This is a genomic window from Roseateles sp. YR242, from assembly GCF_900109745.1.
In the GTDB taxonomy this organism is placed as follows: Bacteria; Pseudomonadota; Gammaproteobacteria; order Burkholderiales; family Burkholderiaceae_C; genus Roseateles.
Window position 1 is genome coordinate 742672 of the sequence record NZ_FOAV01000001.1, and the last position, 115343, is coordinate 858014.

Annotated in this window: 91 protein-coding genes, 2 tRNA genes, 1 other RNA gene and 1 pseudogene; 42 read left to right on the forward strand and 53 right to left on the reverse strand. The window is 66.3% G+C overall.

Annotated features, from left to right (window positions below; genetic code table 11):
• Positions 1 to 145: 145 nt before the first annotated feature.
• From BMY53_RS03230 to BMY53_RS03240, 3 genes are read left to right on the forward strand one after another with little or no spacing between them, the layout of a single operon-like run.
• Positions 146 to 1006, forward strand: a complete 861-nt coding sequence (locus tag BMY53_RS03230; protein ID WP_092943498.1) for a CheR family methyltransferase — start codon at positions 146 to 148, stop codon at positions 1004 to 1006.
• Positions 1007 to 1043: 37 nt separating this feature from the next.
• A complete protein-coding gene (gene cheD, locus BMY53_RS03235; protein ID WP_092943500.1) occupies positions 1044 to 1715 on the forward strand; it encodes a chemoreceptor glutamine deamidase CheD in 672 nt (223 codons plus the stop codon).
• Between the two features lie 30 nt (positions 1716 to 1745).
• Positions 1746 to 2852: a protein-glutamate methylesterase/protein-glutamine glutaminase gene (locus tag BMY53_RS03240; RefSeq protein WP_092943502.1), complete on the forward strand. Its 1107-nt coding sequence runs from the start codon at positions 1746 to 1748 to the stop codon at positions 2850 to 2852.
• Between the two features lie 115 nt (positions 2853 to 2967).
• Here BMY53_RS03240 and BMY53_RS03245 read toward each other — a convergent pair whose 3' ends face one another.
• Together BMY53_RS03245 and BMY53_RS03250 are read right to left on the reverse strand one after the other, a co-directional pair.
• Complete coding sequence (locus BMY53_RS03245; protein ID WP_092943504.1) at positions 2968 to 3387, reverse strand: nuclear transport factor 2 family protein; 420 nt, start codon at positions 3385 to 3387, stop codon at positions 2968 to 2970.
• Positions 3384 to 3698, reverse strand: a complete 315-nt coding sequence (locus tag BMY53_RS03250) for a hypothetical protein (RefSeq protein ID WP_092943506.1) — start codon at positions 3696 to 3698, stop codon at positions 3384 to 3386. The genes BMY53_RS03245 and BMY53_RS03250 overlap by 4 nt, the downstream gene beginning before the upstream one ends.
• A gap of 139 nt (positions 3699 to 3837) precedes the next feature.
• On the opposite strand from BMY53_RS03250, the gene BMY53_RS03255 reads away from it, so the two are divergent.
• Positions 3838 to 4800 (forward strand): LysR substrate-binding domain-containing protein, encoded by a 963-nt coding sequence (locus tag BMY53_RS03255; protein WP_092943508.1) that lies wholly within the window; start codon positions 3838 to 3840, stop codon positions 4798 to 4800.
• A gap of 21 nt (positions 4801 to 4821) precedes the next feature.
• On the opposite strand, the gene hemW is transcribed toward BMY53_RS03255, so the two are convergent.
• From hemW to BMY53_RS03280, 5 genes are read right to left on the reverse strand one after another with little or no spacing between them, the layout of a single operon-like run.
• Entirely contained in the window at positions 4822 to 6006 is a 1185-nt protein-coding gene (hemW, locus tag BMY53_RS03260) for a radical SAM family heme chaperone HemW (protein WP_092943510.1), read from the reverse strand.
• Positions 6007 to 6016: 10 nt separating this feature from the next.
• On the reverse strand, positions 6017 to 6631 hold the full coding sequence (rdgB, locus tag BMY53_RS03265; RefSeq protein WP_092943512.1) for an RdgB/HAM1 family non-canonical purine NTP pyrophosphatase: 615 nt from the start codon (positions 6629 to 6631) through the stop codon (positions 6017 to 6019).
• 21 nt (positions 6632 to 6652) lie between these two features.
• The gene (gene rph, locus BMY53_RS03270; RefSeq protein ID WP_092943514.1) at positions 6653 to 7396 is read right to left on the reverse strand and encodes a ribonuclease PH; all 744 of its coding nucleotides are present in this window, start codon (positions 7394 to 7396) and stop codon (positions 6653 to 6655) included.
• Positions 7397 to 7418: 22 nt separating this feature from the next.
• Positions 7419 to 8318: a PP2C family protein-serine/threonine phosphatase gene (locus BMY53_RS03275; protein ID WP_092943516.1), complete on the reverse strand. Its 900-nt coding sequence runs from the start codon at positions 8316 to 8318 to the stop codon at positions 7419 to 7421.
• Entirely contained in the window at positions 8315 to 9283 is a 969-nt protein-coding gene (locus BMY53_RS03280; protein WP_058936168.1) for a serine/threonine protein kinase, read from the reverse strand. Before BMY53_RS03280 ends, BMY53_RS03275 begins: the two co-directional genes overlap by 4 nt.
• Positions 9284 to 9314: 31 nt before the next feature.
• On the opposite strand from BMY53_RS03280, the gene BMY53_RS03285 reads away from it, so the two are divergent.
• The 4 genes from BMY53_RS03285 (at position 9315) to BMY53_RS03300 (ending at position 13847) form a co-directional block, all read left to right on the forward strand.
• Entirely contained in the window at positions 9315 to 10232 is a 918-nt protein-coding gene (locus BMY53_RS03285) for a YicC/YloC family endoribonuclease (RefSeq protein WP_092943518.1), read from the forward strand.
• 343 nt (positions 10233 to 10575) lie between these two features.
• Positions 10576 to 11199 (forward strand): guanylate kinase, encoded by a 624-nt coding sequence (gene gmk, locus BMY53_RS03290; RefSeq protein ID WP_092943520.1) that lies wholly within the window; start codon positions 10576 to 10578, stop codon positions 11197 to 11199.
• A 41-nt stretch (positions 11200 to 11240) separates the two neighbouring features.
• Complete coding sequence (gene rpoZ / locus BMY53_RS03295) at positions 11241 to 11444, forward strand: DNA-directed RNA polymerase subunit omega (RefSeq protein WP_058936171.1); 204 nt, start codon at positions 11241 to 11243, stop codon at positions 11442 to 11444.
• Between the two features lie 138 nt (positions 11445 to 11582).
• Complete coding sequence (locus BMY53_RS03300; RefSeq protein ID WP_092943522.1) at positions 11583 to 13847, forward strand: RelA/SpoT family protein; 2265 nt, start codon at positions 11583 to 11585, stop codon at positions 13845 to 13847.
• Positions 13848 to 13883: 36 nt separating this feature from the next.
• Here BMY53_RS03300 and greB read toward each other — a convergent pair whose 3' ends face one another.
• The 8 genes from greB to hemC all read right to left on the reverse strand — a co-directional run bounded on the left by greB (position 13884) and on the right by hemC (position 20115).
• Entirely contained in the window at positions 13884 to 14450 is a 567-nt protein-coding gene (gene greB, locus BMY53_RS03305) for a transcription elongation factor GreB (protein WP_092943524.1), read from the reverse strand.
• Between the two features lie 195 nt (positions 14451 to 14645).
• Positions 14646 to 15251, reverse strand: coding sequence for a DUF4114 domain-containing protein (locus BMY53_RS03310; RefSeq protein WP_143073897.1), 606 nt, complete (start codon positions 15249 to 15251; stop codon positions 14646 to 14648).
• A gap of 320 nt (positions 15252 to 15571) precedes the next feature.
• Positions 15572 to 15648: transfer RNA gene (locus BMY53_RS03315), tRNA-Arg, on the reverse strand.
• Between the two features lie 139 nt (positions 15649 to 15787).
• A tRNA-Arg gene (locus BMY53_RS03320) sits at positions 15788 to 15864 on the reverse strand.
• Positions 15865 to 15971: 107 nt separating this feature from the next.
• Entirely contained in the window at positions 15972 to 17240 is a 1269-nt protein-coding gene (locus BMY53_RS03325; protein ID WP_092943528.1) for a heme biosynthesis HemY N-terminal domain-containing protein, read from the reverse strand.
• A gap of 10 nt (positions 17241 to 17250) precedes the next feature.
• On the reverse strand, positions 17251 to 18369 hold the full coding sequence (locus BMY53_RS03330) for a uroporphyrinogen-III C-methyltransferase (protein WP_255370005.1): 1119 nt from the start codon (positions 18367 to 18369) through the stop codon (positions 17251 to 17253).
• On the reverse strand, positions 18366 to 19175 hold the full coding sequence (locus BMY53_RS03335) for a uroporphyrinogen-III synthase (RefSeq protein WP_092943532.1): 810 nt from the start codon (positions 19173 to 19175) through the stop codon (positions 18366 to 18368). Before BMY53_RS03335 ends, BMY53_RS03330 begins: the two co-directional genes overlap by 4 nt.
• Before the next feature lie 4 nt (positions 19176 to 19179).
• Positions 19180 to 20115, reverse strand: a complete 936-nt coding sequence (hemC, locus tag BMY53_RS03340) for a hydroxymethylbilane synthase (protein WP_092943534.1) — start codon at positions 20113 to 20115, stop codon at positions 19180 to 19182.
• Between the two features lie 189 nt (positions 20116 to 20304).
• Here hemC and ppc point away from each other — a divergent pair, with 189 nt between their 5' ends.
• Positions 20305 to 23178: a phosphoenolpyruvate carboxylase gene (ppc, locus tag BMY53_RS03345; RefSeq protein WP_092943536.1), complete on the forward strand. Its 2874-nt coding sequence runs from the start codon at positions 20305 to 20307 to the stop codon at positions 23176 to 23178.
• A gap of 15 nt (positions 23179 to 23193) precedes the next feature.
• Here the strand turns inward: ppc and BMY53_RS03350 are convergent, their stop codons facing one another.
• A complete protein-coding gene (locus BMY53_RS03350; RefSeq protein ID WP_092943538.1) occupies positions 23194 to 24000 on the reverse strand; it encodes a LytR/AlgR family response regulator transcription factor in 807 nt (268 codons plus the stop codon).
• Between the two features lie 39 nt (positions 24001 to 24039).
• Positions 24040 to 25047 (reverse strand): sensor histidine kinase, encoded by a 1008-nt coding sequence (locus tag BMY53_RS03355; RefSeq protein ID WP_177200691.1) that lies wholly within the window; start codon positions 25045 to 25047, stop codon positions 24040 to 24042.
• Positions 25048 to 25342: 295 nt separating this feature from the next.
• Here BMY53_RS03355 and argH point away from each other — a divergent pair, with 295 nt between their 5' ends.
• From argH to dinB, 3 genes are all read left to right on the forward strand, one after another.
• Complete coding sequence (argH, locus tag BMY53_RS03360; protein ID WP_092943542.1) at positions 25343 to 26749, forward strand: argininosuccinate lyase; 1407 nt, start codon at positions 25343 to 25345, stop codon at positions 26747 to 26749.
• Positions 26750 to 26798: 49 nt separating this feature from the next.
• Positions 26799 to 27281, forward strand: a complete 483-nt coding sequence (locus tag BMY53_RS03365; RefSeq protein WP_092943544.1) for a hemerythrin domain-containing protein — start codon at positions 26799 to 26801, stop codon at positions 27279 to 27281.
• A 99-nt stretch (positions 27282 to 27380) separates the two neighbouring features.
• Complete coding sequence (gene dinB / locus BMY53_RS03370) at positions 27381 to 28619, forward strand: DNA polymerase IV (RefSeq protein ID WP_092943546.1); 1239 nt, start codon at positions 27381 to 27383, stop codon at positions 28617 to 28619.
• Positions 28620 to 28739: 120 nt separating this feature from the next.
• Here dinB and BMY53_RS03375 read toward each other — a convergent pair whose 3' ends face one another.
• The gene (locus BMY53_RS03375) at positions 28740 to 29297 is read right to left on the reverse strand and encodes a YbaN family protein (RefSeq protein ID WP_092943548.1); all 558 of its coding nucleotides are present in this window, start codon (positions 29295 to 29297) and stop codon (positions 28740 to 28742) included.
• Between the two features lie 92 nt (positions 29298 to 29389).
• Here BMY53_RS03375 and BMY53_RS03380 point away from each other — a divergent pair, with 92 nt between their 5' ends.
• Positions 29390 to 30625: an alpha-hydroxy acid oxidase gene (locus tag BMY53_RS03380; protein ID WP_092943550.1), complete on the forward strand. Its 1236-nt coding sequence runs from the start codon at positions 29390 to 29392 to the stop codon at positions 30623 to 30625.
• Here the strand turns inward: BMY53_RS03380 and BMY53_RS25320 are convergent.
• The 3 genes from BMY53_RS25320 to BMY53_RS03395 all read right to left on the reverse strand — a co-directional run bounded on the left by BMY53_RS25320 (position 30595) and on the right by BMY53_RS03395 (position 38039).
• Positions 30595 to 32787 (reverse strand): collagen-like protein, encoded by a 2193-nt coding sequence (locus BMY53_RS25320; protein WP_143073898.1) that lies wholly within the window; start codon positions 32785 to 32787, stop codon positions 30595 to 30597. The two genes, BMY53_RS03380 and BMY53_RS25320, sit on opposite strands and share 31 nt — an antisense overlap.
• Positions 32788 to 33153: 366 nt before the next feature.
• Entirely contained in the window at positions 33154 to 35412 is a 2259-nt protein-coding gene (locus tag BMY53_RS26660) for a collagen-like domain-containing protein (protein ID WP_143073899.1), read from the reverse strand.
• 470 nt (positions 35413 to 35882) lie between these two features.
• Positions 35883 to 38039: a S46 family peptidase gene (locus tag BMY53_RS03395; RefSeq protein ID WP_092943554.1), complete on the reverse strand. Its 2157-nt coding sequence runs from the start codon at positions 38037 to 38039 to the stop codon at positions 35883 to 35885.
• Positions 38040 to 38365: 326 nt separating this feature from the next.
• Between BMY53_RS03395 and BMY53_RS03400 the strand changes: the two genes are divergently transcribed.
• Positions 38366 to 38629, forward strand: a complete 264-nt coding sequence (locus tag BMY53_RS03400; protein ID WP_092943556.1) for a hypothetical protein — start codon at positions 38366 to 38368, stop codon at positions 38627 to 38629.
• 104 nt (positions 38630 to 38733) lie between these two features.
• On the opposite strand, the gene BMY53_RS03405 is transcribed toward BMY53_RS03400, so the two are convergent.
• The 5 genes from BMY53_RS03405 to BMY53_RS03425 all read right to left on the reverse strand — a co-directional run bounded on the left by BMY53_RS03405 (position 38734) and on the right by BMY53_RS03425 (position 42148).
• Positions 38734 to 39480: a PLDc N-terminal domain-containing protein gene (locus BMY53_RS03405; RefSeq protein ID WP_092943558.1), complete on the reverse strand. Its 747-nt coding sequence runs from the start codon at positions 39478 to 39480 to the stop codon at positions 38734 to 38736.
• A 159-nt stretch (positions 39481 to 39639) separates the two neighbouring features.
• On the reverse strand, positions 39640 to 39945 hold the full coding sequence (locus BMY53_RS03410; RefSeq protein ID WP_143073900.1) for a hypothetical protein: 306 nt from the start codon (positions 39943 to 39945) through the stop codon (positions 39640 to 39642).
• A 115-nt stretch (positions 39946 to 40060) separates the two neighbouring features.
• Entirely contained in the window at positions 40061 to 40582 is a 522-nt protein-coding gene (locus BMY53_RS03415; RefSeq protein WP_092943562.1) for a deoxycytidylate deaminase, read from the reverse strand.
• Between the two features lie 41 nt (positions 40583 to 40623).
• Positions 40624 to 41100 (reverse strand): ribonuclease HI, encoded by a 477-nt coding sequence (gene rnhA / locus BMY53_RS03420; RefSeq protein WP_092943563.1) that lies wholly within the window; start codon positions 41098 to 41100, stop codon positions 40624 to 40626.
• A 163-nt stretch (positions 41101 to 41263) separates the two neighbouring features.
• Positions 41264 to 42148 (reverse strand): class I SAM-dependent methyltransferase, encoded by an 885-nt coding sequence (locus BMY53_RS03425; protein ID WP_404947852.1) that lies wholly within the window; start codon positions 42146 to 42148, stop codon positions 41264 to 41266.
• Positions 42149 to 42241: 93 nt separating this feature from the next.
• Between BMY53_RS03425 and gloB the strand changes: the two genes are divergently transcribed.
• Both gloB and BMY53_RS03435 read left to right on the forward strand, forming a co-directional pair.
• A complete protein-coding gene (gloB, locus tag BMY53_RS03430) occupies positions 42242 to 43021 on the forward strand; it encodes a hydroxyacylglutathione hydrolase (RefSeq protein ID WP_092943565.1) in 780 nt (259 codons plus the stop codon).
• Positions 43018 to 44790 carry a transglycosylase SLT domain-containing protein gene (locus BMY53_RS03435; RefSeq protein WP_255370006.1) on the forward strand — a complete coding sequence of 591 codons (1773 nt, stop codon included), beginning with the start codon at positions 43018 to 43020 and terminating at the stop codon, positions 44788 to 44790. The genes gloB and BMY53_RS03435 overlap by 4 nt, the downstream gene beginning before the upstream one ends.
• A gap of 181 nt (positions 44791 to 44971) precedes the next feature.
• Here BMY53_RS03435 and BMY53_RS03440 read toward each other — a convergent pair whose 3' ends face one another.
• From BMY53_RS03440 to dnaX, 4 genes are read right to left on the reverse strand one after another with little or no spacing between them, the layout of a single operon-like run.
• Entirely contained in the window at positions 44972 to 45361 is a 390-nt protein-coding gene (locus BMY53_RS03440) for an MAPEG family protein (RefSeq protein ID WP_092943567.1), read from the reverse strand.
• Complete coding sequence (gene recR, locus BMY53_RS03445) at positions 45358 to 45945, reverse strand: recombination mediator RecR (protein WP_404947850.1); 588 nt, start codon at positions 45943 to 45945, stop codon at positions 45358 to 45360. Before recR ends, BMY53_RS03440 begins: the two co-directional genes overlap by 4 nt.
• 10 nt (positions 45946 to 45955) lie before the next feature.
• Positions 45956 to 46282, reverse strand: a complete 327-nt coding sequence (locus BMY53_RS03450) for a YbaB/EbfC family nucleoid-associated protein (protein ID WP_218151166.1) — start codon at positions 46280 to 46282, stop codon at positions 45956 to 45958.
• Between the two features lie 20 nt (positions 46283 to 46302).
• On the reverse strand, positions 46303 to 48747 hold the full coding sequence (gene dnaX / locus BMY53_RS03455) for a DNA polymerase III subunit gamma/tau (RefSeq protein WP_092943571.1): 2445 nt from the start codon (positions 48745 to 48747) through the stop codon (positions 46303 to 46305).
• A 96-nt stretch (positions 48748 to 48843) separates the two neighbouring features.
• On the opposite strand from dnaX, the gene BMY53_RS03460 reads away from it, so the two are divergent.
• Entirely contained in the window at positions 48844 to 49977 is a 1134-nt protein-coding gene (locus BMY53_RS03460) for an AIR synthase-related protein (RefSeq protein WP_092943573.1), read from the forward strand.
• Positions 49978 to 50110: 133 nt separating this feature from the next.
• On the forward strand, positions 50111 to 50488 hold the full coding sequence (locus tag BMY53_RS03465; protein ID WP_092943575.1) for a SirB2 family protein: 378 nt from the start codon (positions 50111 to 50113) through the stop codon (positions 50486 to 50488).
• Positions 50489 to 50529: 41 nt separating this feature from the next.
• On the opposite strand, the gene BMY53_RS03470 is transcribed toward BMY53_RS03465, so the two are convergent.
• Positions 50530 to 50949 carry a hypothetical protein gene (locus BMY53_RS03470; RefSeq protein WP_092943577.1) on the reverse strand — a complete coding sequence of 140 codons (420 nt, stop codon included), beginning with the start codon at positions 50947 to 50949 and terminating at the stop codon, positions 50530 to 50532.
• A gap of 265 nt (positions 50950 to 51214) precedes the next feature.
• On the opposite strand from BMY53_RS03470, the gene ffs reads away from it, so the two are divergent.
• The 3 genes and pseudogenes from ffs (at position 51215) to BMY53_RS03485 (ending at position 53130) form a co-directional block, all read left to right on the forward strand.
• Positions 51215 to 51312: signal recognition particle sRNA small type (gene ffs / locus BMY53_RS03475), an RNA gene on the forward strand.
• A gap of 618 nt (positions 51313 to 51930) precedes the next feature.
• A complete protein-coding gene (locus tag BMY53_RS03480; RefSeq protein WP_092943579.1) occupies positions 51931 to 52689 on the forward strand; it encodes a hypothetical protein in 759 nt (252 codons plus the stop codon).
• Positions 52690 to 52708: 19 nt separating this feature from the next.
• Positions 52709 to 53130: pseudogene (locus BMY53_RS03485) on the forward strand (DUF1810 domain-containing protein).
• 65 nt (positions 53131 to 53195) lie between these two features.
• Here the strand turns inward: BMY53_RS03485 and BMY53_RS03490 are convergent.
• Together BMY53_RS03490 and BMY53_RS03495 are read right to left on the reverse strand one after the other, a co-directional pair.
• The gene (locus BMY53_RS03490; RefSeq protein ID WP_143073901.1) at positions 53196 to 54833 is read right to left on the reverse strand and encodes a hypothetical protein; all 1638 of its coding nucleotides are present in this window, start codon (positions 54831 to 54833) and stop codon (positions 53196 to 53198) included.
• A gap of 69 nt (positions 54834 to 54902) precedes the next feature.
• Complete coding sequence (locus BMY53_RS03495; protein WP_218151167.1) at positions 54903 to 56972, reverse strand: lectin; 2070 nt, start codon at positions 56970 to 56972, stop codon at positions 54903 to 54905.
• Positions 56973 to 57287: 315 nt separating this feature from the next.
• Here BMY53_RS03495 and BMY53_RS03500 point away from each other — a divergent pair, with 315 nt between their 5' ends.
• The gene (locus BMY53_RS03500) at positions 57288 to 59756 is read left to right on the forward strand and encodes a TonB-dependent receptor plug domain-containing protein (RefSeq protein ID WP_255370007.1); all 2469 of its coding nucleotides are present in this window, start codon (positions 57288 to 57290) and stop codon (positions 59754 to 59756) included.
• A 24-nt stretch (positions 59757 to 59780) separates the two neighbouring features.
• Here the strand turns inward: BMY53_RS03500 and BMY53_RS03505 are convergent, their stop codons facing one another.
• The gene (locus BMY53_RS03505) at positions 59781 to 61601 is read right to left on the reverse strand and encodes a DUF885 domain-containing protein (protein ID WP_092943585.1); all 1821 of its coding nucleotides are present in this window, start codon (positions 61599 to 61601) and stop codon (positions 59781 to 59783) included.
• A 241-nt stretch (positions 61602 to 61842) separates the two neighbouring features.
• Between BMY53_RS03505 and BMY53_RS03510 the strand changes: the two genes are divergently transcribed.
• Positions 61843 to 62574 carry a GNAT family N-acetyltransferase gene (locus BMY53_RS03510; RefSeq protein WP_092943587.1) on the forward strand — a complete coding sequence of 244 codons (732 nt, stop codon included), beginning with the start codon at positions 61843 to 61845 and terminating at the stop codon, positions 62572 to 62574.
• A 108-nt stretch (positions 62575 to 62682) separates the two neighbouring features.
• On the opposite strand, the gene BMY53_RS03515 is transcribed toward BMY53_RS03510, so the two are convergent.
• Positions 62683 to 63519: a class I SAM-dependent methyltransferase gene (locus BMY53_RS03515; RefSeq protein ID WP_092943589.1), complete on the reverse strand. Its 837-nt coding sequence runs from the start codon at positions 63517 to 63519 to the stop codon at positions 62683 to 62685.
• Between the two features lie 137 nt (positions 63520 to 63656).
• Between BMY53_RS03515 and BMY53_RS03520 the strand changes: the two genes are divergently transcribed.
• Positions 63657 to 66746 (forward strand): sensor histidine kinase, encoded by a 3090-nt coding sequence (locus BMY53_RS03520; RefSeq protein ID WP_092943591.1) that lies wholly within the window; start codon positions 63657 to 63659, stop codon positions 66744 to 66746.
• Between the two features lie 15 nt (positions 66747 to 66761).
• On the opposite strand, the gene BMY53_RS03525 is transcribed toward BMY53_RS03520, so the two are convergent.
• Positions 66762 to 68663 (reverse strand): hypothetical protein, encoded by a 1902-nt coding sequence (locus BMY53_RS03525; protein WP_143073902.1) that lies wholly within the window; start codon positions 68661 to 68663, stop codon positions 66762 to 66764.
• A gap of 220 nt (positions 68664 to 68883) precedes the next feature.
• Here BMY53_RS03525 and BMY53_RS25845 point away from each other — a divergent pair, with 220 nt between their 5' ends.
• The 3 genes from BMY53_RS25845 (at position 68884) to BMY53_RS03545 (ending at position 72788) form a co-directional block, all read left to right on the forward strand.
• The gene (locus BMY53_RS25845; protein WP_092943597.1) at positions 68884 to 70488 is read left to right on the forward strand and encodes an ATP-binding protein; all 1605 of its coding nucleotides are present in this window, start codon (positions 68884 to 68886) and stop codon (positions 70486 to 70488) included.
• A gap of 307 nt (positions 70489 to 70795) precedes the next feature.
• Positions 70796 to 71218 (forward strand): tripartite tricarboxylate transporter TctB family protein, encoded by a 423-nt coding sequence (locus BMY53_RS03540; RefSeq protein ID WP_092943599.1) that lies wholly within the window; start codon positions 70796 to 70798, stop codon positions 71216 to 71218.
• A gap of 10 nt (positions 71219 to 71228) precedes the next feature.
• Positions 71229 to 72788: a tripartite tricarboxylate transporter permease gene (locus BMY53_RS03545; protein WP_092943601.1), complete on the forward strand. Its 1560-nt coding sequence runs from the start codon at positions 71229 to 71231 to the stop codon at positions 72786 to 72788.
• A 67-nt stretch (positions 72789 to 72855) separates the two neighbouring features.
• Here BMY53_RS03545 and ureG read toward each other — a convergent pair whose 3' ends face one another.
• Genes ureG through ureE form a run of 3 tightly spaced genes read right to left on the reverse strand, consistent with a single transcriptional unit; the run spans position 72856 to position 75057 of the window.
• On the reverse strand, positions 72856 to 73503 hold the full coding sequence (gene ureG, locus BMY53_RS03550) for an urease accessory protein UreG (protein WP_092943603.1): 648 nt from the start codon (positions 73501 to 73503) through the stop codon (positions 72856 to 72858).
• Positions 73500 to 74342: an urease accessory protein UreF gene (locus BMY53_RS03555; protein WP_177200694.1), complete on the reverse strand. Its 843-nt coding sequence runs from the start codon at positions 74340 to 74342 to the stop codon at positions 73500 to 73502. Before BMY53_RS03555 ends, ureG begins: the two co-directional genes overlap by 4 nt.
• The gene (ureE, locus tag BMY53_RS03560) at positions 74320 to 75057 is read right to left on the reverse strand and encodes an urease accessory protein UreE (RefSeq protein WP_092943607.1); all 738 of its coding nucleotides are present in this window, start codon (positions 75055 to 75057) and stop codon (positions 74320 to 74322) included. Before ureE ends, BMY53_RS03555 begins: the two co-directional genes overlap by 23 nt.
• Before the next feature lie 171 nt (positions 75058 to 75228).
• Between ureE and BMY53_RS03565 the strand changes: the two genes are divergently transcribed.
• On the forward strand, positions 75229 to 75996 hold the full coding sequence (locus tag BMY53_RS03565) for a type 2 periplasmic-binding domain-containing protein (protein ID WP_092943609.1): 768 nt from the start codon (positions 75229 to 75231) through the stop codon (positions 75994 to 75996).
• A gap of 73 nt (positions 75997 to 76069) precedes the next feature.
• Here the strand turns inward: BMY53_RS03565 and ureC are convergent, their stop codons facing one another.
• The 4 genes from ureC to BMY53_RS03585 form a co-directional block, all read right to left on the reverse strand.
• On the reverse strand, positions 76070 to 77788 hold the full coding sequence (gene ureC, locus BMY53_RS03570; RefSeq protein ID WP_092943611.1) for an urease subunit alpha: 1719 nt from the start codon (positions 77786 to 77788) through the stop codon (positions 76070 to 76072).
• On the reverse strand, positions 77788 to 78093 hold the full coding sequence (locus BMY53_RS03575) for an urease subunit beta (RefSeq protein WP_092943613.1): 306 nt from the start codon (positions 78091 to 78093) through the stop codon (positions 77788 to 77790). Before BMY53_RS03575 ends, ureC begins: the two co-directional genes overlap by 1 nt.
• The gene (locus BMY53_RS03580; protein ID WP_310732097.1) at positions 78090 to 78701 is read right to left on the reverse strand and encodes a HupE/UreJ family protein; all 612 of its coding nucleotides are present in this window, start codon (positions 78699 to 78701) and stop codon (positions 78090 to 78092) included. Before BMY53_RS03580 ends, BMY53_RS03575 begins: the two co-directional genes overlap by 4 nt.
• 140 nt (positions 78702 to 78841) lie before the next feature.
• Positions 78842 to 79144 carry an urease subunit gamma gene (locus BMY53_RS03585; RefSeq protein WP_092943615.1) on the reverse strand — a complete coding sequence of 101 codons (303 nt, stop codon included), beginning with the start codon at positions 79142 to 79144 and terminating at the stop codon, positions 78842 to 78844.
• A gap of 511 nt (positions 79145 to 79655) precedes the next feature.
• Here BMY53_RS03585 and BMY53_RS03590 point away from each other — a divergent pair.
• Both BMY53_RS03590 and BMY53_RS03595 read left to right on the forward strand, forming a co-directional pair.
• Positions 79656 to 83153 (forward strand): hybrid sensor histidine kinase/response regulator, encoded by a 3498-nt coding sequence (locus BMY53_RS03590; RefSeq protein ID WP_092943617.1) that lies wholly within the window; start codon positions 79656 to 79658, stop codon positions 83151 to 83153.
• Positions 83150 to 84163 (forward strand): response regulator, encoded by a 1014-nt coding sequence (locus BMY53_RS03595; RefSeq protein ID WP_092943619.1) that lies wholly within the window; start codon positions 83150 to 83152, stop codon positions 84161 to 84163. Before BMY53_RS03590 ends, BMY53_RS03595 begins: the two co-directional genes overlap by 4 nt.
• Positions 84164 to 84189: 26 nt before the next feature.
• On the opposite strand, the gene BMY53_RS03600 is transcribed toward BMY53_RS03595, so the two are convergent.
• Together BMY53_RS03600 and BMY53_RS03605 are read right to left on the reverse strand one after the other, a co-directional pair.
• The gene (locus BMY53_RS03600) at positions 84190 to 85728 is read right to left on the reverse strand and encodes a hypothetical protein (protein WP_143073903.1); all 1539 of its coding nucleotides are present in this window, start codon (positions 85726 to 85728) and stop codon (positions 84190 to 84192) included.
• Positions 85729 to 85829: 101 nt separating this feature from the next.
• Complete coding sequence (locus BMY53_RS03605) at positions 85830 to 86879, reverse strand: hypothetical protein (RefSeq protein WP_143073904.1); 1050 nt, start codon at positions 86877 to 86879, stop codon at positions 85830 to 85832.
• A 231-nt stretch (positions 86880 to 87110) separates the two neighbouring features.
• Between BMY53_RS03605 and urtA the strand changes: the two genes are divergently transcribed.
• From urtA to urtE, 5 genes are all read left to right on the forward strand, one after another.
• Positions 87111 to 88397, forward strand: coding sequence for an urea ABC transporter substrate-binding protein (gene urtA / locus BMY53_RS03610; RefSeq protein ID WP_092943625.1), 1287 nt, complete (start codon positions 87111 to 87113; stop codon positions 88395 to 88397).
• A 188-nt stretch (positions 88398 to 88585) separates the two neighbouring features.
• A complete protein-coding gene (urtB, locus tag BMY53_RS03615) occupies positions 88586 to 90127 on the forward strand; it encodes an urea ABC transporter permease subunit UrtB (protein ID WP_255370008.1) in 1542 nt (513 codons plus the stop codon).
• Positions 90124 to 91269 (forward strand): urea ABC transporter permease subunit UrtC, encoded by a 1146-nt coding sequence (gene urtC, locus BMY53_RS03620; protein ID WP_092943627.1) that lies wholly within the window; start codon positions 90124 to 90126, stop codon positions 91267 to 91269. Before urtB ends, urtC begins: the two co-directional genes overlap by 4 nt.
• On the forward strand, positions 91266 to 92129 hold the full coding sequence (urtD, locus tag BMY53_RS03625; protein WP_092943629.1) for an urea ABC transporter ATP-binding protein UrtD: 864 nt from the start codon (positions 91266 to 91268) through the stop codon (positions 92127 to 92129). Before urtC ends, urtD begins: the two co-directional genes overlap by 4 nt.
• A gap of 41 nt (positions 92130 to 92170) precedes the next feature.
• Positions 92171 to 92875 carry an urea ABC transporter ATP-binding subunit UrtE gene (gene urtE / locus BMY53_RS03630; RefSeq protein WP_092943816.1) on the forward strand — a complete coding sequence of 235 codons (705 nt, stop codon included), beginning with the start codon at positions 92171 to 92173 and terminating at the stop codon, positions 92873 to 92875.
• Between the two features lie 64 nt (positions 92876 to 92939).
• On the opposite strand, the gene BMY53_RS03635 is transcribed toward urtE, so the two are convergent.
• On the reverse strand, positions 92940 to 93926 hold the full coding sequence (locus tag BMY53_RS03635) for a LysR family transcriptional regulator (RefSeq protein WP_092943631.1): 987 nt from the start codon (positions 93924 to 93926) through the stop codon (positions 92940 to 92942).
• A gap of 146 nt (positions 93927 to 94072) precedes the next feature.
• On the opposite strand from BMY53_RS03635, the gene BMY53_RS03640 reads away from it, so the two are divergent.
• Positions 94073 to 94327, forward strand: coding sequence for a hypothetical protein (locus tag BMY53_RS03640; RefSeq protein ID WP_092943633.1), 255 nt, complete (start codon positions 94073 to 94075; stop codon positions 94325 to 94327).
• Positions 94328 to 94554: 227 nt separating this feature from the next.
• Here the strand turns inward: BMY53_RS03640 and BMY53_RS03645 are convergent, their stop codons facing one another.
• From BMY53_RS03645 to BMY53_RS03655, 3 genes are all read right to left on the reverse strand, one after another.
• Positions 94555 to 95442, reverse strand: coding sequence for an urease accessory protein UreD (locus tag BMY53_RS03645; protein WP_255370009.1), 888 nt, complete (start codon positions 95440 to 95442; stop codon positions 94555 to 94557).
• Positions 95439 to 96704, reverse strand: coding sequence for a cyclic di-GMP phosphodiesterase (locus BMY53_RS03650; protein WP_092943635.1), 1266 nt, complete (start codon positions 96702 to 96704; stop codon positions 95439 to 95441). The genes BMY53_RS03645 and BMY53_RS03650 overlap by 4 nt, the downstream gene beginning before the upstream one ends.
• Before the next feature lie 176 nt (positions 96705 to 96880).
• On the reverse strand, positions 96881 to 97570 hold the full coding sequence (locus BMY53_RS03655) for a c-type cytochrome (RefSeq protein ID WP_092943637.1): 690 nt from the start codon (positions 97568 to 97570) through the stop codon (positions 96881 to 96883).
• A 149-nt stretch (positions 97571 to 97719) separates the two neighbouring features.
• Here BMY53_RS03655 and BMY53_RS03660 point away from each other — a divergent pair, with 149 nt between their 5' ends.
• The 3 genes from BMY53_RS03660 to BMY53_RS03670 all read left to right on the forward strand — a co-directional run bounded on the left by BMY53_RS03660 (position 97720) and on the right by BMY53_RS03670 (position 101445).
• Positions 97720 to 98562 carry an AAA family ATPase gene (locus BMY53_RS03660; RefSeq protein ID WP_092943639.1) on the forward strand — a complete coding sequence of 281 codons (843 nt, stop codon included), beginning with the start codon at positions 97720 to 97722 and terminating at the stop codon, positions 98560 to 98562.
• A gap of 109 nt (positions 98563 to 98671) precedes the next feature.
• The gene (locus tag BMY53_RS03665) at positions 98672 to 99292 is read left to right on the forward strand and encodes a GNAT family N-acetyltransferase (RefSeq protein WP_092943641.1); all 621 of its coding nucleotides are present in this window, start codon (positions 98672 to 98674) and stop codon (positions 99290 to 99292) included.
• Positions 99292 to 101445 carry a S9 family peptidase gene (locus tag BMY53_RS03670; RefSeq protein WP_092943643.1) on the forward strand — a complete coding sequence of 718 codons (2154 nt, stop codon included), beginning with the start codon at positions 99292 to 99294 and terminating at the stop codon, positions 101443 to 101445. Before BMY53_RS03665 ends, BMY53_RS03670 begins: the two co-directional genes overlap by 1 nt.
• A 4-nt stretch (positions 101446 to 101449) precedes the next feature.
• Here the strand turns inward: BMY53_RS03670 and BMY53_RS03675 are convergent, their stop codons facing one another.
• A complete protein-coding gene (locus tag BMY53_RS03675) occupies positions 101450 to 102838 on the reverse strand; it encodes an EAL domain-containing protein (protein ID WP_255370010.1) in 1389 nt (462 codons plus the stop codon).
• Between the two features lie 89 nt (positions 102839 to 102927).
• On the opposite strand from BMY53_RS03675, the gene BMY53_RS03680 reads away from it, so the two are divergent.
• From BMY53_RS03680 to BMY53_RS03690, 3 genes are read left to right on the forward strand one after another with little or no spacing between them, the layout of a single operon-like run.
• Entirely contained in the window at positions 102928 to 104109 is a 1182-nt protein-coding gene (locus BMY53_RS03680; protein ID WP_092943645.1) for a vWA domain-containing protein, read from the forward strand.
• A complete protein-coding gene (locus tag BMY53_RS03685) occupies positions 104106 to 106001 on the forward strand; it encodes an autotransporter assembly complex protein TamA (RefSeq protein WP_092943647.1) in 1896 nt (631 codons plus the stop codon). Before BMY53_RS03680 ends, BMY53_RS03685 begins: the two co-directional genes overlap by 4 nt.
• A 29-nt stretch (positions 106002 to 106030) precedes the next feature.
• Positions 106031 to 110572, forward strand: a complete 4542-nt coding sequence (locus tag BMY53_RS03690) for a translocation/assembly module TamB domain-containing protein (RefSeq protein ID WP_143073905.1) — start codon at positions 106031 to 106033, stop codon at positions 110570 to 110572.
• A gap of 19 nt (positions 110573 to 110591) precedes the next feature.
• Here the strand turns inward: BMY53_RS03690 and BMY53_RS03695 are convergent, their stop codons facing one another.
• The 3 genes from BMY53_RS03695 to aspT all read right to left on the reverse strand — a co-directional run bounded on the left by BMY53_RS03695 (position 110592) and on the right by aspT (position 115061).
• On the reverse strand, positions 110592 to 111515 hold the full coding sequence (locus BMY53_RS03695; protein WP_143073906.1) for a hypothetical protein: 924 nt from the start codon (positions 111513 to 111515) through the stop codon (positions 110592 to 110594).
• A gap of 249 nt (positions 111516 to 111764) precedes the next feature.
• Entirely contained in the window at positions 111765 to 113357 is a 1593-nt protein-coding gene (locus tag BMY53_RS03700) for a bifunctional aspartate transaminase/aspartate 4-decarboxylase (protein WP_092943653.1), read from the reverse strand.
• An 18-nt stretch (positions 113358 to 113375) separates the two neighbouring features.
• Positions 113376 to 115061: an aspartate-alanine antiporter gene (aspT, locus tag BMY53_RS03705; protein WP_177200695.1), complete on the reverse strand. Its 1686-nt coding sequence runs from the start codon at positions 115059 to 115061 to the stop codon at positions 113376 to 113378.
• Between the last annotated feature and the right edge of the window lie 282 nt (positions 115062 to 115343).

Below are 115343 nucleotides of genomic sequence, written 5' to 3' on the forward strand. Positions count from 1 at the left end.
CCCGAACGAGTGGTCAAAAAAGGCGACGGAGTACCACCTCTTTCACACATCTATTTGCCGTCTAGCACTCAAACTAGCGATTGCCGACAATGGCGTTCACCATCCGGTGCTACGGCATCCCCAACATCAAAGAAGTTTCTGCCCCATGCGCCCTGGACCCACGGCCGCCGCCTCGCCCGTCGAGGCCATCGATCATGAATTCAGTTTCAGCCGGGCCGACTTCGACCGCGTGCGACAACTGATCTACCAGCATGCCGGCATCAGCCTGCATGACGGCAAGCACGCCATGGTCTACAGCCGCCTCTCCCGGCGCCTGCGGGACACCGGGCACCGCTCCTTCGCCAATTACCTGGAGTGGCTGGAAGGCGTGAGCGGCCCACAAGGCGAGCAGGAGTGGCAGGAGTTCGTGAACTGCCTGACCACCAACCTCACCTCCTTCTTCCGCGAAGAGCACCACTTCCACTCGCTGACGGACGATCTGAAGACCTTGCCCGGCAAGCCCATTCGCATCTGGTGCTGCGCGGCATCCACCGGTGAAGAGCCCTACTCCATCGCGATGACCTGCCAGGAGTCGCTGGGGGCCAGCGCCGGGGTGCAGATCATTTCCAGCGACATCGACACCAATGTGCTCAACACCGCCCGACGCGGGGTGTACGCCGCCGAGTCCCGCGGGCTATCTCCTCAGCGCTTGCGGCAATTTTTCCTGCGCGGCACGGGCGCGAACGAGGGTCGTATCCGCGTGAAGCCCGAATTGGCGCGCATGATCGAGTTCAAGACCTTGAACCTCATGAATGCGCAGTGGGGACTGGGCGAACCCTTCCACATCGTGTTCTGTCGCAACGTCATGATTTATTTCGATGCGCCGACCCAACGCAAGGTGCTGGAGCGCATTCACAAGGTGATGCGCCCCGGCGGCCTGCTGTTCGTGGGCCATTCGGAGAATTTCACCGAGTCGCGTGACCTGTTCCGGCTGCGCGGCAAGACGATCTACGAACGCGTCGGCTGACCTGCTGACCTGTGCAACCCCTTTTGATCGCCAACTCATGAGCATGCCCAACGCCTCTTCCGCCTTGCTGCACAGCACGGCGCTGGCCAGTGCCGGCGCGGCACGCGTGGCCCAGCTCAAAACGCAATCGCGCAAGCAGGGTGAAGCCTCGTTCTTCTTCTACGACGCCCATTTCAAGAATGCGGCGGTGAAGGTGCTGCCCGGCGAATACTTCGTGGACAACGAGGATCTGCTGGTCATGACCACGCTGGGCTCGTGCATCGCCGCGTGCCTGTGGGATCGCCATGCGCAGATCGGCGGCATGAACCACTTCATGCTGCCTGAGGGCAACGGTGATTCCGGCCGTTATGGTTCGTTCGCCATGGAACTGCTCATCAACGAGATGATGAAGCGTGGCGCCTCGAAGGGCCGCATGGAAGCCAAGATCTTTGGTGGTGGCGCCGTGATTGCCGGCATGAACACCATCAACGTGGGCGAGCGCAACACCAATTTCGTCCTGGACTACCTGAAGACCGAACGCATCCCCGTGGTCTCCAAGGACGTGATGGATGTCTACCCCCGCAAGGTCTGCTTCCTTCCGCGCAGCGGCAAGGCCATGGTGAAGCGGCTTGCGGCCACCAACACCGACGCACTGGTGCAGCAGGACAAGGTCGCTGCCCAAAAGGCGCAACCCGTGGCCAACACAGGCGGGTCGATCGACCTGTTCTGAGCTGGCTGCCGTATCGAGGAGTAAAAAGAAATGGCCAAGACCACTGTCGTCGTGGTGGACGATTCCGCCCTGGTGCGCAGCATCCTCACCGAGATCATCAACCGTCAGCCGGACATGCAGTGCATCGGCGCGGCCAGTGATCCGCTCGCGGCCCGCGAGATGATCCGCAACCTGAACCCTGACGTCATCACGCTGGATGTGGAAATGCCCAAGATGGACGGGCTCGATTTCCTGCAGCGCCTGATGCGCCTGCGACCCATGCCCGTCGTGATGGTGTCCACGCTGACCGAGCGCGGCGCCGAGGTCACACTCAAGGCGCTGGAACTGGGTGCGGTGGATTTTGTGGCCAAGCCCAAGATTGGCGTGGCCGACGGCATCCGCGGGCTGGCCCAGGACATCACCGACAAGATCCGCATTGCTGCCAAGGCACAGATCCGCCGCCTGCCGCCGGCACCGTCCGCCGGAACGGGGGGAGCCTCCAGCAGCGCGGCGGCCGCGCCAAAACCGGCGGCACCCATCGCCAGCCTTGGCCGCCTCTCGACGGAAAAGATCATCTTCATCGGTGCGTCCACCGGGGGCACCGAAGCCACCAAGGACGTGCTGGTCAACCTGCCGGCCGATTGCCCTGCCGTCTGCATCACGCAGCACATGCCCCCGGGCTTCACGCGCAGCTACGCCGCGCGCCTGGACGGCCTGTGCAAGATCCGCGTGAAGGAGGCACAGGACGGTGAGCGTATTCTCCCCGGCCACGGCTACATCGCACCGGGCGGCATGCATTTCAGCGTCGAGCGCTCAGGCGCCAACTACATCGCCCGCGTGCAGGACGGTGAACCGGTGAACCGCCACAAGCCGTCCGTGGAAGTGCTGTTCCAGTCGGCCGCACGGGTGGTCGGGCAGAACGCCCTGGGCATCATGCTCACCGGCATGGGGGCCGATGGTGCGAAGGCCATGAAGGTCATGAAGGACGCGGGGGCCTACAACCTCGTCCAGGACGAAGCCACCTGCGTGGTCTTTGGCATGCCGCGTGAAGCCATCGCCGCTGGCGCGGCGGATGAAGTGCTGCCCCTGCAGCAGATCGCCGTGCGTCTGATCGAACGGCTGCGCAGCACCTCGGGCATGTCGCTCAACCGCGTCTGAACGTGTTCGAGCGGGTGTGAGCGAGTGGGAGCGGGCGTGAGCGGTCCGCGTCACGCTCCGCCTCCAGCGCATCCCTATCGAAACGCCCTCGATGCCTCCGGGCCGAGGGCGTTTTTCATGCGCGTCGCTCTTCCCCGAAGATGAACCGGGCCCGCACGATCGTGCCGACAGCTGCGGGCGGATCCTGCGCCCCGGGCCTGGTCACCTCATACATCGCCACCAGTTCCCGGACCACCGGCCCGTCGGGCGACTGGTTGAGAATCTGCTCGTAGTCGATCACCACCTCACCCAGCACGATGCGGTGCAGCAGGGTGGCCACCGGTCGGGATGCCCGGAAGCGGTTGGTCATGCGCTCACGCAATGCCTCATGCCCCTGGGCCAGCAACCGGTCGGGATATTCAAACTGCTGTGCCTGCGGATGGTAACAACGCAACAGCGCCTCGACGTCATGGGCGTTGTAGGCCTCCAGTTGGGCCTGCACCAGCGCCTGCGCAGACCCTAGCTCGGTGCGGACCGGTTCAAAGGCTGCGTTCATCGGGCTTGTTCCTTCTTGATTTGATCAGCCTTGCGGGCCTGGGGACCTCGGCTTGCAGACCCTGCATCGGCACGCGCCACCACCACAGTGGATGCCGCCGGATCCGACGCCCGCAGACGCTGCTGCGCCAGCCGGCCCTGCTCCTGTTGATCCTGCCTCTGGCTGCGGAGATCGGCGTTCTGGTCCGTGAAACCGAAGGCCGCACCGGCCAACATCAGCGACAACAACAGGCTGGACAGCACCAGCAGCAACTGCGCCGGCAACTGCGGGATTTCGATCCGGGACAGGTGATTGAGTTCGGGCTCGTTCATGGTGGGCTCCTGGAGGTTGGTGACATTCCGTTGTGCGTTTTGTCGATTTGTTGGTCATACTAGATAGCCAATCACCCCTCTACAAACGCTTTAATCTGGCACTTTTGTGTAGCAAAACTTTCCAGCGAGCGTCCAAGCCATGCGTGCCCCACGTCTCCCCCTGCAATACCTGGCCGCCTTCCGGGCCGCTGCGCTCACAGAAAACCTGCGTGCCGCCGCCGACCAGCTCAGCGTGACGCACAGCGCCGTGAGCCAGCAGATCCGCGCCTTGGAGGCGCAATTGGGTTTTCCGGTCTTTGACCGACAGGGGCGACGCGTGGTGCTCAATGCCGCCGGGCGGGCCCTGCTGCACGGCGTGGAACGCGCCTATCAGGAGCTGGACCAGGGCCTGCGAACGGCGGCCACCGCCCACGGCGTGGAGCAGCGCAGCCTGCGCATCACCGCCCTGCCCTCGTTCTGCCAGCGCTGGCTGCTGCCGCGTCTGGGGCGCTGGCACGCCTGCCATCCCGAGGTGGCCCTGGAGATCGACGCCACCCAGCGCCTGGTGGACCTGGAACGGGAGGGGTTTGACCTGGCACTGCGCCAGGGTCAGGGGCCATGGCCGGGCCTGGTCAGCGAGCCGCTGTTCGAATCCAACCTGCTGCCGGTGGCCTCACCGGCGCTGGCGCATCAACTGATCGGGCAGCCGCTGGCGGATCTGGCCCTGCAACCCTTGTTGGGGGACCCGAACCAATGGTCTGCGTGGTTTGAGCAGTCGGGGCTGAACCGGCAGATCGTGCCGGTCGCCACCTTCAACGATGCCGGGCTGCTGCTGCAGGCCACCGAGCAAGGCATGGGCATCGGCCTCACCCGCGAGCTGCTGGCGGCAGATGCCCTGCTGGATGGCCGGCTGGTGCGCGTCGCACCGCGGCAACGCCTGCTGATGGAGCCGCAGCGGTATCACGTGGTGTACCCGCCCGCCCTGAAGGACTCACCGGCGCTGACGGCCTTTATCGACTGGCTGCATGCCGAGACGGCGCAATCCCGGGCCGCGCTGGATGGCGCCTTCACCTGCCTGAGCGGGCCGGTCACGCCGGGCGGGGCCCCGCTGCCCGGCCTGTGACGCCGGGGGCGGGTGGTCAGATCACGCCGCCAGGAACAGGGCCTGCAAATCGCTGAGGAAATCGAAGCCCAGCGGCGTGGGTCGGATCAGCGCCGGATCCGGATCCAGCAGGCCCTTGGCGCGGCCCTGAGCCATGGCCTGGGCAATGCTGGACGGTGGCAGGCCGGTGCGCTCCAGGAAGCTCTGCATGGGCACGCCTTCCTTCAACCGCAAGGCGTTGAGCATGAACTCGAAGGGCAGCTCCGAACGAGCCACTTCGTTTTCATTGGAGACGGCTTGCCCTTCCAGCGCCTTGTCCATGTAGGTGGCCGGATCACGCCAGCGGACCTGGCGCAACAGCCGATGGGCAAACGACAGCTTGCCATGGGCGCCCGCGCCGATGCCCAGGTAGTCGCCAAACTGCCAGTAGTTGAGGTTGTGCTGAGCGCGGTGGCCTTCCCGGGCATAGGCCGAGACCTCGTAGCGGGACAGGCCCTGCGCGCCCGTCCGGGCGGTGATGAGGTCCAGCATGTCGCTGGCCAGATCGGGATCCGGCAGATGCTCGGGCGGCTGGTTGGCGAATCGTGTGTTGGGCTCGATGGTGAGGTGGTACACCGACAGATGGGGGGGCTGGAAGGCCAGCGCCTGGGCCAGGTCCCGGTCCAGCTCGGCCAGGGTCTGCCCCGGCAGTGCATACATCAGGTCGATGTTGAAGGTGTTGAAAGCCCGTGCTGCTTCCTCGATGGCGGCCCGCGCCTGGTCGCTGCTGTGCACACGGCCCAGCGCCTGCAGCTTCGCGTCATCAAAGCTCTGGACACCAATGGACAGCCGCGTCACCCCGGCATCGGCGAAGCCCGCGAAGCGGTCACGCTCGAAGGTGCCAGGGTTGGCCTCCATCGTGATCTCGCACCCCGGCTCCAGCGGCAGGCGCGCCCGCAGGTCGGAGATCAGCTCGGCGATCTGGGCGGGCTTGAACAGGCTGGGCGTGCCGCCGCCAATGAACACCGAGATGACCGGCCGGCCCCAGACCAGCGGCAGCGACGCCTCGAGGTCCGCACGCAACGCCGCCAGGTAGCGGGCGGCGGTGTCGTCGTCCAGCTCGCGGCCGCTGCGGAATTCATGCGAGTTGAAGTCGCAGTAGGGGCACTTGCGCAAGCACCACGGCAGGTGCACGTACAGCGACAGCGGGGGCAGCGCCGACAGGCTCAGCGTGCCGGGCCGCATCATCCGGATAATGTCAGCCAAGGTGCCAGGCCTCGCGCATCTGGCGCAGCAGGTCGGCCGAGGCCAGCGCACGGTGGCTGAGACGGTTCTTCTGCTCGGCAGACAGCTCGGCCACGCTCTGGCCCAGCGAAGGGATCAACATCAATGGGTCGTAGCCGAAGCCCGCTTCGCCGCGTGCGGCGGTCAGGATCTCACCGTTCCACCGGCCCATGGCAATCAGCGGCTCCGGGTCGGTGGCGGAACGCACGGCCACCAACGCGCAGACGAAGCGCGCACGACGGTCAGCGCCATCGGGCCGACGGGCCAGGTTTTCCAGCAGCACACGGTTGTTCTCGGCATCGCTCTTCTCGCGGCCGAAGAGCGTCGCATAGCGGGCGGACAGCACGCCGGGCGCGCCGCCCAGGCCATCCACCGCCAGCCCGGAGTCATCCGCCAGCGCCGGCAGCCCGCTTTCACGGGCCGCATGGCGCGCCTTGGTCAGCGCGTTTTCGACAAAGGTGTCGAAAGGCTCTTCCGCCTCGGGAATGCCCAGGCTGCCCTGCGTGACCAGTTCCAGCCCGATGGGCTGGAACAGCACCTGCAGTTCCTTGAGCTTCTTGGCGTTGTTGGAGGCCAGGACCAACTTCATCGCTTGCTCCTCCTCACCGGGCTAGGCCTGCAACGGGGCGCTCAGCGCCTGCCGCTGGGCCACGAGCAGGTCGCGAATGCCCTTCTCGGCCAGATTCAACAACACATCCACTTCGGCGCGCGTAAAAGCCACGCCCTCGGCGGTGCCTTGCAGCTCCACGAAGTGGCCCGCACCGGTCATCACGACATTCATGTCGGTGTCGCAGGTGGAGTCTTCGATGTATTCCAGATCCAGCAGTGCCTGGCCGTCCTTGATGCCCACGGAAATGGCGGCCACCGCGTCCAGCAGCGGCGACTGGGCGATCTTGCCCTGCGCCAGCAACCAGGTCACCGCGTCATGGGCGGCCACGTAGGCGCCGGTGATGGCGGCCGTGCGAGTGCCACCGTCGGCCTGCAGCACATCGCAGTCCAGCTGAATGGTGCGTTCGCCCAGCTTCTTCAGGTCGAACACCGAGCGCAGGGCGCGGCCGATCAGGCGCTGGATCTCCTGCGTGCGGCCGGTCTGCTTGCCGCGAGCGGCTTCGCGGTCGCTGCGGGTGTGCGTGGCGCGGGGCAGCATGCCGTATTCGGCCGTCACCCAGCCTTCGCCGGAGCCCTTCTTGTGCGGCGGCACCTTTTCCTCGACAGAGGCGGTGCACAGCACCTTGGTGTCACCAAATTCGATCAGCACGGCGCCTTCGGCATGGCGGGTGTACTGGCGGGTGATGCGAACCGGACGCAGGGCGTCGGCCGCGCGCCCGGTGGGGCGGCTGGCAATGGCGGTCATGGAATGTCCTTCAGCGGGGTGTTCAGCGTGGCGGCTTCTTGCCAGCGCGACGGATGGCGTCCTGGATCTCGCGCACTGCGCTGTCGATCTCGGCCTCGTCGAGCTGCTCCTGGCCCGCCCCCTGGATGGTAGAGGCAAAGCCCTGATCATCCAGGTCCTGCGTCGAGATGGAGTCGGGCGCATCGCCCTCCCCTTCCCACTCCACGGCCAACGCGGTGACATTGTCACTGCGGGCACCGGCCTGGCGCAGGGCCTGCTCCACCAGTTCGGGAACGGCGTCGCCCACGGCACGGGCGTCCGAGAGCAGGCGCAGGATGTCCGCGTCACTCACCGAACTCCACAGGCCGTCCGAGCACAGCAGCATGCGGTCCCCGTTCTGCAGCAGCACCGGGCCGTTGACGTCGATCATCGGCTTGCCCGGGCTGCCCAGGCAGGTGAACAGCACATGGCGGTTGAAGCGCTCGGCACCCGTGGCATGGCGGCCCAGAGCCTCCTGCAACTCGCTGTAGGAGTGGTCACGCGTGCGGGCAATGAGTTCGGTATCGCGCGCCAGATACATGCGGGAGTCCCCGCAGTGCGCCCACCAGATCTGGCCTTGCTGCATCACCGCCACCACGATGGTGGTGCGCGGCGTGTCGCTCATGCCGCGCTCGGCGGCATAGGCCAGCAGCTGCTGGTGGGCCAGCAGCACGGCGGTTTCCAGGAACTGGGTGGGATGCGGCAGCACAGGCTGCGCATCACGCTGATAAAGCGCGGCGACGTTCTGCAGCGCCATGTGCGCTGCGACTTCGCCGTCGGGGTGGCCGCCCATGCCGTCGGCCAGGGCAAAGAGGCCGGACTCGCGGGTATAGCAATACCCCATGCGGTCCTCGTTCTTTTCCCGGCCGCCACGGCGGCTGACCTGATAGACAGAAAACCTCACGCCTTGGCTCCGGTCTTGAGGTTCTCCAGCTGCAGCTTCAGGCGTTCACTGAAGCTGAGCTTGGTGTAGCGACGCTCGGTCTCGCGAGAGAGTTCCTTCTGCAGCGCAAACACGCTCTGCGGACGGGTCAGCGGGTCCAGCGACATGCACCACTCGGTCACTTCCAGCAGGTTGTCCGAATAGACGTTGCGCAGGCGTGAGAGGCTCAGGCCCAGACGGTCTTTTTCCAGACGCTGCGGCGCATCATTGGGCGGGTACCCCTGCATGCAGGCGTAGATGCAGGCGCCGATGGCATAGATGTCGGTCCACGGCCCCAGCGAGCCGTCACGACGGTACATCTCCGGCGCGGCAAAGCCCGGGGTGTACATCGGACGGATGAAGTTGCCTTCCTTGGACAGCACCTCACGTGCCGCGCCAAAGTCCAGCAGCACCGCCTTGTTGTCGTTGGTGATGAAGATATTGGCGGGCTTGATGTCCAGGTGGAGCATCTTGTGCTGGTGAACGATGCGCAGGCCCTTCAGGATCTCGTCGAACAGCGACCGGATGGTGGATTCCCGGAACACCTTGTCGCGTTTCAAATCCCGTGCGGTCACGATGAAATCCTGCAGGGTGTCCCCTTGCAGGTAATTCATGACCATATAGACGGTCTCATTCTCCCGCAGGAAATTCAGCACCGAGACAACGCTGGGGTGCGAAATTTGCGCGAGTGAGCGGCCTTCTTCAAAAAAGCTGCGCAGCCCCAGTCTGTACAAGGGCTGTTTTTCCGGTTTGACGCGGGGCGTCAGTTCTCCGGGTGATCGTTCGGCCAGTGATGAAGGGAGGTATTCCTTCAGAGCCACCAGATGATGGTCGGGGTCTTCGGCGAGATATACAACGCCGAATCCACCCGCAGCCAACTTCTTGATGATCTGATAGCCCCCCACCACCGTGCCTGCGGGCAGGGGCGCCGGTTTCGGCTTTGACATAATCGCGGTTCGATTTCTCTACCGATAGCTGATGCCAGTTTACAGCATGACCGGTTATGCCAGCGCCACGGCACAACCTTCGAACACAGGCGAAACCCCTAGTTCTCACGCCACCGCCGGCGTCACTGTGGAGGCTCGGTCGGTGAATGGCCGCTTCCTGGACCTCAGCTTCCGCATGCCGGACGAGCTGCGGTCGCTGGAGCCGGCATTGCGTGAACTGGTGACCAGCCAGGTGAAGCGCGGCAAGATGGAACTTCGGATCAGCACGCAGCGCGAATCCGAGTCTTCCATCCCCAATCCGCAGCCCGATCAACTGAACCGGCTGGCCCGTCTGGAAGAACAGGTGAAAGCCTGGTTTCCGAAGGCGCAGGGGCTCACCGTGCAGGAGGCCTTGCAGTGGTGCAAGAGCGGCACCGCAGGGCCGTCCGCTGCCGATGAACACGTGCTGGAAGCCGCTCGGCAGTGCCTGAAGGGCTTCCTCGAAGCGCGTGAGCGCGAGGGGGCGAAGCTGGTCGTCATGCTCAAGCAGCGTGTGGCCACCTTGCGTCAATTGGCAGACCAGGCCGAACCCCTCATTCCGGCCGCCGTGCAGCGTCAGCGTGAACGCTTTCTGGAGCGTTGGCAGGAGGCCTTGAATGCCACTGGTGCCACCACGTCCGTGTCGGAACAATCGCTTCAGGAACGCGCGCTGAATGAGGCCGCGGCCTATGCCTTGCGCATCGACGTGGCGGAAGAATTGACCCGCCTGCGCGCCCACCTGGATGAGGTGGATCGGCTGCTCAAGAAGGGTGGCGACCTGGGCAAACGGCTGGACTTTCTGATGCAAGAGTTACACCGTGAAGCCAACACTTTGGGCTCCAAGGCGGTGGCGATCGAGCTGACCAACATCTCCGTGGAAATGAAGGTGGCCATCGAGCAGTTGAAGGAACAGGTTCAAAACATCGAGTGACTGTTGCCCCCCGGTTTGGGCGCGCTCTGGCGCGCCCAAACCGCCCCCCGAGGGGGCTGCGGGCCACCTTGGGGCGGCCCGGCGGTGGCCCTCTGCGCATAACCAGAGCCCCGCTTGAACGACGCTTCGCGCGTTCGCGCGACTCGATGCATGAAGGAGCCCCGGCGGAAGGCTTTGCCTGAACTGCCCCCCTCTCCGGGGGGCAAGGGCCACCTTTGGGCGGCCCTGGGGGGTAGTTGCTTCGATCAAGGCCTCGCTTGAAGGGCGCTGCGGGCGGTTGGCGCGACTTTGTGCGCAGTGGGGGCGCGGGCTGGGGGTGTCGGGGCGGCGTTAAAATTGTTCAATGGAATATCCGGGTAATCTCTTCGTGGTGGCCGCCCCCAGCGGGGCCGGTAAGTCCAGCCTCGTCAAGGCTCTGCTGGAACTGGACGCCAAACTCACCGTCTCCGTCTCCCACACCTCCCGCCCCCCACGTGGACAGGAACAACACGGACGAGAATATCTCTTCATCGAACCCGATGAATTCCGGGCGATGGTCGCCCGGAGCGACTTCTTTGAGTGGGCAGAGGTGCACGGCAACCTGTACGGCACCTCCCGCGCCGCCATCGAACAGCGCATCTCCCATGGCGAAGACGTCGTGCTGGAAATCGACTATCAGGGCGCTCTGCAAATCAAGAAGCTGTTCCCGCATGCAGTACTGATCTTCATCCTCCCACCCAGCTGGGATGAATTGCGTGAACGGCTGATCCGCCGGGGCGACACCGAACCAGCGGTGATCGCGCAGCGCATGGAAAACGCCCGCCACGAGGTGGCACAGGCGCGCCACTTCGATTTCGTCGTGATCAATGCGGTGTTCGAGACCGCCTTGTTCGACCTGAAAGCCATCGTGCAAGCACAACGGCTAAAATACGCCACGCAACTGCGAAACCGGTCCGCCGTGTTCCGCTCACTAGATCTCATCGAGTGACCCCATCCCGGGACTCCCTCAATCTCCACCAGGACACCAGCATGGCCCGCATCACCGTCGAAGACTGCCTGACCAAGATCCCCAACCGCTTCCAGCTGGTGCTCGCCGCGACCTATCGCGCCCGCATGCTGAGCCAGGGCCACGCCCCGAAGCTGGAATCGAAGAACAAGCCGGGCGTCACCGCCCTGCGCGAAGTGGCCAATGGCGACGTCGGCGTGGAAATGCTGCGCCGCGTGCCGGTCTGAGCATTTCCCCCATACCCACAAACCTGGCACCTGCCGCCAGTCAAGCAAAAGGCGCCTCCGGGCGCCTTTTGTCTTTTTGCAGCCCAGTGAAGTGCCCCTGCGCGGGAATGCCCTCATGCCTTGGGTTAAATTTGGCATATGGGTCTCCGTTCCTTCGCCACTGCACACATTCCTGGGTTGACCGGGCTCGCCAGCACCAAGCCGGCGCCCGCGCCAGCCCACGAAGCCGCGTCCTTCGATGCGCTGGTGACGCGCCTGCATTACCTGCCCAAAGCCGATATCAAACGCATCCGCGAGGCTTACAAGTTTGCTGACGAAGCCCATCTGGGCCAGTTCCGCGCCAGTGGCGAACCCTACATCACCCATCCCATCGCCGTCGCCGGCCTGTGCGCGGATTGGCGGCTTGACGCGCAGGCCATCATGGCCGCGCTCATGCATGACGCCATGGAAGACTGCGGCGTCACCAAGATCGAGCTGATCGAACGCTTCGAGGCCCCCACCGCCGAATTGGTGGACGGCCTGACCAAACTGGACAAGCTGCAGTTCTCCACCCGGGAAGAATCCCAGGCCGAGAGCTTCCGCAAAATGCTGCTGGCCATGGCGCGGGACGTACGCGTCATCCTCATCAAGCTGGCAGATCGGCTGCACAACATGCGGACGATGCAGCACATGGCGTTTGACAAACGCCGTCGCATCGCGCGGGAAACGCTGGATATTTACGCCCCCATCGCCCACCGCCTCGGCCTCAACGAGATCTACCGCGAACTGCAGGAACTCTCCTTCCAGTACATCCATCCTTGGCGCCACGCCGCGCTCGCCAAGGCAGTCACCAAGGCGCGCGGCCACCGTCGAGACCTGGTCACCCGCATCGAACGCGATGTGCAAAAAGCCTTTGCCGAAGCCAACCTGCGCGTGGAAATCCAGGGCCGTGAAAAAACCCTGTTCTCCATCTACAAGAAGATGAGCGAGAAACACCTGAGCTTTGCCCAGGTGAGCGACATCTTTGGCTTTCGCGTCATCGTGCAAGACCTGCCCCAGTGTTATTGGTCGCTGGGCGTACTGCACCAGATTTATAAACCGCAGCCGGGCCGGTTCAAGGACTACATCGCCATTCCCAAACCGAACGGCTACCAGTCCCTGCACACCACGCTGGTGAGCCCCTTGGGCACGCCGGTGGAGTTCCAGATGCGCACCGAGGCCATGCACATGGTGGCCGAGAAGGGCGTGGCCGCCCACTGGCTCTACAAGAGCAAGGGCGATGCGCACAGTGCGCAGCAACTAGGCTCGCGCTGGCTGCAATCGCTGCTGGACATCCAGGACGAAACGCGAGACGCCACCGAATTCCTGGAGCACGTCAAGATCGACCTGTTCCCGGACGCTGTCTACGTCTTCACCCCCAAGTCCAAGATCATGGCGTTGCCCAAGGGGGCCACGCCGGTGGATTTCGCCTATGCCATCCACTCGGACGTGGGCGACCACTGCGTGGCCGCCAAGGTCAATGGTGAAGCCGTACCCTTGCGCACGGAGTTGCGCAGCGGTGACGTCATCGAGGTCGTGACGGCGGCGGGGGCGCGGCCCAATCCGGCCTGGTTGAGCTTTGTTCGCACCGGCCGTGCGCGTTCCAAGATCCGCCACTTCCTGAAGAACCTGGAGCAGGAAGAATCCCGCGAACTGGGGCACAAGATGCTCGCTCAGGCCCTGCGCGCCGAGGGGCTGGCCCTGCCCAGCCTCAACGAGGAAGACCTGCCGGCCGCTCAGCTCTGGCAGGATTTGGCCCGCTGGGCGGGCAATCGCCATGTGGACGAACTGCTGGTCGAAATCGGCCTCGGCCGCAAGATCGCCAGCATTGTCGCGAAGAAGCTCGCACGCACCCTCTCCGAGCAGGGGCAACGTCCGGATGCCGTGTTGCTGACCATGGGCCGATTTGCCACGGACGATGCACCATCGCAAGGGCAGGTGCTCATCGACGGCAGCGAAGGGGCCTCGGTGCGTCTGGCGACCTGCTGCCGCCCCATCCCGGGCGACGACATCAAGGGTTACCTGGGGCGTGGTGAGGGGCTGGTCATCCACACCGGCGAGTGTGCCGTGGGAAGGCGCCTGTTCCAGCGTGACAGCGAACACTGGATCGCCGTGGGCTGGGCGGAAGAACTCTCTCGCAGCTTCGAGGCCGAGATCGGTGTGTTGATGCGCAACGGCAAAGGCGTTCTCGCCCAGATTGCCACCGCCGTCAGCAGCGCCGAGGCCGACATCACCCACATCGCCATGAGCGATGACTCGGCCCAGCGTGAGACTGCGGAGATGACCCTGCTGTTGGCCGTCCGAGACCGGCTCCACCTGGCCGACACGCTGCGCACCCTCAAACGTTCGAATGCGGTGATGCGCGTGTGGCGCGTCAAGCCGTGACCGGCCGGCCTGCTCTTACGCCCCCTTCACCCCCATCTACGCGGCAGGCGCCGGGTATTGCACCTCGATCACCTCGATCGTCTCCACCCCCACCGGCGTCACCAGCTTCAATTCATCCCCTTCCCGGGCCTTGAGCAGTGTGCGGGCAATGGGAGACACCCAGCTGACCTCGCCCGCCAGGCTGTCTGATTCGTCGATGCCCTTGATGGTGATGGTGCGCTCCTCACCTTTGCCATTGGCGTAGGTGACTGTGGCGCCGAAGAAAACCTGATCGCTGCCATGATGGGCGCTCGGGTCCACGACCTCCGCGATGTCCAGGCGCTTGGTCAGAAAACGCAGGCGGCGGTCGATCTCACGCAGGCGCTTCTTGCCATAGAGATAGTCGCCGTTCTCGGAGCGGTCTCCATTCTTGGCAGCCCACGACACGATCTCGACGATCTTGGGGCGCTCCACATCGAGCAACTGCATGAATTCGCTGCGCAGACGGGCATAGCCCGCTGGCGTCATGTAGTTGCGCGAACCCTTGGGGAGGGCGGGCAGCGATGGCCCCTCGTCATCGTCCTGATCCGCGCCGTCGCTTTCCTTGGTGAATGCCTTGCTCATGGCCCCTATTGTGTCGCCAGCAAGGGGCAGCGTGGCCGTGATGGCATTGCACCCAAGCCTGCACCTTCACGGTCCTGAACGCGCTCCCGGCCCTGCTGCGCAGCTCTGCCAGGATGACAAAGGGCCCCGCGCACACGCCGGGGCCCTGTCGAAACCACCTGGACCGCGCCGTCAGCGCGGCGGGGCCATCCCCAGTCACGGGCGACGGCGGTCCGGGTCGCTCAGGTTGAGGATGGCGTCGTTGAAGTCGCCGCCCGCACCACGCAGGTCCTCAAAGCCCAGCTGGAAGCCTGAGTCGGTCTTGCTGACCTTGGCATGGTCAATGCCATCCACATTGGCGCTGGTGCCGGCCTGGAAGCTGTTGCCCTCCGGCGTGTTGATGCGGAATTCCACGTTGGAACCCGGCCTCGCATGAATGGTGGAGGTGCTGCCGTCATCCTTGGAGCGCGCAATTGTCTTCCACTCGCCGCCGTTGACGCGGTACTGGATCTCGTTGTTGAAATCCGCGTCGGCCTTGCCAACATTCACATCCACCTTGCCACTCTGGCCCACGGTGTAGGAGCCCTTGCCTGCGTTCCACTGGCCCTCCTTGGGTGCTGGATGGACGGGGCGGCAGTTGCTGTTGGAAGCGCCCGATGGGCCCGATGGGCCATGGTGGCCACCATGGCCATGGTGATGGTGCACATGGTGGTGCCCTCCCCAGCCCATGTTGCCCCAGCCCATGTTGCCCCAGCCACCCACTGCCGAGCCACCCCAGCTCGGCAGCGTGGATGCAGAGTGGCCCAGCCAGGCGTTGGCCAAGCTGCCGCCAAATCCTGGAAAGAAGCCACCAAGGCCTCCAAGGCCACCGAAACCCATCCCCATGTTGCCAAAGGGATTGCTTCGGAAGGGATTACTAATCGCACTATTGAAGTAGTTCATGTCTGTCCAATTCACTTGAGTTGGGAATTCAGTGGGCATCCCACAGACCGTCGGGTCAGACATCTATGGATCCCGCACGCACGACCTTCCAAGTGCTTGGATTGCATCCAAGGGTTCAGATCCGACCACCGCAGGGTGTGTCGCCGCAATAGACGCGGCAAAGAAAAAGGCCAGTGTTTTTCAACACTGGCCTTCTGATTTGGTGCGGCTGGCAGGATTCGAACCCACGACCCCTTGGTTCGTAGCCAAGTACTCTATCCAACTGAGCTACAGCCGCACGACTTTTTACCGATCAGAGGTTGCCGTCGTGGGAGCAACATCTGCTTTTTATTGTTGGCGGTTCTTATTTTTAAACCGAAGTTCTTAAACCCTCAGGTTCATGAAACCTTCAAGTTTTAAAACCCCAACTTGTTTTCTGGTGCGGCTGGCAGGATTCGAACCCACGACCCCTTGGTTCGTAGCCAAGTACTCTATCCAACTGAGCTACAGCCGCTGAAAGACTGCGACTATAGCATGCATTTTTTGCCCTCAGCAAGAAGTGCGCGTGAGTTTGTTGAAAAGACTCGTTATTCACCGCGCAAACTGTCGAGCCTGCCGGCTTCAGCGTGCCAGCGCGCCGCCGTCGCCCAACAGGGCCGCTGCTTCAAAGCAGCGCGCACGGCGTTCAGTGTCCCCATCGTTTTCGGCCATCTCCGCCAGGCGCAGCCAACTGCGCCGGCGTGCCACCACGGAAAGCGCGCGGTCCTCGCCGGCCTGCTCCAGCATCAGCCTCGCCTTGCCCCAGAGTTGCCGTTCCGCCAGGGCATGGCCCAGCGCGTAGGCCATGGTCATGTCACGCGGGAAGCGCAGAACGGCCGACTCCAGCCGCTGCAGCCATTCCGGCCCCAGCCCCGGCATGCACGGCACCAGCGCCTCGGCCAGGGCACGGCGCTCATCGTCGCCCTGTTCGGCAATGGCATCCCAGAAGGGGCGCAGCCACCCGCGCCCATCTTCGGGGGCGCCCAGTGCCGCGGCATTCTGCGCCGCACGGGCGGCCACAAACACGTCGCGGCGGTCCGCCGCATCCAGTTGCTGCCAGGTCGCGCGCAGTTGGTCCGCATCCCGCGAGGCTTCCAGCGCCTCGCTCGCCAGCGACCGCAACAGGCCCTGAGCCGCCGACTTGGAGAAGCCTTGATGCTTGGCCAGCAGGCGTGCCGTGCGCAGGGCCTCCAGCGGCTCATGCGCCAGCCGGCTGCCTTGCAGCTTCAGACGCAAGGCCTGCGTGCGGCGGGCCACGCCAGGGCCCAGGTCCGCCAGCAACGCGAGCGCACGTTGTGCATCCCGATCATCCAGGGCCCATTCCGCCGCCAGCAGCCGCGCGCCCTCTTCCTGAGGCCGCGCACCCGCGCTGCTCTGCGCCGTTTGCAGCGCCTGGCGCAGATGTTCGTCGCGGCCACGACGATCCTGCAGCCGATGCGCGCATTGGGCCGCCACCAGATGCGCCAGCGCCATGAAGGCACCGTCCTGGGACAGGTCGGACGTCATCGCCTGGATGTTCAGCGCGCGTTCCGCCGCCTTCTGGGCCCGGCTGTAGCGGGCGCAGAAAAAGTCCGCCAAGGCTTCGCGCAGGGCCACCTGGGCACTGCGCTCACGTTGGGCCATGCGCCACAGCCGGGCACGCTTGGGCAGCGTCAGCAGCGCGTCCAGCGACTGCATCAGCGTCATCAGTCCAAAGCAGCCGCCCACCAGCACCAGCAGGAACAGATTGAGGGAGAGGTCCATGCGCCAGGTGCGCCAGTAGAAACTGGCCAGACCGTCGTTGTTCCCCAATGTCAGTGCCGCCACCACAGCGGCCACAAACAGCAGCACCAGCCAGATCACCATCCGCATGGCGCCGTCCTCAACGCGCCACCGCGCTCAGCGCGGCCAGCGTGTCATCCGGGCGGGGGATCTGCACCTGCCGGGCCTGGCCCTGCACCTGACGCAGCAGCTCAGTGGTCACCGCCAGCTTGCGCGAGCGGGCGTCGAAATAACGGTCCAGCATGCCCTGGGCCTCGCTCAGGTCGTTCTGGGCGGTGTCGAACTGGCGGCTCAGCAGCGCCAGGCGCGCATTCAGCAGCCGCAGTTTGAGATTCTCCCGAAGGAAGAACATCTGCTCCGGCGCCATGAGCGCCGCCTCCGGGTGATCGATTCGGGTCACACGCAGCAAGCCGCGGGCCTCGCGCCAGACATCGCTGGAGAGCTGGTCCCACTTGTCGCCCGCATCGTGCCACGCACGCTCCCACCAGCCCGCATTGGGGCTGAGCGGTGCGCTGGCGCTACCGACAGGCTTCGCCGGGCGCGTCGCAGTAGCACTGCGGGCCGGCTCGGTGCCGGGCTGGCCCATCGCCAGCAGCGGCAGGTCATCCACCTGGCGGGCTACTTCGTCGAGCTTGATGGTTAGTGTCGAGACGTCCACCACACTGACCGACCTGATGCGGTCCAGGTCTCGCACCACCGCACGGCGCACGCCTTCCAGGCGCGGCTGCTTGTAGCGAGCCAGGCGTTCATCCGCCTGCTTCAGCGCGGCCACCAGTGGCTCGGCACTGCCGGTGATGGCCGCCTGCTGCATGGCCACGCGCAGTGAGGCCTCGACATCCCCCACGACGTTTTCGTCGCGGGAGCGGGTCATGGACTGCATCAGCAGTTCCAGCTGTTCCCGCTGCAGGGCGACCTCGGCCAGCTTGGCGTCCAGCAAGGCCACCTTGGCGGCGGTGTCACGGGCCAGCTCCTGGGCCTGGCGCGACTGGTCCCGCGCGATGTTGGCATCGCTCTGGCTGCTGTCCTGACGCCGGACCAGTTCCTGCTCCGCCTGCTTGAGGCGTTGCTGGCTCTGCCACGCCAGGCCCAACGCCAGCAAGGCGATGAGGCCGACGACGGCCACGACGGCCTGCGTCAACGTGGCGCCGCCGGTGCGGGGCGTTGAGATGGGTGTGGGGGGCGACGAAACGTCGGCCGCTGGGGTGTTGGTCTCGCTCACGTAGGGGATTCTAGGGGGGTCCCTGCCAGCCGTCGGAATGCATCGGCGACAGCCGTGGCCTCAGGTCGCACCAAAACCACATGGCGCAGGCCCAGTGCTCTCGCCCGCTCCGCGATTCGTTCATGGGTGGTGATGGCGCGCAGGGTCGCCCAATCCGTCCCAGACTCCGGTGACGCCATGGACGCCAGGTAACCCACGGCTTCCGAACTGCTGAACAGCCAGATGTGGTTCTGCGGGCTTGCCAGGGCCTGCGCCAGTTGATGGCGCGATGGGGCATCGAGCACCGGGCATTGCCGGCGATAGACGCTGATGGCCTCCACCGCGGCGCCGGCTTCGCGCAGACGGTCGCCCAGCCACTCGCGGCCACCGTCGCCGCGCACCATCAAGGCGGCGCGGCCGTTCCAGTCGCCGCCCGCCACCCGCAGGATTTCCGGCCAGAGATGCTCGGAATCCAGCATCACCGCATCAGCCGGCGGCTGCACGATGCGTGCGGCGGGAACACCGGCCGCCTGGAGCGCATGGGCACTGCCCGGCCCCACGGTGGCCGCCAGCACACCCGCCGGCCACGGCTGGCCAGCCGGGCGATAGTCGAAGAAATGCCGGACGGCATTGGGGCTGACGAACATCACCAGTTGGAATCGGTCCAACGCGCCCCAAGCCTGGCGTGCGGGCTGCGCATCGTCCGTCGGCACGATGTCGATCAGGGGAAAGGCCAGCGTCGGCACACCCAGCGCCGCCAGTCGCCCGGACCAGTCCTGCGCCTGCGCCAGGGGCCGGGTCAGCAGCAAACGTGCCGGGAGCGCCATGGCCTCAGACGTCCTTCAGATAATCCGCCGCACCCTGATCCTGCAGCGCCTGAGCGGCCTGCCGGCCCAGCGCCTCCGCAGCAGCCATGTCGGCCACCACCGCTTCCACGGTGGTGCGCAGCAGCGGACGATCCGTCTGCACCGGGTGCCCAAGCGCCCCGCTCAGCCGCAGCAGCCCGTGGTCCGCCCAGACCGCATGCGCCGCCAGCGGCATGGAGCAACTGCCCCCCAGCGCGCGCGACACCGCACGTTCGGCGGTCACGGCCAATTGCGTGGCTGCGTGGGTCATCGCGTCCAGGTGGGGCCGCAACGGTTGCTGCGCCGTGCGGATCTCAATGCCCAGCGCTCCTTGCCCCGCGCAAGGGACCATCTCATCCACGCCGAACAGCTGGCGGATGCGGCCTTCCAGGCCCAGGCGCTTCAGGCCGGCAGCAGCCAGCACGATGGCGTCGTACTGGCCTTCATCGAGTTTGCGCAGGCGCGTGTCGAGGTTGCCGCGCAGCGGCTCCACCCGGAGATCGGGACGCAGGCTGCGGATCTGCGTCACGCGCCGCAGGCTCGACGTGCCCACACAGGCGCCGGCCGGCAACTCGCCCAGCGAGGCGTAACGGGGCGATACCAGCGCATCACGCGGGTCTTCGCGCTCCAGCACGGCCGCCAGCGTGAAGCCTTCCGGCAGCTCCATCGGCACATCCTTGAGCGAGTGCACCGCCAGTTGCGCGCGCCCGTCCTCCAGCGCGTTCTCCAGTTCCTTGACGAACAGCCCCTTGCCCCCCACCTTGGACAGTGTGCGGTCCAGGATCTGATCCCCGCGGGTGGTCATGCCCAGCAGGCGGACCTGCAGCCCGCGCGCCTGCAGCAGTGCCTGCACGTGTTCTGCCTGCCAGAGCGCCAGGCGGCTTTCCCGCGTGGCGATCACGAATTCTTCTGTGTGCGTCATGGCCGCGATCGTAGCGGACCGCAGCCAGCGGTCGGCCGGCCCTCATGGCGCCACGAAGTGTGGCTTGAGCGATATCGAGGCTTGGGCGCGTCTATCGCACCAATGGAAACTGATACAGTCATTCGGAGGTAACTCGGTTACATCGCTCCGCCCTCCTGCAACGTTTCCCCTCAGCTGCAAGACGACGCCATGCCTGCCAGCCCCGCTTCCCGTTCCCGCGCCCCTGGCGCCAAGCCCAAGGCCCAGGTCGTCAAGACCGCCAAGGCCGCCAAACCCTCCCCGGCGGCCAGCCGGGCAGCCAAGGACAAGAACCAGCCGCTGATGGAAGACATCCGCCTGCTGGGTCGGATCCTGGGCGAAGTCATCCGCGAGCAGGAAGGCCGCGAGGCCTATGAACTGGTGGAGCGGGTGCGCCAGCTGTCGGTCGCCTTCCGCATCAAGCGCGATGCGCAGGCCGGCAAGCAGATGGACAAGCTGCTCAAGAGCCTCTCGGGCGAGCAGACGGTGAGCGTGATTCGCGCATTCAGCTACTTCTCGCACCTGGCCAACATTGCGGAGGACCGGCATCACGTCCGCCGCCGCGAGATCCACGACCGCGAAGGCAGCGTGCAGCCCGGCTCACTGGCCTACGCACTGGAGAAGCTGTTCGAGGCTGGCGTTCGCCCGAGCGAAGTGGCGCGTACCCTGCAAAACGGCTTTGTCTCGCCCGTGCTGACGGCCCACCCCACCGAAGTCCAGCGCAAGAGCATCCTGGACGCGGAACGTGCCGTCGCCGAGCTGGTCACCCAGCGGGACTCGCTCTACACCGATCGCGACAAGGCCGCCAACGAGAGCCTGATCCGTGCCCGCGTGACGCAGCTGTGGCAGACGCGCATGCTGCGCTACTCCAAGCTGACCGTGTCGGACGAGATCGAAAACGCGCTCAGCTACTACCACGCCACCTTCCTGCGCGAGATCCCGAAGCTGTATGCGGAACTGGAAGAAGCCTTGCCCGGCGAATCGCTGGCCTCCTTCCTGCGCATGGGCCAGTGGATCGGCGGGGACCGCGATGGCAACCCGAACGTCACCGCAGCCACCCTGCAGCAGGCGCTCAAGCGCCAGGCCGAAGTCGCGCTGCGCCACTACCTGACCGAGCTGCATGAGCTGGGTGCGGAGTTGTCCATCTCCCTGCGCCTGTCCGGCATCTCGCCCGAGATGCAGGCCCTGGCCGAGCGCAGCCCCGATCTCAACGAACACCGCATGGACGAGCCCTACCGGCGTGCCCTGACCGGCATGTACGCACGCCTGGCCGCCACGCTGCACGAGCTGACCGGCACCGAGGCGCTGCGCCATGCGGTGGCGCCGCAATCACCCTACCAGGCGCCTGAAGAATTGCTGGCCGACCTGCGTGTCATCCAGTCGTCGCTGGAGGGTCACCACGCCCACGCCCTGATCGCCCCACGCCTGAAGCCGCTGATCCGCGCCGTGCAGGTCTTTGGCTTCCACCTCGCCACCCTGGACCTGCGCCAGAGCTCCGACCAGCACGAGGCCGTGGTGGCCGAACTGCTGCGCACCGCCCGTGTCTGCGACGACTACAGCGCGCTGGACGAAGTCGCCCGCCGCGAGTTGCTGGTGCGCCTGCTCAACGAAACCCGCCCCTTGCGTGTGCTGGGCGTGCAGTACAGCGAGCATGCGCAACGCGAGCTCGCCATTTTCGAGACCGCGCGTGACTCCCTGCAGCGCTACGGTCGCGAAGCCTTGCGCCACTACATCATCTCCCACACCGAAGACGTCAGCGACCTGCTGGAAGTGCAGTTGCTGATGAAGGAGGTGGGCCTGTTGCGCGGCACGCTGGACGGCGAGGCCATCAGCGACCTGATCGTCGTGCCGCTGTTCGAAACCATCGCCGACCTGCGCAACGCGCCAGGCATCATGCGCGGCTTCTACGAACTGCCGGGCATGGCCGCGGTGGTGCGGCGCTCCGGTGGCGAGCAGGACATCATGCTGGGCTACTCCGACTCCAACAAGGATGGCGGCGTCTTCACCAGCAGCTGGGAGCTCTACCGCGCCGAGATCGCGCTGGTGCAGCTGTTCGACGAACTGCGCCAGCAGGGCCCGCTCACGCTGCGTCTCTTCCATGGCCGGGGCGGCACGGTGGGCCGAGGCGGCGGCCCGAGCTACCAGGCCATCCTGGCCCAACCCCCGGGCACGGTGAACGGCCAGATCCGCCTGACGGAACAGGGCGAGGTCATCAACTCCAAATACGCCAACCCGGAGATCGGCCGGCGCAACCTGGAAACGCTGGTGGCCGCCACGCTGGAGGCCACGCTGCTGCATCCGACCAAGTCGGCGCCCAAGTCCTTCATGGAGGCAGCACAGGCGCTGTCGGACACCAGCTTTGCGGCCTATCGCGGCCTGGTCTACGACACCCCGGGCTTTGCCGATTTCTTCTTCGCCGCCACGCCCATCCGCGAGATTGCGGAGCTCAACATCGGCTCGCGTCCGGCCTCACGCAAGGCCACCCGCGCCATCGAGGACCTGCGGGCGATCCCGTGGGGCTTCAGCTGGGGCCAGTCCCGCATCACGCTGCCGGGCTGGTGTGGTTTTGGTTCGGGTGTGCAGGCCTTCCTGGGCAAGGCTGCGGGCCGGGAGGAGAAGCTGGCCCTGCTCAAGCGTATGTTCAAGCAGTGGCCGTTCTTCCGCACGCTGCTGTCCAACCTGGACATGGTGCTGGCCAAGGCCGATCTGGACATCGCCGAGCGCTATCTGGACCTGGTGGAGGACAAGCGCCTGGGCAAGAAGATCTTTGCCGCCATCCAGGCCGAGTTCGCCCGCACCGAAGAAGCGCTGGCCCTGATCACGGGGGATGCCCACCGCCTCGCGGCCAATCCGGCGCTGGCGCGCTCCATCGAGCATCGCTTCCCCTACATCGATCCGCTGAACCACCTGCAGGTGGAACTCATGCGCCGCTACCGGGCCATTCCGGTGGAACAGCGGGCGGAGGACCCTCGGATGGAGCGGGTGCAACGCGGCATCCACCTGTCCATCAACGGCATCGCGGCAGGGCTGCGCAACACGGGTTGAGGGTCGGGCGGGCCTTCAGGCCTGCCCCGCCAGCGCTTCCCGCACGGCCGCCACCTGCCGGCGGGAGACGGCCAGCCATTCATTGACATGGGCCACCCGTACGGCCCACCCCAGTTCCCCACCCGGCTCGCCTTCCGCGACACCGTCGGTGGGCACATGGCGCTCCAGTTCCCGCACGGCCGCCTTGGCCACCAGCGCGTTGCGGTGCACCCGCAGGAAGCGCTCCCCCAGCCGCTGCTCCAGGTCGGTCAGTGAGCCGTCCATCACATGGCTGTGAGTGGCCGTGCGCAGCGTCAGGTACTTGAGCTCCGCCTTGAAATACAGCACCTCGCCCAGCGGCACACGCAGCAGGCGCCCCCGCTCGGTGATATTGATCACCGGCCCGTCATCCGCCGGCGGCGCCTCCTGCGGGCTGCGGGACTTGGCGGCCGCGCGCTCCACCAGCCGCTGCGCCGCGCGCGCCAGGCTCCCCTGCAGGCGCTCGCGCCGCACGGGTTTGGTCAGGTAGTCCAGCGCTTCCAGCTCAAAGGCCTGCAGGGCATGCTGCGCATGTGCCGTCACAAACACGATGGCCGGGGCAAGCGGGCGCCCCAGCAGCATCTGCGCCAGCCCCAGCCCATCCAGGCCCGGCATCTGCACGTCCAGCAGGATGAGGTCGCAGCTGTGGTCCTTCAGCCAGTGCAAGGCCTGCTCGCCGCTGGCGGCCTCCGCCGCCACTTCCGCCCGGGGCTCGTCATTGGCCTCCACCAGCCCGCGCAGCCGCAGCCGGGCCAGCGGTTCGTCGTCCACGATCAGCACCTTCAACGGGGGTTGGGTCAGCATGTCGTTCCAGTCGGCTCAGGTCAGCTCGAAAAAAGGCAGTCAGCGCGGAAGCAGGATCCGCACTACAAAACGCGTGGGCGACGGTGCCACCTCGATCCGGGCGGCCACGTCGTGCATCAGGCGCAGGCGCTGCTTGACGTTCTTCAGCGCCAGCCCATGGCCGCGCGTGCGGGACGGCGCCCCGACCGTATTGACCACCCGGATCTCCACCTCGGAGCCCCGCACACGGGTGGTGATGCTCACGTCCCCACCCTGGTCATTCGGTTCCACCCCGTGGCGCACGGCGTTTTCCACCAGCGGCTGTAGCAGCAGCGGCGGCACGCGTGTGTCGTCGCCACTCGGGTCCAACTGCCAGTCGATGCGCAGCCGCTCGCCGAAGCGCAACTGTTCGATCGCCAGGTAGCGTTTGGCCAGATCCACCTCCTGCGCCAGCGGCACGCCCTCCGTGCGCGGCCCGGTGTCCGCCAGCGCCACCCGGAACAGCTCGGCCAGGTCCTCCAGCACCTCCTCGGCACGCGAGGGGTCCACCCGCACCAGGGCGATGGCGGTGTTCAGCGTGTTGAACAGGAAGTGCGGGCGGATGCGGGATTGCAGCTCCACCAGCCGCGCCAGCGCCTCGGCCGGCGCCTGGGCCCGCTCCCGCAACATCAGCCAGAACAGCAGCAGGGCCGCACCCAGGGCGCCAAAACCGGCAGCGCCCACCCGTTGCAGCGCGCTCAGCGCATCCAGCCCGACGACTTCCAGCAAGCGGGTGCCGCCATGCGCACAAGCCGCACCCAGGGCGATGGGCAAGGTCCATTGCGCCCACTGGGGCAGCCGGGCGAGCAGCCGCTTGGTGCCACAGACGATCAGCAGCCACGAGAGCACGGCGGTCATGGAGGCCACCGTGGCGGTGCCCATGGCCCAGACCCAGCCGGTGAAGGTCTCCTGCGCCATGGCCAGGCCCAGCCCCTGCACCAGTTGCACGCCCAGCACCGCCCGAAGCACCAGGCCCACGTGGCAGACATCGAAGCGCCGGCGGGGGTCGATCAGGGGTGATGGCGACATGGGCCGGGTGTCCAGCCGCGTGTCCTCCCAGGCTGTCTGGGTCGACAGCGCTGCCTGGGAATGTTGCGCATCTCTGGGTTGCTGCGCCCGTTCGGCCATCGGCTCCTCGTCCTCGCCCTTTAGAATCGTGGCTGCATTCTCTATCACCGGGTTCGCCATGGCGGCCCGGTTCGCCACAAGACGTGACAGACCTCCCACCGGGGCCCACGGTGGCCCGCCTGGGCACCTTCGGTACGCAGGTTGGGGGGCCTGTCACATCTTGCTTCGAAGTCCCTGTCTGTCCGCTGAGCCCGCGATGTCCAATCCCTCCGACAACCAACTGGCCAACAAGTCTCAAGCCTGGTCCGCCCTCTTCTCCGAGCCGATGAGCGACCTGGTGAAGCGCTACACCGCCAGCGTCGATTTCGACAAGCGCCTGTGGGATGCCGACATCCGTGGCAGCCTGGCGCACGCCGAGATGCTGGCCGCGCAGTCCATCATCGGCGCGCAGGACCACGCCGCCATCCAGCGCGGCATGGCCCAGATCCGCGAGGAAATCGAGGCCGGGCGCTTTGAATGGAAGCTGGACCTGGAAGACGTCCACCTCAACATCGAGGCCCGCCTGACCGAACTGGTGGGCCTGGCCGGCAAACGCCTGCACACCGGCCGCAGCCGCAATGACCAGGTCGCCACCGACGTGCGCTTGTGGCTGCGCGGCGAGATCGACACCCTGGTGGGCCTGCTGACCGAACTGCAGAAGGTGCTGGTCGGCCAGGCCGAGCGCCATGCGGACGTGATCCTGCCGGGCTTCACCCACTTGCAGGTGGCACAGCCGGTGAGCTTCGGCCACCACATGCTGGCCTATGTGGAGATGTTCGCCCGCGATAGCGAGCGCCTGCTGGACACCCGCAAGCGCGTCAACCGCCTGCCGCTGGGCGCCGCCGCACTGGCCGGCACCAGCTACCCGCTGGACCGCGAACGCGTCGCCCGCACGCTGGGCATGGAGGGTGTGGCCCAGAACAGCCTGGACGCCGTGAGCGACCGTGACTTCGCCATCGAATTCAGCGCCGCGGCGGCGCTCATCATGGTGCACATCTCGCGTCTGTCGGAAGAACTCATCCTCTGGATGAGCCAGGCCTTCGGCTTCATCGCCCTGCCCGACCGCTTCTGCACCGGCTCCAGCATCATGCCGCAGAAGAAGAATCCGGACGTTCCCGAACTGGCGCGTGGCAAGAGCGGCCGCGTGGTCGGCCACCTGATCGGCCTGATCACCCTGATGAAAGGCCAGCCCCTGGCCTACAACAAGGACAACCAGGAAGACAAGGAGCCGCTGTTCGACACCGTGGACACGCTCAACGACACCCTGCGCATCTTCGCCGACATGATGGGCGGCCTGACCGTCAAGCCGGAGGCCATGGAGCGCGCGGCGCTGAAGGGCTACGCCACGGCCACCGACCTGGCGGACTATCTCGTCAAGAAGGGCCTGCCCTTCCGGGACGCCCACGAAGTGGTGGCCCACGCCGTCAAGACCGCCCAGGCCCAGGGCGTGGATCTTTCCGCCTTGAACCTGGAGGCCCTGCGCCAGTTCGATCAGCGCATCGACAACGATGTGTACGACGTGCTGTCGCTCAAGGGCTCGCTGAATGCGCGCAACGTGTTGGGCGGTACCGCGCCGGCACAAGTGCTTGAGCAGGTGAAGCGCCACCGGGCACGCCTGGGCTGATCAGCGGCACTGAACCACGGTTGAGCGTTGCGCTGAAGGAATTGGAAGCATGAGCACATTGAACTGGTCTGAAGACCTGGTATTGAACCTGCCGGTGCTGGACCACACGCATGAGGAGTTCGTGCAACTGCTCAACGTGTTCGGGGACACGCTGGATCGTGGTGAGGACGCCCTGCCCGCCTTCAAGGCGCTGCTGGCCCACACCGAGGAGCACTTCGCCATGGAAGAGCGCTGGATGGCGGCCACCGGCTTCGAGCCGGAGAACTGCCACAGCAGCCAACATGCCATGGTGCTCAACGTGATGCGTGAAGTCGTCCGCTACGCCGAGGAACTGGGCGACCGGGAACCCATGCCCATCGTGCGTCAGGAGTTGGCCCAATGGTTCCCCGGCCATGCGGAAATGATGGATGCCGCCCTGGTCTACACCATGCAGCAGCGCGGGTTCGACCCGGCCTCGGGTGAATGCCAGGAACCGGCACTGGAAGCCCTGGCCGGCGCGTCGGGTTGCGGCAGCACCAGTTGCGGCCACTGAGTCTCTTCCGGACCCTTCAGTTGCAGGCCCGGCCGGCGCTTCGCCGCCTCGATCGCCCCTGCTGACATCTTCCGGCCGGCAACGAAGCCACAATGCCGCATGGCTGAATCGACGCCATCGCTGCCCGATCGCCTGATCGCCCACCTGGACATGGACGCCTTCTATGCGTCCGTGGAGCTGCTGCGTTATCCGGAGCTCAAGGGCCTGCCTGTGGTGGTGGGCGGCCGCCGGGCCCACACGCCGCAGTTGCGGGCCGACGGTACGCGAGAGTTCTACAAGCTGCAGGACTACACCGGCCGGGGCGTGGTGACCACCTCCACCTATGCCGCGCGCGACCTGGGTGTGTTCTCCGCCATGGGCCTCATGAAGGCCGCACTGCGCGCCCCGCAGGCCATTCTGCTGCCGGCCGACTTCGACTCTTATCGCCACTATTCGCGCCTGTTCAAGGCGGCCGTGCGCGAGATCGCCCCCGTGGTGGAAGACCGGGGCATTGACGAGATCTACATCGACCTGACCGACGTTGCCGGCGTGCGAGACCCCGTCGGGCACGACCCGCTGGGCGGCGTCCGTTCGGTCGCCCGCGACATCAAGAACGCTGTGTTCAGCGCCACCAAGCTGACCTGCTCCATAGGCGTGACCCCCAACAAGCTGCTGTCCAAGATCGCCTCGGAACTGGACAAGCCGGACGGGCTGACCGTGCTCACCATGAGTGACCTGCCCCTGCGCATCTGGCCGTTGCCGGTGCGCCGTATCAATGGCATCGGACCGAAGGCAGGCGCGCGGCTGAACGAACTGGGCATCGAGACCGTGGCGGACCTGGCGCAGGCGCCGCTGGAGCTGCTCCTGCAGCATTTCGGCGCGGGCTACAGCGCCTGGCTGCATCAGGCCGCCTGGGGGCTGGACGAGCGGCCCGTGGTGACCTACAGCGAGCCGGTATCCATCAGCCGCGAGACCACCTTCGAGCGAGACCTGCACGCCAAGCGCGACCGCGCCGAGCTTTCCGCCGTCTTCACCGCGCTGTGCGAGCAATTGGCCTCGGACCTGCAGCGCAAGGGTTATCTGGGCCGCACCATCGGCATCAAGCTGCGCTTTGAAGGTTTCCGCACGGTGACGCGGGACCTCACGCTGGATGACCCCGTGCAGGACGCCGCCGCCATCCGCCACGCGGCGGGCCAGTGCCTCAAGCGCGTGGACCTGAGCCAGCGGCTGCGATTGCTGGGTGTGCGGGTGGGCAAGCTGAGCCGGCCGGGCGACGTGGGGCCCGGACGCCGTACCAGGCGCGCGGCCCCAGCGACAGCTGGCGGGCCGGTGCCGGAGACGTTGCCGCTGTTTGGCTGAAGTGCAGGCTGCAGCGACGGCTTGTCAGTCGTCAGATCAGCCGTCGGGTTAGCCATCGGATTAGCCGTCAGGTCATTCTCCAGATCAGCCGCGAGGGCATTCTCCCGGTGGCTTGCGCCGTCACTCCACGGTTGACTCTGCCGCATCCGAGACCGCAGTGTCCGTCGCGGTGGGCAGCCGCCACATCCAGATGCCGACGCACAGGCAACAGACAGCCGGCAACCATGGCAGCACAGGCATGACCCACGCGGAGATGGCAGCGCTGAGGGCCATCATTCCCCATGCCAGCCGCTTGGCGCGCAACGGCACGGCCCGGTTGGCACGCCACTGCCGCACCATCGGGCCGAAGCGCGGATGCGTCACCAGCCAGGCTTCGCAGCGCTCGCTGCCCCGCGCAAAGCAGAAGGCGGCCAGCAGCACAAACGGCGTGGTGGGCAGCAGTGGCAAGGCAATGCCCACGACACCCAGCAGCAGGCTCAGACCACCCGCAAACAGCCAGGGCCAGCGGCGCCATCCTGGCCGGCTGACCACCCGCGCAGCCTGGAGAGGAAGCAAGGTTGTGGCGGTGGCGACCGATGTCCCTTCGGCCAGCCTGGGGGTGTCCGGGCCCGTCAAGGAGGCAGGTTCCAACTTCGACACCGCATCAGGCACTTCAGAGACGGGGGGCTGCTCAGACATGCCCGCACTGTAAGCGCTCCACACCGTACGCCTGTTGCGCTACGCACAAACGCCCTTCCCCGACAGCTGCCAATGGCCCTAGCATCGGCGCCATGAGCGTCATCACCTGCATCGAAGACCTGCGTGTCCTGGCCCGGCGGCGTGTCCCCCGCATGTTTTATGACTACGCGGACTCCGGCTCCTGGACCGAGAGCACCTACCGCGCCAACGAGTCGGACTTCCAGTCCATCAAGCTGCGCCAGCGCGTGGCGGTGAACATGGAAAACCGCAGCACGGCCGCAGCGATGATCGGCCGGCCGGTGGCGATGCCGGTGGCCCTGGCGCCCACCGGCCTCACCGGCATGCAGCATGCGGATGGCGAAATCCTCGCCGCCCAGGCGGCCGAGCTGTTTGGCGTACCTTTCACCTTGTCCACCATGAGCATCTGCTCCATCGAGGACATCGCTGCCCACACCAAAGCGCCGTTCTGGTTCCAGCTTTACGTCATGCGCGACCGTGGCTTCATCAACAGCCTGATCGACCGCGCCAAGGCCGCACGCTGCGATGCGCTGGTGCTGACCCTGGACCTGCAGATCCTCGGCCAGCGTCACAAGGACCTTCGCAACGGCCTGTCCGCGCCGCCCAAGCTCACCTTGCCCAACCTCATCAACATGGCCTCGAAGCCGCGGTGGTGCCTGGGCATGCTGGGCACACCGCGCCGGCAGTTCGGCAACATCGTCGGGCATGTGAAGGGGGTGGGCGACATGGGCTCGCTGTCCGAATGGACCGCCAAGCAGTTCGACCCGCAACTGAGCTGGGACGACGTGCAATGGATCCGCGAGCGCTGGGGCGGCAAGCTGATCATCAAGGGCATCATCGACGAGGAAGACGCCAGGCTCGCCGCGCAAAGCGGTGCGGATGCGCTCATCGTGAGCAACCATGGCGGTCGCCAGCTCGACGGCGCGGAGTCCAGCATTCGAGCGTTGCCACGCATCGTCGAAGCGGTCGGGGAAAAGATCGAAGTCCACCTGGACGGCGGCATCCGGTCCGGCCAGGATGTGCTGAAGGCCTGGGCGCTGGGTGCGCGGGGCACCTACATCGGCCGCGCTTTCCTGTATGGCCTGGGGGCGCTGGGCAAGCCCGGCGTCACCAAGGCGCTGGAAATCATCCACCGAGAGCTGGACCTGACGATGGCCTTCTGCGGGCATCGGCAACTGGCGGGGGTGGATCGCTCCATCCTGTTGCCAGGCACCTTTCCAACGCCGTCGGGTGGCGAGCCCTCCGCAGGGCTCGCCACGACGTCAACACCGCTTCATCGTCAGATCACGGCATCAGTACCGGGACGGTAGGCCAGGCCATCATCCACCAGGGCACCGTTGAAGGACAGCGTGGAGGATGGCGCAGCATTCACGCCGGTGGCATCGGAGAGCCCGCCTGGCAACACATCGCCGCTTTGAGAGAACAAGGCGGCCGCCAAGCCATCAAGTTCAGCGGGAGCACTGCCCATCGCCAGCGTGGAGACTTGCGTATGGATCGTGACCTCGGTCCGGTTGCCTGTCACCGACTCGTCCCGAATCAGAGAAAACTGCACCTCCTGGCTGATGTTGCCAATGAAGTCCACTTGCCGGATGGCGATGGTATTGAGGCCATTCGACAGAAGACTGGGGTCGAGTGAATTGCCTGTACCTGCCACGTAGGCGCCGCCGTTCAAGCTGTATTCCCAGGTGCCAAAAGTTTCCAGGTCCCCCACGTGGATGACGCTACCGTTCTGGACCACGGGCGCCGGCGACCCGCCGGTCACGTCTACCGCGTCGGTCACCCAGATGGAGGGCTCCAGCGCCGAAGTGTCCTTAATCACATCGAAGGTACCTCGCTTGCCGAAATTGCCAGCCAGGTCGATGGACCGCATCAAGATCTGGGTGCTGCCCTCTTGCAGTTCTGACGCCTGGATGATGCCGTCACTGGTGATGGTCCAGGTTTTCCCGCCGTCCAAGCTGTACGCCAACAAGGCACTGCGATCAGTTTTGCACTCGAATTCGATGAAGCCGTTGCCGTTGATGTGCCAGTCCGTGTCCGGGTCCTGCACACAGCCTTTCGCGGCATCCCAGCTCACGTTCGCCGCCTCCGTGTCGACATTCAGACTGACCGTGGCGATCTCGCTCACGTTGCCAGCCCGGTCAGTCTGCTGCACCTCGATGGCGACCGTGCCCTGCGGAAGGGCCGAAACATCAATGCTATTGCCGGTGCCAGGCACCCACGCGCTATTGCTGTCCAGCCGGTAGTGCCAGTCGGCGCCCAATTCGAGGCCTTCGATACGGATGCTGCCGGAACCATTGAGCCCCGCCACCGGGTTCAACGCCACCTCGACGTGGTGGACGCCCACGCCGGAATTCACCGATTCGCTGGCCAGGTCGATGGCGGTCCCCACATTGGCCCAGTCCACCCCTTCCGTGCTGGTCAGGTCCTCAAATGAACGGGCCTGCACCTGAGTCACGGTCACGCCGCCCTCGGGGCGGACGCTCACCTGCAGTTCAACGGCCACACCGCGCCCATCCACGATGGAGCCGACCCACACCGTCATCGCGCCGAGTCCGGTCGACACGGCGGAGAGCAGTCGCCCGTCCATCTCACCATGATTGGCGTCATACAAGGTGAAGGCGCTCTTGGCCCAATTGATGGCTTCAGGGTTCTGAACCGTGTAGAGGATGCTCTGGTCAGGGGAGAAGGGCTGCACACTCTCCACATTAAGGCCCTGCAATTGCGGTGTCTCGACCAAGGTGTCCCGAACCAGCGAGATGGTGGCCGGGTCGCTCCACTGCCCTTCGCTGCCCACCTGCACCACCTGCACCGTGTGCAGCCCTTCGGGCAGCTGGTTGGCGGAAATGGCATCGCCGGTGCCGTCCTGGAAGGTCACGCCACCGTCCACACTGAACTTCCAGTGGTTGCCGGCATCCACTCCCTCGACGCGAATGCCGCCGTTGATGTTGATGATCGACAGGCCGTTGTCGTCGAACGCGGCAACGTCAGTGACCGCCAGTTGGGGGGGCGAGACCGCAGGCACCACGGTGCCGCCATCGCCGGGCTCATCTGGATTGCCAGGCTCATCGGGCGTGCCCGGTTCATCCGGTTTGCCGGGCTCGTCAGGCTTGCCAGGCTCATCGGGCGTGCCCGGTTCATCGGGTTTGCCGGGCTCATCAGGCTTGCCAGGGGTGCCCGGCTCGCCAGCCTGCCCGGGAGCGCCCGGCGCGCCATCCTTGCCATTACCGATCGACGCACCCACGATGGCGGCACCGACCACACCCGCGCCCACGGCAATCAGGCCACGGTCATCGAAAGCGCTTTCCAGCGGAACAGCCGCCATCGCGTTGTCATCGTCGGAATGCGCGTCAGCAGGCGGTGCCATCTCGGCCATGCCAGGCGTCTGGGAGCCGTCGGTCACGGCAGCAGCCGCTTCCGCTTCCGCTTCCGCATCTGCCGCGGGCAGGGGTGCGGTGGCATCGGCCGGATCCATGCCATCGTCCTGATCCTTGCGCCAATTCGGCGCCCGCTTCAGGGCCGCAGCAGGTGCCGGGACGCCAGCGGGAACGACGGGAACGGCGGCAACGGTGGCTGCAGGAGCAACCCCTTGAACTGCTACCGGAGATGAGGAGGTTTGAGCTTGTTTTTCCATGATGAGGTCCGTCTGAGTTAACAGAAGCAAGTGTGTTCATGTGAAAACAACCTCCGGATACCACGTGCATACTGAATTCAATTGGCGATTAACCTCAATCAACTAGTCAGCCTACAAATACCAAGGTGTCCTCAACCCGCAGCTTGATGTAGCGCAAACAGAAAAGGCGACCCGAAGGTCGCCTTTCATGATGGAGAACGGTGAGCATCAGATCACGGCATCGGCGCCTGGACGATAGGCCAAGCCCTCGTCCATCAGGGCGGCATTAAAAGACAGCGCCGGGGAGGGCAAGGGGCTCCCGCTGGTGTCGTCAGAGACCGGCACTGGCATCACGTCGCTGCCGGCCGAGAACAAGGCGGCTGCCAGCCCACCCAGATCGTCCTGGCCACCGTCCATTGCCGTGGCAACCGGGACGGTCTGCGTATGGATCGTGACGATGGACTGGGTGCCGCTCACCGAGTCGTCTCGAATGAGCGAAAACTGCACTTCCTGGCTGATGTTGCCAATGAAGTCCACTTGCCGGATGGCGATGGTGTTGGGCCCGTTCGATAGCAGACTGGCGTTGAGTGAAAAACCTGAGCCTGTCACGTACGGGGCGCCGTTCAAGCTGTACTCCCACCCGCCATAGGTTTCCAGGTCGCCCACCCCGATGGCGCCTCCGGCTGCCACCACCGGCGTCGTTACGCCCTGGACCTCCACCACACCGGACACCCAGATGGAGGGCTCCAATGCCGAAGTGTCCTTCGTCACGTTGACGAAATTGGGCGTGCTGATATTGCCCGCCCCGTCGATGCCCCGCATCAACACATGGTTGGCGCCCTCTTCGAGAGCGGCCGCCTGGATGATGCCGGTACTGCAGGTGATCCAGGAGTATCCATCGTTCAGGCTGTACTCCATCCAGACACCGGGATCATCGCTCTTCAGCACGATGTAGCCGTTGTCGGCCATGTGCATGACCCTGTCCGGATCCTGTGCCACATGGCGGAGGGTATCTACGCTGACCGAAGCCGCCGTGGTGTCGACAACCAGGCTCACCGTGGCAATCCCGCTCACGTGGCCGACCCGGTCGGTCTGCTGCACCTCGATGGCGACTGTGCCCTCCGGAAGGGCAGAAACGTCAATGCTGTTGCCGGTGCCCGGGATCCACGCGCTGTTGCTGTCCAGCCGATAGTGCCAGTCAGCGCCTGTTTCCAGGCCATCGATACGGATGCTGCCGGAGCCATTCAGCCCCGCTACCGGGTTCAGCGCGAAGTTGACGCTCCAGAGGCCCACGCCGGAATCCAAACCCGCGTCGGCCAGATCGATGGCGACACCCGCATGGGCCCAGTCCACCCCTTCGGTGCTGGTCAGATCCTCAAAAGAACGGGCCTGCACCGGGGTCACGGTCACGCCGCCCTCGGGGCGGACGGTCGCCTGGATTTCAACGGCCACACCGCGCCCATCCACGATGGAGCCGACCCAAACTGTCATCGCGCCGGGCCCGGTCGACACGGCGGAAAGCAGTTGCCCGCTCATCTCGCCTTGAACGACGTCGTAAAGGGTAAAGGCGCTCTTGGCCCAGTTGATGTCCTCGGGATGCTGCACCGTGTAAAGGAAGTCCCGGCCAGGGAAGAAAGTCAGCAGGTACTCCACATTGAGGCCATGCAATTGCGGCGTCTCGACCAAGGTGTCCCGAATCAGCGAGATGGTGGCCGGGTCGCTCCACTGCCCGTCGCTGCCCACCTGCACCACTTGCACCGTCTGCAGCCCTTCGGGCAGCTGGTTGGCGGAAATGGCATCGCCGGTGCCGTCCTGGAAGGTCACGCCACCGTCCACACTGAACTTCCAGTGGTTGCCGGCGTCCACTCCGTCGACACGAATGCCGCCGTTGATGGTGATGATCGACATGCCGTTCTCGTCGAACGCGGCAACATCAGTGACCGCCAGCTGAGGAGCCGAAACCGCAGGCGCCGCCGTGCCGCCATCATCGGGCTGGCCAGGTTGACCAGGCTCATCGGGTGTGCCAGGTTCATCCGGTGTGCCAGGTTCATCAGGCTTGGCAGGCTCATCGGGCGTGAGAGGTTCATCGGGCTGGGCCGGCTCCACAGACGTGCCAGGCTGATCGGGCTTGGATGGCTCAGTGGGCGTGCCAGCCTCATCTGGCTTGCCGGGTTCATCAGCGTTGCCCGGGTTGCCAGGATTACCAGGCTCACCAGGCTTCCCGGGAGTCCCCGCCGCGCCATCCTTGCCACCGCCGATCGATGCACCCACGACGGCGGCACCGACCACACCCGCGCCCACGGCAATCAGGCCGCGGTCATTGAAGGCGCTTTCCGGTGGAACAACCGCCATCGCCTTGTCATCGTCGGAATGTTCATCAGCAGGGGCTACCGTCTCGCCCGTGCCGGGCGCTTGAGCGGCATAGGTCGCGGCATCGTCCGCTTCCGCGTCCGTATCTGCTGGCGGCACGGGTGCAATGTCATCCATGGCATCGGTGGCCTCGTCCTGATCCTTGCGCCAATTCGGCGCTCGCTTCAGGGCCGCGGCGGGCGCCGGAACACCAGCGGGCACGGCAGGGACAGGGGTGGCAGGAGCAACCCCTTGAACTACTGCGAGTGATGGTTGATTTTGAGCTTGCTTTTCCATGATTAGGTCCGTCTGAGTAAACGGAAGCAAGTTTGTGGAGGTGGATGTCGGCGCCCGATCCCACGCACATACTGAAATCAATGAGCGCCTAGCTCAAATCAACTATTCGGCCGCAAATTGGAATAGATTCACCGCCCACAAATTGATGTTGCATCAATCGGTAGAGGGGTCGGTGTCTGTGGCTAAGCCCCTCCCCCACCACCCGGCATGCGCGATCGACTTACAGTGCACCCGCAAGAGTGCCTGAGCGCCCACAGAAAAAAGGCGACCCGAAGGTCGCCTGTGAGGGTCGAGGGCGCGGGGAACGCGGCTTACAGCGCGCTCATCTCCTTGAGCAGTCGATCGGCCTTGTCCACCACCTTCATCTGCCACAGCATGTAGCGTGCATCCAGGCAGATGCTGCGGGTGGTCGCGTCGTTGAACTCCCAGTCGGAGATCAGCGCGTCCAGGGTGCCGTCGAACAGCAGGCCCACCAGTTCACCCTTGCTGTTGAGCACCGGGGAGCCGCTGTTGCCACCGGTCGTGTCCAGCGTCGCCAGGAAATTGACCGGCACCGAATCCAGCGCCTTCACACCGTACTTGTCGAACTGGCGGGCCTTGATGGCCGCCAGTTGCTCGGCCGGCGCATTGAACTCACCCGTACCGGTGTGCTTGGCCACAATGCCGCGCAGGGTGGTGAATGCCGTCCACGTCGTGCCGTCGGTTCCGGGGTTGCGGCCCAGCACCTGGCCGAAGCTGACGCGCAGCGTGCTGTTGGCATCCGGGTAGACGGCCCGGCCTCGGCTGGCTTCAAAGGCAATCAGCGCCTTCATCGCGCCGGCATAGGCTTCCTGGATACGGCCGGCCAGTTCCTTGTCGCGCGTCTCGCGCGCTTCGTCGTCCGCATGCAGGGCCACCGCCGCCTTCACCATCACATCGGTGCTGGCTTCGAAAGCGGCCGGGGCCTGGCCCAGCCACGCCTGACGGCCGCCGGTGTCCGCCAGCTTGGAACCCGCATACAGCTCGTCCACGCGGGCCGCCACGGCAGCAGCGTCCATGCCCTGGCGCAGACCCAGGGCCGTCAGGAATGCGGCGTTCAGTTGCTCTGCCGGTTGCGCCAGGTACTGCACCAGGAAGTGGCTCACCACCTTCTTGTCGGTGACGGCATCAAAGCGACGTTCGGACGCGTCCAGCGACTGGCGGCGACGCAGTTGGTCCCGATCTTGATAGCCCGACTTGCGGTCCGCGTCTGGCTTCTGCGCCTGCAGGGCCTGCTCATACAGGTCACGCGCCTGGTTCAGCAGGCTGGGCGTGGCGTAGTTGAGCAGGAAGTCCCGGCGGGCCACGGCCTGGCGTTCAGCCAGCAGACGGTCCACCTCCACCAGCGAACCCGCATAGAGCTCGCGTCGCTTGGGGTCTGCATTCACCCAGGCGGTGAGCGCCGCATAGGCGGCCTGCTTGTGCGGCAGGATGCCGGCACCTGCATAGCTGGCCAGTTGCCCCTGGTAGTTCTTGTAATAGTTGCCCACGCCGGCCACGGTGTTGGCCATCTTGATCTCGGCGTCGCGGCGGCCTGCAGTGGCTTCGCGGATGGTGGCCAATTGCTCACCCATGGCCTGCACCCGGTGGGGCATTTCCCAGCCGAAGGCAAAGTCTACTTCCGAGGGCAGGCGCAGACGGTTGGTGCGGCCGGGGTAGCCCGCCACCATCACGAAGTCACGCTCGTTCAGCGGCGAGCTGGCCATCTTCAGGAAGTGCTGCGGCTGGAACGGCTTGTTGTTGGGGCTGAAGTCGGCCGGCTTGCCATCCGGGCCCACATAGGCACGGTAGAAGCTGTAGTCACCGGTGTGGCGGGGCCACATCCAGTTGTCGGTATCGCCACCGAACAGGCCCACGCCTTGCGCGGGGGCATGCACCAGGCGCACGTCACGGATCTCCAACTGCTTGATCAGCTGGAATTGCAGGCTGCCGTAGAACGCATAGACGTTGCAGCGGTGGCCGGCGTCCTTTTCGCAGTCGGCCACCAGGGCCTTTTCATTCTTCTCGATGGCGTCCAGACGCGCCTTGCCCTTCAGGGTGGCGGTCTTCGCGTCAATCACCCGGTGGGTGACATCGGTCAAGGCCACCGTCACGAGCACGCGGCTACCGGGGGCGGCTGGCAGTTCGTCCGCCAGCGTCGGGGCCAGGAAGCCGTTCTTCAACAGGTCACGCTCGGGGGTGGAGTTGACCTGGATGCTGCCGTAGGCGCAGTGGTGGTTCGTCACCACCAGGCCCTGCGGCGACACGAAGGACGCAGTGCAGCCCCCCAGGCTCACCACGGCCCCCATCGGGTACCCCACGGGGGTGGAGAGTCGAGCCGGGTCAATGGCGAGGCCGGTGGCCTTCAGGTCCTTGGCGACCTGCGGCAGTTGCTGCGGCATCCACATGCCCTCATGGGCCTGAGCGGAAACCGCCGTCAGGGCCAGGGCGGCCCACATCAGAGTTTTCATGTGCAGGACTCCTGTCCTTACTGATTTTGCGAAGGGCGAACCTTACACGAGGCGCCGGGCAGTGGCCCGTGTGGTTGGACACCCCCCGGACCTGAGTGGGTCGCACCCATGACCTGCCGCAAAGTTCACACCTTAGGGATTTCCCTCGTACTGACGGCAAACTTACAATGACCATCGGTACTGTCCTGCTGCCTTCGAGGCGCCGGCGCCGGTATTTTTTGGCCTCTTTTGCACCGGAGGCCCGCACAACGTCCCGCGCGCAGACCGCCCGGCACGGCTGTTGCATCAGCGGTGCACTGCCGCATACCCACGCCCAGGAGCCCATCATGACCCTTCAACAACTCAGCCAGGTCAAGCGCTGGATGGTCATGCACAGCGCGCGCCATCCGGTGGAGCTGGCAGTCTGGAACCTGGTGCTGACCCTGTGGATGCTGGGCTTCATGGGCGTACCCGGCGCCCTGCTCATCAAGGCCTGGTCGGCGCTGCCGCTGTGTCTGCTGGCGTGGGTGTTGCCGATGGCCTACACCGGGGGGCGCCGCCGGCTGCATCAGCAAGGGCGGCTGCGCTGCGACTGGCTCACGGCACTCTGAGTCACAAAGAGCCGCCCCGGTCCCCTGTCCCGGTGAGCCGCTCGGCCGCCAGCATGAGGGCCTACGGAGCATTAGGGGCTTGGGGGCTTGGGGGCTTGGGAACCTTAGGGGGCCTTGCGTGCCGCACGCAAGCGGCGCATGACCGGCTCATTCAGTTGACGCGTCAGCTTGTTCCATTTGGCGCTCAACTTGTCGATCCGGGCGAGCAACGGGCCAGCGGTGGCCGTGTCGCCCGTCTGCAGTGCCCAGATGGCGTGCTCGGCCCACACCTCGACGCTGCCGAAGCGGTCGCTGGCGGATTCGAATTCGGCCCGCGCCTCCACCGCGCGGTTCAAGGCGGCCAGGCTGCGCGCAGTCAGCAGCGACACGGATTCGGCCCGGAACGTGGCCTGTTCTGCACGGATGCTGGTCAGGTGCTCCAGCGCCCTGGCGGCATCACCTGCAGCCAGGAAGGCGCGGGCGGCCCCCAGGCGGATTTCCAGATCCCTGGCGAACGGCCCCTGCAGGCAGGCCTGATAACGCTCGGCGGCCTGCTGGGCTTCCCCCGCGTCCAGCAGGGCCGCCGCCAGCCGCATCTGGTTTTGGGCCGTGGGCGTGTCGTCGAAGGCGGCGTACGCCTCGCGCAGTTCGCGCCCCGGGTCCATGGCCCGTGCGGCGGAACGGACCACCTTGCGCGCGCCATGCTCCAGCCGTGAGTGCGGCAGGATGATCACGAACAGGTAGACCAGGCTCCCCAGCATCGGGAACGAAAACAGGATGATCAGCCAGTACAACTGCTGGCCATGACGCACCACATGAACGGCGCAGAACAGCGCCAGCAGAACGTGCAAACCAAGACCGACGAAGGGCATCGTCGCCTCCCTCTACGCTTTGATATTTGTTGGAGGCAAGATTGTCGCGGCAGGAACATGACAAAGGCCCTCCGGGCAAACTCCAGGAGGGCCAAGCGTGCGATCTTCGCGACGGTCTCTATGCAGCGCTTCTATGAAAGCGTCGGCGTCGCGCCAAGGTCAATGCACCAAGCCGATCCATTCACCACGGCGCTGAAAGCTGTCAAACACTTGCTGGGCCAGGGCCTGCAGCGTCGCGTCGCCACGTGCGTGAGCCTGGGCCAGGCGCTCCAGGGCGTAATGGCGGTCGTAAACCATACGGGTGGCCTGCAGGCTCATGCCTTGTTCAACCATCAGGTCTTCCAGGCGCCAGAGGTCGTCCATGCCCGTCGGGCCGGCCACGGTCAGGCCAAGATCCTGCACCAGTCCCCAGGGGGCTTGGGCGGTTTCGGGCATCAGGTGGGGCGGGATGGCGGTGATGTGCATGGCGGCCTCGTGCAGGCAAGTTCGCAGGGTCTGGACGCCATGATGCGCCGCCATCCGCAGAACTTGAGCCGGAAAAGCCGGGGAATTCCAGGCCAGTTCCGGTGATCCCCTGTGGTCAGCGCGTGGGCTTGGCAATAAAGCCGGACAACTCCTGGCACCAACTGGCCGCGCGCTGCTCCATCTCCTGCAAGGCCAGCACCTCGATGCGGGCGTCCTGAAGCATCTTGGCGGACGCCTCGTTCAGCGCCACCTGATGGCTCTTCTTTTCCAGATAGACCACCCGCTGGATCCCCACCTGGATGATGGACTGCACGCAGCGCGGGCACGGGTACTGGGTGGTGTAGATGGTGCTGCCGGTGAGTGGCAGCACCACGCAATTCAGGATGGCGTTGACCTCGGCATGCACGATGTAGCTGTGCCGGGAGTGCAGCGGATCGTTGTCGTTGTCGGACCAGTAGGCCGGGTCGTTGTCGTCGCAGCCACGCGGCAGGCCGTTGTAGCCCACGCCCACGATCTTGTAGTCCGCGCTGGCAATGCAGGCGCCATTGCGCTTGCGGCTGTCCTTGGAGCGGGCACTGGCCAGCAGCGCCACCCCCATGAACATGGAGTGCCAATCGATCAGCGGTTGGTTGTCCATCAGCTTGTCGGTCTATGGATGCTTGTCCAGGCCCGCCGTCGTCAGCGGCCCGCCATGCCCACACCCTTGTTGGCCAGCGCATCTGCGCGCTCGTTGCCAGGGTCGCCCGCATGGCCCTTCACCCAGCGCCATTCCACCTGATGCAGCTTGCGCAGGGCCTCCAGCCGTTGCCACAAGTCCGCATTCTTCACTGGCTTGCCATCGGCGGTCTTCCAGCCACGGCGCTGCCAGCCACTGATCCATTCGGTCATGCCTTTGCGGACATATTCGCTGTCCGTGTAGATGACGATGTTGCAGGTGCGCTTGAGCGAGGTCAGTGCCTCAATCACGGCGGTGAGCTCCATGCGGTTGTTGGTGGTGTTGGCCTCACCACCGCACAGTTCCTTCTCGTGCCCGCCGCTGCTGAGCCAGGCGCCCCAACCGCCCGGGCCGGGATTGCCCTTGCAGGCCCCATCGGTATAGATGACGACGCTGGGTTTGCTGATCTGGGGCGCCGCAGGCGCGGAAACTTCGCTCATGGTGTTCTGATTCTGTGCTTCAAAAAGGCTCAATCCGCCTGGGCTGGATGCGGAGGGATCGGTGCTGCTGTGCTGACGCTGATGTGGTTAGTGGCTGGTGCTGTTCGTGACGGTGTCGTTCATGGCGGGTGTCGTTCGTGACGAGTGTCATTCGTGACGGCTGCTATTGCGGCTCGTGTTCATGCTGGCGCTGATGCGGTTGCTGGTTCAGGGCCACCGCCGGCGCCGTCTTGGTGCCCCGGGTTTTCTTGCGGGCCATGCCCACCAGGCGCATGCCGTGCACACGCTTGACCGCCACCACCCCGTACAAGGCGCCCAGCACCGTCCACCACTTGCTGCCGGGTTTCTCCAGCCACTGCCAGCGGTCCAGCCAGACCTGACTGAGCAAAGGCGGCCGATAACAACCGAAGGCGGCACGTTCCACCTCAAAAGAGAGCAGACGCAACCAATCCCGAAGACGCCAGTAGCCAATGTATTCGCCTTCAGCTGGGAGATACAGGCGGGCATCTGCCCCCGCCTCCTTGGAGACGCGACTGAACATTCGCCCGTTCACCCGGGCCAGATTCTGCCTCAGCGCCCACAGGCTGGCCGGATTGAGCCCCAAGATCACCACACGCCCCTCCGGCCGCAGCACCCGCTCCACTTCGCGCAAACAGCGATGGGAGTCGGAGGCCAACTCCAAAGTGTGGGGAAGTACGACCAGATCGAGGCTGTTGGCTTCAAATGGCAGCGCCTCGAACTCGCAATACAGTGCCACCCGTTCCGGCTTGGGCAGGGCTTGAGGCTCCGCTCGTACATTCAGCGCCAAGGGTGGCGGCCCTCCCGCCATACTCGCGCCCCCCGAAACGAACGCTTCCTGGCCAGGCTCCACCAAGTGGTTCAGCGCCAGCCAGCGGTGGGGCATGCGGTTGGCACGCAGGCCTTCGAGTTGCGGCAGGCCCAGTTGGACGGCGTGAAAGCCGAACAGGTCCACCACGGCTGCATCGATGAAGGATTGTTCCCAGCCGAGCAGGTAGCGGCCGGGTGGCGTACGCAACCACGCCGCCAGCGCCTCGGCCGCCAAGCCGGGTGCAGGCAGCACCGACTCTACAATCGGCGCCGGGTCATCGTCCTGGCTCGCTCTCGTCATGGCTTGGACCACATGGAACTGGTTGCCCTTCCCGCTTTCAACGACAACTACATCTGGCTGCTGCACAACGGCCGGCAGGCGCTCGTCGTCGACCCGGGCGAAGCCGCCCCGGTGACGCAGGCACTGCAAGCCCGGGGGCTGCAGCTCCAGGGCATTCTAGTGACGCACCACCATGGCGATCATGTCGGTGGCCTGCAGGAACTGACGGGAATCCTGGCACCCGCCGCGCGGGTATGGGGTCCGGCCCACGAAAAAATGCCGGTTCCCATCGTCCCGCTCAACGGCGGTGACCACTTCGAATGCCTGGGCCAACGCATCGAGGTGTTGGACGTCCCCGGTCACACGGCCGGCCACATCGCCTTCTACCTGCCTTCCATGCCCGGCAGCCCGGTGCTGTTCTGCGGAGATACCCTGTTCTCCGCCGGTTGTGGCCGGCTGTTCGAAGGGACGGCCGCGCAGATGTATCACTCGTTGTCGCAACTGGCCGCGCTGCCCGGCGACACCCGTGTTTGCTGTGCGCACGAATACACCTTGTCCAATCTGCGTTTTGCACGGACAGTCGAGCCCGACAACGAGGCGATCGTGCGGCATGAGGCCTGGTGCCAGGCCATGCGTGCACAGCATCAGCCCACCTTGCCCTCCACGCTGTCGTTGGAGCTTCAGATCAACCCCTTCCTGCGCTGCGGCCATGCCCCGGTCCGACATGCTGCGCAGCGCTTCGATCCGCAGGTCGGTGCCGACCCTGTGTCTGTACTAGCCGGCCTGCGCCAATGGAAGAACGAATTCCGATGAACCGACTGCCCCTCCCCGCCACGACTGCCGCCACGCCCACCGCCCATGCCCGCCGCATGTTCCGCCCGGCGCTGACCGCTTTGGCTGCCGTGGTGTCGCTGGCGCTGGCCGCTTGTGCCGGCGTTCCGCGCTCACCTCAGGCCGATGCCAGCGCCCCGGCGGACCCCGCCGCCCCGGGCGTGGCCGCCTCCGCCGTGGTGGCTGCGGCCCAGCCGCCCGGCCTGCCCAGCGCGGCGGTGGCTGCCGCTGCCGCAGCTTCCGGCGTGCCCAAGCCCGAGGAGAAGCTGGACGTCCTGCTGGAAGACAATCTCAATCCCGGCGAGAAGGTCGACCTCGACGCGCCCAAGACCCATGTGGATCTGTGGGCCCGTATCCGCTCGGGCATGGCCATGCCGGAGCTGGACAACGACCTCGTCCGCAAGGCCGAGGACTGGTACAGCACCCGTCCGGAGTACGTCAGCCGCATGACCGGCCGTGGCAGCCTCTATCTCTATCACGTGGTCGAGGAAGTCGAGAAACGCGGCATGCCGACCGAGCTGGCCCTGCTGCCGTTTGTCGAAAGCGCGTTCCGCGCCGATGCCCAGTCCAACGCCAAGGCGGTGGGCATGTGGCAATTCATGCCCGCCACCGGCCGGGACTTCGACCTCAAGCAGAACATCTTCCGCGACGACCGCCGCGACGTGCTGGCCTCCACCCGCGCCGCGCTGGACTACCTGCAGCGACTGAACAAGATGTTCGATGGCGACTGGCAACTCGCGCTGGCGGCCTACAACTGGGGTCAGGGCAACGTGGCCCGCGCCGTGGCACGCAACCAGAAGCTGGGCCTGCCCGCGGATTACGACAACATCCGCATGCCGGACGAGACCCGGTACTACCTGCCCAAGCTGCAGGCCATCAAGAACATCGTCATGCATCCGGAGACCTTCGGGCTGGATCTGCCGGCGGTCGCCAACCATCCCTACTTCCTGTCGGTGAATATCGACCGGGACATCGATGTGAGCCTGGCCGCCCAGCTGGCCGCGCTGGATGAAGAGACCTTCCGGCAGTTCAACCCGCAGATGAACAAACCGGTGATCCTGGCGGCCAGCAGCGGGCAGATCCTGCTGCCTTACGACAACGCCAGCACCTTTGTCGCCAACCTGGAGAGGCACCGTGGCGCGCTGGCCACCTGGACCGCCTGGGTGGTGCCGCGCACCATGAAGCCGGCCGATGCTGCCAAGCAGGTGGGCATGAGCGAGACCGGGCTGCGCGAGATCAACCGCATCCCGGCGCGCATGCTGGTGAAGCAGGGCTCCACCCTGCTGGTGCCCCGCACCGCTTCCCGTGACCGCGATGTCTCCGAACACCTGGCCGACAACGCCAGCATCATGTTTGCGCCGGACGTGCCGCCGCTGCGCCGCGTGATGCTCAAGGCCGGCCGCGGCGACTCGGTCGCCACCGTGGCCCGCCGCTACCGGCTGGGCACCACCCAGGTGGCGCAGTGGAACCGGGTGAGCACCAAGGCCAGCTTCAAGCCGGGCCAGGCCGTGGTGGTGTACTTGCGCGAAAACCAGGCGGTGCTGGCGGAGGGCGGGGCAGCCGCCTCCACCCCGAACCGCAAGACCGTCAAGCCGACCGCCACGCGCACCACCACCAAGGTGGCCGCGAAGAGCACGCGCAACGCCACCGGCAGCACTGGCAAGAACCGGGGCGCCAAGGTGGCCGCAGGCCGCAGCGGGGGTGGTGGCGTGGCCTCCGCCAAGACCAAGGGCGCGGCCACCCTGCAATGAGCCTGCGGCGCGGCTGCGGGCTTCACAACCCCTCGCGCAACGGTACGAAACCGTAGGAACATTGAAAAGGCGCTCCGAGGAGCGCCTTTTTCATGGGCCGTTCAGGGCGCCCGCTTTCAGAGCGCCGGCTTTCGCCAGGAGGCAGAGGAAGAGGTTTCAGGCCCCTGCCGCGCCAGCCACCTCACGCAAAGAACAATGCAATCGACGTGGCCATGCCCAGCGCCCACACCAGGCTGCGCAAGGTGGCCTGGTTGCCGAGGTACAGCGCGATGAAGACCACCCGCAACCCGATGAATGCCAAGGCCAGCATGTCGATCCGGCCCTGGTCCAGATGCATCTGCTGCGCCGCCAGGACCCCCGCCACAAACAGCGGCAAGGCCTCGAAGCTGTTGGCCTGTGCCGCATTGGCTCGGGCCTGCCAGCCTGTCTGCTGGCTGAGCCAGGCGCGGGGATCCTGGTTGTCGAACCCGCCATCACGACGGCGTTTGCCATAGCCTTTGGACTTGGCTAGCGCCGCGCAAACCACCGGCAGCAGAGCCGCCACGATCAAGCAGTAATTGGCCAATGTCATGAGGGTCTCCGGTCCACCAGGGCATGGGCGATGGTGCCCAGGTCCACGTATTCGAGTTCACTGCCCACGGGCACGCCGCGCGCCAGCCGGGTGCTGCGCAGGCCGCGCGCCCGCAGCGCCTCGGCCAGCACATGCGCCGTGGCTTCGCCTTCGGCGGTGAAGCTGGTGGCCAGGATCACCTCCTCCACCTGCCCGTCCGTGGCGCGCGCCAGCAGGGGCGCCACGCCAATCTCACGCGTGCCGATACCGTCCAGCGGGCTGATACGGCCCTGCAGTACGAAGTAATAGCCGTGATAGGAAGCGGTGCGCTCCATCGCGGCCTGGTCGGCGGGTGATTCCACCACGCACAGCAGGCGCGCGTCCCGCTGCGTGTCCTGGCAGATCTTGCACAGCGCGGTTTCGCTGAAGGTGTGGCACCGCTCGCAGTGCCGCACGTTGTGGGCCGCCTCCTGCAGCGCGCGGGCCAGCGCATCGGCGCCAGCACGGTCGTGTTGCAGCAGGTGGTAGGCCATGCGCTGCGCCGATTTCTGGCCCACGCCCGGCAAGCGCCGCAGGGCCTCGATCAGTTGTTCGAGCGCAGTCACCAGAAGGCGATCAGAACGGGAACTTCATGCCGGGAGGCAGGGGCATGCCGGCAGTCAGCTTGCCCATCTTCTCCTGGCTCACTTCTTCGGCACGGCGGACCGCGTCGTTGAAGGCCGCGGCCACCAGGTCTTCCAGCATGTCCTTGTCGTCCGCCAGCAGGCTGGGGTCGATGGTCACGCGCTTGACGTCGTGCTTGCAGGTCATGGTGACCTTCACCAGGCCGGCGCCGGACTGGCCTTCCACCTCGATGTTGCCCAGTTCTTCCTGCGCACGCTTGAGGTTGTCCTGCATCGCCTGGGCCTGCTTCATCAGGCCTGCGAGTTGACCCTTCATCATGATTGTTGATCCTTGTCGGTTCAGAGAGGTTTGATGGACCCCGGCAGGATGCGCGCGGTCTTGAACTGCGCCAGCAACTGCTGGACCTCGGGGTCTTCGAGGATGATGGTTTCGGCGCGGCGCTGCCGCGCGCGGGCCGCCATGGTATCGCGCAGCGCCGGGGAATCGGTGGCGCGGCCGGGTTCGATGTCCAGCCGGACCTCTGCGTTGAGGTAGGCGGCCAGGGCTGCCTGCAGTTTGTCCTGCAAGCCGCCCTGCCGCAAGGACTCCCGCTCCACGCGGAAGCGCCAGCGCTGCGGGGACTCCTGCTCGGCCGCTTCCAGGCACTCGGCCTGCAGTGCCAGCTCACGGGTCAGCGCGTTCACGCCCAGGTGGGGGACCATCTGGGCCCAGCGTTCGCCCAGGGCGGTGGGAACGAGGTGGACCTCTTCCACGGCGGTGGAGAAATAGATGCCATCGCCCCCCTGGCCGCCTTGGCCACTGGAGGCGCCATCGCCGGCACCCGCGTCGGGCAGGTCGTCGTCCATCGAGGACGGGCCGATGCTCATCTCTTCATCGGACGGCGGCGGTACGTCCAGCCATGGCGGGGCGCCGTCGTCATCATGCGGCGCGGACAAGTCTTCAGGCGCCTCGGCAGGTTCCGACGGCTCCGCCTGTGCAGCCGCAGCGCGTGGGCGCAGGCGGTCGCTGAAGCGAGTGGCCGGCGCGCCAGCGGGGGCGGCACGCAGGGGGCCGGAAGGGCGGGCCGGCGCCGGCGCCGGCGCGGGGGCGGCGGGCGTAGCCATAGGCGTAGGCGTAGGCGCTGGGGCTGCAGGCCGCAGCGCGGCAGCGTCAGAGGCCGGCGCGGCCGGAGCCGGCGCAGCTTCGTCCCAGGGAGGCCCATCGACCGGGCGAACAGCGTCCGCCACCGCACGACCGGCCTCATCGTGATCGCCGCGAGCGGCCGCTGTGTCGGCGCCAGCGACGGGTTCAGTCGCGGACGCAGGTTCGGATGAGGACGCGGATGCGGATGCAGGTGCAGATACGCGTGCAGCTTCGGCTGCCAGCGCAGGCGCCTCAGCAACATCCGGCGCTGAGGCCGTGGCTGGTTCGCCGGAGGGCTCAGGCGCTACCGCAGGTTCAGGTTCTGGATCTGCCGAGGCTTGCGGCTCACTGGCACGAGCCGCTGCCGGCGCCGCCTGCGCTGGCGCAGAGGCTGGAGCCACCGCTGGCACTGCGGCCGGCGCCAAAGTCACAGGCGCTGCAGCCGCCACAGGCGCCGCCACCGCAGGTGCCGGCCGAGCCGTCGCCGCCGTGCTACTCGACACAGGTGTACTGGCGGCGCGGCCGGCACCATCCGGCGCCCCCGCGGCACGCGGTGCGCCACCTTCCGGCCGGAAGGCCATCATGCGCAGCAGCACCATGGTGAGGCCGGCGTATTCATCGGGCGCCAACGGCAGCTCCTGGCGGCCATGCAGCGCCATGCTGTACATCAGCTGGATCTCGTCAGGCGGCAGTTGGCTGGCCAGTGGCAGCAGCTCGGCCAGATCCGGGTCGCTGGCGTCCAGCGCACCGGGCGCGGCCTGGGCCACGGCCAGATGCTGCAGTGCCACGGCCAGGTCTTCCAGCGTGCCGCCTGCCGACAGGCCCATGTCGCGCAGCCGGTCCGAAGCGCCCACCAGGGCTGCGCCGTCGCCGGCGACCAGCGCCTGCAGGATGCCCAGCACATGGCCACGGTCCACGCTGCCCAGCATCTGGCGCACGCCGGCTTCCTTCAGCTCGCCGGAGCCGAACGCGATGGCCTGGTCGGTCAGCGACAGCGCGTCCCGCATGGAGCCGCGTGCTGCCCGGGCCAGCAGCCGCAAGGCGCCGGGCTCCGAGGGCACGTTTTCGATGGCGAGCACCTTGCCCAGGTGCTCCAGCACCGTCTGGGGCGACATCGGCCGCAGGTTGAACTGCAGGCAGCGGGACAGCACGGTGACGGGCACCTTCTGCGGGTCCGTGGTCGCCAGCACGAATTTCAGGTAGTCCGGCGGCTCTTCCAGCGTCTTCAGCATCGCGTTGAAGGCGGTATTCGAGAGCATGTGCACTTCGTCGATCATGTAGACCTTGAAGCGCCCCACGACCGGTTTGTAGACCGACTGGTCCAGCAACTGGGAGATTTCTTCCACGCCTCGGTTGGAGGCGGCGTCCAGCTCCACGTAATCCACGAAGCGGCCGGCGTCGATGTCCCGGCAGGCGTCGCAGACGCCGCAGGGGTGGGCGGTGATGCCGCCCTGACCATCCGCACCCAGGCAGTTCAGGCTTTTGGCCAGGATGCGGGAGACGGACGTCTTCCCCACCCCCCGGGTGCCGGTGAACAGATAGGCATGGTGCAGACGCTGCTGCGTCAGTGCATTGGCCAAGGCCTGCACCACATGCTCCTGACCCATCAGCTCCTCGAAGGTACGGGAGCGGTACTTGCGTGCGAGGACCTGATAACTCATGGCGCGGCATTCTACGGGGGGCGCCCGCCCTGCCGGTGCGAGCCGTTGGCGGGGTGACCCGGGTTTGTCAGTAGAGGTGACGGATAATCACCGCCCATGAGCACCACCCATGCCCCCCAAGATCCCACCTCCGGCACCCTGAGCTATGAGCAGGCCGGTGTCAATTACGACCTGATCGACCCGCTCAAGGTCAGCGCCCAGCGCGCGGCGGCGGCCACCGCGGGCCACCTGTCGGCACACGGTTTTACCGAGGTCAAGGCCTCGCGGGGCGAATCCGCCTATGTGGTGGACGTGGGCCCGTTCTATATCGCCTCCATCGTTGAATGCCTGGGCTCCAAGGCCCTGGTGGCTGACGAGATGGCCACCCTCACCGGCAAGAGCTATTACGACGGCATTGCCCAGGACACCATCGCCATGGCGGTGAACGACCTGATCACGGTGGGCGCCACGCCCCTGGTGGTGCAGGCCTACTGGGCGGCAGGCGGGTCCGACTGGTTCGGCGACGCCCAGCGTGCCCAGGCCCTGGTGGCCGGCTGGAAAAAGGCCTGCGACACCTGCCAGGTGGCTTGGGGCGGCGGAGAAACACCTGCGCTGGCGGGCATCGTCGAAGCCGGCCGTATCGACCTGGCAGCGTCCTGCACCGGCCTGATCAACCCGAAGGAACGCCTCTCCGTGGGCGACAAGCTGGCCGATGGCGACGCCATCGTCCTGCTGGCCTCCAGCGGCATTCATGCCAACGGTCTGAGCCTGGCCCGCAAGCTGATCGAGCGCCTGCCGCAGGGCTACCTGACCGAAGTGCAGCCCGGCCTGACCTATGGTGACGCCCTGCTGGCGCCCACCACGCTGTACTCGCCGGTCACCGAGGCCTTGTACAAGGCTGGCATCACGCCGCAGTACTGCGCCAACATCACCGGCCACGGCTGGCGCAAGCTGCTGCGCCACCCTGGCAAGTTCACTTACCGCATCCACACGGTGCCGCCGGTCACGCCGGTGCTGAAGTTCATTCAGCAGCATGCGCAACAGGATGACCGCGAGGCTTATTCCACGCTCAACATGGGTGCAGGTTTTGCGCTGTTCGTGAAGGCGGACCAGGCGGCCAAGGTGGTGGAGATCTCCAAGGCCTGCGGCATTGACGCCTGGGTGGCCGGCACGGTGGAAGCTGGCGAGAAGCAACTGCTGATCGAGCCGCTGAATATCCGCTTTGGGGACGATGACCTGCAGCTCCGTTGAGCGAAGTTCAGTGACCTGAGATCAGGTCGCAGCCGAGGGCCCAGGTCTCGGTTTTTCCGCCCTTTTTGCTTGTTGCGTGGCCCCGTGTTCGCCTGATTGACAGGCCTGGACCGTGTCGCCAAGCTCATGCGCCATGGACTGGTTCTATCTGCCCATGGTCAAGATGCATGCGCTGCTGGGCTGGTGCAGCGTTGGGCTGTTTGTCGTGCGAGGGCTGGCCCATCAGTTCGGGGCGGCATGGGTAATGGACGAACGGCTGCGCACGATTGTGTTCAGCAGCCATGTGCTCATCGTTGTCTCCGGCCTGAGCCTGTGGGTGGCGCTGCTCCATGATCCGCGCACCGAGCCGTGGATGGTCGCCAAGTTCATCGCACTGGCGGTTTACTTCGCGACGGGGCACTGGGCGCTGGGGCGCAGCGAATTCCGCGTCATCGAATACCTCGTGGCCTTGATGGCGCTGGGGTATGTGGTGGCAGTGTCGGTGACCCGGGATGTGTTGCTGGGGCTGTAGCCCCGTTAAAGAACCTCTGCATCACTCCCGCGAGAGGTTTCTTAACCCACCAGCTTCCAGCCCGAGGCCCAGAGCTGGCGCACTGCGGCGGCGCACAGGTCGCGACGGAGCACAGCGGGCCGAACACCGGGGCGCTCTGCAACCGCTGCGGAGAGCCACTGCGGGCCGACCTGCGCGGAGAGGCGGGGGCGGCCATGCCGGTCCGCTCGCAGCAGCGCGAGGCGCCAGGCGGCGTTCAGCCCCCTGCCCTGGGCTTCATCAGCCAGCACCCCCAGCCAGTCATCCCCTTGCAGGCGATGGGCGGCCTTGAGCAACTCGATATCGGACGGGGTGTGCTTGAACTCGGCGACGGGTTCACCCCATGGGTCGCGCAGCGTGCGGGTGGTTTGATGGGGCGCGGCCGCAGGCGGGGTGCGGCGGCGGGTGAGCAGTGCGTCGAACTGCGCAAGACGAGCGGACATGAAAAAACTCCGAGAGCCCACAGACATCACCGGCGTTTGCCGGCCCGGGGGCATCATCGGAGCCGCAACGCTTTAGCCGTACTTGTTGACCGCCCGCAAGTAGTTGGTAAATCGGCGGTGGACACGCTGCGCGCAAGCGCTGGGTCCGGTGGGCATTCTAAACACAACTCTCTGGGGCCTGCCTGCGCGGCCGTGCGGTGAGTGTGATGTTGATCATGAATGGCGTCTTCGGAGAGCGCTTCGGGCTCGCGTACAATGCGTCCCTGACGGGCCTCCTCGCATGGAAGCGCGGCCAACCGGGTCAGGTGGGGAACCAAGCAGCCCTAGCCGTTGTGACCAGTGCCGAGGGTAAGGCTCGTCACCTTCATTCCTTCTTTCCCAGTGTGTGTGTGCGGGAACCCAGCGGTCATGCGGGTTTCAGGCACCCGACTGTGTACCTATGGTGTGTCACTTCAGAGTCGGCTCATGACGAATATGAGCGAAGGCATGAAGCGAGTGACCGGCGTCCATTGAAGCGGTGGCACGACCATCTGGCACTGCGGAATCAAAGCGTCGCGCTCTTGCATGGATGCCCCTTACCGCTGAGCTGGTCAGCCAAATGGTGGCCCGCAGTCTGGTCCGACCATCTCAGGCGCGACTGGTCGGGCGGTAGCCCGCAGATGCACGCTGAACCCTGGCCCAGAGGTCAGGCGTGCCGCTTTGCCAGACTTCATTGAGCAGCGCCCAGAAGTCGGCGCTGTCCCAAGCAGAATTTCGATTCGCTTAGTTAACGGGCCGCCATCACGGCGAACTTCGCGAGACGCCGATAGTGGATTCCTAACTGCACCAAAAACGCTGGCTACCCGCCACCTCGACGCGAGATACTGCCAGCCTCTTGCTCCCGTCGCCCCCCCCGAGGACCCCAACGGCGGAGACGGTGGCCTTTGCCAAGTTGCATTTCCTCGATGACGACGAAGCCCGAATCCAGGTCTCTGAACATCCATGAATACAACCCTCTTGCCTATTGATGATGCGGTTGCACAGGCCTACGACGCCTTCAAACACCACCAGGCGCCCGGCGTTCCGCTGGATGTCTGTGGGTGCTGCGTCAGTCAAGACATTGAGCGAGACCTTCGGACGCTGCCTTTGAAGCAGATCCCTGCAGCCCATCTTTATGCGTACAACTGCTCCGCCAAGAGGCCCGAGCAACCCGTGGGTGAAGTGGCGTACTTCCTGCCCCGCATGTTCGAACTCATGGCGAGCGAAGAGGGGCTGATCCATCACTCCACAGAACTCAACCTGGACCGTTTGGGGCGTTGCCCAAAGGAGAGCTGGAACCAAGGAGAGTGGGCCGCAATCACTGATTTCTCCCGGAGTTTCTTCCATCGTGTCATCACTGACCGGGACCCAGGTGAGCAACCACTGAGTGTGCTGTTGATGTTCCACATCGCCGGCGTAGACATCGCGCCCTTGCTCGACCAATGGCTCACCACCTCCACGCCTGTCGCCACCGCCAACTTTGTTATCGACACTTACTCGAACTTCTGGGAAGGTGGTGACTACGCCAACCCATTCGCGGCCGATCACCCCGAGTTCCGCCAGCTGATCCGGGAGTGGATATTTCATCCCGAGACACGCGCCCGCTTCCTCGATAAGCTGCGAGCTACCGACTTCCTCGCCATGAGTCGCGATGCGAGCTGGGGAAGCAGCATGCCGTTTCCGCTGATGGTCGAGGCGGCACTTGAGAACTTGGCAAGCTAGGAATCTCGTCACCCGCACCATGCCCCACGACCTCGCCCGCTTCGTCACCGCCCAGGCGCCTCAAGTTGTCACCGTCCTGGAAGAACTCCGCCTGGGCCACAAGCGCAGCCACTGGATGTGGTATTTCTTCCCCCAGCTCAAGAGCCTGGGCCGCAGCAGCACCGCGCAGTTCTATGGCATCACCTCGTTGGACGAGGCCGTGGCCTACCTGCAGCATGAAGTACTGGGCCCGCGGCTGCGCGAATGCGTGAGCCTCATGACAGCCATCGCAACAAAACCGCCGAAAGCATTCTCGGGGTGGTGGACGCCATGAAGTTCAAGTCATCCATGACGCTCTTCGCCAGGGCCTCGGGCGGCGATGCGCTGTTCCTGGAGGCGTTGGACAGGTTCTACGGCGGCGAGCAGGACGATCAGACGCTGAGTCTGCTGCAAGAGCGCTGAGCCCCCGCTGCCCCCCTCGAAGCCCGATGTTGGGCAGCAACCGAGCGCTCACGGTCCCGTCGCGTCTACGGCAACTGCACCGCGCCATTCGCGGTACGTCGCTCTGACGCGGCATACACATTCACCGTCCAATCCCGCACCTTCACCGACCGCAGCGGGGGCTCCGCCATCACCATCCCGCTGTTCTCAAACCCCCGCTCCGAATCCTCCTGGTCCGGCTCGCTCACCAGCACAACAGGTCGCAAGGCCTGGATACGCGGGCCGTCGTTGAAATAGTCTTTCCACACCGGTTTCGTGATCGCCCCGGAGCCCCAGAACAGCGTCGCCGCCCACGGCCCCATCACCAATTGGTTCTCCCAACGCCCTTCGGCGGCCAACGCTGCCTGCGTGTCGCGGATGACGTAGGCGCGGCGCTGATGGGCATTGGCATAGTCGCGCGCGTCCAGCACCAGGGTCAGCCCCAGCACACCGGCCAAGGAGACGCTGGCCCAGCGGCGCCCTTCCCATCCACCGCGCCCGGCGCCGGCCCCGCGTTCAGGTCCCGGCACGCGGCTGCGCCTTCCCCACCGCCATGCCGCATACATCCCCGCCGCGCCCAGCAACCCGAGCGCCATGATCAACGGCAGAAAATATCGGCTCGGCAGATAGCTCAGCGTCACCTTGTGCAGCTCGATCAGCGCCCAGGCTGCGGTCGGAGCCATCAGCCCGACAAAATCCCCCCAGGCCGCTTCTGCCTGGAGCTGCACGGCCCGGCGGCCTGCCGCCGCCCTCACGGCACGCCTCAGCGCACGCCACGCCACCACCGCCACCACCAGCCCCACCACCAGCGCCAGCCACACCGCCCAGATCCGCCGGTCCGTGGCCAGCATGTGGAGGTTGTCCCTCACGCTGGCCACCAGTTGCTCCAGCGAGGACGACCGCCGTGACGTCTGCGCCCCCAGCACAAACGACATCAGTGCCCGGTTCGGCAGGTACCAGCCCAGCACAAACACCGCCGCAAATCCCACCGCCGCCACGCTGGCGCCCACCACATCCACCAGCGCACGCCGCGCCGTCGGCCGGTCCAGGCCCCGGCCCACGCTCACATTCATTCCCCAGGCCAGCACCAGGGCCACAGGCGGAATGGCCGCCGCATACACGAACTGCACCTTCATCGAATACGCCAGGAAGATCAGCAACGCCGACAGCACCAGCGCCCAGGCACTGCCACCGTTCAGCCGCTGCTGCACGCCCCAGAGCGCTCCGATGATGAGCAGCGACGCCGTCATCTCCACCAGCGCCAGATGCCCGTAATGAAAGGGGTAATACGACAGCGCCACCACCGGCAGCCCCACCAGCACCGCACGGCACAGGGGCGAGCGGCCGGTCACCAGCACCGCCAGCAGCGCTGAACTCAGCGCCAGCATCGCCGCGCGCATCACCAGCCACGAATCCCCAAACACGGTGAGCACGCCCCAGGCAAAGAGCGAGAACAGAGGTTCCTTGATCACCCCGTCCGACTCGGCCATGTCCAGCACCCCGGTGCGCATCGCATTGCGGACCTGCGCCGTATAAAGGCCCTCATCGGTGAACGGCCCTCGGCTGAAGCCGAGACTGGCCTCCGCATCTGACGCCACAAAGGGCAGATGCAGCCCCAACAGCGCCAGAAAGACGATGACAAACGTCATCAGCCCAGTCAGCCCGATCCCTGCCGTCTTGTGCATGGCCATATCCCGAAGCAAATGCCCCGAGACCGGCCGCCCTCTCATCGGAGGGCTTGGGGTCGTGGTCGGTCAGGGGCCTAGGTTGACTTTGATGATCTTGTTGTCGCTGTTGTTCGCAATGTTGTCTTTGTCGCCGCCGTTGGTGGTGGAGATCCACAAGTTGCCGTCAATCGCCGGCTCCACCGTGCGGATCCGCCCATAGGTGCCACGGAACAGCTCCTGCACATTGAGCAGGCTGTCGCCGCTGATGGCGTGCCGGTAGAGGCGCTCGCCACGCTGGCAGGCCACATACAGCGCCTGCCGCACGATGGCGATGCCGCTGCATGAGCCGTCCGCCACCGGATAGGTGTACTTGGGCGCGATGAACCCCGACGTGCCGCAGCCCGTGCCGCTGCGGGAGAGCGTGCCCTCGCAGATCGGCCAACCGTAGTTGCCGCCCTTCTGGATGAGGTTGGTCTCGTCCATGGTGCTGTCGCCAAACTCCTGCTCCCACAGCCGGCCCTGCGCGTCAAACGCCAGCCCCTGCGGATTGCGGTGGCCATAGCTCCACACCAGGTTGCCGAAAGGATTGTCCGAAGGCACGGTGCCATCGACATTCATCCGCAGCACCTTGCCGTTGAGGTGGCTGGTGTTCTGCGCGAAGTCTCCGTTCTGCGCGTCACCGGTGGCCACATACAGCTTGCCGTCCGGCCCATAACGCAGCCGCCCGCCGTTGTGATACTTGTTGCGCAGCACCCCGCTGAGCAGCACCTGCAGGCTGGACATGTCCAGGGCGCCGTTCACATACCTCACCCGCACGATGCGGTTGTCCGTGGCGGTGGTGTACATGATGTAGAGCCAGGAGTCGCCCGTGGGGAAGTTGGGGCTGGCCGCCAGGCCCATCACACCGCCCTCTCCATCGGTGCCCGCAGCATTGCTCAGCACTCCCACCACCGTCTTCACGCCGGTGCTCGGGTTGAGCCTCACCACATCGCGCACGTCCCGGCGCGAATACAGCAACTGGCCATCCGGCAGCGCCAGCATGCCCCAGGGCAGGTCCGTCTCCGTCGCCACTTGCGCCACCGAGCAGACCGCCGTGCTGCAACTGCCACCCGTGGTGACCAACGCATCCGCCGTGCGGGCAGAGCTGTTGTTCTGCGCGTCCCGCGCGCTCACGGCATAGCGGTAGCCGGTGTTGGGCGTCAACGCGCTGTCGGTATAGGTCAGGCCGGCCGTGGCACCCACCTTCACGTCATTGCGATAGATGTCGTAGCCGGCCACCGCCACGTTGTCCGTGGAGGCGTTCCACTTGAGCGCCACCGAGGTACCGGTGGCGGCGGCCGTCAGCCCACTCGGCACCGTCGGTGGCTGGGTGTCCACGCTGCATTGGGGCACGGTCACCGACAAGGTGGCACTGGCCTGGGACACGTTGCCCGCCGCGTCCCGCGCATTGACATACAGGCCCCACCGCGCACCCGGCGTCAGTGTCAGTGTGGTGGCCAGCGTGCTGCCGGTCACCGTCGTCATCTGCTGGCCATCGTGATACACGTCGTAGAAGGCCACGCCGATGTTGTCCGTGGAGGGCGCCCAGGACAGCGTGGCCGACCGGCACTGCAGGTTGGAGAGCGACAGGTTGCTGGGCGGCGTGGGCGGCGTGGTGTCGATCTGCACGCCATCATTGCGTATCCACACCTGGTTGCTGGTGGCCCGGCAGGTGTAGAGGATGACCGCGGTTTTGGCGGCGGTGAGCCCCTTGTAAACATCCAGGCACAAGCCGGACTGCCGGCCGGTGATGGTGCCGTTGTTGTTATAGGTCCACTTCTGGTTGGGCTGCCCGTTACAGAAGTAGGCCACGACGGTGGTGCCCAGCGCCGTGCCCTGCTGATAGGCATCCAGACAGCGGGTGCCGTTCATCACCCGGATCTCACCATCGGCAGTGAACTCGAACGACTGGTTGGTACCGCCGTGGCAGTCGTAGATGATCATCGGCGCGCCCAGCGCCGCAGAGGCCCCGCCCTGCACGTCCAGGCAGCGGCTGCTGCCCTGCCCCACCAGCGTGGTGGCCGCCTGGGCCTGGCCGGGCATCAAGGCCAGCAGCAGCATCAGGGCCGCAGCCACCATCACGGTCAGCATCCGGATCCGTTCGTTACGGGCGTGCATCGCTGTATCTCCTGCGTCAGCGTCGCGGTCGTCGGAGGCGGCCGTGTTGTGTACTGGCAATGTAGCGCGCTGGCTTGTTGGGCGCGGCCGTTGAGGCATGAAGAGGGGGCGGTTCAATGTGCGGTGGGCCGCTTTGGCCGATGCCTGCGGGCGCCATGGCCGCAGTCAGGTCGAGCTTTGTCTTCGCAGCCGGTGTTGGCCGACAAGCGCTGTCGTCAAGCCCAGGCTCCGCATGTGCTTGCGCATTTCCCTTCTTTGAATCCCGGCGGCCTGCCCGGCAACCTCGGTGGCTGACAGCAACAAGAAGACTTCACCTTGAACGCGCCAAACCCCCATTCCCTCCACGCCAACACCCGCCGGCCCCTGCGCACCCCACGCAAGCGGGCAGCCACACCGGCCATCCACCCACTGGCCTTGGCCGCCTGGCTCGCCCTGGTCGTCATGCCCGCCGTGAGCGCCGCCCAGAGCGAGGCCGCGCCGCAGGCACAGGCCGGCACTGGCACCAGAGCCACTTCCACTTCCGCCACCGAACTCGGTCAGGTCGTCGTCACCGGCACGCGCCGCACCAACCGCACCCTGGCCGAATCTGAATCACCCGTGGACGTGCTCAGCAGCCGGGACCTGCAACGCACGGGCGCGGCCGACCTGGCCAGCGCCCTGGGCCAGTTGCTGCCGTCGCTGAACTTCCCGCGCCCGTCCCTGACAGATGCCTCCGACGCCGTGCGCCCGGCGCAGCTGCGTGGCCTCTCGCCGGACCAGACCCTGGTGCTGGTGGACGGCAAGCGCCGCCACACCTCCGCCGTGGTCAACATCAACGGCACGCAGGGCCGCGGCTCCGCACCGGTGGACCTGAATGCCATTGCGCTCGCGGCCATCGACCACATCGAGGTGCTGCGTGATGGTGCCGCGGCGCAATACGGCTCCGACGCCATTGCCGGCGTCATCAACATCGTGCTGCGCAAGGGCGCGGCCGGCGGCCACCTCAACTTTGAGGGCGGGCAGACCGACCGGGGCGACGGCACCCGCGGCGCCGCCTCCACCAGCCTCGGGCTGTTGCTGGGCGGCGACGGCTGGGCCCGCCTGGCTCTGGAAACCCGCCATCAACAGCGCACCAACCGTGCGGGCGTGGACACGCGGGACGCGGCCACCGAGCCTCGCAAGGGCCTGGTCAACAACCGCCTGGGGGATCCGGACAGCACCCAGCAGTCCGCCGTCGTGAATGCCGAACTGGGCCTCGCCGACAGCACCCGCCTCTACGCCAACGCGATCCTCAGCCATCGCGACACCACCAGCGCCGCGTTCTGGCGCACCCAGGCCACGGCCACCGCCAACAACGTGGCCACGTTGTACCCGCAAGGTTTCCTGCCACTGGAGCAAAGCACCACCACCGACCTCAGCGGCGTGCTGGGCGTGCGCGGGCGCTGGGCGGACTGGGCCTGGGATGTGAGCCTGGACCACGGCCGCAACCGTTTCGACATCGACGTGGCCAACACCGCCAACTATTCGCTGGGTGCCAACAGCCCCACGCAGTTCGACGCCGGCCGGCTGACCAACCAGCAGACGGTGCTCAACGCCGACGTCTCCCGCGAGATCGATGCCGGCTTGTTCGCGCCCGTGACACTCTCCCTGGGCACCGAATTCCGCCGCGAGCGTTACGGCATCGAAGCCGGTGAAGCCGCGTCCTATCAGAACGGTGGCGCTTCCGGCTTCCCGGGTTTCCAACCCACCAACGCGGGCAGCCACAGCCGCCACAACGCTGCCGTGTATGCCGGTCTGGAAGCTCAGCTCTCCCGGAACTTCAGTGCCTCGGCAGCGCTGCGCGGCGAGCACTACAGCGACTTCGGCGGCGCCACATCGGCCAAGCTGTCGGCCCGTTATGTCGTGGTTCCAGCGGTGGCCGTGCGCGGCACGGTGGCGACCGGCTTCCGTGCGCCCTCCCTGGCGCAGCAGTACTTCGCCACCACCTCCACCAACCTGATCAACGGCGAGCTGGTGGATGCCGGCACCTTCCCGGTGAACGCCGCTGCCGCCGTGGCGCTGGGCGCCTCACCGCTGAAGCCCGAGAAGTCCCGCCACATCAGTCTGGGCCTGCTGCTGCAGCCCACGTCCAACTGGCAGACCACCATCGACGCCTACCAGATCGACATCAACGACCGCGTGCTGCTCTCCGCCAATCTCAGCCTGCCCACGGCGCTGCGCCAGCAGTTGGCGGCGCAAGGCGTGCTGGTGAGCGCGGGCCGGTATTTCACGAACGCGCTGGACACACGCACGCGCGGGGTGGATCTCGTCAGCACCGTGCAGCAGGACTGGGGCGCTTGGGGCCGGGGCGATTACTCGGTGGCCGTCAGCCATATCGAGAACTCGGTCCGCCATGTGGCCGACAACCCCGCCCTGCTCTCCGCCTACAACCTGCAGTTGATCGACCGGGTGAGCATTGCGCGCGCCACGGTGGGTTCCCCCAAGGACAAGCTGGTGCTCAGCGGGGAACACCATTGGGGCCCGTGGAATGGCCGGCTGGCCCTGAGCCGCTACGGCAGCTTCGTGGTGCGCCAGACCACGGCCGCCAATGACCAGACGTTTGGCGCTGCCTGGCTGGCCGACGTGTCGGTGGGTTGGGACTCGGGGCACTGGAACGCCCAGATCGGCGTGGACAACCTGACCAACCGGTATCCGGACCGGGTCATTGCCGCCAATGCCGTCGGCGGCATCCTGACCTACAGCCAGTTCTCACCCTTCGGCTTCAACGGCCGCCAATACGTGGCGAAGGCGGGTTATCGCTGGTGACCGGCGGGCACTGACGATGCCGCGTCAGCCGCCCTGCTGGCTGGTACGGATCCAGTTGTCCACCACATCCTCCAGCACCTGCAGCGGCACGTCGCCGGTCAGCAGCACGAGGTTGTGGAACTTCTTGATGTCGAAGCGCTCGCCCAGCGCCTCATGCGCCTTCTGGCGCAGCGCTTCGATCTTCAGCCGGCCGATCATGTAGGCACAGGCCTGGCCCGGCCAGACCACGTAGCGATCCACTTCCGCCTCCGGCACGCCGTAATCGATGGCCTGCTGGCGGGTCCACTTGAGCGCATGCAGGCCTGTGTCCACCACCAGGCGGCGCGCACGCAGCAGCTCCAGGTTCAACTGGCCCAGGCGGCCCACCGGATCGCCTTCATACCAGCCGTATTCCACGGCCAGTTGCTCGGCATACAACGCCCAGCCCTCCACAAAAGCCGAACCGGCCGGGAAGGCACCGCTGCGGCGGTAACGCGGCAGTTGCTCGTTCTCCTGCTGGATGGCCAGCTGGAAGTGATGGCCGGGCACCGTCTCGTGATAGACGGTGGTGCGCATCTCCGCCACTTCAAACGTCGGCCCCGGCAAGGGGGACCAGTAGATGCCGGGCTGCGAACCATCCGGCGCCGGCATGGAGTAGTGGGCTGCCGCCGTGGCCTCGGTCAGCGGCGGTTCCCGCCGCACCTCCACGCGGGCCTTGGGCTGCAGATCGAAGATCAGCTTCGCACGCGCCTCGGCGTCCCGCAGGATGGCGGTGTTGCGGTCGTTCAGCACCTGCTGGGGGTTGGGCTCCTTCGGCTGCTGGTCGGCTTGCAACCGGGCAAACCGCTGGTTCACCGTGCCGTCGGCATAACCCAGTTGGCGCAGCAGGCCGTCCATCTCGCCTTCAATGCGCGCCACCTGCGCCAGGCCAATGGCATGCACCTCGGCCGGCGTGTAGTTGGTGGTGGTCATCGCGCGGAGTTGTGCGGCGTAGTAGTTGGCGCCATCCGGCAGCCGCCACACCCCCGCATCATGGGTGGTCAGCGGCAGTTGCGCACGTACCAGCGCCAGGCCACGGCGCCAGGCAGGCAGCACGCTGCGGGCCACGATCTTCTCGGCACGCGCCCGCGCCTGCTGGCGAGCGGCAGCGCTCAAGCCATCGATCTCTGCCATCCGTTCGTCCAGTGCGGTCACCAGCACGTTCTGCGCCGGTGAAGGCTGGAGGAACTGCTCGAACTGGTCCAGCGTCTTCTCGGTGATGAAGCGCGGCATCAGCACGCCCTTGGCCTGCGAGGCACGCGCCCGTGCAATGCTCTGGTCCATCACCGCGCCCAGGCCCGCCAGGCGTTTGAGGTAGTTCTCCACATCAGCGGGATGGCGCAGCGGTTGGCTCTGCGTCATGAACAGCACATAGCCGATCTGCGCGCCACCCATCTGGTCAAACATGTAGGCGTGGTCCAGGAATGGCGCATTGGCCACGTCCCGCTCCAGGGACCAGCGGATCACTTCGGCGGACACCCGTTGCACCGGCGTCAACGTTGAGGGGTCAAACCGGCCCAATTGCGCCAAGGCCAGCTTCTCCTTGCCGATCAACTGCAGTTGCGCGGCCTTGGTCGCGGGCGCCAGTTCCCCGTCCAGACGGTCCTGCAGCTTCCCGCTGAAATACTGCACGGCAGTTGCCGTCATGGGATCGGCCCGCATGCGCATGGCCGCCACGCCTTCTGCCCATGCATCGAAATTCTGCGTGGCGGCTGCGGCCTGGGAGGCCGGTGCCGGCGTCGCTGCAACAGCGGCAGCTGCCGTGGTGTTGGAAGTGGCAAGAGTCAGCGCCAGGCCAGTGGCGGCAAGGACGGAGGTCACGGACATGGGTAATGTGGACTGCTGAAGGAAAGCGCGCATTGGACCGCGAGCAAGCAGCCGATAAAAGGTGTGCATCCCTAATGCAGCCCCCATTCCGGCCTCATTCCAGGTTGATGTCAAAACAGCGGGCGATTGGTGGCGCATTCATCGCCGGAATGTGTCGCGACACCAGCGGTGAGCATGACCTTCGGCATAGCCGCCGCAGAGGCAAGGATGACGCCCACGCCCTGACTCACAATGCGGGGCCATGAACGCCAGCAAGCCCGCCCTCACGCACGCAGCCACGCACGCAGTCGCGCACGCAGCCACGCACACATCGGCCCCCGCCCCCACACCCGACTTGCTGCAGTCAACACCGGCGGCGGCGGCACCAGCGGCGGCATCAGTAGTGCCGCAATGGCCGGCACGCCGGCTAGGGACGGATCGGCTGCGTCTGGAGGCTTCCCATCCCATGCTCGCACCGGCTGTCAGCGCCTTCTTCTTGCGCAATGAAGAACACCTGGCGCCCTGGGGCCCGCCACGCCCACCAGGCTTCTGGGAGGTCAGCGCCACCGAGGCTCGCATGGCGCAACACGTGGCCGCCTTCGAGGCCAGCCAGCTGTGGCAATACTGGATCACACGCACCGATGCACCGGAGCATGTCATCGGCCAGTGCCAGGTCTCGCTGATTGCTCGTGGCGTGTTCCAGAACGCCTCGCTGGGCTACAGCCTGGCCCAGGACGCGCAGGGGCAGGGCTACATGCAGGAGGCGCTGCGCTGCCTGATCAACGAGCTCTTCAGCCCGCGCGTCTGGCTGCACCGCCTGGAAGCCGCCGTGCGGCCCGACAACATCGCCAGCCTGCGGGTGATGGAGCGCCTGGGCTTCCGCCAGGAAGGCCTGTGCAAGGACTACCTCTACATCCACGGCGCCTGGCATGACCACCAGCGGTTCGCCATGCTGAACCCAGCCTGGGGCCCCGACCAGGCACCGATCTATTGAGCAAGGCTCAGACCGACGATTGGACAGACGTTTAGACAGACGATTAGACAGACGCCGAACGGGCCACCAGACCGGCGATCAACTCAGCACCGGCCTGCGCGCGGGCCGCTATGGCGTCAGGCGCTCAGTACGCCAGGCCTCGGTGAGGTAGGGATAAGCCACCGTCTCAGCCTGCAGGGCGGGAAAGCGATCCCGCAGGGCCCACAGCCGGGTGGCCACGGATTGTTTCTCGGCCTCCGGCAGCGAGGCGATGAAACTCACCGACATGAAGCGATCGATCACCACCTGCTCAAACGACCCCACATGCTGGTGCGGGAAGCTGGCGCGCACCAGGGGAGAGAACAGCGGCTGCGCTTCGAAGGGCTGGCGCCAGTCTCCCTTGTAGTAGCGCGGCGCATCACCCTCATAGGGCGTGATGATGGCCGTGGTGGCGGCCACCCAATCGACCGATTCGTCCCGAACATTCCACACCAGGCCGAGCCGCCCGCCCGGCCGCAGCACGCGGTGGATCTCCCGCAGTGCCTGCGCATTGGCGAACCAGTGAAATGCCTGGGCGCAGACCACGACGTCCAGGCCGGTTTCGGGCGTGGCTCCCGCGCCGGATGAGGTGGGTGAGGCCGGTGAGGCGTGCGTGGCGGGCAAGGCATCAGGCAGCGGAATGGCTTCCGCCGTGCCGGCCAGCGCCAGGACCCCCTCGGCATGGCGCCCGATCTGCTCCCGCATTTCCGCCACAGGCTCCACCGCCGTCAGGCTGGCGCCGGTGCGGGTCAGCAGCCGCGTGAACTTGCCGGTCCCCGCCCCCAGGTCCAGTGCGTGGGTGCCCGGCCGCAGGCCCAGGTCCTGCCGGAGCCAGTCCATCAAGGCGTCCGGATAGTCCGGGCGCCCGCGCTGGTAGGCGGCCGATTCCTTTTCATATCCGTGCTGGGCGGCGTGATGAATGGTCATGGATCGACGATAACCGTTCTGTCAGGGTGATTCCATTTCGGCATATGCCTCTATCGGGGAAGTGACGAACGGCACCGGGATGGAGAAGATGCGCGACCGCCACCCGCGAGCATCGCCTCCCCCAACCGGTCGCCGCTTTGAGTGCTTTTTTCCATAGACCTGCCTGGGTCTGGCTTGCGGCATGGCTGTGGATAAGCCTGGGCAACGCCCACGCCCTGGACCGCTCCCGTACCCTGGCCCAGCTCAACCACACCCGCTGGACCGCCAATGACGGCGCGCCCGTGGGGATCCGCAAGATCAGCCAGACCACCGACGGCTGGCTCTGGCTGGGCAGCACCTCCGGCCTGTACCGCTTTGACGGCGTGCGCTTCGAGCGTTTCGCGCCGCCGCAGGATCCCGACTTCGGCACCCGGCCGGTCAGCACGCTGGCCGCCGGACGCGCGGGTGAACTCTGGGTGGGCCTGCTGGATGGCGGCATTGCCCATGTGGACGGCCACGGCACACTGACCGTCCACGAACTCCCCGCCGGCCTGACCTCGCTCCAGACCCGTGGCCTGGCCGCACTGCCCTCCGGCGAAGCCTGGGCCGACATGGACGGCGTGCTGCTGCACTACGACGGCAAGGCCTGGCGCCGCCCCGATGCCAGCTTCGGCGCACCACAGACGCCCGTGGTCGGCGTGCACGCCGACGCCAATGGTGACCTCTGGATCACCTCCGCCCAGCGCTGGCTGCGGCTGGACCCGGCATCGCACCGCTTTGTGGAAATGGCGCGCGACATGCCCGACGCACGCGGCACCCGCATCATCGACGGCATGAGCTGGCTGGTCTCGGCTCAAGGCCTTCACCCATTGCCGGCCAGCCAGTCCCGGGACGGCCAATTCCGCCCGCAGCGCGACTCCTCAGCCATCTGGGTAGACCGCCAGCACAATCTCTGGAACGTCTACTGCCCAGCCGGCCTGTGCCGGTCCCGCCTGCCGGTGAACGGGCCCGCCACCAACCGCGACCTGCCTCTGCCGGCCGTGGAGGAGACCTTCACCCGCCGCGACGGCCTGACCAGCGATATCGGCATGACCGTGCTGGAGGACCGTGACGGCAACCTCTGGGTGGCCACCCAGACCGGGCTGGACCGCTTCCGCAACACACTGCTCGCCAGGCTCAGCCCGTCCAGCGCCGCCACCAACTTCCTGCTGCAGCCCTACCGCGCCGTGAGCCCCAATGGCCAGGTGGACCAGCAACTGCTTCTCTCTGCGGTGGACGCCACGCACGGCAGCACGCTGTGGCGCTGGAATGAGGCGGCCGGTTTCTCGCCGCTGCCCTGGCCCCGCGAGGGCGGCCGCATCCGCGCGCTGCATCGAGACACCGAGGGCCGCGAGTGGATCGGTGGCAGCACGGGAGTCTGGCAACTGCACGGCAGCACGGCCCAGCACCTCCCTTCGCCCGGTGCCCCGGACGCGGCCACCAATTGCCGACAGCTGCGCAGCAACCGCCTGGGCCTGTGGGCCTTGTTCGCGCTGCAGGGCCTGCAACTGTGGCGTGAGGGCGGCTGGCGGGCCCTGCCCTTCCCCGGGCTTGAAAACGAACGGCCCACCGCGTTTGCGCTCGAAGGTGAAGCCACGCTCTGGACCGGTTATGCCGTCAACCGCGTGCTGCGCACCGATGTTCAGGGCAGCCAGGTCTTCGATGCCCGACAGGGCCTGGCCGTGGGTGCCGTGAACTACGTCGCCAGCGGTCGCCACCTGCTGGTGGCGGGTGACCGGGGCGTGCAGATGCTGTTGCAGGGCCGCTTCCATCAGCTCAAGGCCACCGACGCCGATGCGCTGCGTGGCATCACGGGCGCCGTGGACACGCCGGCGGGCGACCTGTGGCTCAATGGCCTGCGGGGCGCCGTACTGATCCGAGCCGAAGCACTGGCTCGCCTGGAGGCGGACCCCGCCACGGTCCTCCCCGTCCGGGTGTTTGATGCAGGTGATGGGTACCCGGCGGGCGCCACACCGTTCGGCCCGCAACCCAGCGTGGCCCACGGAGGGGCAGGGCAACTGTGGTTCGCCGGCCTGGACGGCCTGGCCTCGCTGGACACCGAGCGCCTGCCGGCGCCTCGTGCCGGCCCACCTGTGCAATGGCTGGCCGTGGCGGCCGACCAGCAATGGTCTCCCTGGCGCAAGGACCTCACCTTGCCCGCCGGCACGCAGACCGTCTCCGTGCGCTACACCAGCCTGGAACTGGGCATGCCCGAGCGCGTGCGCTTTGAAGCTCGCCTGGAAGGCGTGGACCCGGCCTGGCGCCCCCTGGGGGCCCAGCGTGAGCTCTCCTACAGCCACCTGCCGCCCGGCCGCCACCAGTTGCAGGTGCGTGCCGCCATGGGGGATGGGCCAATGGGTGACCCACCCGCCGTGCTGTCCGTTGTCTTGCGGCCGACGCTGACCCAGACGCTGTGGTTCAAGGCGCTCGCCGTGCTCGGCAGCGTGGCACTGCTGGCCCTGGCGATACGTTGGCGCACGCGCCTGGTGGGGCGACGCGAGCAGGAACTGCTGCGCACCCGCATGGATGAGCGCGAGCAGATCGCCCAGGAGATGAACGACATCCTCCTGCAGGGCCTGCATGGCCTGACCTTGCATTTCCAGAAGGTGGCCAACCGCATGGGGGGCACCGACCCCAACCGTGCATTGATGAACACCGCCCTGGACCGTGCCGACCAACTCATCTTGCGCGGGCGCGAACAGGTCAGTCAGTTGCGGGAAACGCTTGAGGAGCGGCACCAGGAGCTGCCGGTGGCGCTCTCCGATTTCGGCGAACGGCTGGCAGCCACCCATGCGCGCGATTTCGTGATGGACGTGGACGGCCACCCTCGCCGCCTGCGGCTGAGCGCCAGCGAACACCTTCGGCTGCTGGGACAGGAACTGATGACCAACGCGTTCACCCACGCCCAGGCCACGGACATCCGGGCCCGGGTGGTCTACCGCTGGTGGAGCCTGCGCCTGATCATCTCGGACAACGGCATCGGCATGCGCGCCCAGGGGCTGGCGCAGGATCGCCTGGGTGGTGGCGGCATCGCTGGCCTGGCGCGTGTGCGTGACCGGGTCCAGCAACTGGGTGGCCGAGTGCATATCCGGACCGCCCCAGCCTCCGGCACCGAGGTGACGGTACGCGTGGGCGCCCGCCAGGTCTACGAGCACCCTTGGTGGCCGTTCAGCCGCGAAACCGACGGTAGCGAGGACCTCGGCGTCTGACATCGGCCGATTCATCTACTGATGTGGCGGGAACTCCTCCAACAGCGCCTCTTCACCGAGTTGGGCGCTGGCGGCACGGGCTGCGGGCCAGTCATAGTTGCCGAGTTCGATGTTGCCGAAGTTGCCATGCACGCCGAGGTAGCGGAACACCTTAGCCGCCGTTCCGTAGAGATGGAGCAGCAGCGGCATCTCCGCCTTCAGTAAGTCCATGCCGGTGCGGCGCGACTGTGCAAGCTTACGTTTGGAGATCAGCATCGGGTCAAGTCTTCTGCCTTCGTCCGTGAGTCCCAGCGGGCCGCAGTAGCGATGCGCCTCCAGAACGTTAATGCCTGCGTCGAAGAAGAACTGCAACCTGGATCCGTTACGGACCGGCGCCCCTTCCCGCCACTGCGCCAGATCGGAGATCTCCACAGGGCGCTGCGGAAGGTTGGGATCCAGCAATTGCCGCCCGGCCCAGCCCGGCTGGCCATCCGTCCCGCCCGCCAGGCACAGGCGCAACAGCAGGTCCCAGTCGACCTGAGCCGGCTGACCCAGGCAGCTCGGGCGACTTCGACGCAAGGCCAGACACAGTTGCGTCAGCGCCGGATGCCTCTGCACTGCATCAGCCAGACACATTCGCAACCGTTCCGCCCCCTTGGGACCCAGCCGTCGCTGTGTCGACTTGTCCGGCATGGCCGCGACCAGCGCCTTGATCAAGCAGTCAGGGCCGGAAAATGGCCCTTCCGGGGAATGCCTGCCACACTGCAACTTGAAAGTACCCGGGGCCACCTCCCATATCTTCGGCGCCGCGCTGCTACTGCGCAGAAATCCATAGTGCGTCTGAACCTGCCCCTGGGACAGCTCGAGGTACTCCTGGCGAAATGAGACGGTCTGCCCCAGGCGAACCATCAGGTGCGGCACTACGATCGTCAGCTCATCACACCAGCTCCCCTGGCGGAGGATATCCGCCAAGGGGGCGACGGCGGCAATGGCTTCAGCCTGGGGCGCCAGGGCCACTGGTCGGGGGATCCGCAGCCACCGATGCTGCGAAGTTTCGGGCGCTGCGGCGGCAGGCAAGTCTGCGCTGGTGCTGGCGGCTGTCGAAGGCACCTGACGCGCAAGGCTGGGTATTCGCGGCGATAGCGATGATCGCGGCGATGGGCCCAGCCAAGGCCGCCAGATTACGGCGGCATCCACCGAGCTTGCATGGCTTGCAGCAGAAGGACCGGGCCCGGCAGAGCCACCGGCCGGCAGCTGACTCGACCGGGGCAACGGTGTCGCCCACCATCCGACGTGCGGTGGAACCGCGATCGCCCGCCCCCCGCCCGAACGCAACTCATCGGCGATCGCTGCTCGCAACCGCAGGCCCACGCCGTGGACGGCATTTGCCAACCTGCCGACCATCGTCTCCAGCAAGCCAAGCCTGTCCAGCACGAGGGCCACCGCGTCGAAGGCGTCGTAGGCAGGCGTCTGCAACGTCTGGATGAATGGCATACGTGTCATGACAGTACCCACCGACGCCCCTGTTCGTGGCGTGAAACGCACCATCAGCAAGTTGCTCCCCGACTCCACGACGCAATCGACCGACAGGCCGGCCTCCGCCTCATCGCGCCGTCCCCCCGGGCCGGCGTTCTGCGACGCCTCGGGCCGCCGGCCACGGTCACCCAGCCGGAGTTCCCGTGGCCAGGTAGGCCACTGTGGGAGCAGGACCGCCAGGAAGTCGATGATCCGATCCGTCTCGCCGGGCATCAGCCTGCGGCCCGGGTCACCGAGATTTTCGATGAATTCCGCCCGGTCCTGGGAACTGGCAACGCTTGCCCCAGGGCAGCGTACGACCCCGTCCCGGGTGGCATCGTTCAGCCGGGCATCTGATGCATTCCCGGCATCGTGAGGCTCAACTGCTTCAACTGAACGCCTGGGATCGACAGGCATGTACATGGATGACCTCTTAAGTATGTGTCGCCCGGCACCCGGATGACCAGACGGAAGAACCTCTGTCCCTGGATCTGCTGCACCGGTTCCGGCCCATAAAACATGTCAAGCCTGCTACACACGTGCCGAAGTTCGCCCCCTCTATCGGGGAAGTGACTTGTCAGGCGGTAACTCCGACGATGCAGTCCGTCGTTTCAGCTGCCGCACCACGCGGTGATCCCCCTCCATGAGTTGCCATCGCTTCGGCCCCTTCCTGCTCCTGGCTTCACGCCGCCAGCTCTTCGAGGGCTCGCGGCAGGTGAAGCTCGGGGCGCGGGCGCTGGATCTGCTGGTGATACTGGTGGAGCGGGCCGGTGCGGTGGTCAGCAAGCAGGAACTGATGGCGCAGGTCTGGCCGCAGGAGGTGGTGGAAGAAAACACCCTGCGCGTGCACATGGCGGCGCTGCGCAAGGCGCTGGGGGCGGGCGATGACGCGCCCCGCTACATTGCCAACATCGCCGGACGCGGCTACAGCTTTGTGGCGCCCACCGTCGCGGTGGATGCCTGCCCAGTGGCCCCGCCCGACGCCCGTTTGGCCGCCTCGGCACCGCTGCCACCGGGCGGGGGCGACACGAGCGCCACCCGTGCCATCCATGCCCCCGCCGTTTCCGGCCCCGAAACCCACGCGCCAGTACCGCCCTGGCTCCAGCATCTGCCGCGCCCTGGCGCACTGCTGCTGGGCCGGGAGGACACGTTGGAAGCGCTGGACCGTCAACTCGCCCGTTATGGCTTTGTCTCGCTCGTGGGGCCGGGTGGCATCGGCAAGACCAGTGTGGCGGTGGCCGCGGCACGTCAGGTCGGGGAGCGTTACCGCGAGGGCCTCTGGTTTGTGGACCTGGCCGCACTGGCGCCCCACGCGAGCCCGCTGGATGTGGCCTTTGCCATCGCAGGCGCGGTGGGCGTGGAGCGCTGCATCGAACGCCTGCACGAGCGGCTCCGGGCGCGGCTGGCCGCGAATGCCGCCGGAGAACGCCGGCTGCTCATCCTGGACAATTGCGAACACGTGGTGAAGGCAGTGGCCTCACTGGTGGAAACCTTGCTCGCACCCACGCCGGGCCTGCACCTGCTGGTCACCAGCCGGGAACCGCTGCGGGCCATGGGCGAGCAGGTCTACCTGCTGCCTTGCCTGCCGATGCCGGGCGACGGCGTGGGCAGCATGGAAGAGGCCTTGCACTATCCGGCCGTGGCGCTGTTCGTCCAACGCGCCCGTGCGGCGGACCAGACTTTCGAGCCGGGTGATGCCGATGCGGTGTGGATCGCCCACATCTGCCACGGCCTGGACGGCGTGCCACTGGCCATCGAACATGCAGCGGCCATGGTGCGGACCTTCGGTCTCAAGGCCCTGGCGGCCAGCCTGGACGACCGCTTCCTGCTGCTGTGCGGCACGCACCGCAATGCCATCTCGCGCCACCAGAACCTGCAGGCCCTGTTGCACTGGGGTTACGACCTGCTGGGCGACGACGAACGCCGCCTCCTGCGCTGGCTCTCGGTGGTGCGGGGCCCGATCCCCCTGAGCGACATCCTCAGCTTCATCCCCCCCGAGATGATGGACCGGCAGGCCGTCATGGAGGCCGTGCACAACCTGGTGCTCAAGAGCTGGCTGTTCCCCCGCCCCGGCGATCTGCCTGCCTACCGCATGCACGCCATGGCGCGCAGCTTTGCCCACCAGATGCTGATGGCGGAAGCCCAGCAGGCGCCCTTCCAGCTGCGCCAACGCGACCTCGCCTTCCATCACGCCGCGCTGCCGCGCCGCGCTGCGCCGCCGCCGTTGCTGTCCCGCCTCAACGACTGACAGAAGACGACTGACGGAACGACTGACGGAACGACGCGGAGGCGCCGCCCTCCTGCGTCCGATGGTCCCGCCATCGGCACCGTCAGCGGCACCGTCAGCGTGGTTGAGGCTCCCCTCCACATGCACCACTTTGGCCGACATTGACGCCAACCGCCCGCTGTGACCGTCTTGCGCCCTGAAGCTTGCACCAGGCCTTCAGCGAGCTTGCAGCAACCTGTCCGGTCCGTACAAGCCCCGTAGCCGCTGCCCCGCCGCCCTTCCACCATGGTTTCGCCATCCGGCGAGCTATTCAAATATTGGTGGAGACATGATCAATCGACATCTCGCGCGGGGCCTTTTCCTCGCAGCGGTGGCACTGGGCTTCGGGCTGGGGTCTCTGCGCTATACGGTGGGCCGGCTGGACCATGCCGGCCCGGGCCTCTTCCCGCTGATGATCAGCGTGATGCTGCTGCTGGTGGCGCTGGCCACGATGGCACGAGCCTTCTTCGGGCAGAGCGAGCCGCTGCAGGTCCAGGTGGGCAACATCGGCCTGATCCTGGCCAGCCTGTGCGCCTTTGCGCTGATCTCCAAGCTGGTGAATATGTCCCTGGGCATTGTGGTGATGGTCTTCATTGCCACGGCTGCCGGCCGGGACTACAGCTGGAAGCGCAACATCAAGATCGCCGCCGGCCTGCTGGCCATTGCCTTCGGCTTCCAGGAGCTGCTGGGCCTGAACCTGCCATTGCTCTGATAGGCCTGACATGGACGTTCTGCACAACCTGGCTTTCGGCTTCAGCCACGCGCTGACGCTGGAAAACCTCATGTACTGCGCCATCGGCTGCATGGTCGGCACCCTGGTCGGGCTCCTGCCCGGCCTGGGCCCGCTGGCCACCATCAGCCTGCTGCTGCCGCTCACCTATTCCATCCCCACCACCGGCGCACTCATCATGTTGGCCGGCATCTACTACGGCGCCCAGTACGGAGACAGCGTCAGCGCCATCACGATGAAGATCCCGCATGCCAGCAGCATCGTGGCCTGCATCGACGGCTACCAGATGACGCTGAAGGGCCAGACCGGCCTGGCGTTGTTCACCGCCGGTGTCTCCAGCTTCATTGGCGGTACCGTCGCCATCGTGGTGCTGGCCTGGCTGGCGCCCAGCCTCGGCGAAATCGCCTTTCTCTTCGGACCGGCGGACTACTGCTCGCTGATGCTGCTGGGCTTCCTGTGCGTGAGCTTCGTCACCACCGGCAACCTGCTCAATGGCCTGGCCATGTGCCTGATTGGTGTGCTGTTCGGCCAAGTGGGTACGGACGTGAACAGCGGGGTGGAGCGCTTCACCTTCGACCAGCCCTTCCTCGCCGAAGGCGTGGGGCTGGTGAGCGTGGCGCTGGGCTGCTTCGGCATTGCGGAGATTGCGAAGAACCTCGACATCGGCAACGAACGCACCCCCTTCAACGGCAAGATCAACCTCATACCCACCTGGTCCGAGTTCAAACGCATTCTGCCCAGCGCCCTGCGGGGCAGCGCGATCGGTTCCTTCCTGGGCATCCTGCCAGGGGGCGGGCCGGTGATTGCGCAGTTTGCCGCCTATGCACTGGACAAGAAGGTCAGCAAATACCGGCACGAGATCGGGACCGGCGTCATCGAGGGCGTGGCCGGCCAGGCGGCGGCGGACGAAGCGGCCTCGCGCACCAGCTTCATCCCGCTGATGAGCATCGGCATTCCGGAGAACCCGGTGATGGCGCTCATGATGGGCGCCTTCATCATCAAGGGCATCCAGCCCGGGCCCAACATGATCGCGGGCCACCCCGACCTGTTCTGGGGCCTGGTGGCCAGCATGTGGATCGGCAACTGCTTCCTGCTGGTGCTGAATGTGCCGCTGGTGCGCTACTGGCTGTCGGTCTTCAAGATCCCCTACAACGTGTTGTTCCCGTCCATCCTGTTCTTCTGCTGCATCGGCACCTACAGCGTCAACAACAACATCGACGACATCTTTGTCACCGCCCTGTTCGGGCTGTGCGGTTATGTCTTCATGCGGCTGGACATGGACCCTTCACCGCTGATGCTGGGCTTCATCCTCGGCCCGATGCTGGAGGAGAACTTCCGCCGTGCCATGCTCATCAGCCGGGGCAAATTCGACGTCTTCGTGCAGCGGCCCATCAGCGCCACGCTGCTGGGGCTGATCGCCGTGTTCATCGTGTGGCAGGTGGCGGCGTTTGTGTGGAGGGCGCGGCGCCAGCCATCGGCGGCAAAAACCGATGGCATCGCCCCGGCGGGCGCCGTCGCTGCGGCGAGTCGCGTGAGCCCGGAGCTGCCTTAGCGGCTGCGGCTGCGGCTGTGGCTGCAACGGCTAAGGCATCCGCTGCAGCGATGGCTGTCGCGGCGGTTCAGCCGTTCAGCATGCCCTTCTGCTCGATGAACTTCACCACCTCATCCAGGCCGTCCAGCGTTTTGAGGTTGGTCATGACAAACGGGCGGGTGGGCCGCATGCGGTGGGTGTCCGCGCGCATCACCGCCAGGTCGGCACCCACATGCGGTGCCAGGTCGGTCTTGTTGATGACAAACAGGTCGCTCTTGGTGATGCCGGGGCCGCCCTTGCGCGGGATTTTCTCGCCTGCGGCCACGTCGATCACATAGATCGTCAGGTCGCTCAGCTCCGGGCTGAAGGTGGCGGCCAGGTTGTCGCCACCCGACTCGATGAATACGACATCCGCGTTGGGGAACTGCCCCAGCATGCGGTCGATGGCTTCGAGGTTGATGGACGCGTCCTCACGGATGGCCGTGTGCGGGCAGCCACCGGTCTCCACGCCCATGATCCGTTCGGGCGGCAGCGCGCCGCTGATGGTCAGCAGGCGCTGGTCTTCCTTGGTGTAGATGTCGTTGGTGATGGCCACCAGGTCCCAGCGGGCGCGCATGGCCTTGCACAGCATCTCCAGCAGCGTCGTCTTGCCGGAGCCTACCGGGCCGCCGATACCCACACGCAGCGGGGGAAGGGTCTTGGTGCGGCCGGGGATGTGATGCAGGGCGTTGCTCATGATCGGAACAGTCGGGAGTACTGGGTTTCGTGGCGCGCCGCCAGGATGGACAGCATCGGCGCGAACAGTTGCCGCCGCTCGGGCGGCGTGGCGATGGCCGTGGCCACCGCCTGCGGGATCTCGCTGGCCAGGCGGGCCAGCACACGCTGCCCGGCGGTCTGGCCCAGCGGCACGGCCTTGAGAGCGGCCTGCACCTGGTTCTCGGCCCAGCCGAAGGCCTGCGCCTGCAGGGCTTGCTCGATGGGGACGTCGATGGCGGAGAGCGCCAGGGAGATCACCAGCGCGTAATGGGGGCTGTGTGGTGGGCCGTGCGGGGCGCTGTGCAAGGGGCCGTGTGAAGGGCTGGGCAGGGGGCTGTGAGGGACGCTGCGTGGGGGGCTGTTTGGCGGGTTGTGGGCCGCTCGGTCGGCCGGGTTGCAGGCCAGTGAGCCTGCCGGCGTGCACAGCCGGGTCAGCCGCGTCAGTTGGTCCGCGGACACCATGCCTTGCGGCCTGAGCCAGACCAGCAGGGACTGGCCCATCTGCTCGCTTTGCAGGCGCGCCTCGGCGCTGTCGCGAGTGGTTCGCAGCCAGTCGGCCAGGGCCATCAGCGCGGCTTCGTCGTTGTCGCGCCAGGCCTGCATTCCGTGGGCGATCGCGGCCATGTCACCGCGTGCCAGCAGCGCCAGTTGCTGCGACAGCCACTGCCCCGCGCTCACATCGTCATGGACATGGCCGTGCTCGACGGCAGCCTCCAGCCCCTCCGAATACGAGAAGGCGCCGATGGGCAGCGCCGGTGAAGCGAGCCACACCAGGCGCAGCAGCGGCGGGACGGTGTCAGTGCTTGTGGTCGTGGCCATGATCGTGGCCACAGCCGGGGCCATGGACATGCGGCGCCGGTGCCGACTGGATGGCGATGGTCTTGCGGCCTGGTGCCGGCACAACGGCTGCCGGTGCCGGGGCATGGGCGTGCGCATGGCTGCCGCCGTGCGCATGCGAGTGGTCATGCGCGTGGCCGTGTCCGTGGTCATGCGCGTGTTCATGCCCATGGTCATGTTGGTGCCCATGCCCATGCCCATGCCCGTGCACGTGTCCATGACCATGCGCATGACCGTGGCCGCCAGCCGCGTAAGCGCCGCTCTCAGGCTCGAACGCCTGATCCACCGCGTTCACGATGAGGTGCATGGCGCGGAGCATGTCGGCCAGCACGTGATCGGGTTCGATCTTCAGATGGTCGGGCTGCAGTTCAATCTGCACGTGGCGGTTGCCCAGGTGATAGGCCGCGCGCATCAGGTCGAACGGCGAGCCGTGCGTGGTGCAGGGGGTGATGCGCAGCAGCGGTTGGGCGGCTGCCACCACGCGCACCAGTGAGCCGTCCTCGGCGACCAGGACGTCGCCACCGCGCACGGCGGTGCCGCGCGGCAGGAAGACGCCCAGTTCGCGGCCCTGGCTGTCGGTGGCCTGGAAGCGGCTTTTCTGGCGGGTGTCCCAGTCCAGGGTCACGGACGCCGCTCGCTTGAGCAGCACGGAGGCCAGGCCCTGGCCTTGAGCCAGCAGTTTGGAAACTTGAAGCATCTGATAACTGTACCCGCCCCGCCAGCTCGGCCGCAGGCACCCGTCTGGGAACATCCCAGAAATGTCGCAAGTCCCCTGATCGCCGTCTTTTTGCGGCCGCACCACATCGGGGATATCACTTTCATCACTTCCAGTGATAGCCTGACAGTGCACCATCTTGAGGAGCCTTTCATGGCGATCCCTTGGCAGTTCCGGCGCGTGTTGTGCCAGGCCGTATCCCCCGCGACGCTGCTGCTGGCGGCTGAAGCCTGGGCCGCGCCTCCTGCCCTGGCGGCGTCCGAAGTGCTTCCTGCCGGCATCGTGGCCGTGGAGCCGTGGGCCGCCACGGCGGGCGACAGGCAGGGCCTGGGGTTCCTGGTGTTCGACCAGATCTCGCAGCTCTCCAGCCGCCCGATCAAGGCTACCGCCCTGCCCTTGCCGCGCCTGCTCAATGAACTCAAAGGTGGCTCCGTCGCGCTGGCGGTGCTGGCCGCCACGGACGACCGGGATGTCTTCGCCGAGCGTGTGTGCGAGTTGGGCAAGTTCACATTCGGCCTGGCCATCCCGAAATCGTCGAAGGGCCCCAGGACCTTGCCGGAACTGTCCGGCAAGACCTACGCCATGATCCGCGGCGTGCACAACCATGTGCTGCCGCAGCTGACCAGCATGAAGCCCTACCCCGTCACCAACATGACGCAGGGGTTCTCGATGCTGTCCATGAGCCGTGTTGACGCAGCCATCTGTGTGCGGCCGGGCTGCGCGAGCGCGATGCGCAACACCAGGGTCAGCGCTGACGACATGGACTACCTGCCGCTGCTGTCGCTCCCCATTGTGATCTACGCGACGAAGGCCTCGCGCGGATGGCCCGACTTTGAAGCCCTCAAGGCGGGCCTCAAGGAGCGCTGCGCGGGCAAGGAAGCGCAGACCGCCTTCGCCGCGCTGCTGGCGCAGTTTGATTGAGGCCACGGCGCCACGGTGGGAACAGAGATGGGAATCAGGGCACCTCGGCTCGCGCGGGGCATGCAAAGGCTGCCTAGAACAAGAAGTAGCGCTGCGCCATCGGCAGTTCGGTAGCGGGCTCGCAATGCAGCAGCAGGCCGTCGGCGCGCACTGCATAGGTCTGGGGGTCCACATCCATGCGGGGCGCGTAGTGGTTGTGGATCATGTCCTTCTTCCCCACGCCGCGAATGCCCTTCACCGCCACGGTGGTCTTGGCCAGCCCATAGCGCTGCTGCACTCCGCCGGCCAGGGCGGCCTGCGAGACGAAGCTCAGTGACGCACGCGCCAGCGAGCCACCGAAGCTGCCGAACATCGGGCGGTAGTGCACCGGCTGGGGCGTCGGGATGGAGGCGTTGGGGTCGCCCATGGCGGCCATGGCGATCACCCCACCCTTCAGGATCAGCGAGGGTTTGACCCCGAAGAACGCCGGCTTCCAGATCACCAGGTCGGCCCACTTGCCCACTTCGATGCTGCCCACCTCATGGCTGATGCCGTGGGCGATGGCCGGGTTGATGGCCAGCTTGGCCACATAGCGCTTCACGCGGGCGTTGTCGTGGCGCGGCGTGTCGCCGGGCAACGCGCCGCGTTGCAGTTTCATCTTGTGGGCGGTCTGCCAGCAGCGCAGCACCACCTCGCCCACACGGCCCATGGCCTGCGAGTCCGAGCTGAACATGCTGATGGCCCCGAGGTCGTGGAGGATGTCCTCGGCCGCGATGGTCTCCTTGCGGATGCGGCTCTCGGCAAATGCCAGGTCCTCCGCGATGGCGGGGTCCAGGTGGTGGCACACCATCAGCATGTCGACGTGCTCGTCCAGCGTATTGATGGTGTAGGGCCGGGTGGGGTTGGTGGAGCTGGGCAGCACGTTGGCTTCACCCACCACCTTCAGGATGTCGGGGGCATGGCCCCCGCCTGCGCCCTCGGTGTGGAAGGTGTGGATGGTGCGTCCCTTGAAGGCCGCCACCGTGTCCTCCACGAAACCGCTCTCATTGAGTGTGTCGGTATGGATGGCCACTTGCGTGTCGGTGGCTTCGGCCACGTCCAGGCAATTGCTGATGGCGGCGGGCGTGGTGCCCCAATCCTCATGCAGTTTCAGGCCGATGGCGCCAGCATCGATCTGCTCGGTCAGCGCCTCGGGCCGGCTGGCGTTGCCCTTGCCCAAAAAACCCAGGTTCATCGGGAATGCGTCTGCGGCCTGCAGCATGCGTTCGATGTGCCAGGGGCCGGGTGTGCAAGTCGTGGCAAAGGTGCCGGTGGCCGGGCCGGTGCCGCCGCCCAGCATGGTCGTCACGCCGCTGGCCAGGGCTTCCTCGATCTGCTGCGGGCAGATGAAGTGAATGTGGGAATCGATGCCACCGGCGGTCACGATGCTGCCTTCGCAGGCGATGACTTCGGTGCCGGGGCCGATGATGATGTCCACGCCGGGTTGTGTGTCCGGGTTGCCGGCCTTGCCGATGGCGACGATGCGGTGGTCCTTCAGGCCGATGTCGGCCTTGATGATGCCCCAGTGGTCCAGGATGACGGCATTGGTCAGCACGGTGTCCACGGCACCCTGTGCGCGGGTGCGCTGGGACTGGGCCATGCCGTCCCGGATGGTCTTGCCGCCGCCGAACTTCACTTCCTCGCCGTAGCCACCGGCGCGCAGTGTCAGGTCCTCTTCCACCTCGATCACCAGGGCGGTGTCTGCCAGGCGCAGGCGGTCGCCCACGGTGGGGCCGAACATTTCTGCGTAGGCGCGTTTGCCGATGCGTGCCATTACAGCTTTCCTTGAATCAGGCCACGGAAGCCCCAGATCTCGCGGGCGCCGCCGATCTCCACCAGTTCCACCGTCCGTTGCTGGCCGGGCTCGAAGCGCACCGCAGTGCCGGACGCGATATTCAGCCGCATGCCGCGTGCGGCGGCACGGTCGAACTGCAGCGCGGCATTGGTTTCGGCGAAGTGGTAGTGGGAGCCGACCTGGATGGGCCGGCTGGCGCTGTTCACCACGGTGACGCTCAGCGTGGTGCGGCCGGGGTTGAGCGTGAGCTCGCCGTCGTCCGTCAGCAGTTCCCCGGGGGTCATGCCCACACCATGCGGGTCAGCAGGCCCAGGCCCACCAGCGCGAGCGACGCACCGGCCATGCGCGACCACAGGGGCGCCAGCGTGCGCAGCCACAGGCCGGCGCTCAGGCCGAGGGCGTGCAGCACGACGGTGGCGGCCACCATGCCGGCCAACGCACTGGCGCCTTGCAATTCACTGCCGTGCGCCAGGCCATGGAAAACGGCGAACGCGCTCACCAGGGCAGCCGAGGCGGATGCACCCAGCTTCCAGCGGGCGGCGGCCACCAGGCCCAGGACCAGCACGGAAGCGGCGACCATCGGCTCGACGCCGGGCAAAGACCCGCCGGCGGCGCTCATCCAGGCGCCGAGCAGGGCGCCCATCAGCAACCAGCCGGCGAACGCGAGCGGTGCGGCGACCATGCGGCGGCCTTGGTGTGTGAGGGCGCTCCACAGGCCCACGGCCAGCATGGCGGCGAGGTGATCCAGGCCGGTGAACGGATGCACGAACCCGGCGGACAGGCCATGGTCATGCGGCAATCCTTCACCGGCATGGGCCAGCACCAGGGCTGGAGTCATGGCGGCCACGGCGGCCAGTGCAGCGCCAAGGCGCGATGAAGTCATCTTCAACATATGCGGCAGTCCTTCTGGTGTTCTTGATGTGGTGCTGGCAGCGGATATCTGGAGGGAAACCGGGCGATGGCGGCGACGACGGCTACAACGGCTACAACGGCGACGACGATGGTGTTGAGGCCTTGTGACGCCTTCGGGCTTCAGGGGATGGGCTGATGCACGGTGACCAGTTTGGTTCCATCGGGGAAGGTGGCCTCGACCTGAATATCCGGGATCATTTCCGGGATGCCGTCCATCACGTCGTCGCGTGTCAGCAGTTCGCGGCCTTCCTTCATCATCTGCGCGACGGTTTTACCTTCGCGGGCGCCTTCCATCACGGCGGCGCTGATGAAGGCCACGGCCTCCGGGTAATTCAGCTTCAGTCCTTTGGCCTTGCGGCGTTCCGCCAGCAGTGCGGCGGTAAAGATCAGCAGCTTGTCTTTTTCTCTAGGTGTCAATTCCATGGCTGCCACCCCTGAGGGTGTCCGAGTCGCTCTTCTTGACGCTAGCAAGCCCTATGCCGGTGCACAAGCCCATGCAAGATCCGATTCCAGTCGCCACTACACGGGACGCCGAGCAACCTCTCATAACTCCCGCGAGGTGCCCTGAATCAGGATGGGACGCAAGGCGCCAACCACGGCCCTAGCGGGTGATGTGGCGAGGATTGCAACATCCCGAACCGCCCGAAGTGGAGTCCGCGAGGAGTGCAGAGACTCTTCAACACTTCGGCGGGTGCAACTGTTGAAGTCCTCGGTTCGGGAAGTGCCAGGCCGGGGGGTATTTGCGGAAGTAAAGAAGGGAATGGCCGGCGAAGCCGGACAGGAATGACATGAAGCAAATGCCCCCCGGCCTGGCACTTCCCGGCGTGGGCCACAGAAAGCGGCCCCGAGGTTCGCCGCCCGGCGCTTCCCGGCACAGCCCAACCAAGACAGCCCCGATCCTTGGGCACGAAATCTGCATTCACCCGCACCCTCCATGGACACCCCGCCCCCGTCCACCCCCGCCCCGCAGCACATCATCAAGCTGCGGCGGGACTACAACGCCTGGGTGGCTCATGAGACCTTGGAGGACTATGCCCTGCGCTACACCCCGCAGCGTTTCCGGCGCTGGTCGCCGCTGCGGGTGGCCAACACGGCGTTTGGTGCGGCCTCCTTCCTCATTCTTGAGGCTGTGGGCGCCACCTTGCTGCTTCACTATGGCTGGACCAATGCGGCGTGGGCCATCCTGGCTACCGGCCTGATCATTTTCCTGGCCGGGCTGCCCATCAGCGTCTATGCGGCCCGCCACGGTGTGGACATGGACCTTCTCACGCGGGGCGCGGGTTTCGGCTACATCGGCTCCACCCTCACCTCGCTCATCTACGCCAGCTTCACCTTCATATTTTTCGCGCTGGAAGCGGCCGTCATGGCCTACGCGCTGGACCTTGCGCTGGACATCCCACCCCAGTGGGGCTATCTCATCTGCGCCGTGATTGTCATCCCGCTGGTCACCCATGGCATCTCTGCCATCAGCCGCCTGCAGGTTTGGACCCAGCCCCTGTGGCTGGTGCTGCTCGTCTTCCCCTTCGCCTGGGTGGCCTGGCGCCATCCTGGTGCATTTGACGGCATCACGAACCAAATCGGTTCCCAGTCCGGCACAGCTGCCTTTGACATGCACGCCTTTGGTGCCGCCCTCACCGTCGGCGTCGCCCTCATCACCCAGATGGGCGAGCAGGCCGACTACCTTCGCTTCATGCCCCGCCAGACCGCTGCCAACCGCCGCCGCTGGTGGGCGGCCGTCCTGCTGGGCGGCCCGGGCTGGGTGGTGCTGGGCGTGCTCAAGATGCTGGGCGGCGCGCTGCTCGCCTACCTGGCGGTCACCCATGCCGTCCCGCCCGAGCGGGCGGTGGACCCCAACCAGATGTACCTGGCGGCCTACGAATACGTCTTCCCGCGCTATGGCTGGGCGGTGGCCGCCACGGCGCTCTTCGTTGTCATCTCACAGCTCAAGATCAACGTCACCAATGCCTATGCCGGGTCCCTGGCCTGGAGCAACTTCTTCTCGCGCCTGACCCACAGCCATCCCGGCCGGGTGGTGTGGGTGGTCTTCAACACCCTCATCGCCTTCATGCTGATGGAGATGAATGTGTTTGATGCGCTGGGCCACGTGCTGGGCCTGTACGCCAACATCGCCATTGCCTGGATCATGGCGGTGGTGGCGGACCTGGTCATCAACAAGCCACTGGGCCTGTCTCCGCCCGGCATCGAGTTCAAGCGTGCCCACCTGTATGACGTCAACCCGGTGGGCGTTGGCGCCATGGCACTGGCCTCGGCCCTCTCCATCGCCGCCCACCTGGGCGTCATGGGCTCGCTGGCCCAGGCCTGGTCGGCCGCCATTGCGATGGTCACGGCCCTCATCACCTCCCCGCTGATCGCCTGGGCCACCCAGGGCCGCTACTACCTGGCCCGGGCCGCCAGCCCTGCCACCGCCAGCGCCCTGGGCGACACCAGCCTGACAGTGGCCCGCTGCGTCATCTGCGAGCGCGAATACGAAGGGCCGGACCTGGCCCACTGCCCGGCCTACCGGGGCGCCATCTGCTCCCTGTGCTGCACGCTGGATGCCCGCTGCGGCGACCTGTGCAAGCCCCACGCGCGGCTCTCCGAGCAATGGTCCCGGCTGCTGCGCCGCGTGCTGCCCCGCCGCAGCTGGCCCTATCTGGACACCGGCCTGGGCCACTACCTGCTGCTCATGATGGTGATCACGCCGCTGCTGGCCGCCATCTTCGGCCTGCTCTATCACCAGCAACTGCAGCAGTTGCCGCTGGTGGACAGCGGCGCGGCCGAGGCGCTCCGGCAAGGGCTGTACACCGGCCTGCTCAAGGCCTTCTTTGCCCTGCTGCTGGTGGCCGGCACGGTGGCCTGGTGGCTGGTGCTGGCGCACCAGAGCCGCGAGGTGGCGCAGGAAGAATCCAACCGCCAGACGCAGGCCTTGATGCGCGAAATCGACTCCCACCGCCGCACCGATGAAGCCCTGCAGGCCGCCCGCCTGCAGGCCGAGCGTGCCCAGGCTTCGGCCGAGGCGGCCAACCAGGCCAAGAGCCGCTACATCAGCGCCATCAGCCACGAACTGCGCACGCCGCTCAACAGCATCCTCGGTTATGCCCAGCTCATGGCGGCCGACGCCTCGCTGGCCCCCCAGCGCCGACAGGCAGTGCAAGTGATCAAGCGCGGCGGGGAGCACCTGATGCGGCTCATCGACGGCACGCTGGACATCGCCCGCATCGAAGCCGGCCGCCTCAGCCTGGCGCCGGCGCCGCTGCGCTTTGCCGAGCTGCTGCGGGAACTGGCCGACATGTTCGAACCGCAGGCCACCGCCAAAGGCCTGGACTTCCGCTTCGAGACCACGGGCACCCTGCCGGACTGGGTGCGGGCGGATGAACAGCGGCTGCGCCAGATCCTGATCAACCTGCTGGGCAACGCCATCAAGTTCACCCGCGAAGGCGCCATCACCCTGCGCGTGCGGCATGGGCGCGAAATGGCCACGCTGGAGATCGAGGACACCGGCCCCGGCATGGACGACACCGAGCTGGCGCGCATCTTCGAGCCCTTTACCCGCGGGGCGAGTGCCTCGGACATGGGCGGCCACACCCCGGGTGCCGGCCTGGGCCTGACCATTGCCAAGATGCTGACGGAGCTGATGGGCGGAGAACTCTCGGCACGCAGCACGCCGGGCACGGGCTCCACCTTCCGTGTCCGCCTCTTCCTGCCGGAGATCCACGGCCGCATTCCGGACCGCGACCTGCGGCAGGGGCTGGCCAGCCCCGGCGGCGCACACGGCCTGCAGCGCCTGGGCATCGACGGCCCGTCTCCGCGGCTGCTGGTGGTGGACAACGAGGCCGAGGACCGGCAGTTGCTGATCCAGTTGCTGGAACCGCTGGGCTTCACCGTGCGTGAAGCTTCCAGCGGACACGACGCCCTGGACCTGGTGGCGGCGGGCTGGCGCCCCGACGCCGTGCTGATGGACCTGGCCATGCCTGGCATCGATGGCTGGGAGACCATCCGCCGGCTACGTGCATTGCTGCCCTCATTGGAAGCCATCGCCGTGGTCTCGGCCAATGCTTTCGAGCGCGGCCAGGACAACGATGCCGGCATCACACCGCAGGACTTCATCCTCAAGCCGGTGCGCCACGAACTGCTGCTGGACTGGCTGGGCGAACGCCTGGGCCTGCGCTGGCGTTCCTCCCCTGTCCCGGCAGCGCCCGCGCTGCCATCCACGCCGCTGGTGGTGCCTCCACCGGACCGGCTCACCGGTCTTCGCGAAGCGCTCGCACTCGGTTATTACCGCGGCGTGCTGCAGCAACTCGACGACATCGAAGCCGCTGATGCCGTCTGGCGCCCCTTCTGCGAGGTCCAGCGCGAGCTGGCCCGCCAATTCCAGTTCGAGGCCATGCTGCAGGCCCTGGACCGCCGAACCGACAGGCTCTCCGTGCCATGAACAGTGCCCTGCCCTCTTCCGTCGCCGCCTTGCTGGAGCAGCAGCAGGGTGACCGTGTGCTCATGGTCGATGATGTCCCGGACAACCTCTCCCTGCTGCATGACGCGCTGGACGAGCACGGCTACACCGTGCTGGCCGCCACCAGTGGAGAGGCTGCGCTGACCCGTGCCCTGCAAGGCCAGCCGGACATCGTTCTGCTGGACGCCATGATGCCGGGCATGGACGGCTTCGAAGTCGCGCGCCGGCTCAAGGCCAATCCGGCCACGGCGCACATCCCCATCATCTTCATGACGGGCCTGACCGAGACCGAACACCTGGTGGCCGCGCTGCAGGCGGGCGGTGTGGATTACGTGACCAAGCCGCTGGACCCGCGCGCGGTGCTGGCCCGCATGCAGGTGCACCTGCAGGGCGCGCGCCAGGCACGGCAGACGCGCCAGGCGCTGGATGCGTTCGGCTACGCCAGCATCGCGGTGCGGGCCAGCAGCGGGCGGCTGCTGTGGCAGACGCCTCTGGCGCGTGAGCTGCTGCAACTCTATTACGGCACCATCGCGCCGGCCACGCCGGCACCGGTGCTGAGTTGGTTGCGACGCTGCCTGGACACCATGGCCGACGCCGAGCGGGAGGGCCAGCCGCCCGTCGAGCCCGTGCGCCTCACGGCGGAACTGGGCGCCCGGCGCCTGAGCTTCCGGCTGCATCACTGCATTGGCGGGGAAGACGGTCCAGGCCCGGGTGGGGACTGGCTGATCGTCATGCGGGAGGTGTCGGATGCGGCAGTGATCCGCTCCCTGGGACTGTCGTTCAACCTCACCGCGCGCGAGGCCGAGGTGCTCTATTGGGTGGTGAAGGGCAAGATCAACCGGGACATTGGCGAGATTCTGGGTGCCAGCCCGGCCACCGTGAAGAAGCACCTGGAGCGCATCCACGCCAAGCTCGGCGTGGAGACGCGTACGGCGGCGGCCGCGATGGCGCTCACGCGGGTACGGGAGATGCATCCGCAGTGGGAGTTGTAGGCCCACTGCGGCGGCCTGTACCAGCCTCAGACCTGCGTCTCGCGCGGTGTGGTTTCGTCGACGTACTCGAGCTCGGTCATGCTGTTGTGAGCGGAGGCGACCGTCTGGTCCGCCGGCGTACCCTCGTCGAGGCCGATGCGACCCTCTTCCATCTGGCGTTCCGGCAAAGCGTCACGTTGAGCCAAGGGATCGGTCCAGAACGGATAGGTGGCAATCGTCAAGCCGGCGGCAATCGCCTCGGTCGCCCAGTCGGCCACCATAGTGGCTTTGTCGCTGTCGAGGGAGGCGGCCAGGGCACGTGGCAGCATGTGATCGGACAACAGCGTGTCGTAGAGCTGGTTGAAGGCGGAGACAAAGCAACCGCGCGCAGTCGCGGTGTCCCAGAACAGCGGCGTACGCACCGCCTCCCTCAGGCTGTCGCGGCCAATGCGCAGGCGCGGTGTGGTGGCGGTCCCATGGCAGCCAACGTGGTTGGCGTAGAGCAGCGACATGAGGTCGACCGATTCCCCCGCCGCATTGGCCAGGCTCCGGACAACCACCCCAGTGGGGATCACCCCCCCGGGCCCCAGGTCAGGGGCCGCCACAAATGCCCGGCTGACGCCGAGCTGGTTGGCGGCGTAGGCCGTCCCGGCCGCCACCAGCGAGCGCGGGGTCGGGCTGCTGTCGGGGTCTGAAATCATGGGAAACACCGCCTGCATGGAATCGCGCAGCAGCGGATACAGCACCACCTCCGCCATCCGCAGACCGGGGTTGGTCAGCGTACCGGTACCCAGGGCCAGGCCGCCCACGCCGACAGACAAACCCATCAGCACCACCCGCGTGGCGCGCGAATACTGCGTGGCGTTGCCGGCCATCTCGTCACGGGCCAGCAGCACGGCTTGGCCAACCACCGGCAGCGCCATCATCCCCGCGCCGATGATTGTGCGCACCAGCTCCGAAGTACCCTGCTGCATGGCCAGGTCCAAGGCCCGGCCTACCGCCAGTCGGGCAGCTGTGGTCAGGCCGACGGAACCGAGGGACCGCAGGCTCGTGTGGCCGAAGTTGAGCACTGCGCGAGAGGCGCCATGGGTATCGAGGCGGGCCGAGAGCCCGTTCAACGCGTCCAGCAACGCCATGAGGCGGCCACTGACGCCGCCTTGCCCGGGCATCTCTTGCACCCGTGCCTGGACGGCATCACGCACCTCATCGGGAAGCACTTTGATGTTGCCATCGCGCAGGTAAGGGTCGATGACGCGCTGCACATCCAGCCCGCAGTCGATCTCGATCTGGACCTCCTCTGCGGCCCTCGCGCCATGCGCACCATGCGCACCATGGGGCGAAGCCTGCATCAACAGTGAGGCCACCCGTCGGACATCTTCCGGGTCGCATTGGCGCGCAGCCTCCTCCTGGAGCAGGCGTTGCCGCAAGCGGAATTCCTGAGCCACCGTTGGTTCGAAGACCGGCGTCGGCGTTCTCGATGTCGACTCGGCGTCAGGGTGGTGACGAAGGTGGTCCGCGTCGATAACGACACGGACTTCCGGGGTGGGCGCCACAGCGCCCGCGATGGGAGTGAGGTGTGGTTGCATGCCCCATAAGTCATCTGCAACCGACACAAGGTTCACATGAAACAACCGCCCCAAGCTGGCACATACCCTGAATTGATCAGGGTTTCACCCGCTCGCTGGCGTCAGGGCGTGACGCGCAGGATCTCGCCTTCGCGCGCTTCGGCGACGCGTTCCGGGCCACGGCCGAACAAGTAGTACACGCGCAGGGTCTTGCGGTCGCCCACGGCGGGATCGCGGTCCACCAGCTTGTTGTCCACCGGGATGATGAGCGCGTTGCCACGGCTGACATTGCGGACGCGGGCAGTGACATCGGCCTGGCGGCTACCGGCGCCGTAGGTGGCACGGACGATGGTCAAACGGTTGTCCGCGGGCGGGGGCGGCGGGGGCGGCTGATGGCCGGCACCGGGACGGCCATCCCATCCACCATTCCAGTTGCTATCGCCCCAGCTGCCGCGGCCCCAGCCGGTGAAGTCGCCGCCGTCCACCCAGTCGCCTTCGCGATAGTCGAAGTTGCGGACTTCGCCGTTGCGGCCCTTGGCGATGATGCGCAGCGTCTTGCGCTGGCCCACGGCCGGGTCCTCACGGAAGAGCTGGTTGGCCAGCTTGAAGCGGCGGTCGGCGCGGGCCAGTTCCTTCAGCCGGCCGGTCACGTCGATGTTGCGGTCCGGCGTGCCGTAGCGGGCCTGCAGGATGGCCCAGTTGCCGTCATCGTCGCGGTCGTTGTTGTTGGCATGGCCTGGGCGGGGGCCTTCCCAGCCACCGTTCCAGTTGTTGTCACCCCAGTTGCCACCACCCCAGCCGGTGAAATTGTTGCCGTCCACCCAATCACCCTCGCGGTAATCGAAGGTACGGACATCACCATTGCGGCCCTTGGCAAAGATGCGCAGGGTCTTGCGCTGGCCCACGGCGGGGTCCTGGCGGAAGAGCTCGTTGGTCAGCTTGAAGCGACGGTCGGCGCGCGCCAGTTCTTTGAGGCGGCCGGTGACGTCGATGTTGCGCTCGCCGGTGCCGTAGCGGGCATGGACGATCTGCCAGGCGCCATCGTCGTCGTTGCGCGCCCAGGCGGCGGAGGCGGTCAGCAGGCTCAGGGCCACCAGCAGGCAGCGGCGCAGCCAAAGGCTCAGGGGACCCAACGGGCCAAGCGGGCCGGGGGAATTGAAAACAGCGATCAAGGGACCTCCAAGATATCGAGTGGTCGGATTGTTGCCTCAACGCAGCAGGCGCCGCGCGGGTGCACCGGTCTTGTTGCACAGGTGTTACAGCGAGTCACCAAAGCATGAGGTGCAGCGGCTGCGCGAAGATGGAGAGGCTCCCAAGGGTTCTGCCTGTACGCCATCCGCCGTATATGACCCCGGGCGCGGGCTCCCTAGCATCCGGACACCATCTACCCCTGGAGCTTCTTCATGTCTGCACGAGCACCGTCGTCCCGTCGTCACGCCGTCAAGCTGCTGGCCGCCGCCAGCGCCTTGGCCGGTCTCAGCCTGACGGCCCTGCCCGCCCTGGCTGCCGACACCATCAAGGTGGGTGTGCTGCACAGCCTGTCCGGCACCATGGCCATTTCGGAGACGGTGTTGAAGGACACCGTGCTGATGGCGATCGAGGAAATCAATGCCAAGGGCGGCGTCCTGGGCAAGAAGCTGGAGCCGGTGGTGGTGGATCCGGCGTCGAACTGGCCGCTGTTTGCGGAGAAGACCCGCCAGTTGCTGACGCAGGACAAGGTGGCGGTGATCTTCGGCTGCTGGACGTCGGTGTCGCGCAAGTCGGTGCTGCCGGTGGTGGAAGAGCTCAACGGGCTGCTGTTCTACCCGGTGCAGTATGAGGGTGAGGAACTGAGCAAGAACGTGTTCTACACAGGTGCGGCGCCGAACCAGCAGGCGATTCCGGCGGTGGACTACCTGATGAGCAAGGACGGTGGCGGCGCGAAGCGCTGGGTGCTGCTGGGTACCGACTACGTGTACCCACGCACGACCAACAAGATCCTGCGCGCCTATCTGCACAGCAAGGGTGTGAAGGACGCCGACATCGACGAGAAGTACACGCCGTTTGGCCACAGCGACTATCAGACCATCGTGGCCGACATCAAGAAGTTCTCGGCAGGTGGGAAGACGGCGGTGGTGTCGACCATCAATGGTGACTCCAATGTTCCCTTCTACAAGGAGCTGGGCAATGCCGGCCTGAAGGCGAAGGACGTGCCGGTGGTGGCGTTCTCGGTGGGCGAGGAAGAACTGCGCGGCGTGGATACCAAGCCGCTGGTGGGGCACCTGGCGGCGTGGAACTACTTCATGTCCATCAAGAACCCGACGAACGATGCGTTCATCAAGAAGTGGTCCGCCTATGCCAAGGCGCACAACATTCCCGGCCACAAGGACAAGCCGCTGACCAACGATCCGATGGAGGCCACCTACATCGGCATCAACATGTGGAAGCAGGCGGTGGAGAAGGCCAAGAGCACGGATGTGGACAAGGTGACCGCCGCCATGGCGGGGCAGACCTTCAGCGCACCGTCGGGGATCACATCCAAGATGGACGAGAAGAACCACCATCTGCACAAGTCGGTATTCATTGGCGAGATCCGCGCGGATGGCCAGTTCAACGTGGTGTGGAAGACACCCGCGCCCGTGAAGGCCAAGCCCTGGAGCCCGTACATCGCGGGCAATGAGTCCAAGCCCGACGAACCGGCGAAGAAATAAACCCCTCGCCCCCGCCGCTGGAATGCGGCGGGCCGGGGCGCCAGCCACTCCCTTCTTTACATCCGCACAGCCCTCCGCCCCGCCACTCTCCGGCATCAGGGGCGGCCCCGGTCGCCATGCGGCGCGAGGACACGATGCATTCACCCACGGCTTGGACCCGCAGCGTCCTCACGAGCCTGTTGCTGGGAATGGCCACCTGCACGTCCGTCCAGGCCATCACCCAGCAACAGGCGCTGGCCATGGCACAAGGCGAAACGGATGACCGGATCGCCGCCATCAACGCCGCCGTCACCCACCCCGACAGCAGGACGCAGACCGTCCTCCAGGCACTCAGCGAAGAGCGGCTGAAGATCGCCAACGGCACCCGCGTGCTCATCGCCACGGGTGAAGACCTCACCGATGCCGCCACGGGAGACAAAGTCGCGCCGCTCACCGACGGGGTGGAAGACGTGATGCTCAACAACCGCCTGCGCGCGGAGCTGGACGGGGCCATCGCCGCCCTCAAGCTCGCCAGCAGCGACAAGCAGGAGCGGCTGGCGGCCGCCCGTGCCCTGCTGGATGCCGGCGTGGATGAATCCCGGGCGGCGATGCTGGAACACGCCATCGCCACCGAAAAGGACGATGCCGTCAAGGAAGCCCTGCAGCTCACCCACGCGGCCGCGCTGGCCGCCAGCACCGACACCACCAAACGCCTGCAGGCCGCCCGGCTTCTGGGCGAATCCCACAGCCCGGAAACCCGGCTCCTGCTCAACCAGCGCCTGGCCGAGGAGCAGGACCCCGCCGTCCAGGCTGCACTTCGTCATTCCCTGTCCCAGGTCGAATCCACCCTCGCCTGGGGCGAACGCATCGGCGCCGTGTTCACCGGCATCAGCCTGGCCAGCATCCTGCTGCTGGTCGCCCTGGGGCTGGCCATCACCTACGGCCTCATGGGTGTGATCAACATGGCCCATGGCGAGCTGATGATGATCGGCGCCTACGCCACCTACCTCGTGCAGGTGGCCTTTCGCCAGTGGTTGCCGCCCACCTGGTTCGGCGCCTACCTGGTGGTGGCCGTGCCTGCCGCGTTCCTCGCTTCCGCCCTCGTCGGTGCTCTGCTCGAACGAACCGTCCTGCGCTGGCTCTACGGCCGCCCGCTGGAAACGCTGCTTGCCACCTGGGGCCTCAGCCTGGTGCTCATGCAGGCGGTGCGCAGCCTCTTCGGCGCCCAGAACGTTGCCGTGGAAAGCCCCGGCTGGCTGGGCGGCTCGCTCAAGCTTTTGCCCGGCCTGGCACTGCCTACGAACCGCCTCGTCATCATCGTGTTCGCCGTTGCCGTGCTGGGCGGCATGGCCCTGCTGATCGCCCGCACCCGGCTCGGCCTGTTCGTGCGCGCCGTCACCCAGAACCGGCCCATCGCCTCCTGCATGGGCGTGCCCACCGCGCGCATCGATACCTACGCGTTTGCCCTGGGCTCCGGCCTCGCTGGCCTGGCCGGCTGTGCGCTCAGCCAGGTCGGCAATGTGGGCCCCGACCTCGGCCAGAGCTACATCGTGGATGCCTTCATGGTGGTGGTGCTCGGTGGCGTCGGCCAGCTCGCCGGCACCGTGCTCGCCGCGCTCGGCCTGGGCCTGGCCAACAAGGCGCTGGAGGGGGTCGTCGGCGCCGTGCTGGCCAAGATTGCCGTGCTGGTCTTCATCATCGTCTTCATCCAGAAGCGACCCCAAGGCCTCTTCGCCGTGAGAACCCGATGAACAGTACCGTCGTCTCCACCGTCACCCTTCCCAGCCCACCCGCCCTGCTCAGCCGCGGTGGCTGGGTCGGCCTGGCCCTGGCCGTTCTTGTGGCCTGCGTGCTGGTGCCCACCCTCAACCTGGCCTTGCCGAGCGATCACCCGCTGCACCTCGACGGCTACTGGGTCAGCCTGCTGGGCAAATTCTGCTGCTACGCCCTGTGCGCCCTGGCCATGGACCTGATCTGGGGTTTCACCGGCATCCTCTCGCTGGGCCACGGCCTGTACTTTGCGTTGGGCGGCTACGTGATGGGCATGTACCTCATGCGCCAGATCGGCACCGACGGGCAGTACCGCAGCAGCCTGCCCGACTTCATGGTGTTCCTCGACTGGAAAACCCTGCCCTGGCACTGGACGCTCAGCGACAGCTTCATCGCCACCCTCGTGCTCATCCTGCTGGTCCCCGGTGCCATCGCTTTCGTGTTCGGCTTCTTCGCCTTCCGCTCCCGCATTCAGGGCGTGTACTTCTCCATCATCACGCAGGCCATGACCTACGCCGCCATGCTGCTGTTCTTCCGCAATGAAACCGGCTTCGGCGGCAACAACGGCTTCACCGACTTCAAGCGCATCCTGGGCCTCACCATCACCACGCCCGGCATGCGCATGGTGCTGTTCGTCATGAGCGCCCTGGCGCTGGTGGGTGCCTACCTGGGCTTGCGCTGGCTCACCCGCGCCAAGTTCGGCCGGGTGCTGGGTGCCATCCGGGACGCGGAATCGCGCCTGATGTTCTGCGGTTATTCGCCCCTGCCCTACAAGCTGGCCGCCTGGGTGCTGTCTGCCCTGCTGTGTGGCGTGGCCGGCGCGCTCTACGTGCCGCAGGTCGGCATCATCAACCCCAGCGAAATGAGCGTGGCCAATTCCATCGAGATCGCCATCTGGGCCGCCGTGGGCGGACGCGGCACCCTCGCCGGCCCCATTGCCGGCGCCTTCGCGGTCAACGGGGCCAAGAGCTGGTTGACCCAGGTGGCGCCGGAATTCTGGCTGTACGTCCTGGGCGCTCTGTTCGTCGCGGTGACGCTCTTTATGCCGGACGGAATCGCCGGCCTCGTGCAACGGCTGCGCCATCTGCGCCGCCCGCGCGGCGACGGCAAGGAGGCCGCATGAACCCGGAGTTGATGGAACAGGGCGCCGAGCGTCTGCGCCATGCCCGCGAGGCCCACCAGGTCCGCAGCGCGAGCGGCCCCGGTTATGGCCGTGTCGTGCAGCCCGGCCAGTTGGACCTGACCCATGGCCGCATCCTCTACCTGGAAGACGTCAACGTCAGCTTCGACGGCTTCAAGGCGATCAATCACCTGTCCATCGACATTGCCCCCGGTGAACTGCGCTGCATCATCGGCCCCAACGGCGCCGGCAAGACCACGATGATGGACATCATCACCGGCAAGACCCGGCCCAACAGCGGCACTGTGTTCTTCGGCGGCACCATCAACCTGCTGCGCCACAGCGAGGCCGAAATTGCGCAACTGGGCATCGGTCGCAAGTTCCAGCGCCCCACCGTCTTCGAAGCGCTGTCCGTCTATGAGAACCTGGAACTGGCCATCCAGGGTTCCCGCAGCCTGCGCGCGTCCGTCTGGGGCCACCTCACCGGCGCGCAGAAAGACCGGCTGGCCGAGGTGCTGGTCCTCATCCGCCTGGCCGACCAGTTGGCACGCAAGGCGGGCCTGCTCAGCCATGGCCAGAAGCAGTGGCTGGAGATCGGCATGCTGCTGGTGCAGGACCCTCGCCTGCTGCTGCTGGATGAACCGGTGGCCGGCATGACCGACCAGGAGACGGAACGCACGGCCGAACTCATCCTGACCCTCAAGGGGCAGCACAGCATCATCGTGGTGGAACACGACATGGGTTTCATCGACACCATCGCCGAGAAGGTCACCGTACTGGCCGAAGGCTCGGTGCTGGCCGAAGGCACGCTCGCGCAGGTGCAGGCTGACGAACGGGTCATCGAGACCTATCTCGGCCGATGAACGCGCGCGCAGGCATCGCAAGGACAGACATGGACACCCAGATGTTGAGCGCTGAAGGCATCAACCAGTATTACGGCGGTTCGCACATCCTGCGTGATGTGTCGGTCAGCGCCAACCCGGGCCGCATCACCGTGCTGCTGGGGCGCAACGGCGTGGGCAAGACCAGTCTGCTCAAGAGCCTGATGGGGCTGGTGCCGGTGCGTTCCGGCAGCGTGCGCCTGGCCGGTGAAGACATCACCCGCGCCACGCCTTACCAGCGCGCCCGCGCCGGCATCGGCTATGTGCCGCAAGGGCGCGAGATCTTCGCGCGGCTGACGGTGGAAGAGAACCTGCGCATGGGCCTGGCCAGCAAGCCGGGCGGCACGCCTGTCCCCACCCATCTCTACGAGCTGTTTCCGGTGCTCAAGCAGATGCTGCGCCGCCGCGGTGGTGATCTCTCCGGCGGCCAGCAGCAACAGCTGGCCATTGCGCGGGCGCTGGCGTCCTCACCCCGGCTGCTGATCCTTGACGAGCCCACCGAGGGCATCCAGCCCAGCATCATCAAGGACATCGGCCGCGTCATCCGCCGCCTGGCCGATGAGGGACTGGACGGCCACCCCGTGGCCATCCTGCTGTGCGAGCAGTACTACGACTTCGCCGCCGAACTGGCGGACGAGTTCCTCGTGCTGGAGCGCGGCAGCGTGATCGCGCGGGGCGACCGGGCCGCCATGCAGCAACCGGACATCCGCGGGCTGGTGGCGATTTAGGGAAGCGCTGCATCACTCCCGCGAGCCGAGGCGTGATGCACGGGCTCCCAAGGCCCTGCGCGGGCTATTGCAGCACCGGCATCGTCGGCGTGCCGGCGCGCACTTGCTCGCCCGCCTCCGACAGCATCTGACGCAGCCATCGCTGCGCCGCATCCAGCTCATGGCGCACATGCCAGACCTGGCTGATGTCGATGTGGGGCAGCTTGAAGGGCAGCTCCCGGCTGGCCAGCAGGCTGGAAATACCGGTCGCGGGGATGAAGCTGTTGGGCAGCACGGTCAGCAGGTCCGACTGCTGCACCGCCATCCCCCCGGTGAAGAAGCTGTTCACCGTGATGGCCACGGTGCGCTGGCGGCCCAGGGCCTGCAGCGCGTCATCCACGAAGCCATGCGGCCGGCCTGCAAAGCTCACGCGCAGGTGCTGGGCGGCGCAGTAGCCGTCCAGGGTCAGCGCCTCGGGCGCGGCCAGGGGATGGTCCCGCCGCATTACGCACAGGTATTTGCTGACATACAGGGCCGCCCGGCGGAAGGCTTCGCCGCCCGGCTGGCTCATCAGCGTGCCGATGTCGGGAAAGAAGCCGATGGCCACGTCCGCCCGGCCCTGCTCCAGCATTTCCCGGGGGTCCCGCGTGGTCAGCGGCACGATGCGCAGGCCCACATGCACGCCGTCCGCCAGGAAGCGCCTGGCCAGGGCGGGCACCATGAGGGCCGCCGTGGCATCCGCCATCGCCAGGGTGAAGCTGATGGTGTTGTCTGCTTCGCGGGGGTCGAAGGCCTGCGGCGCCAGCGCATCCTGCAGGCTGGACAGCGCCGTGCGGATGGTGGGCCACAACGCCAGCGCATGCGGTGTCGGCGCCACGCCGGTCGGGGTGGGGATGAACAGCTCTTCGTTCGTCGCTTCACGCAGCCGCCGCAGCGCATTGCTGACTGCCGGCTGGGTGATGGACAGCCGGTGCGCCGCACGGGTGACATGGCGCTCTTCCATGACCACGTCGAAGACGCGCAGCAGGTTGAGATCCAGGTTTCGGAAGTTGACCGGACGGGGCGTGTTCATGAGACCCGATCCTAAGCCCACGCCGGGGGGCATTCGCCTCAGTGATGACCCGATTCCGCTTCTCAATTAGGAATAACTACGTAGATACCCCAATATCTCGACATCGGATCTGCGGCAGGTGCCCGGGTCCACACCAAGGAACCGTCATGTACACCCAAAGTTTCGATGCCCCCCTGCAAGTCATGCCTGCGGATGCAGTGCGTGCCGGCATCGCCAGCCAGGCAGCCGAACGGGTGGTCAACATCGCCATGGAACTGGGTCAGTTGGTCCAGACGGCGGTGAGCGTGATTGGCGAGCGTCGGCTGCGTGCGGCGATGCTGGCTGCGGCCCGGGAACAGGATGTGGCGCGGCCGGCGTTTGCCGAGTCCCTCCGCCGCGCCGCCGGCCACTCCTGGCTCTGAGCAAGGGCTACTGCGCGAAGCTCAGCCGTCGTTGGGCGGTGCTCGGAATCCTCACGTACCCAAGTACGCTCCGGTTCCTCCGCTCCGTCCGCCTAGTCTGAGCTCCGCTCGCTACGCCCCGAGACACCGATGCGAGAACGCCATGCGACGTAAGTTGCGTGGCATTTTTTTTGGGTGGTGTATTCGGGTGTGAAATACCTCACGGATGGCCAGGGGCCTCGCCCTTGTTACATCGACCAAAGTCTCGGCGGGGTGGCCGGCAAGTCCCACAGTTCATGGCGCCAGGTGGCCCAGCAGGACTTCAAGAGATTAAAAACCGGTTCCACCACGGGCGCCAAGACACGGATGACGAGCACGTTGTCCTGGGCCGCAGTGGCGCCCGCCATCTTTTGCAGCGCGCTCGCTTCCAGAATCGTTCGGACCGCGTCCAGTGCCAGCTCGCGGCGCTCCCTGGGAATGGCCTCGCCCGTCGCGAAAATCAGGGTGCCCATGCAGCGTTGGCCCGCCAGGCCCAGGTCACCATCCATCAGCAATCCATCCTTGGCGTCCAGGGTGCCTCGCTCCAGCCAACGCCCCGGCAACGCCAGGTGCTGGGTGAAACGGCCATGATCAAAGGGCTGGCCTGCGCCCGGCAGGCCCAGCGCGGTCATGTCCCAGGCCAGCAGCTCGGCGCCAGGCGCCAGGTCGAAACGGGCCTCGTTGAAGGCCTCGCAGCCCGGATAGGCAATCGCCTCCAGCGGCAACCACTCCAGCCGGGCGCCCGCCTCAAGCCGTGCCGCCACCCGCTGGGTCGCCGCCGCACCCTGCGGGCTCCGGTAGAAACGAGTCGCTCCCGGCGTGGTGATCAAGGCATGCGCCGCCGGCGCCAGCGTCAGCTGAATGTCCAGCGTGTCGCCCCCCACCAGCCCACTGGGCGGATGCACCAGCACGCTGTGACACAAGCCGTCGCCCTCCGGATACAGGCTCTTGAGCAGGCGCAGCGGCCCCTGGTGCTCATGGCTCACCACACAACGGCCACGATCCACCCGGTAGTCGGCCTTCAGCCGGGCCAGCCATTCCTTGGGGGGCAAGGCGTCCGATTCAGAACCGGGCCGGGGCTGGAGGTCCGCAATCACGCGGTCTGCCAGAGTTCATCCAGGCGCTGGAAGCCCCAGGTCGCTGGATCTTCCCGGCCAATGATGCGGTCCCCCGCAGCAGCAGCAGACAAGTCCACCACCTGCGTCGGGATGGGCATCTGCGACTTGGTGGAATAAAAGACCCGCACACGCGGCGCGGTGAGCGCCGTGGTGTTCTGGTCCAGCACCACCGCCAGACGGCCCGACTGCAGCTTCACCAAGGTGCCCACCGGGTAGATGCCCACACACTTGACGAAGGCCTGGAAGATGCGCGGGTCGAAATGACCCTTCCACTGCGCCATGCGCGCCAGCGACGACGCCGGATCCCATGCAGTCTTGTAAGGGCGGTTGGACGTGATGGCGTCATACACATCACACACGGCACCCATGCGGGACATGAGGCTGATCGCCTCCCCCGCCAGCTTCTTCGGATAACCCGTGCCGTCCATCTTCTCGTGATGATGCAAGGCCACGTCCAGCGCCGATTCGGGCACCGCCGTGCCATCTTTCAGCATCTCGTATCCACGCGCCGGGTGCCCGCGCATGATGTCGAATTCCGCATCGGTCAGCGCGCCCGGCTTGTTCAGCACATCCAGCGGCATGGCCATCTTGCCCACGTCGTGCAACAGGCCCGCCAGGCCCGCCTCCCGGGTCGTGGCTTCGTCCAGCCCCAGCTGCCGCGACAACGACACCATCAGCGCACACACCGCCACCGAATGCATGTAGGTGTAGTCGTCCTTGGTCTTGAGCCGCGCCAGGCTGATCAAGGCCGACGGATTACGCACCACGGAACTGGCCACTTCTTCCACCAGGGGCAGGCATTGCTCCGCATCCACCGCCTTGCCCAGACGGGCCTCGTTGAAGAGGCTCATCACCGCACGCTTGGACTTGTTGACCACCTGGGTGGCCCGCTCCAGCTCCTCGCCCATCGTGGCCGGCTGCGTGTCCAGAGACAGCGGCGGCTCCGACCTGATCACTGCAGGCGCTTCAGGCGCCGCCTCGGGGACAGGTTCAGGCTCTGGCACTGCGGCGGCCGCAGCAGCCGGTACAGGTGCCGGGGCCGGCGTAGCGCCACCGACATCCGCCCCCTTGGATGAGTCGATCCAGCAGAACGGCACGCCACTGATATGCAGCGCCTTGAGGTCGGCCGGGTCCGTCAACACGAACTTGGTTTTCCAAAAAGGATGCGACAGCCATGACCCTTCGAGGCCATGCAAGTACATGCCTAAACAAACCTGAGCGGTGGGAATCTTTTTGAGCATGGGAGGCTTCGACCAGGGCAACACAGTATGGCGTCCTCCTCGTAACGCTCCCCAAAAAGGCCTACAAAAACAGAAACAACGCAAAAAAAAACCGCCCGGGCGGGGCGGTTCTTTTCAGATGGTTGTCACCTAACAGGGTGACAAGAACCTGACTTGCAATTTATCCGAAATCTTGGTCACCGGAATTTGGATTGAGGAACAGTGCGCAGTTCGCCAGGCAAGCTTGCCAAATATTTCCCTAAAGCCTTGAGTTCAGCGTGGCTGAACTGCTTCACCTGCGCCGCCATGATGGCGTTGCCACGGCCCACGTACGGGCGGCCTTCGGTTTGGTAGGCCTTCAGCGAGGCATACAGATAGTCCGGATGCTGGCCGGCGATCTTGGGATAGCTGCCGTCGATGGGTTTGTTGAAGTTGGCGCCGTGGCAGCTGATGCAGACACCCTTGTCCAGCAGCGCCTTGATGTCCGCTGGCGGGGCGATGGGGGCTTCCACCGGCGCCACCTTGGCCTGTTGCTCGTAATAGGTGGAGATGTCCGCGATGTCCTGCTCGGTGAGTGACAGGGCGATGCCGCGCATCGTCGGGTGCTTGCGCTCGCCCTTGGCATAGGCTGTCAGCGCCGCACTGATGTACTTGGCGTTCTGGCCCGCAATCATCGGCACCTTGTACACCTCGGGGAAGGTGGCCTGGTACCCCGGAATGCCGTGGCAGCCAATGCACATGGCCACCCTGGCCTCGATCGGCGTCGTGGACGGCGGTGCCGACGCGGAAGCTGCCGGGGCCGGCGCAGGCGCTGGCGTAGGGGTCGTCGCCTGTACCGGCGCTGAGGAACCCGTGGAGGGGGGCGACGATGCGCTGGTCTGAGCCATTACAACAAGAGCACTACCAGCCAGCATCAACGCAACGGATGTCTGCAGTTGTCTTCTCATGGGCGCGATCTTCACCGATTTGGGGCGGGGGCGCTCATAGGGGGGCGCCCTATATACTGGTTTTCACTCTCTGCGCTAGAAAACCGCCCATGAAATTCCAAGGCACCCAGGATTACGTCGCCACGCCTGACCTGATGCTCGCGGTCAATGCCGCCATCACCCTCAAGCGTCCGTTGCTGGTCAAGGGCGAACCCGGCACAGGCAAGACGCTGCTGGCCGAGGAAGTGGCCAAGGCGCTCAACCTGCCGCTGCTGCAGTGGCATGTCAAAAGCACGACCAAGGCGCAGCAGGGCCTGTATGAATATGACGCCGTGAGCCGCCTGCGGGACAGCCAGCTCGGTGACGACAAGGTTCGGGACATCGGCAACTACATCATCCAGGGCACGCTGTGGCAGGCCTTTGCCTCGGACACCCCGGTGGCCCTGCTGATCGACGAGATCGACAAGGCCGACATCGAATTCCCCAACGACCTGCTGCGCGAGCTGGACCGCATGGAGTTCTATGTGTACGAGACCCGCGAATGGGTCCGTGCCAAACACCGCCCGCTGGTGTTCATCACCTCCAACAACGAGAAGGAGCTGCCGGACGCCTTCCTGCGCCGCTGCTTCTTCCACTACATCAAGTTCCCCGAGGCCGACACCATGAAGGCCATCGTGGATGTGCACTTCCCGGCGTTGAAGAAAGACCTGCTGGCCGCTGCGCTCAAGACGTTCTACGACGTGCGCAAGCTGCCGGGGCTGAAAAAGAAGCCCAGCACCTCCGAGCTGATCGACTGGCTCAAGCTGCTGCTGGCCGAGGACATCCCGCTCGAAGCGCTGCAGTCCCAGGACGAGCAGGTGGCCATTCCGCCGCTGGTGGGCGCACTGCTGAAGAACGAGCAAGACCTGACGCTGTTCGAGAAGCTGGTCTACATGCAGAGCCGCAATCGCTGAGCGGAGCACCCGCGCCATCACAGCCGCATGACTTGCCCGATTGGCCCGGGCACCCGCCCGCCTCGCAGACGCGGCCCCCTATTTGTTCCAGGCAGATCGCAAGGTATCGATGAGCACCACCACGCCCGCCAACCCCTTTGTGGCCCCGGTCACGCTGACGGGGCCGCACGCCCGGCTGGAGCCGCTGTCTCCCCAGCATCTGGACGGATTGATCGATGCCGTCCAGGACGGCCACCTCTCGCGCCTCTGGTACACGGCCATTCCCTCGCCAGAGACCATGGCCGCCGAAATCGATCGCCGCTTGCGGCTGCGGGACGCGGGTGAATGGAACCCCTTCACCGTCTTCGACGCCCAGGGCCGGATTGCCGGCATGACCACCTATCTGCACATCGATGCCCAGCACCTCCGGGTCGAGATTGGTGCCACCTGGACCCGCGCCAGCAGCCAGCGCAGCGGGCTCAACACGCAGTGCAAACGCCTGCTGCTGGGCCATGCCTTCGAGCAGCTGGACTGCATTGCCGTGGAACTGCGCACCCACCGGCTGAACCTTCAAAGCCGCCGCGCCATTGAGCGCCTGGGGGCGCAGCTGGACGGCATTTTGCGGGCTCACCAGCGCATGCCGGACGGCAGCCTGCGTGACACCTGCGTCTACAGCATCACTGCGACCGAATGGCCGACGGTGAGAAACCATCTCCAGTGGCAGCTGGACAAACCCCGGAGCAACGACTGATGCCAGCCGTCAAGAAGACGACCCCTTCCGCCAAGACCCCCACGCGCTCACGCGCCAGCCGTGCAGTCGGCCGCCAGGCCCGCAACAGCGGCGGCGAGGCAACGCCCGGCCGTTTGGCGGCGAAGGGTTCGCGCGCCAAGGCCGGCCCGGGGCTGGACGTTGACGTGCTCTGGCGCCTGGACCGTGTGGGCGCGCCCAGCCTGTCTCCGGACGGCGCGCAGGCGGTGGTGCCGGTCACGCGCTACGACATGGAGAAGAACACCGGCAGCGCCGCGTTGTGGCTGCTCTCCACGCTGGGCGGCGAGCCCCGCCGCCTGACGCAGGCGGGCGACAAGGACGGCCAACCTCAGTGGAGCCCGAGTGGCAATGACATTGCCTTCCTTTCCCGGCGTGATCAGGGCGGGGTGAAAGACGAGGCGGCGCAGCTCTATCTCATCCCGCCGGACGGTGGCGAAGCCCGCCGTGTGACGCAGATGCCTTTTGGCGTCGAGGCCTTCAAGTGGTTCCCGGACGGCCGCCGCATTGCCTTTGTGTCCTGGGTGGACCCGACGCTCAAGGCCGGCGCCCAGGCGGCGCGGCGGCAGGCGGACAAGGACCGCAAGGCCACGGCTTACGTCACGGAGGAAGCCTTCTACCGGTTCTGGGACCACTCGCTGCCGATGGGGCGTGTGCCCCACTTGCATGTGCTGGACCTGGCCAATGGCAAGGTGCGCGACCTGTTCGAGGGCACGGACTATGAGCTGAGCCGTGCCGAGCCGGATGCCACCACTTTCGACATCTCGCCGGACGGCCGCCGCATTGCCTTCAGTTTTGATCCGGCACCGGTGAAGATCCTGGAGCACCGCAATGCGCTGGCCGAGGTCGAGGTGCGCACGGGCCGGGTGCAGGTGTTGCTGCAAGACGGTGATTGGGACTTCACGGCGCCCAGCTACAGCCATGCGGGCCATCACTTGGCCTTCCTGGCCAGCCATCAGGGGCTGCGGCACACGATGCCCAACTGGCTGGCGGTGCTGGACACCCAGGGCCACTGGGCGGTGCTGTCCGAGGACTGGGACCACGACGTGGCGGCACCGCTGCGGTGGGACGAGGATGATCTGGGCCTGCTGTGCCTGGCCGAGGACCGTGGCCGCCGTCACCTGTGGCGTTTTGATGTGAAGACCTTGGCTGCCTTTGTGGTGTTTGAAGGGGGCCATGCCGGCAGTTTTGCGCTGGAGGCAGGCACCCTGGTTGTGCATCACGACAGTGTCGCCTTCCCGCCGCAGGTGTCGGTGGTGGAGCGGGAGGGCGAGGCGGATGAGCAGGTGTTGCGCCGCATTGACCGTTTTAATGAAGACCTTCTTGGCGCGCACCGGGTGGGCCGGCATGAAGAGGTCTGGTACGAAGGGGCCTTGGGCGAACAGGTGCAGATGTGGGTGATCTACCCACCGGGTTTTGATGCGAAGAAGAAGTACCCGCTGATGCACCTGATCCATGGCGGGCCTCACACGGCGTTTGGGGACAGCTGGCATTGGCGCTGGAACCATCAGGTGATGGCGGCGCAGGGGTTTGTGGTGGCCTGCGTGAACTATCACGGCTCGTCCAGCTTTGGCCATGCGTTCCTGGATTCCATCACGCACCGTTGGGGTGAGCTGGAACTGCAGGACGTGGAGGCGGCCACCGATCTGTTGTTGAAGCAGCCCTGGGCGGACAAGCGCCGGCTCTTTGCGACCGGTGGCAGTTATGGGGGCTACATGGTGGCCTGGATGAATGGCCATCTGCAGCCGGGCCGTTATCAGGCCTATGTGTGCCATGCGGGTTGTTATGACTGGCAGGCCATGTTCGCCAACGACGCCTATCACTGGCATGCGAAGGAGCTGGGCACCTGGTATTGGGACAAGCCGGCGCAGGTGGCGGCGCAGAGCCCCCACAACTTTGCGCAAAACTTCAGCACGCCGACGTTGGTCATCCATGGGCAGATGGACTACCGTGTGCCGGATGCGCAGGGGCTGGCGTACTACAACACCCTCAAGGCCCAGGGGGTGGATGCCCGTCTTGTCTGGTTCCCTGACGAAAACCACTGGGTGTTGAAGCCGCGGAACAGCCAGCTCTGGTACCAGGAATTCTTTGATTGGCTCAAGCGGCACGATCCCGGGGTTTCTCGGAAACGCGCCTGATCATTCAATCGCTGTCCCAATCCAGATCCCCACATAGCACCCGCAACCGTCGGTCCTGCCAAAAAGCCACGGAGACCGTCACACACAGCCGGGCGCCATACAGGCTGAGGTAAGGCCGCGTCACCTGGATCTCCCCCACCGACTCGGCCGCCCGACGGAAATAGGGCCGACGAGACCACCTCGCATCTCCCGCCCGAACCAGCGGCACAAAACGCGGATCCGTCACCCCATCGGCGGGCGGCGCCGGACGGCCTCCGCCGCCACCTGCCGTGGACACCGCCTTGAACCCCAGCTCACGGCCGTCCTCGTCCAGCAGATAACACACCTGCGTCCCGCTCAACTGCAGGAATGCCTGGCAGGCCACCGCCAACGGCAGCCCCTGCTGCAACGGCTGCAGCGCCAAAGCCAGCGCCGTGCGGAATGGCGCCAACCGCTCATCGTGGTCCCGCCGCACCTGGGCCTGCCGCTCACTGAAGAGATCCCAGATCCCCTCCAGCGTGCTGGACACCCCGGCCTCCGGCAGCAGATCCGCCTGCGGATGCGCAAACGCAAACCCTTGCACCAGATCCACATCGGCATCCATCGCCAACTGCGCATCCTCCCGGTGCTCCACCCCCTCCAGCAACACCAGCGCGCCACACTCATGCAACAGCGCCACCATCTGGCTCAACACCCGCGCCATGCGCCGCGACGACCGGGCATGCCGCAACATCCCCCGGTCCAGCTTCACGATCTCCGGACGAATGCGCCAGATGCGGTCAAAGTTGGAATGCCCCACACCAAAATCGTCCAGCGCCAGCAAACAGCCGGTCGCCCGGGCCGCCAGCACCGCCGCTTCAAAGCATTCGTCCCGGGCCATCACATCCTCGGTCACCTCCATCACCAGCCGGTGCGTGGGCAACCCCAGTTGCTGCACCACCTGCACGGCACTGGCCAGCAACTCGCTCTCACGCGCCGTCAACAGAAAAACCGCCGGATGAATGTTCAGGAACAGCCAGCAGTCCGGCGGCCCCTGCGTCACAAAATTGTGAACATGCAGCAGCCGGCACAAGCGGTCCAGTTGCACCTGCTCCTCGAAACTGCTGACGCCCGCAAACGCACTCACCGGCGGTACAGGCTGGCCCGACGCGTCAGTCACCCGCACCAGGGCCTCATACCCCACTGGCCGCCGGTGCGGAAAGCTGTAGATGGGCTGGAAGGCACTGGTCAGTTGGTGGCCACCGTGCCGGGCAGCCCATCGAGCCGTGCCTGCCGCTCCGGCCGATGCCTCAGTACCCGCATCAGCGGGATCATGGGGATGACCAGGATCAACGGCGACACCACGAGCAACGCGCGGCAACTCATGGATGGCGCCATACAAGGCCTTCAACATTTGTTCGACTTCGATGTCCATGCGCCCTCACCCCAACACCGTGCGAACATCGTACGCGCTTGCCTCGGCATGGATAATGCCCTGACGCCCTGCAGTTCAGGGGGAGGACCATGCTGATCCAGTTCTTCTATACCTTGCGCGCCGCCCGGCTTCCCGTCTCCGTCAAGGAGTACCTGACGCTGCTGGAGGCGCTGCAGGCGGGTGTGCTTGACGATGACGCCGGACCGACGGTGGACAAGTTCTATGCGCTCGCCCGTACCACCCTGGTCAAGGACGAAGCCCTGTTCGACAAGTTCGACCGGGCCTTCGCCGCCTATTTCAAGGGCGTCGAACTGATCACCGACCTGGTCAAGACCTTGCCCCCCGAATGGCTGACCAAGCAGTTGGAGCGAGAACTCACGCCCGAACAGCTGGCCGAACTCAAGGCCATGGCGTGGGACGAGCTGATGGACACCCTGCGCCAGCGGCTGGAAGAACAGACCGAACGCCATGAAGGCGGCAACCGCTGGATCGGTACCGGTGGCACCAGCCCTTTTGGCCATGGCGGCACCAACCCGCGCGGCGTGCGCATCGGCGGCCCCGGTGGCCAGCGCAGCGCCGTGAAGGTCTGGGAACAACGCGCCTACAAGGACTACGACGACCAGATCGAACTCGGCACCCGCAACATCAAGGTTGCCCTGCGGCGGCTGCGGCGCTTCGCCCGCGAAGGCTCCGAACTCGAACTGGATCTGGACGACACCATCCACAAGACCGCCGCCAACGCCGGCATGCTGGACATCCGCATGGTGCCGGAGCGGCACAACAAGGTGAAGCTGCTGCTGCTCATGGATGTGGGCGGCACCATGGACGAACATGTGCACCGGGTGGAAGAGCTGTTCTCGGCCGTGAAAAGCGAGTTCAAGCACATGGAGTTCTTCTACTTCCACAACTGCGTCTACGACCACGTGTGGCGCAACAACCGCCGCCGGTTCAGCGAGAAGACCTCCACCTGGGATCTCATCCACAAGTACAACCGGGACTACAAGCTGATCTTTGTGGGCGACGCCACCATGAGCCCCTACGAGATCCTGCAGCCCGGCGGCAGCGTGGAATACAACAACGAGGAAGCCGGTGCCGAATGGCTGCAGCGGCTGACCCATGCCTTCCCCAAGCACGTATGGATCAATCCCGAGCCGGCAGGTGTCTGGCAGTACCGCCAGAGCATCTCGCTGATCCAGCAGCTCATGCAGCAACGCATGATGCCGCTGTCCATGAGCGGCCTGGAACAGGCGATGCGTGTGCTCAACCGATGAGGAGCTGGCTGGTACTGGGCCTGGCGGCCATGATGGGCGCACAGCTGACCGGATGCGCCCTGTTCGCCTCGGACCGCAAGGCACAGCTGAAGGTGGCCGCTCCCGCCGAGCCCCCGGACGACAGCCGCCCGGCGTCGGAGCGCAAGCGCATCGAGGCCTATGAGCTGACCATCGACGCGCCGCCGGAACTGCGCTCGCTGCTCATGACCCACCTGGACCTGGCCCGCTTTCGCGACACGCCGGAAGACATGCGGCTGACCGCCGCCGAGCTGCGCCGCCTCGCCGCCGTAGCCCCGGAGCAGGCCCGGCAACTGCTGGAGACCGCCGGTTATTTCAATGCCAAGGTGCGCACCGAAGAAGTGGGCGACCTGAACGACGGCGTGCGCAACCTGCATCTGATCGTGGACACCGGCCCCCGCGCTCTGGTCGGCGCGCTGGACCTGCGCATCGAAGGCCCCCTCAAGGCCATGTCCGAACGCGGCGACAAGCTCGCCAACGCGCTCGAACGCACCCTGACCCAGAGCTGGCAGTTGCCCCCGCATGCCGGCTTCAGCCAGGGTGACTGGGCCGCCGCCAAGAACGCGCTGCTCACCCGCACCCGCGCGCAGGGCTACCCGCTGGCCCGCATGACCCACAGCCAGGCGGTCGTGCTGGCCGACGAGAACCAGGTGGACCTGGCCATCACCCTCGAAACCGGCCCGCTTTTCACCCTGGGCGAACTCAAGGTGGAAGGGCTCAAGCACCAGCCCGAAGCCTCGGTGCGCCGCCTGGCCGGCTACAAGGAGCATGACCCCTACAACGAGCGCCTGCTGCTGGACTTCCAGGAACGGCTGCTGGGCACGCAGCTGTTTGACAGCGCCAGTGTGGAGATCAACCCGGAGGCGATCACCCCCGAGCCCGGCGTGGAGAAGGTCGAAGTGCCCGTCACCGCCAAGCTGCGCGAGGCAGCTCGCCAGCAGGTCACCACCAGCGTCGGTTATCACAGCGTCAACGGCCCCACCGTGGGTATCGAACACACCCACCGCAAGCCCTTCGACCTCAACATCCGCGAACGCACCAAACTGACCATCGGTCGGGACAACAGCTCCATCGATGCAGAAATCAGCTCGCACCCCCAACCCAACATGCAACGCAGCCTGGCGGCGTTCTATGCGGAACGGCTCACCTCGGGCGAGCAGGTCAACGTGAACTTGCGGACCCGGCTGGGTTATGCCCGCGAGACCGAACCCGAGGACCAACTGCAGTACGTGGAACTGCTTCGCTCCTGGGAACACGCGCCCAACGTCGAGACCACCATGGCCGGCGCGGTGTCCCTGAACCAGCAAAACATCTGGCGCCGGGTTGACTCCAAGCTGCTGCCCACCAAGGGCTGGACCGCCAGCCTGCTGGTGGGCGGCGGCTGGGCCAGCAGCAATACCGAACCGAACGGCCCCTTCGGCAAGGCCGTGGGCAAGTTCTACTGGTATTACCCGCTGCCGGCGCGCTGGCTGTTCTCCAGCCGCGTGGAAATGGGCCAGATCATCGCCAAAGGCAAGCTCGGCCTGCCTGAGGCTCTGCGCTTTCGCACGGGGGGTGACGACACCGTGCGGGGTTATGCCTACAACGAGCTGGGCCCGCTGGACTCCGCCGGCAACCAGACCGGCGGCCGGGTGCTGCTGGACGGCAGCGTGGAAGTCTCGCACCCGCTCACCCCCAAGATTCCGCAGCTGATGGGCGCCCTTTTTGTGGATGCCGGCCAGGCTGCCCAGAACTGGGGCAGCTACAAACCCGCCTATGCCGTGGGCGCCGGCCTGCGTTACCGCAGCCCGGTCGGTGTGCTGCGCATGGACTTCGCCCGGGGCAACCTGGCGGACAAATACCGCTTCCACTTCAGCGTGGCCATTGCACTATGAGCGCGCCACCAGATCCGCAGGATCCCACCATGCCGGCCGCTGCGGTCGCCCGCCCGCCACGCCGCACCCGCCGCCAACGCGCCACGCGCGGCTTGCTCTGGGCACTGCTGGCCATCCCCGCGCTGATCGGCGTGGTGCTGCTGGCCCTCACCTGGGGCCTGAAGACGGATCGCGGCTCGGCCTGGGTGCTGTCCAAGGTCCCGGGCCTGACCCTGCAGAACGCACATGGCAGCCTGCTGGGCGACTTCGATGCGGAGCGGGCCGAACTGGTCCTGCCCGGCACGGAAGACCGCATCGTGCTGGAGCAGCTGCAATGGCGCGGGCTGCGGCTGGTCTGGAATCACTCGCCGCTGCTGTGGGGCGAGGTGCATGCGGACCGGCTGGCGGTGGCACGCGTACGGGTGCAGATGGCGCCATCGGCCAGCACGGGTGGCACACAGGCCCCGACGGATCTGCTGTCGCCCATCGCGTTGAGCGTCGACGACCTGGCGGTGGGGGAACTGTTCGCACCCGGGCTGGCCCAGCCGCTGAAGGGCTTGCGCGGCAGTGCGACCTTTGGCGCCGATGGCGGCGAGCATCACCGCATTGAACTGCGCTCGCTGCAGTGGCAGATGCTGACGCTGAGTGGCCACGCACAGATCAGCGCCCAGTCCGACCTTACCCTGGCCAGCGACTGGCGGCTCAGCCAGCCCCAGGGCCAGTTGCCCTGGACAGCGCCCTTCCGCCTGGACGGCCCGCTCAAGGAGCTGAACCTGCAGGGGCAGCTCGAAGCCGCCCGGCAAAAGCTGCAGGTGGCGGCGCGCGTGCTGCCCTTTGCACCCTTCCCGCTCGCGCGGTTGCAGACCGACGCCAAAGACCTGGACCTGGCGGCGCTGCTGCCCGATGGCGGCGTGCCGCACACCGGCTTGACCGGCCGTATCGAGCTGACGCCCAACAAGGACAACACCCTGGCACTGAAGGCCGACCTCGCCAACAGCGCAGCCGGGCGACTGGACCAGGCGCGGGTGCCGCTCCAGTCGCTGGCCCTGGATGCCGTGCTGGACCCGGCCAACTGGACCCGCCTGCGCCTACCGCGGCTGGACGCTCGCCTGGCCGGTGGCGGCCGGCTGCAAGCCACCGGCCAGACCAGCCCACGCGACGGCACCGCCGTGACGCTGCAGCTCGAAGGCCTGGACAGCCGCCAGTGGGACGCGACTTGGCCGCTGGTCCAGGCCCGTGGCACGGTCAAGCTGAGCACCAAGGCCAGCCTGACCAACGCCACAGCGGATGAAACCCTTCAGGTGGATGGCGCCCTGCAGGGGCAACTGGGCCAGGGCCAGTGGCGCGCGCCGATGGATGTGGCGCTGAACGCCGAACTGCGCCGCCAGTCCGTGGTGCTGAACGAGTTCCAGGTGAAGTCGGGGCCTGCCACTGTGCGAGCCACGGGCGCGCTGACCTTGACCGACGCGCTCTCGCTGGCCGGTGGCTGGCAGACCCAGCTGGATGCCACCGTGCAAGGGCTTGATCTGCGGCGGCTGCAGGCGCCAGGACCGTCACCGGTGGTGGCCAGCCGCCCTCTCAGCATCAGAGCCCCAGCTGCCACGCGGCCCACCAACCCCGGCGCACCCACCCATGAGACAGCCAGGGCTGCCGGCAACCCGCCGGCCACGGCCACGGTTTCGAACACATCAGGCCCCATGGGCGGTGCCGGCGCCCAGACGCTGAACGGTCGTGTTCAGGCCCGCCTTCAATCGGTGCGCGGCAGCCTGTGGCCGCAAGGCCAGGCGCAACTGGAACTGCACCCCAGTGTCTGGCAGGGCCTGCCGCTGCAGGGGCAGGTCCGGTATGCGCGCCAAGGTAGCGGCACCCCCGATCTGAATGCGGATCTCAAGCTGGCCGATGCCACGCTGGTGGCACGCACCCGCATCGATCCCGCCCTGCGCCAGGGCGGCGAGCAGGTGAACCTGGCCATTGACCTGGCCGCCCCCAATCTCGCCAGCCTGCAACCACTGCTGCGCAGCCAGTGGCCCAACGCCACCGTACAAGGCGCACTGCAGGCCTCGACCACCGTGCAACTCGTGCGCCCGGGTGCCCGCAATGCGGTCTACAGCAGCGATGGGAAATGGGACCTGCAGGGCTTTGCCCTGGGCGGCGTGGCTGGCCTGCCAGCGGTGGCGGCGCGCCTGGGCGCTGCCAGCGGCAACGGGACGGTCGCCACAGCAGGATCACCGTCGGCTGCTGGCACCGCGACCGACACGGCCCGCAACCGGCGTTCAGCGGCGCGCAATGGCGCCAGCGCGAACACCGCCAGCAGCGCGCCGCGCAGCACGGGCACGGTCGCACGGTCGACCAACGGTACAGACAGCGCAAACAACGGCACCCGGGCTGGCAGCCTGGCGCCCATCCAACTGGACAGCGGCACCGGCGAATGGTCCCTGTCCAGCCTGCGTGATGCCAAGCTGCTCTGGACCACCCAGCTCAAGCACCTGCGCCTGGCGCCGGCACAAGTCCAGCTGGACGAGACCACGCTGGACCTGCGGGGCAGTTGGGCCCAGCACCGCCTGACCCTGGACGCGGACGGCCAACTGCCGCTGCCGCCCATCCTCACCACCCCCACCGCCACCAAGGTGGTGGCACGGGCACCTGCCGCCAGCGGGGTGGTAGTCAGCCGGCTGCAGCTGGACGCCAGGAGCGCCCGCGCCCAGCTGTCGCTCAACGGGGCCCTGGACAACGAGCCCCTGGTCGCCTGGCGCCAGGGCGCCCTGTGGCAGGCCCGCGAGCTGCTGGTCAACCTGCAGGCCAGCCAGGTGAATGACCCCTTGCTCAAGGCCGGCCCGCTCTCGGCCAGCCTGCGCCTGGAACCCGGTTTGCAACCCCGGCAGGCCGCGCTCGCCGCCGGCCGCCTGGACATTCTGGGCGCGGGTGTGCGCTGGTCCCGCATGAACTGGTCGTCGCCCATGGAATGGGACATCCAGGCCGATCTGGAGCCGCTGGCGGCAGCGCCTGCACTGGCCAAGCTGCAGCCGGACTTCGGCTGGGGCGGGGACCTGCGCATCGACGGCCACTTCACCACCCGCCGGGACGCACGCAATCTACTCATCGACTTCATGGTCTCGCGCACCTCCGGAGACCTGACCGTGACCGATGAAGTCAGCACCCAGCGCCTGGGGCTGACCGACCTGAAGCTGGGCCTGATGGCCGACCAGGGCGTCTGGCACATCGTGCAGGGGGTGGCGGGCCAGAACATGGGCGCGGTTGGCGGGGCGGTGACCTTCCGTATGGGGGACCCGCTGGCGCTGCCGGCGAAGCAAGCCAAGCTCGAAGGCTCGGTCGAGGCGCAGGTGGACAACCTCGGTAACTGGGGTCCCTGGGTGCCGGCAGGCTGGCGCCTGGGGGGCAGCCTGTATGCCTCGCTCAGCCTGGCGGGCACGCTGGGGGCACCGGAAGTGCGTGGCACGGCGGGTGGCCAGAAGCTGTCGCTGCGCAATGCGCTCATGGGTGTGGACATGAACAACGGTGAGTTGGCGCTGACCATGTCCGGCACACGTGCCCGGCTGGAGAAATTCACCGCCAAGGGCGGCAACGGCAACATCAGCGCGGAGGGCGACCTGCACTTCGGCGCGGAGCCCAGTGCCGAGCTGAACCTGACCGCCGACACCTTCTCCCTGCTGCAACGGGTGGACCGCCGTGTGGTGGCCAGCGGCACGGCGCAGGTCAAGGCCAATGCGCAGTTGCTGGATCTCAAGGGCCGGTTTGTCATCAACGAAGGCCTGTTCGACTTCTCGCGCGGGGATGCGCCGTCGCTGGACAGCGACGTGCAGGTGGTCCGCCAGAACGCGCCCGCCCGTGCCGAGATCAACGGCAAGCCGCTGCGGGTCAAGCTGGATGTGGACCTGGAACTGGGACGGCGACTACAGCTCAAGGGGTATGGCATCGACACCCGTATCCGGGGCGTCTTGCACCTGGCGCAGGACGGCCAGGCCAAACCCACGATGGAAGGCGAGGTCCGCAGTGAAGGTGGCACCTTCAATGCGTATGGCCAGAAGCTGGTGGTGGAGCGCGGCGTCTTCACCTTCATCGGGCCGCTGGACAACCCACGCCTGGACGTGCTGGCCATCCGCCCCGGGCTGGAAAGCGACGATGTGCGTGTGGGGGTGACGGTGACCGGCACGGCCACCAATCCCCGCATCAAGCTCTACTCCGACCCGGACATGAGCGAGACCAACAAGCTTTCCTGGCTGGTGCTGGGGCGCTCGCCGGATAACCTCGGCCGCAGCGACACCGCCCTGATGCAACGCGCCGCGATGGCGCTGATCAGCGGTGACGGCGAAAGCGCCAGCGACAAGCTCATCCACCAGATCGGCCTGGACGAACTGTCGTTCAGCGGTGAAGGCGACGATGCGCGTGGCACCGTGGTGCGCCTGGGCAAGCAGATCAGCCGGGATGTGTTCGTGGCGTATGAGCGCGGGCTGAACGCCACGACCGGCAACTGGCAACTGATATACAAGCTGGCGCAGCGGTTCACGCTACGCGCCCAGGCGGGAGAAGACCAGCAGGGGCTGGATGTGATCTGGATCTGGAAGTGGGAGTAACGAGCGATCCCCATCGGGGCTAGCGCCCTGGTACTGACGCAGGCGCAGTGCCGGCTATGGCTGCGGCGCGCGCCTGAGCCTGGCGCACCAGGTCGTCATAACCGCGAAGGGCTTCCTCGCGGTTGGTGCTGCGCAGCATGCCCACCACTCGGCCCTGGCGGGTCAATGAGGCTGCGTATTGGCCCGACTCCGCATTCCAGACCAGCCGCGCCATTTCCTCACCGATGAGCTGCCGTTGCAGGGTCTCGACGGACTGACCGGTCGTGCGGTGCTCGGCACTGGATGGGCTCGACGGTGGTGGCATCCCATGCGCCCGCGCATAGTTCTCCCGCGCCTGTTGCACCAGGTCCAGGTCCATGGCGTCCACATCCTGCGGCGCCCCCAACCGCTCGGGGGACACGGTCACCGTCTTCAGATCCTGGCCCGGGACAATGGCAGGCGCCACAGCCTGCGGTGGCGCCAGGGCCGGGGCCGATGCACTGCCGGCGCCCATCTGCCCCAGCAACACCGGCCGCCCCACCTCCCCCAGCGCGGCCAGGCGGCGGAAGCTGTCGAAGTTCAACCAGGCTTCTGATTCGTTGACCGGTTTCAGCGTGCGGCGCAGCGCCCCCTGCAGGGACACGCTGACGTAGTACTGGCGCAGCGGCTGATACAGCCACACCTCAATGGCGGCATCCCCGATCTCGGCGCGGCGCATCAGCGAGAGGTCCTTGCTGGTCATGCGCCCACGCAATTCGGCGATGTTGGCAGCCTCGATCTGGGCCGATCGCCGCGCGGCCGAGGCCGATGCCGCCTTTGCGGACCCGGAACGGGCCGCCTCCGCTGGCGCCCCCACCAGCGGCACAACCACCAGCAAGGCCACCGCGAGGAACGCAGCCGCCCCCCGCTGCCGCACAAAAGGCGGGTAGCGACGCGAGGGGTGCGGGCAATGTGAGGGGGACATCGAAGAATTCAGAGATGCAGCAAGCGACCGGGTCAGGACCTGACCCCAATGCCTGACCCGAATTCTTGAGCATCACAGCGGCATTTTCAAAGCCGCCAACGCCTCACACGTGTCAAAACAACGGAACGGCCAACGGCCGACATGTTGACGCATCGGCGTTTCATGGCCGTTTCGCGGACGTTTGGTGGGCGGTTCGGGGGCCGTTTGAAGACCCCCGCCCCATACAGCCCCGGGGCGCCCCAGCCCCGCTCAGTGAGCCGCCTGGTACTGCGCGAACAGCTCATCGGCCCATTTGCGCAGCGCCTGCCCGATGGCCGTGTACTCGTATTCATTGAGGTTGGCCAAAGATGCACGGGCCGAGGCCCGCTCCGCGCCAAAGCCCCGCCCTGGCAGGAGCACGATGCCGGTGTCCTCCGCGACGCGGAACAGCAACTCCCCGGTGGACGCCTGCTTGATGGCCCAGGCCGCAAACGCCGGCCCATACAGCTGGCTGGCGATGTCCTCCACATCGAGCAGGGTGTAGTAGTTGACGGAGTGGCGGTCGTTCTTCAGCTCCACGCCCAGCGCGCCATGCAGCGCCGCGTCACGCCGGCGGATCAGCTTCTTCAGCGCCGACTTGTAGGCATCTTGCTCATCCATGAGGGCAAAGAGCGAGAACAGCACCATCTGTACCTGCTGGGGCAGCGACAACCCGGCCGTGTGGTTCAACGCCACCACCCGGCTGTCGGCCACCATGCGGTCGATGAACTTCAGCCCGCTGACGTCAAGCGTGACCGACTCATAACGCCGGTGCAGACGCTGGCGCTCGGCCTCCGGTGCAGCCTTGAGCGCCGCATCGAAGATGTTGTCCTTGTGCATGGCCACGGCGCCCAGGCGCCAGCCGGTGGCTCCAAAGTACTTGGAGTAGGAATACACCAGCAGGGTATTGGCCGGACAAGTCTGGAAGACGGACTGGAACTCATCGGCAAAGGTGCCGTAGACATCGTCCGTGATGATCATCAGGTCCGGGCGCTCATTGCGGACCAGAGCGCTGATGCGGTCCTGGCTGCGTTGGTCCAGGCAGACCGAGGCCGGATTGCTCGGGTTGATGCAGAAGAACACCTTCACGGCGGGGTCCTTCAGCTTGTCGAGCTCGCTGTCGGGATATTGCCACCCGGCCTTCGGGTCGGCATTCATCGGCACGATCTCCAGCGCGAACTGCTCCAGGTGCGGGATCTCGATGTAGGGCGTGAACACCGGCATGCCGATGGCCACCTTGTCACCCGCCTTCAGCAGGCCGTTGCTCTGCAGGCTGTTGAAGATGTAGGCCATGGCGGCGGTACCGCCCTCCACCGCAAACACGTCCATCTGATTGGGCTGGATGGTGGACTGGGTCATCTCGCGGCTGAGGTAGTGCGCCACGATCTGCTCGCTGATGCGCAGCATTCGCCCCGGCACGGGGTAGTTGCATCCCAGGATGCCATCCACCATCTCATGCAGGAAGGCGGTGGCGTCCAGGCCCAGTTGGTCGCGCACATAGCTGAGGGTCTTGCCCAGGAAGCGCACACCCTCCTGGTCCTTGTGCTCAGTGACGAACCGCTCGAAGCGGCCCTCAATGCCCTCGATGCTGGCCAGCCCGCCAATGCCCTGCGTCATGTAGGAGTAGGACAGTTCGGACTCTGCGGCGGCAAACAGGCCCAGGCGGAAGAAGGCACGGCGCGGCGTCGTGGCCAGGAAGTTCGGGTTGCCGCGCCCTGCATTGAGCATGGCGCGGTTGCTCTTGCCGGAGGAGGCCAGCTTGATCAGTTCGTCCTTGAGCTCGAACGGGCTCAGTGATGCGAAGTTCTTTCCGTTTGCAGTCATGGCAAGCTCCTAGGGGCCTCAGGCAAAGGCAATGATCAAGGGACCCAGCAAGGTCAGGAAGACGTTGGCCAGGGCGTAGGTGATGGCAAAGGGAACGGTGGGCACGTTGTTGCCCGCCTTGTCGAGCACTTCGCCAAAGGCCGGGTTCGCGCTGCGAGCCCCGGACAAGGAACCGGCGAGTTCCGCCACGTTGCGGTAGCGCAGTACGTAGCGGCCAAAGAGCATGGCAATCAGCAGCGGGATCACCGTGACCAGCACACCCAGCAGGAACAGCTTGACGCCCTGGTCCAGGATGGTGTGCACCGCTTGTTGACCGGATTGAAGGCCCACCATCGCGACAAAACCGGCCAGGCCCAGGTCACGCATCAGCGTGGAGGCTGCGGTCGGCAGGTTGCCCGCGGTATGCCGACGGCTGCGCCACCATCCGAAGACCAGCCCGCTCAGCAGGGCGCCGCCCCCGCTGCCCAGGGTGATGGGCACCGGGCCTGCACGGACCACCAGCAACCCGATGAGCAGGCCCACCGTGATGCCGAAGCCGTGGAAGACGAAGTCCGTCTTGTCGCTGGGCAGGACCACCGGCCCCACCGATTGGGCTGCACGCTGGATGTCATTGCTGGCGCCAAACAAGGTCACCATGTCGCCGGGCAGCACGACGGTTTCCGACCGGATCGGCACGGGTGAGCCTGCGCGCAGCAGCGCCAGTGCGAAGACACCGTGGCGAAGCCCTTCGGACAGGCTGGCGACGATCTCGCCCACCGGGCGGTTCAGGTATTGCGGGTTGGCGATGGCCACGTCGCGCTTGACCATCACCAGGTCCAGCCCTTCGTGGTGCAGTTCTTCCTGGCCGATCACATTGGCCTGGGCCACCACGGCTGGCCGGCGCCCCACCAGCAGGATGAGGTCGCCCACTTGCAGCGGCATCGGCCCGGTGACACCGATTTCCGCGCCCTCGCGCTGCACACGTTCTACGGTCACGGCGCCCACGGGCCCGCTGTTTTCCACGGCCTGCACGGTCAGGCCTGCCTGCGTGATGCGGATCACGCGGCCCACGATCTCGGGCAGTGCGCTCGACTCATCCACGCCATACAGGCGCACGCCCTTGAGCTGTTCCTGCTCCGCTTGAAGGGCATCGTCCCGGATCTTGCGTCCCGTGAACCATTCCAGCAGGTTCACGCAGACGATGATGGCGCCGAATGAGCCAAAGATATATGTCACCGCGTAGCCGATGGCCACGTTGGCCTGCATCGTCTGGGCTGCTTCAGGCGAGAGGCCGAGCTTGTCGATGGCGGAGCCGGCGGTGCCGATGATGGCTGACTGAGTCAGCCCGCCGGCGGCCAGGCCGGCGGCCAGGCCCTTGTCCAGGCTGAACACACGGGCGATGACCAGCACCGTGATCAGCCCCGACAGGGCCAGCACCACCGCCATTGAAATCTCGCGCAGCGATTGCCGGCCGAGGGAGCGGAAGAACTGCGGGCCGCTCTCGAAGCCGACCGCGTAGATGAACAGGGCGAAGAGGATCGCCTTGATGCCGGAGTCGATGTGCAGACCCACCTGGCTGACGACCACAGCGGCCAGCAGGGACCCTGCCACCCCACCGAGTTGAAATGAACCGAATTTGAATTTTCCTATCCAGTAGCCAATGGCCAGGGAAAGGAATAGGGCAATTTCTGGAGACTGGTGCAGGATGGATTGAATGAATGCCACGCTCACTCCTTCTCGGGTTGAACGCAGACTAACAACGAGTTGATACAGCTTAAAGACACTGCAATCGGGGGCAGCAAACCGCCCTTTGGGCGATTGCCCAACTCCTCAGAATGCGTTGAATGTCGCCATTCCGGAGCTTCATAGACATTAAAAAGGTGAGAGTTCGTGCTGTGATCAAGTAGAAAACTCGCACCCGGTACTGAGGAAATTCCTATCCAAAGGCAATGAAGGGCTCAGTAGCGAACGCAATGGCCATGGCCATGGCCATTGCAGTGGTAGCAG

Coding starts and splice junctions, on each gene's coding strand:
- BMY53_RS25845 (WP_092943597.1), top strand. CDS start 68,884: ATGAGTTGCCATCGCTTCGGCCCCTTCCTGCTCCTGGCTTCACGCCGC.
- BMY53_RS03490 (WP_143073901.1), bottom strand. CDS start 54,833: ATGCACAAGACGGCAGGGATCGGGCTGACTGGGCTGATGACGTTTGTC.
- BMY53_RS03590 (WP_092943617.1), top strand. CDS start 79,656: ATGGACACCCCGCCCCCGTCCACCCCCGCCCCGCAGCACATCATCAAG.
- BMY53_RS03300 (WP_092943522.1), top strand. CDS start 11,583: ATGGGTCTCCGTTCCTTCGCCACTGCACACATTCCTGGGTTGACCGGG.
- BMY53_RS03585 (WP_092943615.1), bottom strand. CDS start 79,144: ATGGAATTGACACCTAGAGAAAAAGACAAGCTGCTGATCTTTACCGCC.
- BMY53_RS03665 (WP_092943641.1), top strand. CDS start 98,672: ATGAGCACCACCACGCCCGCCAACCCCTTTGTGGCCCCGGTCACGCTG.
- BMY53_RS03460 (WP_092943573.1), top strand. CDS start 48,844: ATGAGCACCACCCATGCCCCCCAAGATCCCACCTCCGGCACCCTGAGC.
- BMY53_RS03435 (WP_255370006.1), top strand. CDS start 43,018: ATGAACCGACTGCCCCTCCCCGCCACGACTGCCGCCACGCCCACCGCC.
- ureC (WP_092943611.1), bottom strand. CDS start 77,788: ATGGCACGCATCGGCAAACGCGCCTACGCAGAAATGTTCGGCCCCACC.
- BMY53_RS03335 (WP_092943532.1), bottom strand. CDS start 19,175: ATGGCGCTCCCGGCACGTTTGCTGCTGACCCGGCCCCTGGCGCAGGCG.
- BMY53_RS03695 (WP_143073906.1), bottom strand. CDS start 111,515: ATGTCCCCCTCACATTGCCCGCACCCCTCGCGTCGCTACCCGCCTTTT.
- BMY53_RS03375 (WP_092943548.1), bottom strand. CDS start 29,297: ATGTCTGAGCAGCCCCCCGTCTCTGAAGTGCCTGATGCGGTGTCGAAG.
- BMY53_RS03650 (WP_092943635.1), bottom strand. CDS start 96,704: ATGCTCAAAAAGATTCCCACCGCTCAGGTTTGTTTAGGCATGTACTTG.
- BMY53_RS03410 (WP_143073900.1), bottom strand. CDS start 39,945: ATGCACATCACCGCCATCCCGCCCCACCTGATGCCCGAAACCGCCCAA.
- ppc (WP_092943536.1), top strand. CDS start 20,305: ATGCCTGCCAGCCCCGCTTCCCGTTCCCGCGCCCCTGGCGCCAAGCCC.
- rnhA (WP_092943563.1), bottom strand. CDS start 41,100: ATGAGCGAAGTTTCCGCGCCTGCGGCGCCCCAGATCAGCAAACCCAGC.
- urtA (WP_092943625.1), top strand. CDS start 87,111: ATGTCTGCACGAGCACCGTCGTCCCGTCGTCACGCCGTCAAGCTGCTG.
- hemW (WP_092943510.1), bottom strand. CDS start 6,006: ATGATGCGGCCCGGCACGCTGAGCCTGTCGGCGCTGCCCCCGCTGTCG.
- BMY53_RS03700 (WP_092943653.1), bottom strand. CDS start 113,357: ATGACTGCAAACGGAAAGAACTTCGCATCACTGAGCCCGTTCGAGCTC.
- urtB (WP_255370008.1), top strand. CDS start 88,586: ATGGCCACCTGCACGTCCGTCCAGGCCATCACCCAGCAACAGGCGCTG.
- BMY53_RS26660 (WP_143073899.1), bottom strand. CDS start 35,412: ATGGATGACATTGCACCCGTGCCGCCAGCAGATACGGACGCGGAAGCG.
- urtD (WP_092943629.1), top strand. CDS start 91,266: ATGAACCCGGAGTTGATGGAACAGGGCGCCGAGCGTCTGCGCCATGCC.
- rpoZ (WP_058936171.1), top strand. CDS start 11,241: ATGGCCCGCATCACCGTCGAAGACTGCCTGACCAAGATCCCCAACCGC.
- BMY53_RS03510 (WP_092943587.1), top strand. CDS start 61,843: ATGAACGCCAGCAAGCCCGCCCTCACGCACGCAGCCACGCACGCAGTC.
- BMY53_RS03285 (WP_092943518.1), top strand. CDS start 9,315: ATGCCAGTTTACAGCATGACCGGTTATGCCAGCGCCACGGCACAACCT.
- hemC (WP_092943534.1), bottom strand. CDS start 20,115: ATGACGCACACAGAAGAATTCGTGATCGCCACGCGGGAAAGCCGCCTG.
- rdgB (WP_092943512.1), bottom strand. CDS start 6,631: ATGAAGTTGGTCCTGGCCTCCAACAACGCCAAGAAGCTCAAGGAACTG.
- BMY53_RS03555 (WP_177200694.1), bottom strand. CDS start 74,342: ATGGCCACGACCACAAGCACTGACACCGTCCCGCCGCTGCTGCGCCTG.
- rph (WP_092943514.1), bottom strand. CDS start 7,396: ATGACCGCCATTGCCAGCCGCCCCACCGGGCGCGCGGCCGACGCCCTG.
- BMY53_RS03495 (WP_218151167.1), bottom strand. CDS start 56,972: ATGCACGCCCGTAACGAACGGATCCGGATGCTGACCGTGATGGTGGCT.
- BMY53_RS03545 (WP_092943601.1), top strand. CDS start 71,229: ATGGACGTTCTGCACAACCTGGCTTTCGGCTTCAGCCACGCGCTGACG.
- BMY53_RS03505 (WP_092943585.1), bottom strand. CDS start 61,601: ATGTCCGTGACCTCCGTCCTTGCCGCCACTGGCCTGGCGCTGACTCTT.
- ureG (WP_092943603.1), bottom strand. CDS start 73,503: ATGAGCAACGCCCTGCATCACATCCCCGGCCGCACCAAGACCCTTCCC.
- BMY53_RS03690 (WP_143073905.1), top strand. CDS start 106,031: ATGCCGGCCGCTGCGGTCGCCCGCCCGCCACGCCGCACCCGCCGCCAA.
- BMY53_RS03680 (WP_092943645.1), top strand. CDS start 102,928: ATGCTGATCCAGTTCTTCTATACCTTGCGCGCCGCCCGGCTTCCCGTC.
- BMY53_RS03670 (WP_092943643.1), top strand. CDS start 99,292: ATGCCAGCCGTCAAGAAGACGACCCCTTCCGCCAAGACCCCCACGCGC.
- BMY53_RS03655 (WP_092943637.1), bottom strand. CDS start 97,570: ATGGCTCAGACCAGCGCATCGTCGCCCCCCTCCACGGGTTCCTCAGCG.
- BMY53_RS03685 (WP_092943647.1), top strand. CDS start 104,106: ATGAGGAGCTGGCTGGTACTGGGCCTGGCGGCCATGATGGGCGCACAG.
- BMY53_RS03325 (WP_092943528.1), bottom strand. CDS start 17,240: ATGCGGATGGTGATCTGGCTGGTGCTGCTGTTTGTGGCCGCTGTGGTG.
- BMY53_RS03465 (WP_092943575.1), top strand. CDS start 50,111: ATGGACTGGTTCTATCTGCCCATGGTCAAGATGCATGCGCTGCTGGGC.
- cheD (WP_092943500.1), top strand. CDS start 1,044: ATGAGCATGCCCAACGCCTCTTCCGCCTTGCTGCACAGCACGGCGCTG.
- BMY53_RS03415 (WP_092943562.1), bottom strand. CDS start 40,582: ATGGACAACCAACCGCTGATCGATTGGCACTCCATGTTCATGGGGGTG.
- BMY53_RS03480 (WP_092943579.1), top strand. CDS start 51,931: ATGAATACAACCCTCTTGCCTATTGATGATGCGGTTGCACAGGCCTAC.
- BMY53_RS03470 (WP_092943577.1), bottom strand. CDS start 50,949: ATGTCCGCTCGTCTTGCGCAGTTCGACGCACTGCTCACCCGCCGCCGC.
- BMY53_RS03515 (WP_092943589.1), bottom strand. CDS start 63,519: ATGACCATTCATCACGCCGCCCAGCACGGATATGAAAAGGAATCGGCC.
- BMY53_RS03230 (WP_092943498.1), top strand. CDS start 146: ATGCGCCCTGGACCCACGGCCGCCGCCTCGCCCGTCGAGGCCATCGAT.
- BMY53_RS03240 (WP_092943502.1), top strand. CDS start 1,746: ATGGCCAAGACCACTGTCGTCGTGGTGGACGATTCCGCCCTGGTGCGC.
- BMY53_RS03575 (WP_092943613.1), bottom strand. CDS start 78,093: ATGACCCCCGGGGAACTGCTGACGGACGACGGCGAGCTCACGCTCAAC.
- BMY53_RS03350 (WP_092943538.1), bottom strand. CDS start 24,000: ATGCTGACCCAACCCCCGTTGAAGGTGCTGATCGTGGACGACGAACCG.
- gmk (WP_092943520.1), top strand. CDS start 10,576: ATGGAATATCCGGGTAATCTCTTCGTGGTGGCCGCCCCCAGCGGGGCC.
- BMY53_RS03600 (WP_143073903.1), bottom strand. CDS start 85,728: ATGCAACCACACCTCACTCCCATCGCGGGCGCTGTGGCGCCCACCCCG.
- BMY53_RS03440 (WP_092943567.1), bottom strand. CDS start 45,361: ATGACATTGGCCAATTACTGCTTGATCGTGGCGGCTCTGCTGCCGGTG.
- gloB (WP_092943565.1), top strand. CDS start 42,242: ATGGAACTGGTTGCCCTTCCCGCTTTCAACGACAACTACATCTGGCTG.
- BMY53_RS03365 (WP_092943544.1), top strand. CDS start 26,799: ATGAGCACATTGAACTGGTCTGAAGACCTGGTATTGAACCTGCCGGTG.
- BMY53_RS03450 (WP_218151166.1), bottom strand. CDS start 46,282: ATGATGAAGGGTCAACTCGCAGGCCTGATGAAGCAGGCCCAGGCGATG.
- BMY53_RS03250 (WP_092943506.1), bottom strand. CDS start 3,698: ATGAACGAGCCCGAACTCAATCACCTGTCCCGGATCGAAATCCCGCAG.
- urtC (WP_092943627.1), top strand. CDS start 90,124: ATGAACAGTACCGTCGTCTCCACCGTCACCCTTCCCAGCCCACCCGCC.
- BMY53_RS03245 (WP_092943504.1), bottom strand. CDS start 3,387: ATGAACGCAGCCTTTGAACCGGTCCGCACCGAGCTAGGGTCTGCGCAG.
- dinB (WP_092943546.1), top strand. CDS start 27,381: ATGGCTGAATCGACGCCATCGCTGCCCGATCGCCTGATCGCCCACCTG.
- ureE (WP_092943607.1), bottom strand. CDS start 75,057: ATGCTTCAAGTTTCCAAACTGCTGGCTCAAGGCCAGGGCCTGGCCTCC.
- BMY53_RS03355 (WP_177200691.1), bottom strand. CDS start 25,047: ATGTCGCCATCACCCCTGATCGACCCCCGCCGGCGCTTCGATGTCTGC.
- BMY53_RS03640 (WP_092943633.1), top strand. CDS start 94,073: ATGTACACCCAAAGTTTCGATGCCCCCCTGCAAGTCATGCCTGCGGAT.
- BMY53_RS03400 (WP_092943556.1), top strand. CDS start 38,366: ATGACCCTTCAACAACTCAGCCAGGTCAAGCGCTGGATGGTCATGCAC.
- argH (WP_092943542.1), top strand. CDS start 25,343: ATGTCCAATCCCTCCGACAACCAACTGGCCAACAAGTCTCAAGCCTGG.
- urtE (WP_092943816.1), top strand. CDS start 92,171: ATGTTGAGCGCTGAAGGCATCAACCAGTATTACGGCGGTTCGCACATC.
- BMY53_RS03675 (WP_255370010.1), bottom strand. CDS start 102,838: ATGGACATCGAAGTCGAACAAATGTTGAAGGCCTTGTATGGCGCCATC.
- greB (WP_092943524.1), bottom strand. CDS start 14,450: ATGAGCAAGGCATTCACCAAGGAAAGCGACGGCGCGGATCAGGACGAT.
- BMY53_RS03580 (WP_310732097.1), bottom strand. CDS start 78,701: ATGTTGAAGATGACTTCATCGCGCCTTGGCGCTGCACTGGCCGCCGTG.
- dnaX (WP_092943571.1), bottom strand. CDS start 48,747: ATGAGTTATCAGGTCCTCGCACGCAAGTACCGCTCCCGTACCTTCGAG.
- BMY53_RS25320 (WP_143073898.1), bottom strand. CDS start 32,787: ATGGATCCGGCCGATGCCACCGCACCCCTGCCCGCGGCAGATGCGGAA.
- BMY53_RS03565 (WP_092943609.1), top strand. CDS start 75,229: ATGGCGATCCCTTGGCAGTTCCGGCGCGTGTTGTGCCAGGCCGTATCC.
- BMY53_RS03255 (WP_092943508.1), top strand. CDS start 3,838: ATGCGTGCCCCACGTCTCCCCCTGCAATACCTGGCCGCCTTCCGGGCC.
- BMY53_RS03280 (WP_058936168.1), bottom strand. CDS start 9,283: ATGTCAAAGCCGAAACCGGCGCCCCTGCCCGCAGGCACGGTGGTGGGG.
- BMY53_RS03525 (WP_143073902.1), bottom strand. CDS start 68,663: ATGTACATGCCTGTCGATCCCAGGCGTTCAGTTGAAGCAGTTGAGCCT.
- BMY53_RS03380 (WP_092943550.1), top strand. CDS start 29,390: ATGAGCGTCATCACCTGCATCGAAGACCTGCGTGTCCTGGCCCGGCGG.
- BMY53_RS03540 (WP_092943599.1), top strand. CDS start 70,796: ATGATCAATCGACATCTCGCGCGGGGCCTTTTCCTCGCAGCGGTGGCA.
- BMY53_RS03595 (WP_092943619.1), top strand. CDS start 83,150: ATGAACAGTGCCCTGCCCTCTTCCGTCGCCGCCTTGCTGGAGCAGCAG.
- BMY53_RS03660 (WP_092943639.1), top strand. CDS start 97,720: ATGAAATTCCAAGGCACCCAGGATTACGTCGCCACGCCTGACCTGATG.
- BMY53_RS03395 (WP_092943554.1), bottom strand. CDS start 38,039: ATGAAAACTCTGATGTGGGCCGCCCTGGCCCTGACGGCGGTTTCCGCT.
- BMY53_RS03635 (WP_092943631.1), bottom strand. CDS start 93,926: ATGAACACGCCCCGTCCGGTCAACTTCCGAAACCTGGATCTCAACCTG.
- BMY53_RS03405 (WP_092943558.1), bottom strand. CDS start 39,480: ATGCCCTTCGTCGGTCTTGGTTTGCACGTTCTGCTGGCGCTGTTCTGC.